Source organism: Thermococcus henrietii (assembly GCF_900198835.1).
Lineage (GTDB): Archaea > Methanobacteriota_B > Thermococci > Thermococcales > Thermococcaceae > Thermococcus > Thermococcus henrietii.
Window position 1 is genome coordinate 163,485 of record NZ_LT900021.1, and the last position, 110,176, is coordinate 273,660.

General features: G+C 54.4%; 129 protein-coding genes, 1 tRNA gene and 1 pseudogene (2 of these 131 only partly in view). 60 read left to right on the forward strand and 71 right to left on the reverse strand.

Translation table 11 applies throughout. The annotated features are described in order from the left end of the window. Positions 1-149 carry the 5' portion of a GTPase HflX gene (hflX, locus tag CS910_RS00930; RefSeq protein ID WP_099209305.1) on the reverse strand. The gene continues 1,180 nt to the left of window position 1, outside the view, so 149 of the gene's 1,329 nt are visible here — the first part of the coding sequence; its start codon is at positions 147-149; its stop codon lies off the left edge, out of view. An 81-nt stretch (positions 150-230) separates the two neighbouring features. Here hflX and CS910_RS00935 point away from each other — a divergent pair, with 81 nt between their 5' ends. Together CS910_RS00935 and CS910_RS00940 are read left to right on the forward strand one after the other, a co-directional pair. Further along, entirely contained in the window at positions 231-1,769 is a 1,539-nt protein-coding gene (locus CS910_RS00935; RefSeq protein WP_099209306.1) for a HEAT repeat domain-containing protein, read from the forward strand. A gap of 64 nt (positions 1,770-1,833) precedes the next feature. Next, complete coding sequence (locus CS910_RS00940; RefSeq protein WP_099209307.1) at positions 1,834-2,181, forward strand: carboxymuconolactone decarboxylase family protein; 348 nt, start codon at positions 1,834-1,836, stop codon at positions 2,179-2,181. A gap of 330 nt (positions 2,182-2,511) precedes the next feature. On the opposite strand, the gene CS910_RS00945 is transcribed toward CS910_RS00940, so the two are convergent. Continuing rightward, positions 2,512-2,847, reverse strand: a complete 336-nt coding sequence (locus CS910_RS00945) for a nascent polypeptide-associated complex protein (protein ID WP_099209308.1) — start codon at positions 2,845-2,847, stop codon at positions 2,512-2,514. Between the two features lie 95 nt (positions 2,848-2,942). Here CS910_RS00945 and CS910_RS11780 point away from each other — a divergent pair, with 95 nt between their 5' ends. Further along, on the forward strand, positions 2,943-3,146 hold the full coding sequence (locus tag CS910_RS11780) for a hypothetical protein (protein WP_145955316.1): 204 nt from the start codon (positions 2,943-2,945) through the stop codon (positions 3,144-3,146). On the opposite strand, the gene CS910_RS00950 is transcribed toward CS910_RS11780, so the two are convergent. The 5 genes from CS910_RS00950 to CS910_RS00970 are packed head-to-tail and all read right to left on the reverse strand — an operon-like array spanning position 3,140 to position 7,014. Beyond that, positions 3,140-4,270, reverse strand: a complete 1,131-nt coding sequence (locus CS910_RS00950) for a cation:proton antiporter (protein WP_394346599.1) — start codon at positions 4,268-4,270, stop codon at positions 3,140-3,142. The two genes, CS910_RS11780 and CS910_RS00950, sit on opposite strands and share 7 nt — an antisense overlap. 6 nt (positions 4,271-4,276) lie before the next feature. After that, positions 4,277-4,738 (reverse strand): CBS domain-containing protein, encoded by a 462-nt coding sequence (locus CS910_RS00955; RefSeq protein ID WP_099209309.1) that lies wholly within the window; start codon positions 4,736-4,738, stop codon positions 4,277-4,279. A 42-nt stretch (positions 4,739-4,780) separates the two neighbouring features. Beyond that, complete coding sequence (locus CS910_RS00960) at positions 4,781-5,800, reverse strand: tetratricopeptide repeat protein (protein ID WP_099209310.1); 1,020 nt, start codon at positions 5,798-5,800, stop codon at positions 4,781-4,783. After that, complete coding sequence (otg, locus tag CS910_RS00965; protein WP_099209311.1) at positions 5,788-6,312, reverse strand: methylated-DNA--protein-cysteine methyltransferase; 525 nt, start codon at positions 6,310-6,312, stop codon at positions 5,788-5,790. Before otg ends, CS910_RS00960 begins: the two co-directional genes overlap by 13 nt. Further along, on the reverse strand, positions 6,313-7,014 hold the full coding sequence (locus tag CS910_RS00970) for an RNA methyltransferase (RefSeq protein WP_099209312.1): 702 nt from the start codon (positions 7,012-7,014) through the stop codon (positions 6,313-6,315). It lies immediately after the preceding gene. 45 nt (positions 7,015-7,059) lie between these two features. On the opposite strand from CS910_RS00970, the gene CS910_RS00975 reads away from it, so the two are divergent. From CS910_RS00975 to CS910_RS01005, 7 genes are all read left to right on the forward strand, one after another. Then, on the forward strand, positions 7,060-7,521 hold the full coding sequence (locus tag CS910_RS00975) for a hypothetical protein (RefSeq protein WP_099209313.1): 462 nt from the start codon (positions 7,060-7,062) through the stop codon (positions 7,519-7,521). 4 nt (positions 7,522-7,525) lie between these two features. Next, on the forward strand, positions 7,526-8,440 hold the full coding sequence (locus CS910_RS00980) for a 2-dehydropantoate 2-reductase (protein ID WP_099209314.1): 915 nt from the start codon (positions 7,526-7,528) through the stop codon (positions 8,438-8,440). Between the two features lie 15 nt (positions 8,441-8,455). Then, positions 8,456-9,103, forward strand: a complete 648-nt coding sequence (locus tag CS910_RS00985; protein WP_099209315.1) for a TIGR00153 family protein — start codon at positions 8,456-8,458, stop codon at positions 9,101-9,103. A gap of 4 nt (positions 9,104-9,107) precedes the next feature. Beyond that, a complete protein-coding gene (locus CS910_RS00990) occupies positions 9,108-10,022 on the forward strand; it encodes a hydroxyacid dehydrogenase (RefSeq protein ID WP_099209316.1) in 915 nt (304 codons plus the stop codon). Positions 10,023-10,206: 184 nt separating this feature from the next. Beyond that, a complete protein-coding gene (locus tag CS910_RS00995; protein WP_099209317.1) occupies positions 10,207-11,499 on the forward strand; it encodes an ATP-binding protein in 1,293 nt (430 codons plus the stop codon). A gap of 15 nt (positions 11,500-11,514) precedes the next feature. Continuing rightward, positions 11,515-12,366 carry a fumarate hydratase gene (locus CS910_RS01000; RefSeq protein WP_099209318.1) on the forward strand — a complete coding sequence of 284 codons (852 nt, stop codon included), beginning with the start codon at positions 11,515-11,517 and terminating at the stop codon, positions 12,364-12,366. Beyond that, a complete protein-coding gene (locus tag CS910_RS01005) occupies positions 12,357-12,872 on the forward strand; it encodes a FumA C-terminus/TtdB family hydratase beta subunit (RefSeq protein ID WP_099209319.1) in 516 nt (171 codons plus the stop codon). Before CS910_RS01000 ends, CS910_RS01005 begins: the two co-directional genes overlap by 10 nt. Here CS910_RS01005 and CS910_RS01010 read toward each other — a convergent pair. The 3 genes from CS910_RS01010 to CS910_RS01020 form a co-directional block, all read right to left on the reverse strand. Then, positions 12,863-14,149, reverse strand: a complete 1,287-nt coding sequence (locus tag CS910_RS01010) for an NAD(P)-dependent malic enzyme (RefSeq protein ID WP_099209320.1) — start codon at positions 14,147-14,149, stop codon at positions 12,863-12,865. The two genes, CS910_RS01005 and CS910_RS01010, sit on opposite strands and share 10 nt — an antisense overlap. A 119-nt stretch (positions 14,150-14,268) precedes the next feature. Continuing rightward, a complete protein-coding gene (locus tag CS910_RS01015; protein WP_099209321.1) occupies positions 14,269-14,769 on the reverse strand; it encodes a signal peptidase I in 501 nt (166 codons plus the stop codon). Next, positions 14,745-15,293 (reverse strand): DUF531 domain-containing protein, encoded by a 549-nt coding sequence (locus tag CS910_RS01020; RefSeq protein WP_099212340.1) that lies wholly within the window; start codon positions 15,291-15,293, stop codon positions 14,745-14,747. Before CS910_RS01020 ends, CS910_RS01015 begins: the two co-directional genes overlap by 25 nt. A 61-nt stretch (positions 15,294-15,354) precedes the next feature. On the opposite strand from CS910_RS01020, the gene CS910_RS01025 reads away from it, so the two are divergent. Together CS910_RS01025 and CS910_RS01030 are read left to right on the forward strand one after the other, a co-directional pair. Then, entirely contained in the window at positions 15,355-16,431 is a 1,077-nt protein-coding gene (locus CS910_RS01025; RefSeq protein ID WP_099209322.1) for a hypothetical protein, read from the forward strand. A 4-nt stretch (positions 16,432-16,435) separates the two neighbouring features. Next, complete coding sequence (locus CS910_RS01030; RefSeq protein WP_099209323.1) at positions 16,436-17,365, forward strand: dipeptidase; 930 nt, start codon at positions 16,436-16,438, stop codon at positions 17,363-17,365. Here CS910_RS01030 and CS910_RS01035 read toward each other — a convergent pair. After that, positions 17,362-17,802, reverse strand: a complete 441-nt coding sequence (locus tag CS910_RS01035; protein WP_099209324.1) for a hypothetical protein — start codon at positions 17,800-17,802, stop codon at positions 17,362-17,364. The genes CS910_RS01030 and CS910_RS01035 overlap by 4 nt on opposite strands. Beyond that, positions 17,799-18,494: an RAD55 family ATPase gene (locus tag CS910_RS01040; protein ID WP_099209325.1), complete on the reverse strand. Its 696-nt coding sequence runs from the start codon at positions 18,492-18,494 to the stop codon at positions 17,799-17,801. The genes CS910_RS01035 and CS910_RS01040 overlap by 4 nt, the downstream gene beginning before the upstream one ends. A 75-nt stretch (positions 18,495-18,569) precedes the next feature. Between CS910_RS01040 and CS910_RS01045 the strand changes: the two genes are divergently transcribed. Beyond that, positions 18,570-19,415, forward strand: coding sequence for a class I SAM-dependent methyltransferase (locus CS910_RS01045; protein WP_099209326.1), 846 nt, complete (start codon positions 18,570-18,572; stop codon positions 19,413-19,415). 45 nt (positions 19,416-19,460) lie between these two features. Here CS910_RS01045 and CS910_RS01050 read toward each other — a convergent pair whose 3' ends face one another. Beyond that, on the reverse strand, positions 19,461-21,329 hold the full coding sequence (locus CS910_RS01050; protein ID WP_099209327.1) for an alpha/beta hydrolase family protein: 1,869 nt from the start codon (positions 21,327-21,329) through the stop codon (positions 19,461-19,463). Between the two features lie 117 nt (positions 21,330-21,446). On the opposite strand from CS910_RS01050, the gene CS910_RS01055 reads away from it, so the two are divergent. Beyond that, entirely contained in the window at positions 21,447-21,773 is a 327-nt protein-coding gene (locus tag CS910_RS01055) for a hypothetical protein (protein WP_042692266.1), read from the forward strand. Here CS910_RS01055 and CS910_RS01060 read toward each other — a convergent pair. Next, positions 21,741-22,391 carry a serine/threonine protein kinase gene (locus CS910_RS01060; protein ID WP_099209328.1) on the reverse strand — a complete coding sequence of 217 codons (651 nt, stop codon included), beginning with the start codon at positions 22,389-22,391 and terminating at the stop codon, positions 21,741-21,743. The genes CS910_RS01055 and CS910_RS01060 overlap by 33 nt on opposite strands. Positions 22,392-22,441: 50 nt before the next feature. Between CS910_RS01060 and CS910_RS01065 the strand changes: the two genes are divergently transcribed. Continuing rightward, on the forward strand, positions 22,442-22,669 hold the full coding sequence (locus CS910_RS01065; protein WP_014122803.1) for an Lrp/AsnC family transcriptional regulator: 228 nt from the start codon (positions 22,442-22,444) through the stop codon (positions 22,667-22,669). A gap of 55 nt (positions 22,670-22,724) precedes the next feature. On the opposite strand, the gene CS910_RS01070 is transcribed toward CS910_RS01065, so the two are convergent. From CS910_RS01070 to CS910_RS01085, 5 genes are all read right to left on the reverse strand, one after another. Next, positions 22,725-23,894: an ABC transporter permease gene (locus tag CS910_RS01070; protein ID WP_223211905.1), complete on the reverse strand. Its 1,170-nt coding sequence runs from the start codon at positions 23,892-23,894 to the stop codon at positions 22,725-22,727. A gap of 20 nt (positions 23,895-23,914) precedes the next feature. Beyond that, positions 23,915-24,247 carry a hypothetical protein gene (locus CS910_RS12030; protein ID WP_223211906.1) on the reverse strand — a complete coding sequence of 111 codons (333 nt, stop codon included), beginning with the start codon at positions 24,245-24,247 and terminating at the stop codon, positions 23,915-23,917. 163 nt (positions 24,248-24,410) lie between these two features. Continuing rightward, complete coding sequence (locus CS910_RS01075) at positions 24,411-25,085, reverse strand: TIGR00153 family protein (protein WP_099209329.1); 675 nt, start codon at positions 25,083-25,085, stop codon at positions 24,411-24,413. 4 nt (positions 25,086-25,089) lie between these two features. Further along, entirely contained in the window at positions 25,090-26,301 is a 1,212-nt protein-coding gene (locus tag CS910_RS01080; RefSeq protein ID WP_099209330.1) for an inorganic phosphate transporter, read from the reverse strand. A gap of 107 nt (positions 26,302-26,408) precedes the next feature. Further along, entirely contained in the window at positions 26,409-28,037 is a 1,629-nt protein-coding gene (locus tag CS910_RS01085; RefSeq protein ID WP_099209331.1) for a metallophosphoesterase family protein, read from the reverse strand. Between the two features lie 83 nt (positions 28,038-28,120). On the opposite strand from CS910_RS01085, the gene CS910_RS01090 reads away from it, so the two are divergent. Further along, a complete protein-coding gene (locus CS910_RS01090; protein ID WP_099209332.1) occupies positions 28,121-28,477 on the forward strand; it encodes a cupin domain-containing protein in 357 nt (118 codons plus the stop codon). Here the strand turns inward: CS910_RS01090 and CS910_RS01095 are convergent. From CS910_RS01095 to CS910_RS01125, 6 genes are all read right to left on the reverse strand, one after another. Further along, positions 28,474-29,037: a signal peptidase I gene (locus CS910_RS01095; RefSeq protein ID WP_099209333.1), complete on the reverse strand. Its 564-nt coding sequence runs from the start codon at positions 29,035-29,037 to the stop codon at positions 28,474-28,476. The two genes, CS910_RS01090 and CS910_RS01095, sit on opposite strands and share 4 nt — an antisense overlap. 12 nt (positions 29,038-29,049) lie before the next feature. Beyond that, a complete protein-coding gene (locus CS910_RS01100) occupies positions 29,050-29,460 on the reverse strand; it encodes a hypothetical protein (RefSeq protein ID WP_099209334.1) in 411 nt (136 codons plus the stop codon). A 153-nt stretch (positions 29,461-29,613) separates the two neighbouring features. Beyond that, entirely contained in the window at positions 29,614-30,894 is a 1,281-nt protein-coding gene (locus CS910_RS01105) for a tRNA (N(6)-L-threonylcarbamoyladenosine(37)-C(2))-methylthiotransferase (protein ID WP_099209335.1), read from the reverse strand. A gap of 80 nt (positions 30,895-30,974) precedes the next feature. Then, a complete protein-coding gene (locus tag CS910_RS01110; protein WP_099209336.1) occupies positions 30,975-32,267 on the reverse strand; it encodes a 1-deoxy-D-xylulose-5-phosphate synthase in 1,293 nt (430 codons plus the stop codon). A gap of 2 nt (positions 32,268-32,269) precedes the next feature. Continuing rightward, positions 32,270-32,860: a hypothetical protein gene (locus CS910_RS01115; RefSeq protein WP_099209337.1), complete on the reverse strand. Its 591-nt coding sequence runs from the start codon at positions 32,858-32,860 to the stop codon at positions 32,270-32,272. A 460-nt stretch (positions 32,861-33,320) separates the two neighbouring features. Further along, positions 33,321-33,548, reverse strand: a complete 228-nt coding sequence (locus CS910_RS01125) for a TRAM domain-containing protein (RefSeq protein ID WP_099209339.1) — start codon at positions 33,546-33,548, stop codon at positions 33,321-33,323. A gap of 229 nt (positions 33,549-33,777) precedes the next feature. Here CS910_RS01125 and fdhF point away from each other — a divergent pair. The 19 genes and pseudogenes from fdhF (at position 33,778) to CS910_RS01220 (ending at position 46,845) form a co-directional block, all read left to right on the forward strand. Continuing rightward, a pseudogene (gene fdhF, locus CS910_RS01130) lies at positions 33,778-35,879 on the forward strand (formate dehydrogenase subunit alpha). Continuing rightward, a complete protein-coding gene (locus tag CS910_RS01135) occupies positions 35,876-36,346 on the forward strand; it encodes a 4Fe-4S dicluster domain-containing protein (RefSeq protein WP_099209340.1) in 471 nt (156 codons plus the stop codon). Before fdhF ends, CS910_RS01135 begins: the two are co-directional and overlap by 4 nt. Continuing rightward, positions 36,330-36,713, forward strand: a complete 384-nt coding sequence (locus tag CS910_RS01140; protein WP_099209341.1) for a 4Fe-4S dicluster domain-containing protein — start codon at positions 36,330-36,332, stop codon at positions 36,711-36,713. Before CS910_RS01135 ends, CS910_RS01140 begins: the two co-directional genes overlap by 17 nt. Next, positions 36,701-37,762: an FAD-dependent oxidoreductase gene (locus tag CS910_RS01145; protein ID WP_099209342.1), complete on the forward strand. Its 1,062-nt coding sequence runs from the start codon at positions 36,701-36,703 to the stop codon at positions 37,760-37,762. Before CS910_RS01140 ends, CS910_RS01145 begins: the two co-directional genes overlap by 13 nt. Beyond that, positions 37,759-38,226, forward strand: a complete 468-nt coding sequence (locus CS910_RS01150) for a 4Fe-4S dicluster domain-containing protein (protein ID WP_099209343.1) — start codon at positions 37,759-37,761, stop codon at positions 38,224-38,226. Before CS910_RS01145 ends, CS910_RS01150 begins: the two co-directional genes overlap by 4 nt. A gap of 124 nt (positions 38,227-38,350) precedes the next feature. Then, complete coding sequence (locus CS910_RS01155; protein WP_099209344.1) at positions 38,351-38,854, forward strand: monovalent cation/H+ antiporter subunit E; 504 nt, start codon at positions 38,351-38,353, stop codon at positions 38,852-38,854. Continuing rightward, positions 38,851-39,114, forward strand: a complete 264-nt coding sequence (locus CS910_RS01160; RefSeq protein ID WP_099209345.1) for a cation:proton antiporter — start codon at positions 38,851-38,853, stop codon at positions 39,112-39,114. Before CS910_RS01155 ends, CS910_RS01160 begins: the two co-directional genes overlap by 4 nt. Then, a complete protein-coding gene (gene mnhG, locus CS910_RS01165; RefSeq protein WP_099209346.1) occupies positions 39,111-39,482 on the forward strand; it encodes a monovalent cation/H(+) antiporter subunit G in 372 nt (123 codons plus the stop codon). Before CS910_RS01160 ends, mnhG begins: the two co-directional genes overlap by 4 nt. Then, positions 39,479-39,742, forward strand: coding sequence for a hydrogenase subunit MbhD domain-containing protein (locus CS910_RS01170; RefSeq protein WP_014122758.1), 264 nt, complete (start codon positions 39,479-39,481; stop codon positions 39,740-39,742). The genes mnhG and CS910_RS01170 overlap by 4 nt, the downstream gene beginning before the upstream one ends. After that, the gene (gene mbhE, locus CS910_RS01175; RefSeq protein ID WP_099209347.1) at positions 39,739-40,035 is read left to right on the forward strand and encodes a hydrogen gas-evolving membrane-bound hydrogenase subunit E; all 297 of its coding nucleotides are present in this window, start codon (positions 39,739-39,741) and stop codon (positions 40,033-40,035) included. Before CS910_RS01170 ends, mbhE begins: the two co-directional genes overlap by 4 nt. After that, positions 40,032-40,490, forward strand: coding sequence for a Na(+)/H(+) antiporter subunit B (locus tag CS910_RS01180; RefSeq protein ID WP_223211907.1), 459 nt, complete (start codon positions 40,032-40,034; stop codon positions 40,488-40,490). Before mbhE ends, CS910_RS01180 begins: the two co-directional genes overlap by 4 nt. Beyond that, positions 40,487-40,846, forward strand: a complete 360-nt coding sequence (locus CS910_RS01185; RefSeq protein WP_042692213.1) for an NADH-quinone oxidoreductase subunit K — start codon at positions 40,487-40,489, stop codon at positions 40,844-40,846. Before CS910_RS01180 ends, CS910_RS01185 begins: the two co-directional genes overlap by 4 nt. Continuing rightward, positions 40,843-42,390 (forward strand): proton-conducting transporter transmembrane domain-containing protein, encoded by a 1,548-nt coding sequence (locus tag CS910_RS01190; protein WP_099209348.1) that lies wholly within the window; start codon positions 40,843-40,845, stop codon positions 42,388-42,390. Before CS910_RS01185 ends, CS910_RS01190 begins: the two co-directional genes overlap by 4 nt. 2 nt (positions 42,391-42,392) lie before the next feature. Further along, positions 42,393-42,740: a hypothetical protein gene (locus CS910_RS01195; protein WP_014122753.1), complete on the forward strand. Its 348-nt coding sequence runs from the start codon at positions 42,393-42,395 to the stop codon at positions 42,738-42,740. A 129-nt stretch (positions 42,741-42,869) separates the two neighbouring features. Continuing rightward, a complete protein-coding gene (locus tag CS910_RS01200) occupies positions 42,870-43,379 on the forward strand; it encodes an NADH-quinone oxidoreductase subunit B family protein (RefSeq protein WP_099209349.1) in 510 nt (169 codons plus the stop codon). Positions 43,380-43,548: 169 nt separating this feature from the next. After that, entirely contained in the window at positions 43,549-44,130 is a 582-nt protein-coding gene (locus CS910_RS01205) for an NADH-quinone oxidoreductase subunit C (protein ID WP_099209350.1), read from the forward strand. Further along, the gene (locus tag CS910_RS01210; protein ID WP_099209351.1) at positions 44,127-45,404 is read left to right on the forward strand and encodes a hydrogenase large subunit; all 1,278 of its coding nucleotides are present in this window, start codon (positions 44,127-44,129) and stop codon (positions 45,402-45,404) included. Before CS910_RS01205 ends, CS910_RS01210 begins: the two co-directional genes overlap by 4 nt. 5 nt (positions 45,405-45,409) lie before the next feature. Then, the gene (locus tag CS910_RS01215) at positions 45,410-46,402 is read left to right on the forward strand and encodes a respiratory chain complex I subunit 1 family protein (protein WP_099209352.1); all 993 of its coding nucleotides are present in this window, start codon (positions 45,410-45,412) and stop codon (positions 46,400-46,402) included. Beyond that, the gene (locus CS910_RS01220) at positions 46,399-46,845 is read left to right on the forward strand and encodes a 4Fe-4S dicluster domain-containing protein (protein WP_099209353.1); all 447 of its coding nucleotides are present in this window, start codon (positions 46,399-46,401) and stop codon (positions 46,843-46,845) included. The genes CS910_RS01215 and CS910_RS01220 overlap by 4 nt, the downstream gene beginning before the upstream one ends. Here the strand turns inward: CS910_RS01220 and CS910_RS01225 are convergent. The 5 genes from CS910_RS01225 to CS910_RS01240 are packed head-to-tail and all read right to left on the reverse strand — an operon-like array spanning position 46,837 to position 49,226. Then, positions 46,837-47,328: a ferritin-like domain-containing protein gene (locus CS910_RS01225; RefSeq protein ID WP_223211908.1), complete on the reverse strand. Its 492-nt coding sequence runs from the start codon at positions 47,326-47,328 to the stop codon at positions 46,837-46,839. The two genes, CS910_RS01220 and CS910_RS01225, sit on opposite strands and share 9 nt — an antisense overlap. Beyond that, positions 47,315-47,803 (reverse strand): ferritin family protein, encoded by a 489-nt coding sequence (locus CS910_RS01230; protein ID WP_099209355.1) that lies wholly within the window; start codon positions 47,801-47,803, stop codon positions 47,315-47,317. The genes CS910_RS01225 and CS910_RS01230 overlap by 14 nt, the downstream gene beginning before the upstream one ends. 48 nt (positions 47,804-47,851) lie before the next feature. Further along, a complete protein-coding gene (locus CS910_RS11970) occupies positions 47,852-48,028 on the reverse strand; it encodes a hypothetical protein (protein ID WP_173866211.1) in 177 nt (58 codons plus the stop codon). Further along, the gene (locus CS910_RS01235) at positions 48,021-48,719 is read right to left on the reverse strand and encodes a SagB/ThcOx family dehydrogenase (RefSeq protein WP_099209356.1); all 699 of its coding nucleotides are present in this window, start codon (positions 48,717-48,719) and stop codon (positions 48,021-48,023) included. Before CS910_RS01235 ends, CS910_RS11970 begins: the two co-directional genes overlap by 8 nt. A gap of 24 nt (positions 48,720-48,743) precedes the next feature. Then, positions 48,744-49,226, reverse strand: a complete 483-nt coding sequence (locus CS910_RS01240; protein ID WP_099209357.1) for a THUMP domain-containing protein — start codon at positions 49,224-49,226, stop codon at positions 48,744-48,746. Between the two features lie 60 nt (positions 49,227-49,286). Between CS910_RS01240 and CS910_RS01245 the strand changes: the two genes are divergently transcribed. From CS910_RS01245 to CS910_RS01265, 5 genes are all read left to right on the forward strand, one after another. Beyond that, complete coding sequence (locus tag CS910_RS01245; protein ID WP_099209358.1) at positions 49,287-50,483, forward strand: ATP-binding protein; 1,197 nt, start codon at positions 49,287-49,289, stop codon at positions 50,481-50,483. Between the two features lies 1 nt (position 50,484). Next, the gene (locus tag CS910_RS01250; RefSeq protein WP_099209359.1) at positions 50,485-51,018 is read left to right on the forward strand and encodes a metal-dependent hydrolase; all 534 of its coding nucleotides are present in this window, start codon (positions 50,485-50,487) and stop codon (positions 51,016-51,018) included. 67 nt (positions 51,019-51,085) lie between these two features. Beyond that, positions 51,086-52,078, forward strand: coding sequence for a thioredoxin-disulfide reductase (gene trxB / locus CS910_RS01255; RefSeq protein ID WP_099209360.1), 993 nt, complete (start codon positions 51,086-51,088; stop codon positions 52,076-52,078). Positions 52,079-52,372: 294 nt separating this feature from the next. Beyond that, positions 52,373-53,710: an ornithine aminotransferase gene (locus tag CS910_RS01260; protein WP_099209361.1), complete on the forward strand. Its 1,338-nt coding sequence runs from the start codon at positions 52,373-52,375 to the stop codon at positions 53,708-53,710. A gap of 40 nt (positions 53,711-53,750) precedes the next feature. Next, complete coding sequence (locus CS910_RS01265) at positions 53,751-54,350, forward strand: ECF transporter S component (protein WP_099209362.1); 600 nt, start codon at positions 53,751-53,753, stop codon at positions 54,348-54,350. Here the strand turns inward: CS910_RS01265 and CS910_RS01270 are convergent. From CS910_RS01270 to CS910_RS01280, 3 genes are all read right to left on the reverse strand, one after another. Continuing rightward, positions 54,347-54,631, reverse strand: a complete 285-nt coding sequence (locus CS910_RS01270; RefSeq protein WP_099209363.1) for a family 4B encapsulin nanocompartment shell protein — start codon at positions 54,629-54,631, stop codon at positions 54,347-54,349. The two genes, CS910_RS01265 and CS910_RS01270, sit on opposite strands and share 4 nt — an antisense overlap. After that, entirely contained in the window at positions 54,628-55,299 is a 672-nt protein-coding gene (gene deoC / locus CS910_RS01275) for a deoxyribose-phosphate aldolase (protein WP_099209364.1), read from the reverse strand. The genes CS910_RS01270 and deoC overlap by 4 nt, the downstream gene beginning before the upstream one ends. 88 nt (positions 55,300-55,387) lie before the next feature. Beyond that, positions 55,388-55,696 carry a hypothetical protein gene (locus tag CS910_RS01280; RefSeq protein WP_099209365.1) on the reverse strand — a complete coding sequence of 103 codons (309 nt, stop codon included), beginning with the start codon at positions 55,694-55,696 and terminating at the stop codon, positions 55,388-55,390. A gap of 82 nt (positions 55,697-55,778) precedes the next feature. On the opposite strand from CS910_RS01280, the gene eno reads away from it, so the two are divergent. Continuing rightward, entirely contained in the window at positions 55,779-57,071 is a 1,293-nt protein-coding gene (eno, locus tag CS910_RS01285; RefSeq protein ID WP_099209366.1) for a phosphopyruvate hydratase, read from the forward strand. A 191-nt stretch (positions 57,072-57,262) separates the two neighbouring features. Further along, positions 57,263-58,090, forward strand: a complete 828-nt coding sequence (locus tag CS910_RS01290) for a radical SAM protein (RefSeq protein WP_099209367.1) — start codon at positions 57,263-57,265, stop codon at positions 58,088-58,090. Here CS910_RS01290 and CS910_RS01295 read toward each other — a convergent pair. The 7 genes from CS910_RS01295 to CS910_RS01325 form a co-directional block, all read right to left on the reverse strand. Then, positions 58,083-58,766 (reverse strand): hypothetical protein, encoded by a 684-nt coding sequence (locus CS910_RS01295; protein ID WP_099209368.1) that lies wholly within the window; start codon positions 58,764-58,766, stop codon positions 58,083-58,085. The two genes, CS910_RS01290 and CS910_RS01295, sit on opposite strands and share 8 nt — an antisense overlap. 175 nt (positions 58,767-58,941) lie before the next feature. Continuing rightward, positions 58,942-59,736, reverse strand: coding sequence for a hypothetical protein (locus tag CS910_RS01300; RefSeq protein WP_099209369.1), 795 nt, complete (start codon positions 59,734-59,736; stop codon positions 58,942-58,944). After that, positions 59,723-60,532, reverse strand: coding sequence for a hypothetical protein (locus tag CS910_RS01305; protein ID WP_099209370.1), 810 nt, complete (start codon positions 60,530-60,532; stop codon positions 59,723-59,725). Before CS910_RS01305 ends, CS910_RS01300 begins: the two co-directional genes overlap by 14 nt. A 42-nt stretch (positions 60,533-60,574) precedes the next feature. Further along, positions 60,575-61,660, reverse strand: coding sequence for an ATP-binding protein (locus tag CS910_RS01310; protein WP_099209371.1), 1,086 nt, complete (start codon positions 61,658-61,660; stop codon positions 60,575-60,577). 313 nt (positions 61,661-61,973) lie between these two features. Further along, entirely contained in the window at positions 61,974-62,426 is a 453-nt protein-coding gene (locus tag CS910_RS01315; protein WP_099212345.1) for an Lrp/AsnC family transcriptional regulator, read from the reverse strand. Positions 62,427-62,485: 59 nt separating this feature from the next. Next, on the reverse strand, positions 62,486-63,037 hold the full coding sequence (locus CS910_RS01320) for an XTP/dITP diphosphatase (protein WP_099209372.1): 552 nt from the start codon (positions 63,035-63,037) through the stop codon (positions 62,486-62,488). 40 nt (positions 63,038-63,077) lie between these two features. Continuing rightward, positions 63,078-63,566, reverse strand: a complete 489-nt coding sequence (locus CS910_RS01325) for an adenosine-specific kinase (RefSeq protein WP_099209373.1) — start codon at positions 63,564-63,566, stop codon at positions 63,078-63,080. Between the two features lie 64 nt (positions 63,567-63,630). Here CS910_RS01325 and CS910_RS01330 point away from each other — a divergent pair, with 64 nt between their 5' ends. Further along, positions 63,631-64,551: an Lrp/AsnC family transcriptional regulator gene (locus CS910_RS01330; protein WP_099209374.1), complete on the forward strand. Its 921-nt coding sequence runs from the start codon at positions 63,631-63,633 to the stop codon at positions 64,549-64,551. On the opposite strand, the gene CS910_RS01335 is transcribed toward CS910_RS01330, so the two are convergent. Together CS910_RS01335 and CS910_RS01340 are read right to left on the reverse strand one after the other, a co-directional pair. Beyond that, positions 64,548-65,471 (reverse strand): SPASM domain-containing protein, encoded by a 924-nt coding sequence (locus CS910_RS01335; protein ID WP_099209375.1) that lies wholly within the window; start codon positions 65,469-65,471, stop codon positions 64,548-64,550. The genes CS910_RS01330 and CS910_RS01335 overlap by 4 nt on opposite strands. Positions 65,472-65,567: 96 nt before the next feature. Beyond that, positions 65,568-65,993, reverse strand: a complete 426-nt coding sequence (locus CS910_RS01340; protein WP_099209376.1) for a molybdenum cofactor biosynthesis protein MoaE — start codon at positions 65,991-65,993, stop codon at positions 65,568-65,570. 69 nt (positions 65,994-66,062) lie between these two features. Here CS910_RS01340 and CS910_RS01345 point away from each other — a divergent pair, with 69 nt between their 5' ends. Continuing rightward, the gene (locus tag CS910_RS01345) at positions 66,063-66,875 is read left to right on the forward strand and encodes a hypothetical protein (protein ID WP_145955318.1); all 813 of its coding nucleotides are present in this window, start codon (positions 66,063-66,065) and stop codon (positions 66,873-66,875) included. On the opposite strand, the gene CS910_RS01350 is transcribed toward CS910_RS01345, so the two are convergent. From CS910_RS01350 to CS910_RS01420, 16 genes are all read right to left on the reverse strand, one after another. Continuing rightward, entirely contained in the window at positions 66,868-67,566 is a 699-nt protein-coding gene (locus CS910_RS01350; RefSeq protein ID WP_099209378.1) for a ThiF family adenylyltransferase, read from the reverse strand. The genes CS910_RS01345 and CS910_RS01350 overlap by 8 nt on opposite strands. A 1-nt stretch (position 67,567) precedes the next feature. Next, positions 67,568-67,834, reverse strand: coding sequence for a ubiquitin-like small modifier protein 1 (locus tag CS910_RS01355; RefSeq protein WP_099209379.1), 267 nt, complete (start codon positions 67,832-67,834; stop codon positions 67,568-67,570). 188 nt (positions 67,835-68,022) lie between these two features. Beyond that, entirely contained in the window at positions 68,023-68,328 is a 306-nt protein-coding gene (locus CS910_RS01360) for a hypothetical protein (protein WP_099209380.1), read from the reverse strand. Between the two features lie 5 nt (positions 68,329-68,333). Then, positions 68,334-69,197, reverse strand: a complete 864-nt coding sequence (locus tag CS910_RS01365) for a hypothetical protein (protein WP_145955319.1) — start codon at positions 69,195-69,197, stop codon at positions 68,334-68,336. A gap of 239 nt (positions 69,198-69,436) precedes the next feature. Continuing rightward, the gene (locus tag CS910_RS01370; RefSeq protein ID WP_099209382.1) at positions 69,437-70,012 is read right to left on the reverse strand and encodes a hypothetical protein; all 576 of its coding nucleotides are present in this window, start codon (positions 70,010-70,012) and stop codon (positions 69,437-69,439) included. 303 nt (positions 70,013-70,315) lie between these two features. Beyond that, complete coding sequence (locus tag CS910_RS01375; protein WP_099209383.1) at positions 70,316-70,738, reverse strand: hypothetical protein; 423 nt, start codon at positions 70,736-70,738, stop codon at positions 70,316-70,318. A 5-nt stretch (positions 70,739-70,743) separates the two neighbouring features. Beyond that, positions 70,744-70,932: a hypothetical protein gene (locus CS910_RS11875; RefSeq protein WP_158523792.1), complete on the reverse strand. Its 189-nt coding sequence runs from the start codon at positions 70,930-70,932 to the stop codon at positions 70,744-70,746. A gap of 24 nt (positions 70,933-70,956) precedes the next feature. Then, positions 70,957-71,466, reverse strand: a complete 510-nt coding sequence (locus CS910_RS01380; RefSeq protein WP_099209384.1) for a hypothetical protein — start codon at positions 71,464-71,466, stop codon at positions 70,957-70,959. Between the two features lie 220 nt (positions 71,467-71,686). Then, a complete protein-coding gene (locus CS910_RS01385) occupies positions 71,687-72,145 on the reverse strand; it encodes a hypothetical protein (RefSeq protein WP_145955321.1) in 459 nt (152 codons plus the stop codon). Between the two features lie 52 nt (positions 72,146-72,197). Continuing rightward, a complete protein-coding gene (locus CS910_RS01390; protein ID WP_145955322.1) occupies positions 72,198-72,776 on the reverse strand; it encodes a hypothetical protein in 579 nt (192 codons plus the stop codon). Positions 72,777-72,825: 49 nt separating this feature from the next. Continuing rightward, positions 72,826-73,392 carry a hypothetical protein gene (locus tag CS910_RS01395; RefSeq protein WP_145955323.1) on the reverse strand — a complete coding sequence of 189 codons (567 nt, stop codon included), beginning with the start codon at positions 73,390-73,392 and terminating at the stop codon, positions 72,826-72,828. 93 nt (positions 73,393-73,485) lie between these two features. After that, entirely contained in the window at positions 73,486-74,133 is a 648-nt protein-coding gene (locus CS910_RS01400; protein WP_099209388.1) for a hypothetical protein, read from the reverse strand. A 62-nt stretch (positions 74,134-74,195) separates the two neighbouring features. Beyond that, entirely contained in the window at positions 74,196-74,699 is a 504-nt protein-coding gene (locus CS910_RS01405; protein ID WP_099209389.1) for a hypothetical protein, read from the reverse strand. A gap of 14 nt (positions 74,700-74,713) precedes the next feature. Then, positions 74,714-75,244, reverse strand: coding sequence for a hypothetical protein (locus CS910_RS01410; protein ID WP_145955324.1), 531 nt, complete (start codon positions 75,242-75,244; stop codon positions 74,714-74,716). Between the two features lie 23 nt (positions 75,245-75,267). Continuing rightward, positions 75,268-78,462, reverse strand: a complete 3,195-nt coding sequence (locus CS910_RS01415; protein ID WP_145955325.1) for a COG1470 family protein — start codon at positions 78,460-78,462, stop codon at positions 75,268-75,270. A gap of 88 nt (positions 78,463-78,550) precedes the next feature. Then, positions 78,551-79,063 (reverse strand): CDP-2,3-bis-(O-geranylgeranyl)-sn-glycerol synthase, encoded by a 513-nt coding sequence (locus CS910_RS01420; protein WP_099209392.1) that lies wholly within the window; start codon positions 79,061-79,063, stop codon positions 78,551-78,553. Positions 79,064-79,135: 72 nt separating this feature from the next. Between CS910_RS01420 and CS910_RS01425 the strand changes: the two genes are divergently transcribed. The 5 genes from CS910_RS01425 to CS910_RS01445 are packed head-to-tail and all read left to right on the forward strand — an operon-like array spanning position 79,136 to position 83,611. Next, positions 79,136-80,035 carry an LEA type 2 family protein gene (locus tag CS910_RS01425; protein ID WP_099209393.1) on the forward strand — a complete coding sequence of 300 codons (900 nt, stop codon included), beginning with the start codon at positions 79,136-79,138 and terminating at the stop codon, positions 80,033-80,035. 43 nt (positions 80,036-80,078) lie between these two features. Then, the gene (locus CS910_RS01430; protein ID WP_099209394.1) at positions 80,079-80,597 is read left to right on the forward strand and encodes a DUF3201 domain-containing protein; all 519 of its coding nucleotides are present in this window, start codon (positions 80,079-80,081) and stop codon (positions 80,595-80,597) included. Continuing rightward, positions 80,587-81,735, forward strand: a complete 1,149-nt coding sequence (locus CS910_RS01435) for an RsmB/NOP family class I SAM-dependent RNA methyltransferase (RefSeq protein WP_099209395.1) — start codon at positions 80,587-80,589, stop codon at positions 81,733-81,735. The genes CS910_RS01430 and CS910_RS01435 overlap by 11 nt, the downstream gene beginning before the upstream one ends. Positions 81,736-81,737: 2 nt before the next feature. Continuing rightward, positions 81,738-82,763, forward strand: a complete 1,026-nt coding sequence (locus CS910_RS01440) for a flippase-like domain-containing protein (RefSeq protein ID WP_223211909.1) — start codon at positions 81,738-81,740, stop codon at positions 82,761-82,763. 11 nt (positions 82,764-82,774) lie between these two features. Then, complete coding sequence (locus tag CS910_RS01445; RefSeq protein WP_099209397.1) at positions 82,775-83,611, forward strand: NAD(+) kinase; 837 nt, start codon at positions 82,775-82,777, stop codon at positions 83,609-83,611. Here the strand turns inward: CS910_RS01445 and CS910_RS01450 are convergent. The 4 genes from CS910_RS01450 to CS910_RS01465 form a co-directional block, all read right to left on the reverse strand. After that, positions 83,608-84,360 carry a DUF835 domain-containing protein gene (locus CS910_RS01450; protein WP_099209398.1) on the reverse strand — a complete coding sequence of 251 codons (753 nt, stop codon included), beginning with the start codon at positions 84,358-84,360 and terminating at the stop codon, positions 83,608-83,610. The genes CS910_RS01445 and CS910_RS01450 overlap by 4 nt on opposite strands. Beyond that, positions 84,351-85,328 (reverse strand): bifunctional N(6)-L-threonylcarbamoyladenine synthase/serine/threonine protein kinase, encoded by a 978-nt coding sequence (locus tag CS910_RS01455; RefSeq protein WP_099209399.1) that lies wholly within the window; start codon positions 85,326-85,328, stop codon positions 84,351-84,353. Before CS910_RS01455 ends, CS910_RS01450 begins: the two co-directional genes overlap by 10 nt. A gap of 75 nt (positions 85,329-85,403) precedes the next feature. After that, complete coding sequence (locus tag CS910_RS01460; protein ID WP_099212347.1) at positions 85,404-86,729, reverse strand: acetate--CoA ligase family protein; 1,326 nt, start codon at positions 86,727-86,729, stop codon at positions 85,404-85,406. Beyond that, on the reverse strand, positions 86,719-88,008 hold the full coding sequence (locus CS910_RS01465) for a hypothetical protein (protein ID WP_145955327.1): 1,290 nt from the start codon (positions 88,006-88,008) through the stop codon (positions 86,719-86,721). The genes CS910_RS01460 and CS910_RS01465 overlap by 11 nt, the downstream gene beginning before the upstream one ends. A gap of 60 nt (positions 88,009-88,068) precedes the next feature. Here CS910_RS01465 and coaD point away from each other — a divergent pair, with 60 nt between their 5' ends. From coaD to CS910_RS01480, 3 genes are all read left to right on the forward strand, one after another. After that, a complete protein-coding gene (gene coaD, locus CS910_RS01470; RefSeq protein WP_099212350.1) occupies positions 88,069-88,563 on the forward strand; it encodes a phosphopantetheine adenylyltransferase in 495 nt (164 codons plus the stop codon). Between the two features lie 32 nt (positions 88,564-88,595). Continuing rightward, entirely contained in the window at positions 88,596-89,276 is a 681-nt protein-coding gene (gene tpiA / locus CS910_RS01475) for a triose-phosphate isomerase (protein WP_099209401.1), read from the forward strand. 61 nt (positions 89,277-89,337) lie between these two features. After that, positions 89,338-89,413: transfer RNA gene (locus tag CS910_RS01480), tRNA-Gln, on the forward strand. Between the two features lie 48 nt (positions 89,414-89,461). On the opposite strand, the gene CS910_RS01485 is transcribed toward CS910_RS01480, so the two are convergent. The 7 genes from CS910_RS01485 to CS910_RS01515 form a co-directional block, all read right to left on the reverse strand. Continuing rightward, complete coding sequence (locus tag CS910_RS01485; protein WP_099209402.1) at positions 89,462-90,235, reverse strand: SDR family NAD(P)-dependent oxidoreductase; 774 nt, start codon at positions 90,233-90,235, stop codon at positions 89,462-89,464. A gap of 100 nt (positions 90,236-90,335) precedes the next feature. Beyond that, positions 90,336-91,022: a hypothetical protein gene (locus tag CS910_RS01490; RefSeq protein ID WP_099209403.1), complete on the reverse strand. Its 687-nt coding sequence runs from the start codon at positions 91,020-91,022 to the stop codon at positions 90,336-90,338. A gap of 44 nt (positions 91,023-91,066) precedes the next feature. Beyond that, entirely contained in the window at positions 91,067-94,936 is a 3,870-nt protein-coding gene (locus CS910_RS01495) for a DNA-directed DNA polymerase II large subunit (RefSeq protein ID WP_099209404.1), read from the reverse strand. Positions 94,937-95,115: 179 nt separating this feature from the next. Then, positions 95,116-96,192, reverse strand: a complete 1,077-nt coding sequence (locus CS910_RS01500) for a hypothetical protein (protein ID WP_099209405.1) — start codon at positions 96,190-96,192, stop codon at positions 95,116-95,118. A 2-nt stretch (positions 96,193-96,194) separates the two neighbouring features. Continuing rightward, positions 96,195-98,369, reverse strand: coding sequence for a DNA-directed DNA polymerase II small subunit (locus CS910_RS01505; protein WP_099209406.1), 2,175 nt, complete (start codon positions 98,367-98,369; stop codon positions 96,195-96,197). Next, positions 98,369-99,622 carry an ORC1-type DNA replication protein gene (locus tag CS910_RS01510; protein ID WP_099209407.1) on the reverse strand — a complete coding sequence of 418 codons (1,254 nt, stop codon included), beginning with the start codon at positions 99,620-99,622 and terminating at the stop codon, positions 98,369-98,371. Before CS910_RS01510 ends, CS910_RS01505 begins: the two co-directional genes overlap by 1 nt. A 260-nt stretch (positions 99,623-99,882) precedes the next feature. Next, positions 99,883-100,491: a DNA-binding protein gene (locus tag CS910_RS01515; protein WP_223211910.1), complete on the reverse strand. Its 609-nt coding sequence runs from the start codon at positions 100,489-100,491 to the stop codon at positions 99,883-99,885. 686 nt (positions 100,492-101,177) lie between these two features. Between CS910_RS01515 and CS910_RS01520 the strand changes: the two genes are divergently transcribed. The 3 genes from CS910_RS01520 to nucS all read left to right on the forward strand — a co-directional run bounded on the left by CS910_RS01520 (position 101,178) and on the right by nucS (position 104,217). Further along, a complete protein-coding gene (locus CS910_RS01520; RefSeq protein WP_099209408.1) occupies positions 101,178-102,197 on the forward strand; it encodes a potassium channel family protein in 1,020 nt (339 codons plus the stop codon). A gap of 181 nt (positions 102,198-102,378) precedes the next feature. Further along, complete coding sequence (radA, locus tag CS910_RS01525; RefSeq protein WP_099209409.1) at positions 102,379-103,437, forward strand: DNA repair and recombination protein RadA; 1,059 nt, start codon at positions 102,379-102,381, stop codon at positions 103,435-103,437. Positions 103,438-103,467: 30 nt separating this feature from the next. Next, the gene (gene nucS / locus CS910_RS01530; RefSeq protein WP_099209410.1) at positions 103,468-104,217 is read left to right on the forward strand and encodes an endonuclease NucS; all 750 of its coding nucleotides are present in this window, start codon (positions 103,468-103,470) and stop codon (positions 104,215-104,217) included. Here the strand turns inward: nucS and CS910_RS01535 are convergent. Next, positions 104,214-104,597, reverse strand: coding sequence for a DUF473 domain-containing protein (locus CS910_RS01535; RefSeq protein WP_099209411.1), 384 nt, complete (start codon positions 104,595-104,597; stop codon positions 104,214-104,216). The two genes, nucS and CS910_RS01535, sit on opposite strands and share 4 nt — an antisense overlap. A 9-nt stretch (positions 104,598-104,606) precedes the next feature. Next, a complete protein-coding gene (locus CS910_RS01540) occupies positions 104,607-105,332 on the reverse strand; it encodes a proteasome assembly chaperone family protein (protein ID WP_099209412.1) in 726 nt (241 codons plus the stop codon). Between the two features lie 114 nt (positions 105,333-105,446). Here CS910_RS01540 and CS910_RS01545 point away from each other — a divergent pair, with 114 nt between their 5' ends. The 5 genes from CS910_RS01545 to CS910_RS01565 all read left to right on the forward strand — a co-directional run. Continuing rightward, entirely contained in the window at positions 105,447-106,220 is a 774-nt protein-coding gene (locus tag CS910_RS01545; RefSeq protein WP_099209413.1) for an S-methyl-5'-thioadenosine phosphorylase, read from the forward strand. A 140-nt stretch (positions 106,221-106,360) separates the two neighbouring features. After that, positions 106,361-107,566: an MFS transporter gene (locus tag CS910_RS01550; protein ID WP_158523793.1), complete on the forward strand. Its 1,206-nt coding sequence runs from the start codon at positions 106,361-106,363 to the stop codon at positions 107,564-107,566. Between the two features lie 66 nt (positions 107,567-107,632). Further along, positions 107,633-108,907, forward strand: a complete 1,275-nt coding sequence (locus CS910_RS01555; protein ID WP_099209415.1) for an amidohydrolase family protein — start codon at positions 107,633-107,635, stop codon at positions 108,905-108,907. Beyond that, positions 108,894-109,877, forward strand: coding sequence for a DUF835 domain-containing protein (locus CS910_RS01560; RefSeq protein ID WP_099209416.1), 984 nt, complete (start codon positions 108,894-108,896; stop codon positions 109,875-109,877). The genes CS910_RS01555 and CS910_RS01560 overlap by 14 nt, the downstream gene beginning before the upstream one ends. Then, on the forward strand, positions 109,870-110,176 hold the 5' portion of the coding sequence (locus CS910_RS01565; RefSeq protein WP_099209417.1) for a [protein ADP-ribosylglutamate] hydrolase. 248 nt of this gene lie beyond the right edge of the window; 307 of the gene's 555 nt are visible here — the first part of the coding sequence; the start codon lies at positions 109,870-109,872; its stop codon lies off the right edge, out of view. The genes CS910_RS01560 and CS910_RS01565 overlap by 8 nt, the downstream gene beginning before the upstream one ends.

A 110,176-nucleotide genomic window follows, 5' to 3' on the forward strand; every position in this document is an offset into this window, starting at 1 on the left:
CCCTTTCCGATGTTGTAGCGCGGATGCTCCTCCCTGTTCTGCTCAAGAACAGCCAGAACCTCGTAACCGGCGCTCCTCAAGAGCTCCTCGAACTCCTCCCTGCTGAGCCTCTCCCTCCGCGAGTACCTTATGACGCCTACTGCCCTCATCGTCCACCCATCGGAGGGGCCCTTAATAACCTTTGGGCTAAGCTTAAATCCTAACGCACCGTAATATAGTGGGGGGAGACTATGCTGGGTTTAGCGCTTCTTGCCGTGCTAAAAGGTGGCGATATCATAGTTGACAAGGAAGGCCTTAGAAAAGATTTGCTCGCATGGCACCTCAAGGAGGTTCGGGCGCTGGTCGAGGAGTACGACAAGGTCTTCAAGGTTCTGCTCGAACTGTTGAACGACGAGAACCCCCACGTGCGTGCCAACGTGGTACAGGTGCTCATAGACATGCTCTCCGAGGGAAAGCTTGATGGTGAGAGGAAGAAGCTCGCGCTGGACGCGGTTCTTGGGCTCGTGAAGGACGACGATGAGCGGGTGGCGCTGAAGGCGCTGGAGTTCATAAACGCACTCCTCGAAACCGGCGAGCTCACCGACGAGGAGTACGAGAGGGTCACCGAGGCCCTGAAGGACGTGGTGAAGTCCGGAATGCCTGTCCTCGGTGAGTACGCGGCAGAGGGGCTTGGAAAGCTCGGCGCAAAGGTCGCGAAGATAGCGTACAAAATTATCCGCTGGCTGTTCTCTCTCATAGGGTCGAGCAAGAAGAGGGAGGTTCAGAGCGCGGCGATAACGGCCCTTACTGAAATGGCGATGAAGACCGACGATAGAAAGGTCCTGAACGAAGTTTTCGACGGGATAGCCGATTTACTTGCCCACCCCGACCCATACGTCGTTGAGAGGGCGCTGTACTCCATCGAGAGGATGCTCTCCCGCGAAAACGAGATAAGCACGAGGAACAAGCTGAAGGCAATAACTCGGATAAAGGAGCTTAAAGGAGATGTCAAGCTCGGCGTCAAGGCGTCCCAGGTCCTTGAGAAGCTCGAAAAAAGCGCGGTAACGAGTGAGGAAGCAATGGACGAGACCGAAGCCAAGAAGAGGCTCGAAATAAGCCAGTACAGCATAGACGACATCGAGAGGCTCTTAGACGCCGGAAAAACCGAGATAGTGGCGGAGATGGCAAAGCTCGACCCAGAGGTCATGGACAGGGTTCTCGGCATGCTGGAGAGCGACGACTACAGCAGGAGAATGGACGCGCTCTGGATTGTGGCAAGGCTGACGAGCCATCTGACACCGAGCGACGCCTACAGGATTCTTCCGGTTCTCGGGGACTTCCTGAAGAGCAAGAACCCCTGGGCAAGGGAAACGGCGGCAAAAGTCCTAGCGGACATCTACGCCCTCTACCCTGGAACGTCCAAGTTCTTCAGCAGTTTACTAGACACACTCCTCAAGTCTGGTAATGAGAGGGACATCGAGGGAGCCCTCGAGCTCATGGCAAGGCTAACGGACAGGCTTCCTTCAAGGGAGATGCTCTCGGGTATGCTCAAGCTCGTTCTAAAACTGCTTGAGGATGAGAGAACGAGGGGAATAACCCTCCGCGTGATTGCGAGGGAAGCTCAAAAGCTCCTCGACCTCGACACGGAGGACCTCTTCGCGCTGGAGGACAAGCTGAAGGAGCTCTACGGAAAGGACGGGGGCAAGTACGACCAGATAATAGCCGGGCTGATAGACGTTATAGACGACATCCTAAAGATGCGCAGGCAGGGAATCGTGGTAAACGAGTAGTTGGGAACGTTTCGTTCAAGAAAGCCTTTAAGATTTTTCCTCCCAACAAATAACGGTGATTCCCATGGAGAACACAGAGGTTGAGGTCAAGCTTAAGGAGATTGAGGAGCTCCTCGACAGGCTCGGGAAGGAGCACCCAAAGGAGATTGCCGCGTTCTCAAGGTTCCTCCGCGAGACCCTTGACAACAAGGCCCTTACAACCAGGGAAAAAGAGCTCATAGCTCTCGCCCTCGGTATTGCCCAGGGCTGTGAGTGGTGCATCTACCTCCACACCCAGAAGGCTTTGGAGGCGGGAGCGAAGCCGGAGGAGCTCATCGAGGCCGGCCTCGTCGCGGTGCTGATGGCCGGAGGACCGGCGTTAATGCACCTCATACCGCTCATGAAGGCAATAGAGAAGTTCAAGAAGGAGTGATTACCCAACCAGCCTTCAAGCCATCGAAACCTTTAAATATTCTTTCGTTTAGTAAGAGCCTCGGAGGAACTACCGTAAAACAACCCCGAGGAGACGAGGGGTTTCATGTTACCTTTCACCATCGGAGGATTGACGCCGTAAGGCGTCCTTTCAATGACTGCCCGTTGTGGCAGTCAAAAACTCTAAGTGGTGGCCTCAGAAACCATAACCCCAATCCGCTTTGCGGTGAGGGGTAATGGGCCGAAGACCCGGCCCGCGGGCTGAACCGAAAGGGGCAACCTAAGTAGGCGATGGGCCCGCAAACCGAACCGCCAACCGGCGGAGAGGAGGTCAGTCCCCGCTCAGCTTGAGGATTGCCTCCGCTATGTCCCCTTTCGTTTCTTTCAGCGCTTTAAGCGCGGTTTCCCTGTCAACGCCGGCCTGCTCCATGACGAGCTCGATGTCCTCCTCTGGAATCTCTATGACCTCCCTTACTTCCTCGCTCCCGGGGACAATCTGGTAGGTCTTCTCGCCCTGGACGACCATGACGGTAACGACGGGGTCCTTAAGGACGATTTCTTTGCCCTCAAGCTTAAGAACGACCTCCTTAACGCCCTCCATCTCCTCCATCTTTATTCCGAACTGGCGCATGAGCTTCTTCATCTGCCTGGGGTTCATTCCCATCATCTCAACCACCGGCTAAGGTTCGTTGCGACTCTTAAAAAGGTTGGCAGGGCAACGTTTAATTAGAAGTTCCACCAAGGAAACGCCGGCGAGTTAAGGTGGCCCCCGCTCCACTTCCCGATGGCTCCTCACCACCGTCCGGCCTGAGCTGGACAAAGGTCGTTCTGATGTTCGTGGTCGCGGTGATTTCCGGGGTTCTGATATACTTCGCGGGCGACCTGATGGAGCGCTACGCCCAGCGGAAAGAGGAGGAAATTAAGGAGGAACTGAAGGAGCTCGAAGACTCTGGAGACGTTTACTGACCCCTGAAGGCCAGCTTGAGGAGTGGTGGGGTAACCAGAGTGCTCAGGAATATCATTAGGACTATCACGAGGTAGGCATCGCTCCCGACTATGCCGGCCTTCATCGCTATCGCCAGCATCGCGAGCTCGACACCCATTCTCGGAATCATTCCAACGCCGACGCGCAGGGCTTCCCTCGGGCTCATACCACCGATTAGCGCCCCGATTCCACAGCCGATTACCTTGCTCACTATCGCCACAAGGCTGAAGAGAATGGCAAAGAGCCCAGCACTCTTGAGGTCTTTAACCGGTATGTTCATGCCGACGTCGACGAAGAACAGCGGGACGAAGACGGAGTGGGCTATTATCCTGGAGTGCTCGAAAATCGGCTTCCTGAACTCGGTTTCGCTCAGCGCGAGGCCGAGTAGATATGCACCCAGGATAGAGGCGAGGTTCATGTGCTCCGCAAGGTAGGCGAAGGCGAAGAGGGCGGCCATTGAGAGGGTAACCGTCGAATCGGCGAATCCTATCCTCACGACCTTCCTGAGGGCGTAGTCGAGAACCCTCGGCATCGCGAAGACCATCAGGGCTATGAAGATGCCAACCTTGGCGAGGATTTCAACGAGACTGACGACGCTGACGCCCCCGGAGACGAGGGACGATATGACGACCGTCAGAACGATTATGCCGAGTATGTCGTCAACTATCGCCGCGGTGAGGATTGTAGTCCCCTCACGGCTCTTCAGCCGATCCATCTCCATCAGAACCCTGACGGTTAAGCTGACGCTCGTTGGAGTCGTCAGCGCGCCGTAGAGGAGGGCCTGGTCAAAGCCCTTGAAGGGGTAAGCGATACCAAAGCCCATTGCGAAGGCCACAACGACACCGACGAAAGCGACGGAAAAACCACTCTTACCGGCGCTCTTGAGCTCTTCAACGCTACTCTCAAGGCCCGCCAGGAAGAGAAGCATCAGGACGCCTATCATGGATATGTCCTTCACTTCCTCCGTCGGCGGGAACGCCAACCCGAGGAGGATTCCTCCGACTATCTGACCGAGAACCACGGGCTGTCCAATCCTCGAGAACAGCCAGCCGAATGTTTCCGCCGTTAAGAGCATGAGCGCGAGGTAGAGGATTAGCTCAATCAACTTCCCTCACCGCGCGAAGACCCTGAGCAAGCGTATGACGCTCTGAGCCGAGAAGGTTCCAACGACCTTCTTCCTCTCAACCACCGGGAACTGCCTCACGCCGGTTTCGAGCATCATACTTAGGGCGTAGCCAAGCGTATCGCCCGGGGAGAGCGTTATCGGCCGGGTGTTCATTATCTCCTTTACCGGCCTGTCCCAGTCGAAGTGGGCCTCCCTGAGGGCGTCGAGGCCAACGAGAACGTAATCGGACGGCGGAAGGAGTAGGTTTATTATCTCGTCAACGGAGATGAAGCCAAGCAGTTTCCCAGATTCGTCGGTTACGACGGCGCAGGTTCTGTGCTCGAGCCCCTTGATTAGGTCCTCGACCCTGTCGTCCGGGCTCAGGCGGAGGAACTTCTCCTCCATCGCGAGCCTTATCGGCATCTTGGAGAGCTTCGCTATGTTCAGCTTCGGCTTTTCCTCGTCCAAGGCAATCCCCGAAGAAAAGGTAGGGAGGGAGAGCTTAAAAGGTTAATTCTCAGGGAAGTGCGAGGTCTCCTCGTTGGCCTTAAGGATTCTCTGCCTGTACTCCCCGTACTTTTTCCTCGCTTCTTCTGCCTTCTCTGTCTCACCGAGGTACTCGTAGGCCTCTGCAACGTGCTTCCACCACATCGGGTCCTCCTCCGCCTCCTTGAGGCAGTACTCGAGGAACTTCTGGTAAGCCTCGCGGGCCAGCTCCTCTCTGCCGAGCTTCCTCGCTATGTTGCCGACGTCCTCCCAGAATACGCCCTCCTCCTGAGCCTCCTTGGTGTAGTACTCAAGGGCCTTCTCCCAGGCTTCCCTAGCCTTCTCCTCGTTTCCGAGCTCCTCGTAGAGCTTCGCCACGTCCTCCCAGAACCAGGGCTCCTCCTCAGCGTACTTTTCAAGCGCCTTGGCGGCCCTCTCCATGTTTCCAGCCTTCTTCCAGTACTCGTGAGCCTCCTTCAGGTAGTAGGTGTCCTTCTCTTTCTCGTAGAGCTTTTCATAGAGCTCAGCTGCCTTCTCGTACTTCCCGGCCTTCTCGTAGGCCCACGCCGCGCTCTCAAGCCAGCCGAGCTTCAGGTACATCTCAGCCGCTTTCTCGTAGTTTCCGGTCTTCTCGTACTTCCTCGCGGCCTGCTTGTAGCGTCCCATCCTCTCAAGCTTTTCAGCCGAGCGGAAGCGGTCTGCTATGCTCAAATCGGGCTCGCTTATGTACCAGATTCCAAAGGCGAAGAGCAGGATGAAGAAAGCTATTATAGCACCGACGATTTTGAGGTTCTGCCATGTGAGCACGAGATAGGAGCCGTAGCCCGCTATCGCCGTCAGGACTGCCAGAACTGCACCATACTTCCAGCTCTCGGCATAGAGGGTCAGCGCCGTGAAGAAGAGCAGCGCGAGCGTGAAACCGACGAAGCCTATCGCGAGGACCACTTGCACCAGCTTCCAGAAGCCCCATTCGTAGACTATGAAGCCGGCTACCGCCAAAACAGCAATGAGGAAGCCGGTTATGTAGGCTTTCAGCTTGTCCATTCTTTCACCCCCTCAAGTTCGAGCAGGAACTTCTTTTCTTCAATCCCAGAGCTGTAGTAGCCTATGCCGTCGCTCGCTACAACTCGGTGGCAGGGAACGATTATAGGGTAAGGGTTCCTTTTCATCGCCCCGCCGACGGCTCTCGGCGACGTTCCCAGGGCTTTTGCAAGGCTACCGTAGGTTATGACGGCTCCTCTTTTAACGTTTTTCGTGAGCCACTCGTAAACGCGTCTCTCAAAGGGCGTTACACCCCCGAAGGAGAGCTCGAGCAGGGCTTTCTCGTTATCGAGCTCCCCAATCATAACGCGATAAACGAGCTCGGTGTAATTGCTCGGCTGGACATCGAGTGAAACGCCAACGTTTCTCCTCCGCAGGAACTCGGCGAGATTTCTGATTCTCTCCAAAAGCTCACCCCTCGTGAAGGCGAAGCTGATTCCCTGAATCCTCCCGTGAAAGATTACCCCAATCCAGACGTCCCGGCCGTTGACCCTAAACCTCTCCACCGCGAGCATTCAGCATTCCTCCAGCCTCTTAACGGCCCTTCTCAGCGGGCCTATGAGGGTGTGCACCTCCCTCCCGTAGAGGAAAGCCTTACCGATTGCCTTCCTGAACACCTTAACGAAGACAGCTCGCCTCTCCTCGTCCTTGGGGTAGTTGAGGACGTTTAAAAGCTCGGCCCACACTCTGACGAGCGCCTCCTTTTCATCTCTCGTCGCAGGTTTTAGGGCTTCGACAGATGGTTCGGGAGTGGTCTTTGAAAGCTCGTAGAGTATAACCGCTACCGCCTGAGCTAAGTTCATAACGGGATAATCCTCGCTCGTCGGAATCGTGACGATTATGTCGAGCCTCTCAAGCTCCTCGTTCTTAAGCCCTATGCTCTCCCGGCCGAAGAACAGGCCGACCTCACCGGGGTAGTCCTTCAGGGTTTCCCTCAGCTCCCAGGGATAAAGCGGTGCACGGTAGGGTATGAACCTCTTTCCCGGCTTCCCAGTTGTCCCGACGGCCAAATCGAATAGCTCTAAGGCTTCCTCAAAGGTATCCACTATGACCGCGTTTTCAAGGACGTCCCCCGCGTGGACGGCATAAGCGTAGCTCTCCTCGGTCAGGTTCGGGTTCACGAGGACTAACCGTGAGAAGCCGAAGTTCTTCATCGTCCTGGCAATCATACCTATGTTCGCCGGCCCCTCAGGTTCGACGAGAACTAGGCTTATCATCGGTATGCATTTAAGGGGGACTCTTTAAACGCTTGCGGTGGGAGCATGGAGTGGATTCCTTACCTGTACCTTTCGCTCATCGTTCCGGCGGTGAAGAAAAAGGCCAGACCCTTCTCAGCCGGCGCAGTTCTCGCCTTCGCGCTGACCTACCCGCTCGGAGCGGAAAGGTACGCGCTAATGGCTCTTTCGGTCCTCATTCTTGCCCTCGGTTACCCCTACGAGAATCAGCCGGTGAAGTTCTGGGAGCGCTTCGTCAACGCGGTAATCGGGGGGACGGGTCTTGCCATAGCCCTCGGCCTCTACAACCTCGGGAGCATAGAGGCAGTTCTCGGGGTTGCCGTCCCGTTCCTTCTCCTGAGGAACAGGGTTATCTCTTCCTTCGGGCTCCTCCCGGCGTCGGCGCTCTACCTAATCGGGGCTTACCAGGTTTCCGAGAAAGTTAAGCTGGCCCTCTTCGCGCTGGTTTACGTTTACTCGCTCAACCACCTGAGAAAGCTCCTGAGGTGAGAGGATGAGGATTTACGTGCTCGGAGCTGGAAGCATAGGCTCCCTTCTCGGCGCGCTCCTGGCGAAGGCCGGAAACGACGTCCTTCTCATAGGACGAGAGGAGCAGGTTAAAGCCGTAAACGAGAACGGACTGAAGGTTACCGGAATAGAGGAGTTCGAGGTGAAGGTCAGGGCTTCCCTCCACGCGCCGGACGAGCCTCCGGACCTGCTCCTCCTGACAACGAAGTCCTACTCAACGAAGACCGCCTTAGAGTGCGCGAGGAACTGCATAGGGCCGGAGACGTGGGTTCTGAGCGTCCAGAACGGCCTCGGAAACGAGGAGCTGGCGCTGAAGGTTACACCCAACGTCATCGGGGGGACAACGACCAACGGCGCAATGCTCGTGGACTGGGGCGTCGTCAGGTGGACTGGGAAGGGAATAACCGTCATCGGGAAGTACCCAACGGGAAAGGCTGAGTTCGTCGAGGAAGTCGCGAGGGTCTTCAACGAGGCAGGAATAGAGACGAGCGTAACCGAGAACGCAATCGGCTGGAAGTGGGCGAAGGCGATAGTTAACTCCGTCATAAACGGGCTTGGAACGGTTCTGGAGGTTAAGAACGGGGCCTTGCGCGACATCCCAGAACTTGAGGGAATCTCGATAGAGATAGCGCGGGAGGGCTGTATAGTTGCACAGCAACTCGGCATCGAGTTCGAAATTCACCCCCTCGAACTGCTCTGGGACACGATAGAGAGAACGCGGGAGAACTACAACTCGACGCTCCAAGACATAATGCGGGGCAGGAGAACCGAGGTGGACTATATTCACGGCAAAATCGTTGAATATGCTCACTCCGTCGGCCTTGAGGCTCCGAGGAACGAACTCCTATGGGCACTCATCAAGGGGAAGGAAAACCTAAATAGGGGTAGCGGCAAAGTTTGAAACGGGGGTGTAAAGATGGCCATCTTCGGCGGTAAGGAGAGCAACGTTTTTGACGCCATAAACAGGCATCTCAACGTCGTTTACGAAACCGTCAAGGCCTTTGAGAGGCTCATCGAGGCTTACCTAGACGGTGATTTAGACGGTGCAAAGGACCTTGAGGAGAGGGTAACCCTGCTCGAGAGCGAGGCCGACAAGCTCAGGAGGAACATCGAGCTCATGCTCTACGAGGGGGCCTTTCTGCCCGCTAGCAGGGGAGACTACGTAAGGCTGAGTGAGCTGGTAGACCAGGTGGCGGACGCGGCAGAGAGCGCTGCTCACACTCTGATTCTCGCCAAGCCGAGGGTTCCCGAGGAGCTCAAAGAGGAGATAATGGCCCTCGTGAAGGAGGCAGTGAAAACCTACGAGAGGCTCATGGAGGCGGTAAAGGCCCTCAACGAGGACGTTGACAGGGCTTTGGAGCTCTCAAAAGAAACTGAGGACCTAGAGGAGAACGCTGACAAGGTCGAGTACAAGCTCAAGGCGATGGTTTTTGACAGTGAGACGATAACAACCTACGCAAAACTAATATGGAACCAGGTCCTCACGAAGGTTGGCGACATAGCCGACCGAGCGGAGGATGCCTCCGACCAAGTAATGCTGATGGCTATAAAAAGGAGGGGGTGAAAGTATGAAGGTTCTCGTTGCGGCACCACTGCACGAGAAAGCTTTGGAGGTTTTGAAGAACGCCGGTTTTGAAGTTCTTTACGAGGAGTACCCGGACGAGGAGAAGTTGATAGAGCTCGTCCACGATGTTGACGCTATTATCGTTAGGAGCAAGCCGAAGGTGACGAGAAAGGTCATCGAAAACGCTCCCAAGCTCAAGGTCATCGGAAGGGCCGGCGTCGGCCTGGACAACATAGACCTCGAGGCCGCGAAGGAAAGGGGGGTTAAGGTCGTCAACAGCCCCGGAGCGAGCTCAAGGAGCGTTGCGGAGCTCGTCTTTGGTCTGCTCTTTGCAGTTGCCAGAAAGGTGGCCTTCGCCGACAGGAAGATGAGAAAAGGCATCTGGGCCAAGAAGCAGTGCCTCGGAATCGAACTCGAGGGCAAGACCATGGGAATCGTCGGCTTCGGAAGGATAGGCTACGAGGTCGCGAAAATCGCGAACGCCTTTGGAATGAACGTCCTCCTCTACGACCCCAAGCCGAACGAGGAGCGCGCAAAGGAGGTCGGCGGAAAGTTCGTCGAGCTTGAGGAGCTCCTCAGGGAGAGCGACGTCGTGACCTTACACGTCCCGCTCATCGATGCCACCTACCACCTCATAAACGAGGAGAGGCTCAAGCTCATGAAGAAGACCGCTATACTCATAAACGCCGCCCGCGGCCCCGTTGTTGACACCAACGCCCTCGTCAAGGCCCTCCAGGAGGGCTGGATTTACGGAGCGGGCCTCGACGTCTACGAAGAGGAGCCACTCCCGAAGGACCATCCGCTGACGAAGCTCGACAACGTGGTCCTAACGCCCCACATCGGAGCCTCCACCGAGGAGGCCCAGATGCGCGCTGGAGTCCAGGTCGCGGAGCAGATAGTCGAGATTCTCAAGGGCTGAGGCCCTTTCCATTCTTACTCTTACTTCTGACGCCCGCTGAAGCAGGTTCGGCGCTCTGAAGCGGAAACTACCTGTATGGTGTGATAGTTCTGGCGGAATGTTTACCAGTATAGTGGTAGAGTTTTGGGGAAAAGTTTACCGGTATGGTGGTAAACTTTATAGGAAGTTCGCACCAGTTTAGACCATGAAGGCAGAGGAACTCAAGAGGGTTTTGGCGGACCAGTGGGAGACCCTCCGCGAGAAGCTCGAAAGGGAGAACATCGTCGAGAGGGAGCTAAAAGAGAAGATAGTGAAGAACTTCAGCCCAACGGCCCACATAATAACGGGGCCGAGGCGCTCCGGAAAGTCCGTTCTTTCGGCAACCCTGCCGGGCAAGCCACTCTACGTAAACTTCGAGGACCCTGCGATGGCGGGGTTCGGCGTGGAGGACTACAAGGAACTACTCAGAGCCGGCTACGAGCTCCTCGGCGAGTTCGACTACATAGTCCTCGACGAGGTTCAGGAAGTTGAAGGCTGGGAGCGAATGGTCTCGGTTCTGAGGGAGAGCCATCCCACCGTCGTTACGGGGAGCAACGCTCGCCTTCTCTCGCGGGAGTTCTCAACCTACCTGACCGGCCGGTACCTGAGCTACACCCTCCTCCCGTTTTCGTTTAGGGAGTTCTTGGCTTACAGGGGGATTAAACCGGAGGTTAGAACCACGAGGGACGAGGCAAGGGTAAAGAGAGCCCTAACGGAGTACATCGAGCGCGGGGGCTTTCCAGAGGCGCTACGCTTCGGCAGGGAGTACCTCGTGAACCTCTACAACGACATAATCACGAGGGACGTTATAGTCCGCTACGGCGTTAGAAACGTCCGCGAGCTGAAGGAGGTCGCGTTCTATCTCTTCTCGAACTTCGCGGGCAGGTTTACCTACAGCAAGACGAAGAACGTCCTTGGAATCGGCAACGTCGAGACGGTCAAGAACTACGTTGAGTACCTCCAATCGGCCTACCTGATATTCGAGCTTCCTAAGTTCTCCTTCAAGCCGAAAGAAGTCGTGAGAAGCGATAAGAAAGTCTACGCAATCGACACGGGGATGCTCAACGCCGTCCTGCCGAAGGTTTCCGAGAACATCGGCAGACTCATGGAGAACGTCGTCTTCCTCGAACTCCTGAGGCTCAAACATTACTGGAGGCCGGGACTTGAGCTCTACTACTACAGGGACGCGAAGGGCGAAGTGGACTTCGTCGCCAAGGAGAACGGGAGTGTTGAGCTGATTCAGGTCACCTACGCCTCAGAGGAAGGAGAGATAGCAGGGAGGGAGCTGGAAAACCTTTTCAGGGTTATGGAACTCTCCGGCGTGAAAAGGGGAACGCTCGTGACGTGGGATTACTCCGGCGAGATAACGAGGAACGGACTGAGGGTTAACGCCGTTCCCCTCTGGAGGTGGCTTTTAAATTCCCGCGTCAATCTTTTTAACTCTCACACCCAGCCTTAGACAGGTGAATGCCTATTGATAGGGGCAATCGTCGAGGCTATAAGGCTCGCAGTGACGAGGATTCCGGACGACGTCGTTTCCGCTCTAAGAGACGCTTACGAGCGCGAGGAAAACGGGGTGGCGCGTTTCAACCTTGAGAACATATTAAGGGCGATAGAGATTGGCAGAACCGAGTCCATACCCGTCTGTCAGGACACGGGGACGCTCACCTTCTTCGTGAAAGCCGGCCTGGACAGCCCGTTTCTGGGGGAAATCGAGGGGGCGATAGTGAAAGCCACGAGGCTTGCCACGAAGGAGGTCCCGCTCAGGCCCAACGCGGTGGACGTTCTCACGGGAAAGAACTCGGGCGACAACACGGGCAGGGGCGTTCCGGTAATCCACTGGGAACTCGTTGAAGGCGATGAAATCGAGATGGCGGTTCTGCCGAAGGGTGGCGGAAGCGAGAACTGCTCGGCTTTGGCAATGCTCACGCCGGGCGAGGGATGGGAAGGAGTTAAGCGCTTCGTGGTCGAGAGGGTCAAGGCCTGCGGTGGAAAGCCCTGTCCTCCGGTTGTTCTGGGCATAGGCGTCGGCGGTGGTGCCGATTACTCCCTCCTGCTGGCAAAGAAGGCCCTCCTGAGGAGGGTCGGCGAGAGGAACCCCGATGAAAGGATTGCGGAAATCGAGGAGGAGCTCTTGGAGGAAGTGAACGCCCTCGGGATCGGCCCGATGGGGATGGGTGGGAAAACGACCGCCCTGGACGTGAAGGTAGAGGTCGCCCACAGGCATCCTGCAAGCTTTCCAGTCGGTTTAGTCGTCCAGTGCTGGGCCAACAGGCGGGCGTTTCTGAGGGTAAAGCCCGACGGGAGGGTAGAGGTGTGGCAGTGAGGCTGAAAACCCCGCTGAGCATGGAGGACGTCCTTAGACTGAAGGCGGGGGACGTCGTTTACCTGTCGGGAGAAATCGTCACCGCGAGGGACTCGGCCCACAGGCGGATTCTGAGCACACCGAGGGAAGAGCTCCCGTTTAACCCGGAGGGGGCCGTAATCTACCACTGCGGGCCGGTCGTGAGGGAGACGGAGAGGGGCTACGAGATAGTGTCTGCCGGGCCGACGACGAGCGCGAGGATGAACCGCTACCTCGACGGGGTTCTTGGCCTGGGCGTCAGGGGAATAATCGGGAAGGGAGGAATGGGCGCTGAGCCGTTCAGGGGCAGAGCGGTTTACTTCGCCTTCACGGGCGGGGCCGGCTCGCTCGCCGCCAAAAGCATAAAGCGGGTCAAAGCCGTCCACTGGCTCGACCTTGGGATACCGGAGGCCCTCTGGGTCCTCGAGGTGGAGGACTTCCCACTGATTGTTGCCATAGATGCGCACGGAAACTCGCTCTACCGGTAGGCCCTCCGCCCCTCGTTCATGGGGACTATGAAGCGCGAGTAGAACTCCCTCCACTTCCTTAGCCTCTCCGCGACCTCCTCTGGATTAACGCGAACCCTCGCAACGCCTTCCTTCATGGCTTCCTCCGCCACCGCCCTCGCCACCGCCGGGTGAACGTCGGGGTGGAACGGTGATGGAATTATCTCCTCCTCGCTCGGCTCTATGACCGAGGCCATAGCCTTTGAGGCCTCTATTATCATACCGTCCGTTATCGTCCTGGCCCTGACGTCGAGCGCTCCCCTGAAAATCGCCGGAAAGCCGAGGAGGTTGTTTATCTGGTTCGGATAGTCGCTCCTTCCGGTGGCGACAATCCTCACACCGGCCTTTTTGGCATCCTCTGGAAGAATCTCCGGAACGGGATTGGCGAGGGGAAAAACTATCGCGTCGTCGGCCATGTTCCCTATCCACTCGGGCTTTATGACGCCCGGCCCCGGCCTCGTGAATGAGATTAGAACGTCCGCTCCTTCAAGCGCCTCTGCCGGGCCTCCCTCAATCCCCTCGCCGTTGGTCTTCGCGAGGAGTTCGCCCCTGTAGGGGAACAGCTCCTCAAGAGGCAAATCCGGCGTTAGAATCCTCGGCTTCCCCTTCACGAGCTCGACGACCCGGACGTTTTCAGGCTTAACGCCTGCCCTGACGATTAATCTGAGCGTCGCGAAACCGGCCGCCCCGGCTCCGAAGAGCGCGACACTTATCTCGTCAAGCTTCTTGCCGACTACCTTGAGGGCATTGATTAAACCCGCCAGAACGACGCTCGCCGTGCCCTGCTGGTCGTCGTGGAAGACCGGAACATCGAGCTCTTCCCTCAGCCTGTCGAGGATGTAGAAGCACTTGGGCGAGGCTATATCTTCAAGGTTTATCCCACCGAAGGAAGGTGAGACGGCTTTAACGACATCTATGAACCTTTCGGGGTTCTTCTCTGCTAAAACGAGCGGGAACGCGTCAACGCCGCCGAATGCCTTGAAGAGCAGGGCCTTGCCCTCCATAACCGGGAGAGCACCGAGGGGCCCAATGTCTCCGAGACCTAAAACCCTTGTCCCGTCGCTGATTACCGCTATTGTGTTTCCCCTGTTGGTATATTCAAAGGCTTTCTCGGGCTCCTCCGCTATCTCGCGCGAGACCTCGGCGACACCTGGAGTGTACGCCAGGGGAAGGGTTTCCCTCGTGAGCGGGACCTTTGGAATGACCTCGATTTTGCCACTACCGATGAAGTTACCCCTGTGAAAATCCCTCGCGTCCATTCAACCACCAAAGGGATTTGGCATAGAGAAGTTAAAATGCCTTTCGATAGAAAGAAAAAATTAACGAAAAAGCGTCAGGGGCCGATTAGTTCATCACGGCTCAGCCACCTACCCTCACATCATCCGCCGAGGCCGAGGGCGTCGCGAATCCAGAGCGGTATTAGGCCAATCTTGGGTATGACGAACTCGGCCTTGGCCTCAACGGCGTAGGCGGGAGCACAACCAGCTATGTAGCCGTTCGGCAACTGAACCTCGAGCATTCCCTCCGGAGTCGGATACGGGGGGTCCGGAACGGGGTTGTTGTCGCCCCAGGTTACGAAGCACTTCTCAGGCTTCCCGTTGATTTTAACCGTGTAAATGTAGCGGACGCGGTGGATTATCGGGTACTCGTAGCCGGGACGCTTGTAGACTATCACGTCGCCGACCTTTATCTGGTCGGGGTTCGTTACACCCTTGAGGAGAACCACGTCTCCCCTGTAAAAGACGGGTTCCATCGAGCCGCTGACGACAATGACGAGGGGAGAGCTTGTGTGAAGGGCCACTTTAAGGCCCGCCTGGATTCCAAAGACGACCAAGATTGCCACCAAAAACCAAGCTACTTCCTTCTTCCACTCCTCCATTTCAAGGCCTCCATGTACGTGGCGATTCTAACGGCGATGGCCCCTATAGCGGTGCAGGTTTCGAGGCTGACCCTCTTCCCCGTGATGTCCATATGATGACGTGCCAACTTAAAGGTTTCCTTCGGCAGGCCGTGCCGTCCGAGCCCTATGAGGAGAAGAAAACGCTCACCGCTGAGGGCTCTCTCCGCCAGTTCAAGGGGTGTGATTTCTTTTTCTTCAGAGGGCTTTCTCGTAGTTGCCACTGGAGTTCCAAACTGGGGCGGAAATCCCCTCTTTGGAAAATCAAGAAGATGAAATCTGTTTCCTTGCGCGAGTTCGATGAGGTACCTGCCGCCCTCACCTATCGTCGTTGACTCTGCTACGGTCTCGGCGACGTCGAGTGGTTTTCCCTCCAGTGGAAATCCCACGAGGGCCAGGTGAAAGCCGTAGGCATAAGCTATAGGCGCGGAGCGGGCTATCGCACGCAGGTGTGCCTCATGAAGCTTCCGAGCATCGTATGTGTTGTAGAGAGCCAGAGTTAGCATAGGCATGTTGGACGAACTCCGGGAACGTTTATAAGGATTTGGAAATAAATTAAAAGTTGTCATGACCGACGTCGAAGAGATTAAAGCCTTGGCAGAGAGGGGACAGTTCGAGGACGCGCTTGAGAGAGTGTGGGACTTAGAGGATGAGCTGGACCAGATTGAGGCCCTCATCAACGTAGCCATCACCATACGACGAAAAGGCGGTCCCGAGGACTGGATTCCGGGAATCCTCGAGGACGCAGAGTACATAGCCGAGCACTCGAAGGACCCATACGTTAGGGCCATAGGGTACGGCATAATCGCCTTCGCCTTCCACGCCCTCGGCTATTACAAGGAGGCAGCCGAGACCTTCAACACCGCCATAGAGGAGGCCGGCAAGATTAAGGATTCCCTGTTAAAAGGGGAAGCCATAGCGACGATAGCGTACTACGTTGCCACGACCGGCGATGCTGAAATGGCCATGGGGCTCTTCGACGTGGCCTTCGACGTTATAGCCAGGGCGGAGGTAGAATACAGGGCTAAAGTTGACGGCCTTCTCAAGATAGCCGAACTCATGGAGAACGCCGGCGATGCGCTGTTCTCTAAGAACGCAATAGGCTTTTACAGGACCGCATTTGACATCTTCGACAAGCTCCACGTGAACCAGAGGGCCGGCGTCACAGAAAAGAAGCTCCAGCTCGCCGAGATAATGAGCGAGACTGGGTTGCCGGAGATAAGGCGCGCCCTGCTCGAGGGACGCTACCACTACGCGCTGGCTTTGATACGGAGGAAGTTCAAGGGTGCGTCGAAGCTCATTGGGGAACTCGAGGCGGCCCTTTGGATGAAGCGCGTAAATGAGCCGACTTACGTAGAGGTTATTGAAGAGGCACTCCGCGAGGCCGGCAACGTTGAGCTCTCACCGGCGAGCGCCCAGAGGGTGGCGATGCTCTTGACCCAGCTCGGAAGCCTCAGGGACGCGCTGACCTTCGCGGAGATGATAGAAGACCCGGGAAGGAAGAGCAGTGCCCTCAGGGGAATAGCGATTGCCCTCGCCGAGAGGGAGGAGTACGACGAGGCCAAAAAGGTGGCCGAGTCAATACCCCTGCCAGAGGTCAGGGCGGAAACCTTAAGGGACGTCGAGATGATGTCCCTTGGGTGAGCCCATGATTTTCGACGCACACTCGGATTTGCCCACCTTCATCTACGACGAGAGAAAGGCAGGAAAAACGCGCGTCCTCGAAGGGAACTGGCACTTCTTCAACGGCTGGGTTAGTTCTAGGGTTATGGCGATATGGACGAGGCCGGACAGGCGAAAGGACGCAACCGTTTACGGCTTCGAGGTTTTGAACGCATTTCTTAAGGACGTCGAGGAGAGCGAGCGCTTCGAGCTCGTAAGGAACGTTGAGGAAATGAAAAGCGCAATTAAGGACGGTAGGGTGGCACTCTGGCTCGGCCTCGAAGGAGGAGAGCCGATAGGCGAGAGTTTAGAGCTCCTCGAGGTCTTTTACCGCCTAGGGCTCCGCGTTCTGACGCTTACCTGGAGCTTGAGGAACGCAATAGGCGACGGTGTCTTCGAGAGGACCAAAGGAGGCCTCACCAACTTCGGCGCGGAGGTCGTTGGAAAGGCGGAGGAGCTGGGGATAGTGATAGACCTCAGCCACATAAACGAGGCCGGCTTCTGGGACGCCCTTGATGTCACCTCCTTCCCGGTCATAGCGTCGCACTCCAACGCGAGGAAGCTCTGCGACCACCCAAGGAACCTGACCGACGAGCAGTTGAAGGCGATAGCCGAGAGGGACGGCGTCGTTGGGGCGGTTGCCATACCGGGCTTCGTGGATAAGGAGGGGCCGACGCTGGAAAAGTACGTCGAGCACATAACTTACATGGCCGACCTCATCGGATACAAACACGTCGGCCTCGGCTTCGACTTCGTCTACTACCTGAGCGGGTGGAGCGGAAAGAGCGTCGAGGGCTTCGAGGACGAGTCGAGGATTCCCGCACTCATTGAAAAGCTGAAGGAGAACTTCAGCGAGAAAGAGGTGGAGGCGATAGCCTTCAAGAACTTCGAGAGGGTGTTTGAGAGGATAACCTAAGGCCTCCTAAGGAAAGGAGGTATCCCTAGGTGGTCCCTGCTGTTGGAGAAGCGCACGAAGCCGAGGAAACGCACCTCCCCAGTGAACCTCGTGGAGAGCACGCTGAAAATCCCCGACCGCTCAGCGGCAGAGCGGGCGGACTCCCTGGCGAATTCCACCTCAAGTACGGGGGGCCGGTAGACTCCAAGCATTATATCAAGCTCCCTGTCGGAGGCTCCCTCACTTCTTCCCTTTCTGAAGGCCTCAAGGGCGCTTGGAAGGACATTCTTGGCCTCAGCCTCCCCAAGGACCCGCTCCTTAAGCTCCCTCGACCAGCCGCTCCAAGCCAAGTGACCAGAGTAGCCCAGAAAATAGCCGAGTAAATAGGCCTTTCTAACTGGATTTTCCTCCATCTGGATTTCTGCCACTGTCACAGGCTTTCTTCGGAACCTCCTCATATGAGCGGCCCCCTGACGGAGAGTCCGCGAGAACCGAACTCAACGCGGTACATCCTGGTCTCGTGGTTCGTCCTGCGCATCTTGAGCACTTGGAGGGCCCTAACCATCTTGACCCCGTCGAGGTAGTAGTGGAGCATTATGACGCCATCGACGAGGTAGTGTTCCTCGGTGTAGCGGTCAAGCTCAGTCAGCTCGGCAACGAGGACGCTTGTTATGTTTAGATCCTCAATCGTCCTAAGGAACGTTGCCAGCTCCGCCCTCTTCTCAGCTGGGTCGGTTGTCGGGAAGTCTATGGCGGTAAGCGGATCTATGACGAGACGCGAAATCTTCGCCTCCCTAGCGAGGTCTTTGATGCGGAACATGACGCTACTCCATTGGGGTGGTTTGGCTGTAGAACCCCAGAGCTCCTTTCCGAGGTCGTAGAGGATTAGGTTTCCCCTGGCAACGTGGTCCCTCACCTCAGGGTCAAAGCGCTCGAAGTCCTTCAAAACCTCCTCTGGATTGTGGACGAGGGACATATAAGCGACCCTCTCGCCGTTTCTCGCACCTTCCACGAGGAACTGCATGGCAAAGGTGGTCTTCCCACTTCCAGGAGGACCCGTGACAAGGTAAGCCTTCCCAGGGACGAAACCGCCCTCGATGAGCTCGTCAAAGCCGGGAATTCCCGTGCGAACTCTCTCGCCAACTTTCATCGTCCCATCCTCCCTCTTGTTAATGAATGGGCAAAACTATATAAAAAGGTGTCCCACCCTGTGTGAGGGAATACTATGGACAACTACTTCCTAACGGCCCGGGACGCGAGGAGGATGCTCCTTTCAAGGGAGAGTGTCAGGCTCAACCTCGACCTCAGGAGGACCAACAGGACGTGGGAGATAAAGCTGGAGGGCAACGAGTTCATCTTCCCCGACGGAACGCGAGTTTCGAGAGACGTCATCGAGAGGATAGCGAGGGACGAGGGAGGCGTTTACTTTGTGAGAGGAGGGGGTGTCTACAAGGCCGCCATCGCTGGAGAGCACTTCTACAAGCTCGTTCCGACGATTCCGCCGACGATTGAGATAAACGGCATCAGGATGCACAGGACAAAGGGAGTAAACCCGCTCCAAGACACAAGGAACAAGGTGAATGCTGTAAAACCAAAGGAAGGCGAGACGGTCTTAGATACCTGCATGGGGCTCGGCTACACCGCCATAGAGGCCTCAAAGAGGGGAGCCTACGTCATAACAATCGAGAAAGACCCAAACGTCATCGAGCTTGCGAAGATAAACCCCTGGAGCAGGGAGCTCTTCACGGGCGGTAAAATACAGGTGATTCACGGCGACGCCTTCGAGGTCGTGAAGCGCTTTAACGACGAGAGCTTTGATGTAGTCATCCACGACCCGCCGCGCTTTTCCTTAGCCGGCCAGCTCTACTCGGAGGAGTTCTACCGCGAGCTTTTCAGGGTTTTGAAGCCCGGCGGAAGGCTCTTCCACTACGTTGGAAATCCGGGGAAGAGATACAGAAGAAAAGACCTCCAAAGGGGCGTCATGGAGCGGTTACGAAAAGCGGGCTTCGTCGGCGTTAAGCGCGTTGAAGAGGCACTTGGAGTCGTGGCGAGAAAACCGGGGAAGAAATGAACAGAATTGGACACCCCCTAAAAGGGGGATGTCCAGAGGTGTATATTAAGGTTTCTCCTTCAGTATCTTCTCGACGTCGAAGCCCTCCTTGTAATTCCTGAGCTTCCTCTCGAAGAACTCGATGAAGAGCTTGTAGCGCTTTGAGCGGTGCTTCGGGCTTCCGCGAATGCTGTGGCCGTGCGGGCCCCTCTTGAAGACGGCTATGTAGGCTTCCTTGCCGAGGTCTTTCAGAACGTTGTAGAACATCAGGCTCTGGTCGAGCGGACAGCGGTAGTCCTCAAGCGAGTGTATGAGCAGTATCGGGGCCTTCACGTTCTCCGCGTAGAACAGCGGGCTGAGCTTCCTGTAGTTCTCGTTTTCGAGTGGATTCGGGCCGATGACCTCGACGTCGAACCAGAGGCCGATGTCCGAGAAAGCATAACTTGTCAGCCAGTAGCTTATGCCGTTCTCGCTGATTCCGGCCTTGAAGAGGTCGGACTGAGTCAAAGCCCAGTTGGTCATGAAGCCGCCGTAGCTTATGCCCGTTATTCCAACGCGCTCCCTGTCAGCCTGAGGCTCGAGCTTGAAGAACTCTTCTATACCGGCCATTATGTCCTCAAAGTCCTCCAGGCCAGTCCTCTCGAGGACGCGGAGCGCGAAGTCTTCGCTATAGCCGTCGCTACCGCGCGGGTTGACGTAGACCACGTAGTAGCCTTTGTTCGCCATCAACTGCATCTCGTAGACGAAGCGGTGCCCGTACATTCCCTTCGGCCCGCCGTGGACGAAGACTATCACCGGGGCCTTCTCATCCTCCTTGAGCTCAGGTTTGAGGTACCAGCCGTCTATCTCCAAATCCTTGCTCTTGAAGCGGAAGTGCCTCGGCTCGAAGGTTTTCAGCTTCTCAAAGATTGGCCCGTTGTAGTCGGTGACCTGCTTGAGCTCGCCGTCGTAGAGGTAGAGCTCGCCTATCCTCGTTGCCGTCATTATGAGGAGCAACGCCTTTCCGTTGCTGGCATCCAAGCCGTAAATCCAGTGGTCACCAACGACGACCCTCTCAGCTTTACCGTCCCAGAGCCAGAGGTGAACACTGCCCGCGTCTGGCGTCAGGAAGTAAACCTTGCCCTCGGTGAGCTTCGCGCCCCAGACGTCGAGCGGACCCTCGTAGACGGGCTTAAGCTCGCCGTCGTAGATGTAAAGCCAGTCGTGCTCGCTGATGAACTTCTTCTCCCTCTTGCCCCTCAGGAGAATCACCTTCCCGTCGGAGTCAACCGCCTCGAAGGAAACGCGCTCGAAGAGCTTCTCCTCGTTTCCGTCCTTCCAGAGGTAGATGTCGTGGAACTTGAAGAGGGCGGGTTTACCGTTTTCACGGTGCGGGACGTTGATGAGTATTCCATCTCCGTGCCAGAGACCCGAGCTAAAGCGGGGCTTCTCGAACTCCTCAATGATTTCCTCCGCCTCGGTGTCGAGGACCCAGAAGGTCGTTTTCTCACCGTCCAGGAATCCCATGCTGTCGAACCAGAAGGGAACGTCGTCGTCGAATACGAAGTCGTCATCGTCGTGCCTCTTGAAGCCTACCACCAGAAGCCTCCTCGAGTCGTCGTTCCACTGGAGGGAGCGAATGTTCTTGGCCGAGAGAACCTTCTTGGCGCTCATCGTCTCAAGCTCTGCAACCCAGACCTCTGTTTCCTTCTTCTCCTCGTTGGGCCTCGTGAAGGCAAGTTTACTCCCGTCCGGCGAGAGCCTCGGCATGGAGGCGTTCTCTATGAAGCGCCTTGAGCCGGTCTCGAGGTCCTCAACGACTATCGTGCTCTCGTACTTGTTGTCCTTCATGTTGACCTTGGTCAGGGTGTAAGCTACTCTGCTCCCTTCAATCCTCGGGTCGTTCACGTAGGCGAACCGAGAAAAGGTCTTCTCGTTCCATTCGATACCGCTCATAACGCTATCACCAGGGTATGATAGGCGCCGAGGTATAAAAGCTTAACTCCAATGGACATCAATGAACACGGGAACCTTTAAAAGGAGCCCGCCGATAGTGCCAGGACAGGTGAGAGCATGAAGGAAACAAGCGCCATAGCGATAATCCTGGCCGTGGGGATAGGCGTTTCGTTGCTCCTGAAGAACTACATCGGGATAGCAATAGCGGCCTTCGGAATACCGGCGTACCTAGCTTACACCGCCCGTGAACAGAACATACTCGCGAAGTCGAGGCTCTACGACAGGGACCTGTTCCTCATGATTGGCATCTCGATAGTTGTAATCCTCGTCTTCAACTACTTCCTCGACCCGAGGATTGGACTCATAGCCCTCGCCATCGTCGTTCCGCTCCTTGCTCTCTACGCCGACAGGCTAAAGGCCGGAAAGAAGGCCCAGAAGGCGTGAAAGCTTTCCGGTTCTCTTGTACTCCCTCAGCGCTTCTTTTACCTCCTCCCTGAAACCCTCGTCGAGACCGAACTTCATGTATAACCTTTCTGAAATCGCGTTTCTGCCGACGAAGAGCATCGAAAAGGCCGAGGTTAGGTTGTTCGGCTTCCTCCAGCCGGCCTTCTCGAAGTCTATGATGTAAACGTCCTCGCCGACTATTATGTGTTTACCCCCCTGAATCTGGCCGTGGTCGAGGTAGAGCCTGTCGAGTAAGGCCGTTTTCTCGGATATTCCGAAGAGGTGACGCTTTTCAACGTCCCCGTAGAGAACGGGCTCACCATCGGCGAACTCCCTGACGAGGTAGGGCAGGCCCTCAAAGACCCCCGTGAAGAGGAGCGGGGGCGTGATTCCGAAGGGCTCTATCGCCCTCAGTATCCTCGCCTCCCTTTCAAAGTTGTTCCTCGGCGAATCCGGCCTCTGGAGCTTCACGACGACCTTTCTTCCCTTGAACTCGCCGAGGAAGACGAGGCTCGTAGTGCCTTTGGAGAACGGCCTGACCCCACTTAACCCAAGACCCTCAAGGTGGTTCAGAAACCGCTCCAGTTTCTTACGACCGATGATGTTCTCGAACGTCATACTCGATAAGCTTAAATAGGTCGCGGGTTAAATATTTTTGGTGATAGCCCATGGTGACGGCTTTTATTTTGATGGTTACGGCCGCTGGAAAGGAAAGGGAAGTTATGGAGAAGCTTCTCGCCATGCCAGAAGTTAAGGAGGCCTACGTCGTTTACGGCGAGTACGACCTCGTTGTCAAAGTTGAAACGGACACGCTCAAGGACCTCGACCAGTTCATAACCGAGAAGATAAGGCGCATGCCGGAAATCCAGATGACTTCGACGATGATAGCCATCTGATTCTCTCGTTCTTCTCTCTACGATTCTTAATCTCCACAAGCGGAGATTGGGCTCATCATCTCAGGTCGGCTTTCCTGAATTTGAGCCAGGCGATTGTGAGGTAAACCAGCGTAGGGAAAATTAGCATCGTCAAGCTCCCGGGATAGTCGAGAATCTCTGAAAGGGGCCTTGGCGGAAGGTCCCTCTTTGGAGAGACCGCCATCCCAAGCACGGTGTAGTGCAGAAAAGGACTCGGCACGGGAAGGGAGTTTTTGGCCAGAACATCAACTAACGGCTCCCCCGCCGAGTTTGAGGCCGCAATGATGGCGATTGGAATTGCAAAGCTCAGCAGGAAGGCCAGTACCAGCGAGACGAAAAGCGCCCTCCTGCCCCGCATAAAGACCGAAAGCAAATAGCCGAGCGCCAAGTACTGGACGAGCGAGAGGAAGAGAAGAAAACCGAAGACCAATCCGACCCCAAGGGTTCTGCTCAAGGGAGCACCCAAGTGGAGGGCGTAGGCAACGAGGATGGCCAGGTAGAGGGTGGTCCCGATGAAGACGGCAGAGATGTCGCTCAGGAGCGTTCCAAGGAAAAAGTCCCTCCTCCTCAACGGCTTGCTCAGCAGAACCCTCACAGTCCCATTCTCGATGGCCGAACTTATCGAGACCGCCCCGAGGGGGAGGACAACAAATGGTAGGAATACTCCAGCCAGAGCCGAGATTAGAGCGTTCAAAATGCCGGTAAGACCGTAAAGGGAGTTGTACTTGTCGAGAGTGGCCTTATTTAAAAACGCCATTAGGGCAGTAAAGGCGACAAAAGCCATGAAGCGCCTGCTCTGAATGCTCAGCCCGAGGAAAACACCGTGAAGCCCGCGTAGGGAGAAGGGAAACTCCGGAAGTGAGAGGGCCTCGGGGCTTCTAAGCTCCCTCCTCCGGAAGACTTCCATTCCAGCGAGCGAGAGTGCAACATACAGAGCCAGGAGCTCCCCCACGGCGCGGTAAGAAACCGAGACGCTTTCCCCGATAGAGATTGCCCTCTCAATGTAAGCCGTCGGAATGAAGGAATAATCGAACTTTCCGAGGAGCGGGAGCGCAATAAACGCTCCAAGCCCGAGGAAGACCCCAGAGTCACGAGAGGTCGCTAATGGAAGAAGGAGCAGGGCAATTCCGATTATACCAACCAGCGAGAGCGAAAGGGCGAGGGAGCCGATGAGATAGTCTTTAACTTCGAGACCATGAGCCAGCATCGCGAGTGTCCCGGAAACAGCTACCCCATAGCAGAAATCAGGGCGAGTTTCAGGCCCTCAACGGCCCAGCCGAGGAAGTAGCGCCTCCTTGTGAGAGGCCTTGAGAGCATTAAGAGAACGTTGCCCCGCTCGAATTCCGAGCCAAAGTGCGAGAGGAGCAAAATTAAGAGCAGGGGAGCCAGAAGATACTTGATGAAGTTTGGATGCCACTTGGAGAGCAAATCGGCCGTTATCCGGTAGCCGAGCCGTTCAGGAGACACGTTGGGGTAGTGGAAGGTAAACCTGTTAACGTCTATCTCGACCGCTATGGCCGGGAAGAGCGAGATAAGGAAAAGCAGAAGCTTAGTTCTCATTTCGCACCACCTACAACTCACCCTGAGAAGTAAGGGATTCACCTGTAACGCCAGCACGGTGAAACGATGAGGCAATGCTTCCATAAAAGTTGGGAACTATTCTAAAGTCGCCCCCCAATCCCACCCGAAAAAAGTTAGGAAGGAGGTTTAAAAAAAGTAACCCTCACTTGTTCATCATCAGCCTTATCCTCTCTGCGGCATCCTTGGCCTTGTCCGAGATGTTGCTGAGAGTTCTGGCGACGTTGAGCAGGTATATCCCAGTTCCCCAGTTGAACTTCTCGGCGTTCTCAAAAACGAGCCTCATCAACTGAGTGTCGAGTTCGTCTATGGTTTTTTCAACGTCCTCGATGGCGTGGATTAACTCGTACTCCCTCTCAATTTCCTTCTCTGCGAAACCGCTTTCTATAACCCTGTCCATCTGAACAATAGCCTCGTGGACAAGCTTCGCGGCGTTTATGCTCTCTGTTCCCATCGCTAACATGACATCCTTTATTTCCTTTGGAATCCCGTCCGGCTTTCCTACCAGCAACCACTTCGCGGTGTCCTCAGCGGAATCGGCAACCTTGTCCTGCATGTGGAGGTAGATGAGGACGTCCTCGCGCGAGACCGCCATCATAAGCTTCGAGCTGAGCGAATCGCGGATTTCTTCCTTTATCCTGTCCGCTATGTCCTCAAGCCTATCCACCTCAATTGCCAGGTCCCTCATCTCCTCGTAGTTACCGCTGTACCATGCGTTAAGGGCCTTTTCGAGTGTCTCTACCGTTTGGTAAACTACTTCCGAGTGCTTTATCAGAGGCTTGAAGGGGCTCTTCGCGAAGAGTTTCATCCATACCTGCACGGTATCACCCCACGAGCATTAAGACCTTGAATATGACGGCGCTTATCGCGGCCGCCACCGGAACCGTCACGAACCATGAGATTATTATGTCCTTCAGGATTGAAGTGTTTATCGCCTTGATTCCCCTGGCAAGACCGACGCCAACAACCGCACCAACGACGGTGTGGGTCGTTGAAATCGGCATTCCCAGCCAGCTGGCCACGAGTATAACCGTTGCCGCTGAGAAGTCTATGGAGAAGCCCCTTGTGTTCGTCAGCTCGGTAATCCTTTTCCCAACGGTCTCCATAACCTTGTAGCCGTACATGAAGATTCCAATGGCTATACCGAGACCACCCATGGCCATAATCCACTTCGGAACTGGAACCTTCATTCCGGCCATCCCCATCGTTATAACGGCGTAGGCTGCCGCTATCGGACCGACTGCGTTGGCGACGTCGTTTGAGCCGTGGGCAAGGGCCACGTAGGCGGAGGTAACGACCTGAACCTTCCGGAAGATGCTCTCGACTCCGATGTAGGGGTCGCTGGGTTTGAAGTGAAGCTTAATCAGGAGGTAGCTCAGGATAAAGACGACGATTCCAGTTGGAATCCCGTAGAAAAGAACACCATGGACGAGGTTTTTGCCGTGGAGGACCTTGATGTAGAACATGGTTCCTATTACGACAAAGGCCAGCCCAATCCAGAAGGGGGCCCAGTAGCGTGCGCTTTTCACCGGGTCCTTCCGGACGAGGATGCTCCGTCTAACAGCCTTGAAAACGAAGAACGCAACGATTGCACCGAATATAGGGGAGAGAATCCAGCTGAGAACGACCTGGCCGAGCTTACCCCAGTCCACTATGCTCGTGCCCGCGTAGACGAGTCCGTAGCCGACGACGCCACCGATGATTGAGTGAGTCGTCGAGACGGGAAGGCCGTTGTAAGTGGCGAAGATTAGCCAGATGCTAGCCGCAAGGAGGGCTGCCAGCGACCCGTAAACTATTACCCAGGGGTCGTGAATCATGTTGACGTTTAGGATTCCCTTCCTTATCGTCTCCGCAACGCTCTTCCCAAAGAAGTACGCGCCCGTGAAGTTCATAACACCCGCTATAACCGCGGCCTGCTTCGGCGTTATGGCCTTCGCACCGACGGCGGTTCCCATCGAGTTGGCAACGTCGTTGGCACCGATGTTCCAGGCCATCCAGAATCCGAGGATGATTGTAGCGATTAGCCACGGGTCCATCCACACCACCGGGCGAAACTAAATAGCACAAAATAAATATCTTGTCGCAATAAAATATAGCCCACTAAATGTCTCTATATAGACATAAATAGAATAAATAAAAAAGTTCAAGTGGAAACCTTAACCACCTTTATGTCAATCCTTCCATCGGGTTCCATCGTCAGGACAACGTAGTGGTGGAAGCCGCCCTCGTTAGGCGGGGCGTAGAGAGGAGCACCGCCACCACCCGTTATGAGGAAGTGAACGCCGTCGTAGGTTCCGTTCCAGTATAGGTGAATGTGGCTGAAGATTCCGAATGCGCCGTATTCCCGCATAAGCTTGAGAAGCTCCTTCGCGCTCTCCTCGCTCATCGCGTGGTCGTCTCCACCAGGCCTCGGGTCGTAGGGCGGTGCGTGCATAACGACGACCGGCCTCTCACCGCGCTCCTTGGCTATCTCAAACTGCTTCTTGAGCCAGGCAAACTGCTCGTCGGTCAGGCTGTAGTCGTTGTCCACATCGTCCGCGAAGATGTAGCGGTAGTTTCCGAGGCTGAAGGCGTAATCAGTTGGACCGAAGTAGTAGTGGAAGATGCTTACTCCCTCGCCCTGGTACTCGTGGTTTCCGACCGCTATGAAGACGGGCTTGTTCCAGTGCCAGACCTTCATGAGCTCGGCCCACTGGTAGATTGTGCCGGAGTAAACGAGGTCGCCACCGTCTATGACGAAGGCCCCGCTCTCGTTGTTGACGTCCGCCATTATCTTGAGGAAGACCTCTGGGGGCTTGTCACCGCTCGCCGGCCGGTGGTCGCCGAAAGCGAGGACGCGGTATTCGCTAACGTTCTTAGCAACTATTGAAAAGCTCGGCTCACTCGTGGTGAACTCTATCGTTGTGTTGTCAAGGACTTTGGCTCCCTCGGGGAGAACCATGAGTTCCGGGTTGACGTTCTCGATGACGTAGGTTAGCTTGACGTTCTTCGGGTTCTCAACCTTCACGGTGACGTTGAAGCCAAGGGCCCTTATGTAGACCGTCGTGCCGTTGACGAGCCTTATGAAGCCGCCATTGACCGTGACGTTCTCGCCCTTGACAACCCTCCAGTAGTAGTTGAAGGGCTCGTCGTAGAGGAGCTGGTAGAGCTCGTAGTGCTCATCGCTATCGGGGATTCCGTTGAAGTTAACGTCGCCGAACTCCTTGAGGAGAATCCCCTCGAAGGAACCTGAGCGAACGACAGCGTTGGGGTCAACGGAAAGCTTTCCGTCCTTAAGCTCCCTGAGGAAGTAGAGCGAGGCACCGACGCCGGCCCTGCTCGTTCCAGTAACGACCATGACGGAGCCGTTCTCGGAGTTGAGAATCGCTATCGCGCCGAGCCAGGGGCCCGGAAGGTGGGTTCCGTACTTATAGGCGATGTAGCCGAAGGGTTCAATCTCCCGAACCTGAACGGGTTTTCCAAAGAGTATCCTTGAACTGACCTCGTCCCCAGGGGAGAGAACGACTATCCCGCTTCCCCCAAACTGGGAGAAGGGCTCGACCTTTGCGTTCGGGAAGTAGTGCTTAACCAGGCCCTCGTAGCCGTCGCTGACGTAGAACGTCTCGTTGAAGAGCTCCCACCAGCTTCCGATGACCTTTCCTGTGGGATACTTGGCGAAGTTAATTCCAGTGGGCTGAGATGTGGACGTCGTTGAGCTCTGCGTCTGGGTTGAACCTATGCATCCGCCGGCCAGAACGACCAGGATTAAGACCAGGCCAAGTACGCGCCTCATGCAACCACCCGCTGAAACTCTATGTTAGCCTTAAAAGCGTGAAGGTTTAAATATGAATCCGTCTAAACCTGAGCGGTGATACCATGTTCGTCGGGCACTACAAGGACGTCCCCGAGAAGGACACCGGTTTTGAAGGCGTGACCATAAGGTGGCTCGTTTCTCCGAAGCTTGGCGCCAAGAACTTCGCGATGCGCTACTTCGTCATGAAGAAGGGCGCCGAGATTCCGATACACCAGCACGACTGGGAGCACGAGATTTTCATCATGAAGGGAGAGGGAATAATAACCAACGGAAAGGAGGAGCACCACGTTAAAGCTGGAAACTTCCTCTACGTCCCGCCCAACGAGCCCCACGGCTACAAGGCCCTAACTGACACCTTCGAGTTCCTCTGCCTCATTCCGGCCAAGAAAGAAGCCATCCCCGAGGAGGAATGGGCTTAACGGCGGTAGTACCTCTTCAGCTTTTTCCTTTTGACTGCGAGCAGAGAAGGCTTGGCCCACTTGGGCCTGGGTGGCTCTTCTTCGAGGAGTATTAGGGCAATCTCATAGGCCAGGCTACCGATGATGAACAGAAAGATGAGGAGGACTATTAGGGGAGTGTAGTACCAGACCATGCCAACCTTCGGAATCACGAGGATTACCTTCCCTATAACCTGGTCCGGATAAACGCGCCAGGGGTCGGTGTATTTTCGGTTGTCACCCTTCGTCACGAAGTAAATTCTGCCGGATTCATCGGTTTTTATTGCCACGATTCGGTGAGAGATTCTATAAGTTGAGCTTCCTATGTGAACCTCGTAGAGTATCACGTCACCGACGTGAAGCTCGGATGGAGAAACCGGCCTTGTAACCACGAGGTCACCGGGGTTTATGTGGGGCTCCATGGAGTCTGTGAGTATGACAACGTACTGGAAGCCGAGGGCGAAGTGAAGGACTAACACGAGGACGAGGAAACCCACCAAAAGATAGGAGAGAAGGGACAGGGGGGCGGGGCGATGGTTCATTCAAAACCCCCATCAGCTCACTGAAACCTGCTTGCCAGCGATGACGAGGGAGACCTTGGTTATGTAGTTATTCTCAAGGTCTATGTTGAGGTTCGAGACGGTTATCGTGGTCTGGTCTGCTTTGATTGAACCAGTTTGTGATATAACGTTTCCATTATCAAGCGTTACGTAGAACGTCCAGGTCCCATTCACACCAGGACCTTTGTCGAGGGTTATGGTAGCCCCAGTTATTACTGGCTCGTTCGAGGAGAACTCCCAGTTCACGGCGGCCTTGGTAGTGTCCACGGCAACCGTACTGTTGGCACCGCCGCCGACCTTCTGAACACTTATGCCAATCCTTGGAACGGCAAGGGCAGTTCCGAGTAGAGTGAGAACCAGCACAAACACAAGTGGAATTAAACGCTTCTTTGCGTTCCTCCTCATTCAAGCCACCTCCGTTTTAACCCTCAAGGGAGGTGGAAACGGTGGTATAAATAGTTTTCTAAAATGAACCCTAATGGTTCGATTTCTGCATTAGATTGAACACAATTAAAACCAAAAGTACTTGAGGAATCTCCAACGAGAAGCCCCGCAAGCTCAATCCACCCCAGAGGCGCCCTGCAGGTAGGTAGACCCGGCCCAGGTAACCTTGACCTCGACGAATTCACCCGCTTTCCCGGAGTCGAGGATTATCTCCTTATAGTTGAAGGTCCTCCCTTCAACCCCGCCCTTCTTGCCCGGGCCGTGGACGAGAACCTCAACGGTCCTGCCGACGTAGGCCTTGTTTATCTCGTAGGATATCTGAAGCCGCAGGCGGTGCAAAAGCCTCGAGCGCTCCTTGACGAGCCAGCCCGGTAACTGCTTCCACCTTGCCGCTATCGTTCCAGGCCTTGCCGAGTACCTGGAAACGTTAATCTTGTCCGGCTTAATCCGCTTAACCAGCTCGACCGTGTTCCGGAAGGCCTCATCAGTTTCCCCTGGGAAGCCAACGATGACGTCAGTGTTGAGGTTCAGGTCCGGAATCTCCTTCCTGAAGGCACGAACTATCTCCTCGAACTCCTCAACGGTGTATGTTCTTCCCATCCGTCTAAGAACCTCGTTATCGCCGCTCTGGACGGGCAGGTGGAGGAAGCGGTAAACCTTCTCATCGATGTAGGCATCAATCAGTTCGTCGAGGAACTTGAGGACGTGGTTGGGGTTCATCATGCCGACCCTGACGCGAAACTCCCCTTCGATGGCCGTTATCTCATCAAGGAGTTCCGCCAAGTTCGTCCCGATATCGAAGCCGTAGCAGCCGGTGTCCTCGCTCGACAGTATGATCTCCCGGTAGCCCCTCGCCACGGCCTCTTTTACCCATTTGACGACGAGTTCGGGTTTGTAGCTCTTGAGAACCCCGCGGGCGAAGCGCGTCGCGCAGTATGTGCATGCATTAAGGCAACCCTCGCTTATCGGGACGACGAAGGCGACGCCGGGCTTCCAGAGGCGCGGGAGTTCGAGCTTGTCAAGGTTTCTTTCCCGCCAGCCTTCCACGCTGACGAGCTTTCCACCGCGCTCGGCAACGTCAATCGCCTCGGCGATTCTGTCTATGCTCTTAACGCCCAAAATCCCCGAAACGCGCTGGTCTATTGCATCGGGGTTGACGTGGACGAGACAGCCGGTAACGATTACCCTCTTCCCGGAATCGAGGAGCTCCCTAATTCTTTTCGCCATCTTGAGCTCGGTCGGGTCCTTGACTGCACAGGTGTTGACGACGACGTAATCGGCATTCTCCGGAGTCTCGACTAACTCGTAGCCGGATTTCAGGAGCATGGCCTCCATTATCTCGCCGTCTGCCTTGTTCCTTGAGCAACCGTAGCTCTCGACGTGAACTTTAACCATCGGTGGGCGCTCCAAGGAGGGCCTTAAAAAATGTATGGTTCAGATGTATGGTTCAGAAGTGAGAACTCACGTTGGAATAATCAGGGGGAGGTCAGTATGTTTAGTAACACCTCTGAGACGTAAGGACACATCGTTTTAGCTATAATTTTTGCCATCTCGTAGTTGTAGATGGGCTGAAGCGTTGGGTCCTCCATGCGCAGTTTTATCATGGACTCCAAGACCGCGTCACCGTGCTTAAAGTACCATCCCACGGCGTCCCGAATGTAGAGAGACGTTAGTGGGTCCCGATGGCAGGCATTAATTGACTCCAGGGCCTCATGCCTCAGGCGAAGAACCATCCTGACTTTCTCCGCTGGAGTTTTCAGGGTGGCAAAAGTTGAATTGAGGGCCTCAAACTCGTCGAGATGCTCGTCTATCGCGATTGCGTACAGCAGGTGGTAAATGGCGGCTGAATAATAGCCTTTCTCGACTCCTAGGAGCCCCCGCTTTTTGTGGTAATCCTTCCAGTCACACGCCACCTTTAGCATCGTTTCCTCGAATTCGCACGGGACATCAACCCTTGAGAGATTACCCACGAGCGCGTGCACGTTATCTCTAAGCCCAGTGGGATTGTAAGTGCCGAGGGTTAAGTGGTTCATGAGAGCCTCCGAGTCCATCAAAAAGCTCCTAGCGAACTCCAAGTAAGCCACCACCCAACTTCCGAGTATGCTCACGTTCTCAAACTCTTGGGGCGCTGTAGGGTTAGGTGTCTCAGCAAGCTTTTTCAGAAAGTCGCGGGATTGGTTCAGGAAAATCTCAGCCTTGATGAGATTGTCCTCCACCACAAAGCCCGTTATAAGGTAGTCCGTGAAGTTAATCCCGCTTCCCAACGTTTGTTTCCACTTTTCGGCCGTTTTGTTCTGTAATGCTTCCACGCTTTGAAATTGTCCACGGATGTACTCAAGGAACTCCGTACGGTTTGAGAGTACAAGGGTTGAGCCCAAGTAGTCAGCGGCGAGTATTGCACAGCTCCTGCCCTCTGTGAGGGCAGCGTAAAACTGACCCCTGTGTTGATACGAATAGGTCTCGTTAAGGCAGACATTGATGTCTTTTATTTCATCATCTGAGGCATTTAGCTTGAGAAGCATCTCCCTAAGCTCCAGAACCCGCTCAATGGCACGTTCAACGTCTTCGTCATCCACCTTTTGATTCAGATACGCCCAATGAGTGGAATCGTAGCTCAGCTTAAACTTCTCAAGGTCCGTTTGAACCAGGTTAAGGGTGTTGTTGAGCTCTACTTTCTCCCTTACTGCCCTCTCGTGTTGAATATACTTTGAGTAGGCTAAGAACCCGAAAACCACCAGAAAAAGAAGGAAGAGGATCTTCGTTTTCATGATTATCCCCCTTCAATCCTGCCCGGATTGGCATAGTAGACTCTTGTCTTCACAGTTATACGGGCGATTCTTGTTGTTTTTCCAAGAACCGAAGTGGGACCAACACTTTTTCCTTCAGGGAAGATTGGAACGCTGTTGTGGGAGTACTCCGCAACGTATAATGTCGCGCCGCCGCTTATTTCAAATTTATAATCCCCCTCCTCGGGATTTGTTATAATCCACGTTACTCCCATGCCATAATCGGTACCCCTAAATCTAGAGTCTCCGTAGAAGTTAATGGTTATTTTACTAACATCGAAAGCTACATCCCCAGAGGTCTTGATGGTGTAGCTATTTTTCTCACTCTTACCCAGACTTGATACAAGATCTGCAAAGCTTGGTAGTCCCAAGAGTTCAGCCAATTTATCCACAGCCTTTTTGAAGAACTCCGCATATGTATTCTCTAAGTCCGAGTGCCCACACCCGGCATCAACGACAAAAATCCCGTTTCTTCCTGACACCACACCCACATAGGTGTCAGATGATGGCTTAGTGACTCTCACTGAAATCCAGTGACCACTGCTTACAGGGAAATAATTAATGATTCCATCCACTTTTCCACCCACTACCAAGTTTCACCCTTAGGAAAAAGACCTGCGGGAGTGTCACGACACCATCTTGATTAATCACCGCTACCTTCGGGAGATATGTAGAAGCAACCCCAACTTTGCCCACGAAATGGCCATATTGGTAGTATGGACTGGAGTCACTCGCCCTTGTCTCCGGCTTAGCGGCACTGGCTACTCCCCCTATAGAACCCAAAATCAGCAACCCCATCAGCAAACCCAAAAGTTTCCTCCACATTATGGAGTCCCCCATATGCAAAGTTTTCGTTATAATATCACATGTTAATCTTTATAAAATTTTCTCTAATGTACATTGTAATCAAATATTTTCGTCTAAAGTAGCAAAAAGGAATACGCTTAACTCAAGACAAAAAGGGCCAAGCTTACGCGTTAAACTTCAGAAGACAATCATAAAGAACATACAAGGATAAGAGGAAAGGGAAAAGAATCACTCGATGACCGAGGCGAAGGCGAACTTCCTCTTGACGGAGTTAATCACAATCTCAACCTCGTCCCCGACCTGGGTGTTCGGGACGAATATCACGAAGCCCTGAATCTTGGCGATTCCATCGCCACCCTTTCCAAGGCTCTCAATCTTGACCTTGTAGCGCTCTCCAACCTTAACGGGGGCCTCGCTTCCGTAGTCCCTTCCATATCCATATCTATCTCCGTACATTCACAACACAACCTACACATTTCTGGAACCTTCTCGAAAGACTCCGAGAAGAGTCCCGTTGGGAAGTAGGTTCGAGGGTATATAAAGCTTTGCATAAACGTTAACGAACATTTAAGTCCATTGAGGGAGATTAACAACCCCTGTTCAAAACCAAAGCGTTAGACAACTGTTTTAAGCATCTACGACCAAGGTAGTTTGTGCAAATGCTAAAAATTCTCGGGGTGATAACGTGAAGGTCCCCGTCGTGTGCCCCTACTGTGGCGTCGGCTGTCGGCTCTACATCGAGCGGACGCCGAGCGGTTACAGGCTGGATTACGCTGATGACATGCCTGGCATCCCCAACGAGAACGGAAGCCTCTGTCCAAAGGGTAACGCCGTCCTCGATTTGCTCTCGAAGGACAGGCTCAGGAAGCCCCTCAAGGCGAAGGAAGAAGGTAAGTTCGTCGAGGTGAGCTGGGGTGAGGCCATCAGAGAGGTCGCCAAGAGGCTGAGGGAGATAGCTAAAGACGACCCCAACGGGCTTATGTTCTTCGGCTCGGCAAAGACCTACAACGAGCCGAACTACCTCGTTCAAAAGCTGGCCAGAATGCTCGGGACCAACAACGTCGACCACTGCGCCCGCTTATGCCACTCCTCAACGGTCGCAGGTTTGAAAGCCGTCTTCGGAGCGGGGGCGATGACGAACACCTACCGCGACATCGAGAAGGCGGACGTGATAATGATTTGGGGCCACAACTACGCCGAAACCCACCCCGTCGGCTTCCGCTACGTCATCAAGGCCAAGGAGAGGGGCGCGAAGGTCATCGTCGTTGACCCGCGCTACACGAGGACCGCGTGGTTCTCGGACATCTTCCTCCAGCTCTACCCCGGAACGGACATAGCGCTCGCCAACGGCCTGATGCACGTCATCATAAAGCACGGCCTCCACGACAAGGAGTTCGTGGAGAGGAGAACCGTCGGATTCCAGGAGCTGAAGAAGACCATCGAGAAGTACACGCCCGAGAGGGTCGAGGAGATAACCGGTGTCCCGCGGAGCTGATAGAGGAGGCGGCGGTTACCTTTGCGAGAGCCGAGAACGCGGTAGTTACGTGGGCGATGGGGCTGACGCAGTCGGTTCACGGCTACGACAACGTCAGGGCAGTTGCAACTCTCATAGCAATCACGGGCCACATAGGGAAGCCCGGAAACGGAGCCTCTCCAATGCGCGGGCAGAACAACGTCCAGGGAGCCTGCGACCTCGGCGCTCTCCCGAACGTCTTCCCCGGCTATCAGGCAGTTACGGACGAGGAAAAGAGGAGGTTCTTCGAGGAGTTCTGGGGAACTGAGCTGAGCGGTGAGGTCGGCCTTACGACGGTCGAGGCGACCCACGAGGCCCTGAAGGGCAGGCTGAAGGCCTACTACATCGTCGGCGAGAACCCGGTGATAAGCGAGGCAAACTCGCGCAACGTCGTGAAGGCCCTCAGAAGGCTTGAGTTCCTCGTCGTTCAGGACATCTTTCCGACCGAGACGGCGAGGTTGGCGGACATCGTTCTGCCGGCAACTTCAATGCTCGAAAACGATGGCTCGCTAACCAACACCGAGAGGCGTGTGCAGTGGAGCTTCAAGGCAATCGAACCGCCCGGGGAGGCGAAGCCGGACTGGTGGATAGTTAGCGAGGTCGGAAAGGCCCTCGGATTCACCGGGAATGGACCAAAAGGCTTCGGCTACCGCTCGGCGGAGGACGTTCTGAGGGAGATAAACGCCTGCACGCCCCAGTACAGGGGCATAACGCCTGAGAGGCTCAAGGCCAATCTCGCCGGAATCCACTGGCCGTGCCCGAGCGAAGACCACCCGGGAACGCCCCTGCTCTACACCGAGCGCTTCCTAACGCCTGACGGAAAGGCCCACCTGGCGAGCGTCGAGCACAGACCGCCGGCCGAAACACCCGACGATGAATACCCGCTCATCCTGACGACGACGCGCTACGTCGGGCACTTCCACACGCTGACGATGACTGGAAGGAGCGAGCTCCTGAGGAAGCGCTGGAGGGAGCCGTTCCTCGAGGTCAACCCGAGCGATGCAAGGCGTTTCGGGCTTGAAGACAACGGCTGGGCGCTCATAGAGACGAGGCGTGGCAGATACGTCGCGAGGGTGAAGGTTACCAAGGCCGTGAAGCCCGGTGTGGTGGCGATTCCCTGGCACTGGGGGGCCAACGTCCTGACCAACGACGTCCTCGACCCTGTCTCGAAGATTCCAGATACGAAGGCCTGCGCCTGCCGTGTTAAGCCCGTTGGAGAGGTCGAGGCGAGGCGGATTCTGGAGGAGCTGAGGGCCGAGGGGGTGGTAGCTTGAGCGGGATTCTAATCGACCCCGGCAAGTGCATAGCCTGCCGGGCCTGCGAGGTTGCCTGCGAGAGGGAGCACGGGAGGAGCTTCATAACGGTCTTCGAGTTTGAAAGCTCGGCCGTTCCGCTGAACTGCCGGCACTGCGAGAAGGCGCCATGCATAGAGGCCTGCCCGACCGGGGCGCTCTTCAGGGACAGGGATGGGGCCGTTATGGTGGACGTCAGGAAGTGCATAGGCTGTGACATGTGCCTCCTGGCCTGTCCCTTCGGGATTCCGGAGATTGCAGGAAAGGTCATGGTGAAGTGCGACCTCTGTCCCGAAAGAAGGGCCGAGGGGAAGCTCCCGCTCTGCGTCCAGACCTGCCCGACGGGGGCTTTGAGCTACGTCGAGCCCAACGACTTCTCTGCAGGTAGAAGGAAGGCCTACGCCGAGAGGCTCGCCCTCAGGAGGTCTGAGAATGCGCCCGGTCTTTGACTGGGAGAGGTGCATAGGCTGTCTCGCCTGCGTGAGGGCCTGCAAAACCGGCGCCCTGAGCTACAGCGACGAAGATGGAGTGAGGAGGATAACCTTCGAGCCGAGGCTCTGCGACGGTGACCTGCTCTGCGTTGAGGTCTGCCCGGTAAACGCGGTGAAGGGCTTCCCAAACCACGAGAGCGGGGAGAGCTCGGCCACCTTCGAGCTGGCCCGCTGTGAGAACTGCGGAAGGCTGACGGATTTCACGGTTAAGGAGGTTGAATGGGCTAAAGGAAAAGGCTACTACGAGGTTTTCCTCTGTCGGGAGTGCAGAAAAGCTTTTTCGGTTGAAAAAATTCTCTTGGAGGGTTCCGTATGGAGGGTATGAACTTCGCCTTCCACTGCCTCAAAAGGCCCGAGCCGACGGGAAAGAGGGTTGCGATAATAGGCGCCGGCCCCGCAGGTTTGGCGGCGGCCGGCTACCTCTCCTGTAAGGGCCACGAGGTTCACGTCTACGACAAACTGCCCGAGCCAGGTGGCTTGATGCTCTTCGGGATTCCAGAGTTCAGGATTCCGGTGGAGAGGGTCAGGCTTGGCTACAGAGACCTGGCGGAGCGCATGGGAGTCGTCTTCCATACGGGGGTTAAGGTCGTCTCCGGTGGGAGGAAGGACGAGGGCGACGAGTTCGTCGAGAAGACCGTTGACTTTGAGGAGCTTGTGAGGAACTTCGACGCCGTTTTGATAGCCACGGGGACGTGGCGCTCCTGGGTGGCAGACATTCCGGGAACAGAGCTTGAAGGCGTCTTCAAGGCCCTGGAATACCTCTTCAGGATAAAGGGCGCCAAGCTCAGCCACATGGACTGGAGTGAGGTGCCCGAGATAGAGGGCAAGAGGGTAATGGTCGTGGGAGCCGGTCATACTGCCTGCGACGCCGCGCTTGAAAGCCTTCTGATGGGGGCCGAGAAGGTTTACATGAGCTACCGCAGGACGATAAGAGAAGCCCCGGCAGGGAGCTACGAGATAAACCTCCTCCGCGAGAGGGGCGTTGAGTGGCTCGAACTGACGATGCCGAAGAGAATCATCGGCGAGAACGGGAAGGTCAAGGCCGTGGAGCTCATCAGGACAAAGCTCAGCGAGCCGGACGAGAGCGGAAGGAGGAGGCCCGTCCCAATAGAGGGAAGCGAGTTCACGGTCAACGTGGATTACATTGTCTTCGCGATAGGACAGACGCCGACGCCTCCATTCGGCGAGAACTGCGGAATAGCGACCGATAGAAAGGGCAGAATCATCGTTGATTCAAGGCACATGACGAGCAGGGAGGGAATCTTCGCGGCCGGAGACGTTGTTCTGGGTCCTTCACTCGTAGGCAGGGCAACGAAAGACGGCCTCTACGCCGCTCGCGATGTTCACCTCTGGCTGATGGAGGTGGGAGCATGAAGCTCCTCGTGGACTTCAACGCCTGCATAGGTTGCGAGACCTGTGAAGCCGTGTGCGACTTCATTCACGACGGAAGGCCCAACATAAGGGTGGTTTTCGCGAGCAACGGCGTCGGCGTCCCGATTAACTGCCGGCACTGCGACGACGCGCCCTGTATGGCGGTATGTCCCGTAAACGCCATCACCCGCGATAAGGACGGAGCGGTTATAATCAACGAGGAGAAGTGCATAGGCTGTCTCATGTGCCTCTCGGTCTGCCCGTTCGGGGCGATAGGCTACGAGCCGGTCGTTAGAGTTGTTTACAAGTGCGACATGTGCGCCGAGAGAAGGGCCGAGGGTTTGAAGCCGGCCTGCCACGAGATGTGCCCGGCGAACGCAATCTACTACGGCCCCGACGGCGGGGAGGAGAAGAGGGCAAAGGTTGCCGAACTTGTAGCCGTGGAAAGGGGCAGTCAAGGTATTTAACCTTTGGTTTAAAACAAGCTGTTCCCTACCTTTGTTTTCAATTATAAGCTTTGGAAAAGCGTTTTAAGTAAAATAAAGAACTGAAAATCGAGAGCTAAAAGAAAACTCCGTTGGAGGTGGTAATTTGCCTTTCCTAGTCGCGTTCGTCTTCGCCTATATCCTGTGGCTCATCTTAACGGCAGGAACGAAGGGACTGCTCTGGAACACGCAGGAGCTGATAGCGGGGCTGATATTTGCCGTTATCGTCGGATACACCACGAAAGACATAGTTGGCGATAAGGCAACGCGTTTCCTGAACCCCAAAAAGTGGGTTCTGGGAATAGCCTACGCACCAGTTCTCTTCTGGGGCATGGTGAAGGCAAACCTCGACGTTGCATACAGGGTCATAACGGGGAAGATAAGGCCCGGAATAGTCAGGGTTCCAGTCGACCTCGAAAACGACGCCCAGTACACGATTTTAGCGAACTCAATAACCCTCACCCCCGGAACACTCACCATAGACGCAATCCCGGAGGAGAAAGCACTCTACGTCCATTGGATTAACATCCCCGAAGGTCTTGAGAGGCCCCAGAACTCCGAGCCCGTTTCCGGGCCCTTCGAGAAGTGGGCGAGGAGGTTGGGAAGATGATTGCCCCGGAGTTCTTCTACGCCGCCGTGATAATAGCAATCGGGGGACTAATCTGCGTTCTACGGGCGATGATAGGACCAACTGTCCCAGACAGGGTCGTTGGGGTGGACACCCTCAACACCATAGTGGTCGCGTTAATGGTTCTCCTCGGAGCGGCCTACGACAGGACAATCTACATCGACATAGCCATCGTCTACGCATTCCTGAGTTACATAGGAACGCTCATCATAGCCAGATACCTTCAGGGGGGATTGGAATGAGCTCGGTTGATTACCTGGTTTACACCTTCCTCGCCGTCAGCGTGACGTTCAACATGCTCGGAAGCATAGCCCTCCACCGCTTCCCGGATGTTTACACGAGGCTTCACGGGGCGACCAAGTGCACAACCTTCGGAACGATATTCGCCGTTCTGGCCGTTGTAACCTACGCTCTCTATCAGCTTCACATTACAGGCGACCCCAAGTACCTCCAGATGGCCCTTCACAGCCTCGTTGCCCTCGTGGCGCTCCTCCTCACGAACCCCGTCGGAGCGCATGCAATAGCGAAAGCCGCGCACCTGAGCGGTTACAAGCCGGCTAAAGCGGTCGTTGACGCCTACGAGGAGAAGCTTGGGGGTGATAGGGAATGAACGCCCTCACAATTGACATGGCGATTCAAGCCATCATCCTCATCGGCGTTCTCATCACTGCCTACCTCACGATTCGCTTTAGAGACCTGCTCGCCGCTGCACTCATGTCCGCGGCAATGAGCCTGCTCCTCAGCCTCGAGTTCTACATGCTCCACGCCCCGGACGTTGCCATAGCCGAAGCGGCGGTCGGTGCCGGTGTCGTTACGGCGGTTGTGGTTTACGGCATAGCCAAGACAGAGAGATGGGAGGTGGAACCGTGAAGAGAACCATAGCTTACCTCTCACTGCTCTTCATCCTCGGGGTTCTGCTCTACATAGCCAACCCCAACTACGGCCTCGTCTTCGGGCCCGGGGGAAAGGAGTGGCTCACCCTGAGGTACACGGACAACTACTACATCCAGCACGGTGTCCAAGAAGTCGGCGGTATGAACATAGTCACCGACATAGTGTTCGACTACCGTGGTTACGATACGATTGGAGAGGCGACCGTCCTGTTCACGGCCATAGCCGGCGCGATTGCTCTTCTGAGGCCCTGGAGGAGGGATGAGAAATGAGGCCGAGGTGCGGTAGCGATATGGGGCTCATCGTCAAGACCTCGGCGAGGGCGATAATCCCGCTGATAGGCATCTTCGGAGCCTACATCGTCATGCACGGTCACCTGACACCGGGAGGTGGCTTCCAGGGAGGAGCGACGATTGCAGGAGCGGGAATACTGTTCCTCGTCTCGTTCGGCCTCGATGAGATGAAGAAGCATTATAACAAGAGCCTGTACTCGGCGCTTGAAGGAATCGGCGGTCTCGTCTTCCTCGGCGTCGCAATGCTCGGAATGAGCGTGGCGTTCTTCTACAACACGCTCTGGCACAACGGCCCGTTCTTCAACGGAAAGCCCGGAACGCTTCTATCCGCCGGATTCCTGCCCATAATGAACCTCGCCGTCGGCCTTAAGGTCTTCACCGGCCTCGTCAGCGCGCTTACGGCCATAGCCATGTACAGGAGGTGGAAGTCATGATTCAGTTTCAGTTCATCACGGCCTTCCTGCTCATAGTCCTTGGGATATACGCCTTCCTCGCGAAGAGGAACCTCATCAAGCTGATTCTTGCCCTGGACATCATAGACTCCGGAATACACCTGCTCCTCATAAGCCTCGGCTACCGCATAGAGCTCAACGAAATCCCGACCGCGCCGATTTACACCGGCTACGAGACGCTGAAGAGCCCGATGGTCGGCCCGCTTCCACAGGCCTTAGTGCTTACGAGCATAGTCATCGGCGTCTGTGTGCTCTCGCTCGCGGTCGCTTTGACGATAAACGCCTACCGCCACTACGGAACCCTTGACGTGAGAGCTCTAAGGAGGTTGAGGGGATGAACGGGCACGAGATACTTCCCTACCTCATAATCATCCCGCTCTTCGGAGCGTTCTCGATGCCGATAGTGAACCTCCTCGGCAGGAAGGCGAGGGAGGCGTGGGCCGTCATAATCAGCGGCGCGACCCTAGCGGTGGGCTCGGCGCTCTTCTACTACGTCTGGGGGAACAAGAGCATAATAGTCTACACCCTCGGAGCCAAGAGCCCGCTCGGCCAGGGCGTCAGCTTCCCGATAAGGATAGTCTGGGAGGTAGACCTCTTCGGCGCGATAATGGTCCTCATGGTAACGCTCGTGGCCTTCCTCGCGGTGGTCTACTCAATCGGCTACATGAAGCACGACACCGGCCTCGACAAGTACTACACCCTCATCCTGATCCTCGAGCTCGGAATGCTGGGCATAGCGATAACCGGCGACCTCTTCAACTTCTACGTCTTCCTCGAAATCATGAGTATAGCGAGCTACGCGCTGGTGGCCTTTAGAAACGACACCTGGGAGGGCATCGAGGCCGGCATAAAGTACATGTTCGTCGGCTCGATAGCGAGTTCGTTCATCTTACTCGGCATAGCGCTCCTCTACGGCCAGTACGGAACGCTGACGATGAGCTATCTCGCGGTTAAGCTCGCCCAGAACCCAACCGTTACGGCGAAGGTCGCGCTGGCGCTCTTCATAGCAGGACTCCTCTTCAAGAGCGGTGCTTCTCCAGTCCACATGTGGCTGGCAGACGCACACCCGGCCGCGCCAAGCTCGATAAGTGCGATGCTTTCAGGTCTCGTCATAAAGATAGGCGGAATCTACGCTTTAACCAGGATACTCTTCAGCATCTACGGGCATAGCGTGAGCATGAAAACCGTCGGCTGGGTCATCATAATCTTCGCCTGCATAACCCTCATAGTCGGCAACGCGATGGCGGTAATCCAGAACGACATGAAGCGTCTCTTAGCTTACTCCTCGGTCGGCCAGATAGGTTACATTCTGCTGGGCCTCGGAATCGGCTTGGCAGCTTATGGAAGCCAGACCGGCGAGATAGCGATGGCGGGAGCGATTTACCACACCTTCAACCACGCACTCATGAAGGCCCTCCTCTTCCTCATCGCGGGCGTTGTGATTCACCAGCTCGGCACGAGGGACCTCAACGAGCTGAGCGGCTTAGCTAAGACCATGCCGAAGACAACTTTCGCCTTCCTCATTGGAGCGGCCGCGATAATAGGAATGCCGCCCCTCAACGGCTTCGCGAGCAAGTGGCTCATATACGAGAGCTCGGCCGTGTTCAACCCGATACTCGGTGCGATAGCGATAATCGGAACGGCATTCTGTACGGCAGCATACGTCAAGGTGCTCTACACCTTCTTCGGCAGGCCGAACGAGAGGGTCATGAAGGCCAGGGACCCCGAGGGAAGCATGCTCTGGCCTATAATAATCCTCGCAGTCGCGATAGTCGTCATGGGACTCTTCCCCTGGCAGATAAGCGACAAGGTCATGATTCCGGCAGTTAAATCCCTTGAGAACCAGCTGGCATACATAAGCGCGGTCCTGGGAGGTGCGTGAAGATGTTCGGCTACTGGGATGCCCTTTACTTCGTCCTCGTTTTCATCGTCGGACTCATCTTAGCGTATCTCCTCGACCAGTGGGCGAAGAGGAGCGGAATGGGAACGAAAGAAGTTGGCGACGGGACGAAGATATTCATCAGCGGTGAGGACCCGGACAAGGTTATTCCGGGCTTCGAGCACCTTGAGGGCCACTACACGGGAAGAAACGTCATGTGGGGGCTAACTTACGCACTCAAGCGCTTCTTCACCGTCCTCAAGGCCGACCACACCGGACTGCTGACCGACTACGTGAGCTACCTCGTCATCGTTACGGCCTTCGTGATGGGGGTATTGCTCATCTGGGGGTGAAGGAAGGTGATGCTCATGCGCGGGTTTGAACGAGAGAAGAGAAACCCAATCACGATTGGAGCGCTTGGGGAGACCCCAAAACTTCCGCGAGCGCTTGCGAAGGCAAGGGCTCATAGGGGGTGATTGAGAGTGAGCATCAAAGTTCCCGCTAACGGCGGTTCAAACTCATCGGAGCGCGAGAGACTTGAGAAGAGAATCGCCCAGCTGTGTCGCTACATCGGGAAATCCCCCTGGGTCTTCCACGTGAACACGGGCTCGTGCAACGGTTGCGACATCGAAATCATAGCCGCTCTAACGCCACGCTACGACGCGGAGCGCTTCGGAGTCAAGCTCGTCGGCAGTCCAAGACATGCGGACATACTCCTCGTAACCGGGCCCGTAACAAACCAAAGCCTTGAGAGGGTCAAGCTCGTCTACGAGCAGACTCCAGAGCCGAAGATAGTCATAGCCGTCGGCTCGTGCCCAACGGGCGGAAGCGTGTTCTACGAGAGCCCCTTCACCAACGCACCGCTGAGCAACGTGATTCCGGTGGATGTTTACGTCCCGGGCTGTCCGCCGAGACCGGAGGCAATACTTCACGGCGTCGTTCTCGCGCTTGAGAAGCTGGCCAAACTCTTGAAGGGGGGTTCCGAGGAATGACGCCGTTTGGAGAGGTTCACAATCATTACGCGCCCGAAGGGCGCTATAGAGGGGTGAACGCTGGAAATGGGCCATTTGAAAAGCCCCCAGTCCACCATAACGGCCAGTTGGTTAGTAAAAGGCTTTCCGCGAGCGCTTGCGCAAGCAAGGGCTCTTCGGAGGTGAAAGAATGAGCGAGGTTAACGATAACGCTAACGTTGAGAAAGCTCGGGAGGAGGTCAAAGAACCCACCAAAGCCGAGAAGGTCGCGAAGGCGATAGCGGAGCGCTTTCCAAACGCCCAGGTCGAGGTCAAGACCAACAAGTGGGGGCGCGAGAGGGTCTGGGTGAGAATCGACAGGGAAAGCTACCGCGAGCTGATGAGGTTCATAAAAACGCTTGACGGCGAGGCCCACTACTCGATAGGCATCGAGCAGGACTGGGGGGACGACCTGGGCTTCCTCAGTCACCTCGTGATTTACTACGACGACGCCCCTGCCGTTTCACTGCTCATAGACGTCCACGCGCCGAAGGACGACCCAACGCTCCCGGACATCAGCGATATCTTTCCGATAGCGCTCCAGTTCGAGAGGGAAGGAATGGAGATGGTTGGCATAGACTTTGAAAATGCACCGGACAAGAGGAGGCTCTTCCTGCCTGACGACTTCCCCGAAGGCATCTATCCACTCCGCCTCGACGACAAGGGCGTTCCCGAGGAGATGGTGCACAACGCAGGCCACCCCTATTACCTCAAGGGAGGTGCTAAGAAATGACCAAAGTTGAATACTGGGTCAAGATACCCTTCGGTCCGATTCACCCCGGTCTGGAGGAGCCCGAGAAGTTCATACTCACCCTCGACGGCGAGAGGATAGTTGACGTTGACGTCAAGCTCGGTTATAACCTGCGCGGAATCCAGTGGATAGCCCTCAGGAGGAACTACGTCCAGATAATGTACTTAGCCGAGAGAATGTGCGGGATATGCAGTTTCTCCCACAACCACACCTACACGAGGGCCGTTGAAGAAGCGGCCGGAATAGAGGTGCCCGAGAGGGCAGAGTACATCCGCGTAATCGTCGGCGAGCTTGAGAGAATTCACAGTCATTTGCTCAACCTCGGCGTTTTAGCTCACGACATAGGCTACGATACCGTGCTCCACCTCACCTGGCTCGCCCGTGAAAAGGTCATGGACACGCTTGAGGCAGTTGCCGGAAACCGCGTCAACTACTCGATGGTAACCATCGGAGGCGTCAGGAGGGACATCGACGAGAAGAGGAGGCGGATAATCCTCGATATGATAAAGTACTACAAGGAGGTCTTCCCGCAGATTGAAGATATTTTCCTCCACGACCCGACGATAGAGGCCCGTTTCAGGGACACGGCGATAATAAGCAAGCGCGTGGCGCTGGAACAGGGAGCCGTTGGTCCAACTGGAAGGGGAAGCGGAATCCGCGACGACGCGCGCTGGAGCGAGAGGCTCGGCGTTTATCCGGATTTGGGAATAAAGCCCGTCATGCCCCAGGACGTTACAGGAGAGAGGCCGAGGGGCGACGTATTCGACAGGATGGCGGTAAGGGTAGGCGAGCTGTGGCAGAGTCTGGAGCTTATCGAGCACGCCCTCGACCAGATGCCGGACGGAAAAATCAAGACCTTCCCGAAGGACAACGTTCTCGTCGCCAAGCTCAGGATAATGGTGGACGGAGAGGGCATTGGAAGGTACGAGGCGCCGAGGGGTGAGCTGATTCACTACGTCCGCGGAAAGAAGGGAAGCGACAAGCCCCTCCGTTGGAAGCCAAGGGAACCGACGTTCCCGAACCTGTTCGCGGTCGCTGAGGGCGTCAAGGGAGACCAGGTTGCGGACTTCGTGGTGGCGGTTGCCTCGATAGACCCGTGTCTGAGCTGTACGGACAGGGTTGCGGTCGTTGAAGACGGAAAGAAGAGAATCCTGACCGAAAAGGACCTCCTGAAGGCCTCGATAAAGAAGACGCGCGAGATTAATCCCGACGTGAAGGGAGACCCGACCCCGGTAGGGTTCGGCTGTTCGAGGTGATGCTCATGGACGTGATGGGAAACATCGTTTACCCGATTGCAGGCCTTCTCGGACTCTACGGCTTCGTTTCACTGGCCTCGCTCCTCTGGGAGGGAATAGACAGGAAGTTAGTTGCGAGAATGCAGAGGCGCGTTGGACCACCGCTGATACAGCCGTTCTACGACTTCCTCAAGCTGATGAGCAAGGAAACGATAGTCCCAAACACGGCAAACTACATGTTCAGGATTGCACCAGTTCTGGCACTGGCAACGGCGATAGCGCTCCTGGCTTACACGCCGATGGGCTTCACCCCGATTTTAGCGAGCAAGGGCGACGTCATCGTCTTCATCTATCTGTTAGCCCTCATCAGCTTCTTCAAGATAGTTGGAGCGATAAGCTCAGGCAGTCCCTACGCGAAAATCGGAGCGGCGAGGGAAGCGACGATAATGGTGTCCAGGGAGCCGGCAATGATGCTGGCGATATTCGCCATAATGTGGCGCCTCGGAAAGCTCGGCGTTGACAAGCCCTTCAGCATGGGAATCTTCTACCAGCACAACATCTGGGAGATAGGGACGCCGATGAGCTTCGTGGGAGCGATAATACTCCTCTACGTCTTCTGCGTCTGGCTGGCGAGCGAGATAGAGGTCGGGTTCTTCAACATACCGGATGCGGAGGAGGAGATAGCCGAGGGCCTGCTCGTCGAGTACAGCGGAAGGTATTTGGCGTTGCTCAAGCTGACGAAGGCTCTGAAGGCCTACATAGCGGCTTCCCTGGTGGTTGCGATATTCTTCCCCTGGGGAATAGCGGGCTACTTCGGCCTGACGGGCCTCTCAGCGGACGTCGTCAACCTGCTCTTCCACACGCTGAAAGTGTTTATCCTGCTCTTCGTCGTCGGAAGCGTCTTCAGGGCAGTAACAGGAAGACTGAAGATAACCCAGGCGGTGGACTTCCTCTGGAAGAACGTCTTCCTGGCCTCACTCGTCGGCTCGCTCCTCCTCGCGATGGAGGTGATAATGTGAGGGCGCCAATACTCGTCCCAACGGTGCTCAGGAACCTCGTCAGAAAGCCAGCGACCAACCTCTTTCCGAAGACCGAGCCGGTGCCGGTTCCCGAGAACTTCAGGGGCCAGCTTAAGTACAACGTCGACAAGTGCGTCGGCTGTAGAATGTGCGTCACAGTCTGCCCGGCGGGGGTCTTTGTTTACCTGCCCGACATCAGGAAGGTGGCGCTGTGGACTGGAAGGTGCGTTTACTGCGCCCAGTGCGTTGATGTCTGCCCGACCGGAGCGCTCCAGATGAGCGACGAGTTCCTCCTGGCGAGCTACGACAACTACGACGAGAAATTTATCCCGCTGAAGGAGGAGAAAATCGAGGAGATACGGAAGAAACTTGAGGAGCAGAAGAAGGCCAAGGAAAAGGCCAAAGCCGAGAAGGCCAAGACCGAGAAAAAGGGGTCAAAGTAACCCCTTCTTTTTTCTCCACTCGTAGAGGGCCTTTAATGCCGAGTAATGGCCCTTCTCAACGTCCGCAAGGTAGAGGTAGACCTTTCTGAGCTCCTCGTTATCGGTTTCCTCTGCCAGCTTCCGGTAGACGGTTTCAGCGAGCTTCTCGGCCTCCATTGCACCCTGAAGGACGTCCTCGAGGTCTTCTATCTTGTAGAACTTGCCGAGTAGGTGCGTTCCTTCAATGCTTGCAACGTTGACCTCGGCGAGCTTTTCCCCGTACTTCTGGCGGTAAATCTTATAGAGTTCGTCTCCGTGGCCCTTGGACTCCTTGCCGAGCCTTTCAAAGGTCTCATAGACCTCCTTGGGAAGGCCGAGCTCCTTGGCCCTCTCGGCCAGCTTTAGGTAGGTCTCGGCCTCCTCGTATTCGCCCTTAATCCAGTAGCTGAGCAGTTCGCGCTCGTTGAGCTTCTTAATCTCCTCCAGAACCTCAATCATTTCCATCACCCAACCGTTCGTATTCCCTCTTCAGGGCCTCGTAGTGGCCCCTCTCCACGTCGGCGAGCTTGAGGTAGAGTTCTCTTAACCGCTCATCCCCAACCTTTTCGGCGAGGGCTTTGTAGGCGTTCATCGCTATGAGCTCGCTCTCCATAGCGGTTTCAAGGACCTCCTTAACCTGGTCGGCCCTTTCAAAACGGTCGAGAACTGGTAAAACTTCAAGAGGAGGGATTTCCGTTGACGGCTCCCTGCCGAAAGAGGCTTTGAACTCCTTTCTGAGCTCAACTGCGTGCCTCTCGGAGTCCTCGCTCAGCCTGAGAAAAGTCTCCACGAGGCTCTCTGGAAGCCCAAGGTTCTTAGCTCTCTCGGCCAGCTTGCGATAAAACTCGGCCTCCTCCAGCTCGCTGGCTATCCAGTAGGCCAAGGCCTCCTCGTAGCTCAGCTTCTGGAGTCTCTCGATGACATCATCGACGTCCAGCATTCCAACCCCCTGAATAATTTGTCGGCGGGCCTAATAAGCTTTTGTTCCTCAGCGAACGAGCCATATCGCCAGGAACATCGCGATGTAGGCTAGAAGGCCCAGGATAACGTGGAAGTACAAAAGAACCCTCTTCCACCTCGGCGAGAGAAAGTAGAAGGCGCCGGTAACGAGGGCCAGTGTCATGAGGGCGAAGCTGAGATAGCCGAGCGTGTTGTGGTCAACCATGCCTCCCCACCGGAAAGACGTAGAGCGGAGCACCTTCAGTTCCAAGGAGCGAGGCAACCTCATCGTCGTGGAAAGCCCCGACCGCGACCGTTCCGAGGCCAAGGGCGGTTGCCTGGAGATAGATGTTCTGGCCTATGTGGCCGGCCTCCATGTGAACGTACCGGATTCCCCTCTCACCGTAGACGTCAGTTGTTCTCTCGTAGAAGGCGACGAGAACGAGGTCAACGGGGGCGCTACCGACCCATTCCTGGTCGAGACAGGCCCTCTGGAGCTCCATCCGATAGTCACCGGGCTTTACCAGCTCAAGGGCGTGTTTCCAGGGGATGTAGCGGTAAATTCCGGGTTCAAGGCCCTCAACCTTGCCAGCGACGACGTAGACCTCGAAGGGATAAGTAGCGCCCGCGCTCGGGGCCGAGCGGTAGCCCTTTGAACTCGTTATTCCCTGAGCCGACCAGAGGAGCTGGGAGAGCTCTTCAAGGGTTAGGGGCTCGTCACGGTAGGAGCGGATGCTCCTCCTCTTCGCTATCGCCTCCTCAACGCTTATCTCACCCCTCAAACGGGGTTCTGGAAGGGGCACAACCTCACCCGAGGCCGTCTCAACGGTCTCAAACCTCGGGCCCGGCTTGAAGATTAACAGTAGTGGGAGAACGAGGGCCAGCGCCAGGGTCAGGTAGGCAACCTTCCGGAGCATGTGATTAGTTGGTGCCCAAACTATTTATTCCTTCACCTCGAAGCGGAGAACCTCGCCCTTCCGGACGAGGCCGATTCCGGCCTTTTTGCCAAGGACTTCGACGAGGACGGTGTAATCGGGCTCGCTCAGGTTGACCTTCAGGTTGTAGCGCTCGACGAGGAGCGAGCCAAGTTTGATTTCGAGCTCCCTCTGGGAGAGCCGTTTATTCCCGCGAACTCTGGCGCGGACGGCGAAGGTTCCGTCTATCGCTTTCCCCAGCTCAAGGACGGCCTTCTCTACCTCCCCCCACCTGGCCGGAACGAGCCTTTCAAGGGGAACCACCCTCTGTATCGCCTGCGTCTCGAAGTTCCTCAACCGTTTGAGGGCCTCGTCCTTTGGTAGGGGAGTTTCAGCGAGGAGGACGCCCCGCCAGTCCGTTCCTTTAACCCTCACCTTCCCCAGTGCCCACTCCAGCTCGAGTATCGTATCGCCTTCTCTGCCGGGCGGTGCCGTTACGAGGAGAATCATTTCCGCTCACCGATGAACAGGTTTTTATATTGAAAGGCCTTAAACACTTCGGTGGGTGAAATGGAGGGTCTTAAGCTTTACCAGTCATACGAGGTTTACGGTCTCTCGGCCAATCCCTTTGAACAGCTCGCCAGCGAAGGAATAGCCGACGTCGAGAGCATTCACGTTTATCAGGAGATAGACATGCGCCTCCAGATGATTGTTTCGGAGGTAATCGGCAACAAAAGCTCGATAGCGCTCAGCATCGTCGGGCCTCTTGGAATGGGTAAAACGCAGAGGCTCAAAACGCTCGCGAAGGCCATAGAGGAGAACAAAGGCAAGGCGATATACGTCAAAGTCGATACCAACGACATCCTCAAGCTCACGCGCGACATCTTCTACGCGCTGAAGCCCCCCAAGAGCAGGACGAACATATTCCTCGAAAACCTCAGCAGGAAGCTCGGCTTCATTGACAGGCTTGAGAAGATGCTCAGCGACTCGAAGGAGTACAAGAGCAGGGACATAGCAGAGCTCCTCGTCGAGCAGATGAGCAAGTATCCCTACTGCGCGCTCCTCCTGGACGAGCTGGAGAACATGGGGAGCGCAAGGGAGCACGAGAAGATTCAGTTCTTCGAGATGCTGAGGCACTTCATAAGCACGATGCCGAAGGGCTGTATCGTTGCCTTCGCCTGCGTTCCAGAAGCTTATGAGGAGTACACGAAGATATTCCCCGCCTTCTTCATGCGCCTCCACTACGAGTTCAAGCTCCGCCCGATGAGCCTTGACGAGACGTTTGAGCTCGTGAAGAAGAGGCTCAACCGCGTTCGCATAAGGGACACCGACGACCCGCTGTATCCCTTCACGGAGGAGGCGATAAGGTTAATCCACCAGCTCGGGAAGGGCAACCCGAGGCAGATTTTAAGACTCCTTCACTACGTCCTAAGCGAGTCCGCGAAGCACAAGTTCGACCCGATTGACGATTACGTGGTCACAACGATTCTTGAGGAGCCCAAGAGCCTTGAGGAGTACCTCACGAGGATTCCGAAGGAGTACAAGGACCTGGTTGAGGCCATCGTCTTCGAGTTCAACGGCGGGCCGGTGAGCTACATACAGGTCGCCAAGGTCGTCAAGAAGCCGGGAATGCAGGTCTACGACAAGCTGAACGAGCTCATAAGGCTCGGCTTCCTCGTCGGCGACCCGAAGGGCAACTACAAGGTTCCAGACTACGTCAGAAAGTTTTTAGAGGAGGGGCAGGCGGAGAAGCTGAAGGGTGAGTGAGTTGCCGAACTACGATACCCACGTGCTCAGCGGAATAGTGACCTACCCAATAGCGGTGCTCATCGGCGAGCTCCTGAAGGTCTACGCCAAGCTACCGATTGAGTTAACCGCAACGGCGCTAATCCTTGGATATGCGTTCTACGTCCTGGGAAGCGATTTACCCGACATGGACCACCCGGACGCGCTGATTCACAGGGGCTCAAAGCCGATAGTCAGCGTCGCCGCCGGAAGCGCCGTCTTCCTATGGGCCAGGGGATTCGTTCACATGAACCCGGCGTGGCTCGACCCCGTCGTCTCGTGGGTCGCGGGTGCACTGGCAGGGCTCGTAGCGTGGTACGCCTTCACGTGGCTCATGCCGAAGCACAGGGGAATAGTCCACTCGCTACTCTTCGCAGGAATCTACGGACTACTCGCGTTCCTTTTGGTCGAGTATGGCCTCAAGATGTCAACGGGCGAGGGAATCTTCGTCGGTTTGAGCGCTTTCCTCGGCTACACCCTCCACCTAACCCTCGACCGCTCGGTTAAGCTGGTTTAGTTTTACCCAGTTTTGGGCAACAATGCTTTTAAATAACCCACATTAGGAAAGCGCGGAGGTGGGAGAGATGTTCAGCCTTGGAGGATTCTCACGCGGTGGTGAGTACGAGAAGAAGCTGTGGGACGTCCTCATCATCGGAGCTGGCCCAGCGGGCTTTACGGCGGCGATATACGCCAAGCGCTTCGGCCTCGACACGCTGATTATCAGCAAGGACCTGGGAGGAAACATGGCCTTGACCGACCTCATCGAGAACTACCCCGGCTTCCCCGAGGGAATCAGCGGTTCGGAGCTGACCAACAGGATGCACGAGCACGTCAAGAGGCTCGGTGTCGATATAGTCTTCGACGAGGTCGAGAGGATTGACCCGGCCGAGTGCGCCTACTACGAGGGCCCGTGCAAGTTCACCGTGAAGACCAAGAACGGCAAGGAGTACCGCGGAAAGACGATAATCATAGCGGTCGGAGCCTCGCCCAGGAAGCTCAAGGTTCCGGGCGAGGAGGAACTCACGGGAAGGGGCGTTTCTTACTGCGCCACCTGCGACGGCCCGCTCTTCAAGGGCAAGAAGGTCATCGTCGTCGGCGGTGGAAACACCGCTTTACAGGAGGCCCTCTACCTTAAGAGCATAGGCGTTGACGTAACGCTCGTCCACAGGCGCGACAAGTTCAGGGCCGACAAGATACTGCAGGACCGCTTCAAGGAGAGCGGGATTCCGGCGATACTCGACACGGTCGTCACCGAGATAATCGGAAAGGACAAGGTCGAGGCTGTGAGGCTGAAGAACGTCAAGACCGGCGAGGAGAAGGAGATGAAGGTCGATGGAGTCTTCATCTTCATCGGCTACGAGCCAAAGACCGACTTTGTAAAGCACCTCGACATAACCGACGACTACGGCTACATTCCGGTTGACATGCACATGCGCACCAAGGTTCCCGGCATATTCGCGGCCGGCGACATAACCAACGTCTTCAAGCAGATAGCGGTCGCGGTCGGCCAGGGAGCCATTGCGGCGAACTCCGCCAAGGAGTTCCTTGAGAAGTGGGGAGAGAAGAACGGGGAGTGATTAACCTCTCTATTCTTTCATTCTCCGTGAGACGAAGAGAGTGCTATGCTCCAGCGTGCCTTTAAATGTAAAGCAGAGAAAGCTGTCTATCAAAACGTTTCGTTCTCCAGTTTTACCACATAATAACCGAATCAAAATACCCCTTAAAGCCTACTGCTTTTGCCCTTCATATCCATTCGAGACTTCCAGAATTCACAACTTTGGCAGAACTTCTCGAAAAACTTTCGGTCAAAGATGTTCATTATTGAGCATAGAGTTATATAGCCGAACGTTGAGCTTCGGTCGGTGATTAACATGGTGGTCAGACCGAACGTTAAGGAACTCCCCGGGCCGAAGGCCAAGGAGATAATCGAGAGGAACTTCAAGTACCTCGCCACTACGACCCAGGACCCCGAAAACCTTCCGATAGTCATCGAGCGCGGTGAGGGAATAAGGGTTTACGACGTTGACGGAAACGTCTTCTACGACTTCGCGAGCGGTGTTGGAGTTATAAACGTCGGCCACGCCCACCCGCGCGTCGTCGAGGCGATAAAGAAGCAGGCCGAGAAGTTCACCCACTACTCGCTCACCGACTTCTTCTACGAGAACGCCGTTGTCTTGGCCGAGAAGCTCACGAGCCTCGCCCCCGGCGACTTCGAGAAGAAGGTCGTTTACAGCAACAGCGGTGCTGAGGCCAACGAGGCCGCTATGAAGCTCGTCAAGTACGGAACCGGAAGGAAGCAGTTCTTGGCGTTTTACCACGCCTTCCACGGAAGAACCCAGGCCGTTCTGAGCCTTACCGCGAGCAAGTGGGTCCAGCAGGACGGCTTCTTCCCGACCATGCCGGGCGTTACTCACATACCCTACCCAAACCCCTACAGGAACACCTGGGGAATCGACGGTTACGACGAGCCCGATGAGCTCATAAACCGCGTTCTCGACTTCATAGAGGAGTACGTCTTCAGGCACGTTCCACCCCACGAGATTGGCGCGATATTCTTCGAGCCGATACAGGGTGAAGGCGGTTACGTCGTCCCGCCGAAGAACTTCTTCAAGGAGCTCAAGAAGTTCGCCGACGAGTACGGAATACTCCTCGCCGACGACGAGGTTCAGATGGGCATAGGCAGGACCGGAAGGTTCTGGGCCATCGAGCACTTTGGAGTCGAGCCCGACCTCATCCAGTTCGGTAAGGCCATCGGCGGTGGACTCCCGCTCGCTGGTGTCGTCCACAGGAAGGATATAAGCTTCGACAAGCCCGGAAGGCACGCGACCACCTTCGGTGGCAACCCCGTTGCCATCGCCGCTGGAATAGAGGTCGTCGAGATAGTCAAGGAGCTCCTCCCGCACGTCCAGGAGGTCGGCGACTACCTCCACAAGATACTCGAGGAGCTCAAGGAGAACTACGAGGTCATCGGAGACGCTCGCGGTCTCGGTCTCGCGCAGGCCGTCGAGATTGTCAAGAGCAAGGACACCAAGGAGAAGTACCCCGAGCTCAGGGACAGGATTGTCGGAGAGGCGGCGAAGCGCGGTCTCGTTCTGCTCGGCTGTGGCGACAACAGCATTCGCTTCATCCCGCCGCTGGTCGTCACCAAGGAGGAAATCGACGTCGCAATGGAGATATTCGAGGACGCCCTCAAGGCCGCCCTCAAGTGAAGTTTTTAACCCCTTCCTCCTTTTCTACTTCGGTGGTTGGATGGACGAAGCCCTTAGAGAACTCGCCGGCTATGCCCCATACGCGTTTATTCTCGCGATAGCGGTCTTCGGTCTCTACCTGTGGCTTAACCGCTCTAAGTTCAGAAGTGTGAACGTGATAGCGGTCGCAGGGATTTCAACGGCCCTCGTTGCGGTTGCAACGAAAGTAATCAACGTTCCAGTACCCGCCACGGGCGGGTACATAAACTTCGGTGACACCATGGTCATGTTCGTTGCAATGGTCTTCGGGCCCATCATTGGGGCCTTCGCAGGGGGTGTCGGCTCAGCCATTGGAGATGTCATCTCGGGTTATCCAGGTTGGTCCCCCATAACACTAATCATCAAGGGTATCGAAGGTCTCGCCGTCGGCTACATCGCCCAGAAGCTCGAAGGGACCGCCGGCCTCATAGTAGCAGGAACGATAGGCGGAATCCTCATGGTCTCGGGCTATTTCATCTTCGAGTACTATGCCTTTGGCTTCACCGCAGCGTACTCGGAACTCCCCGGAAACCTGGTGCAGGCTGTGACGGGAATAATCGTCGGAACCGGGCTCGCAAACGCAATAAAGAAAAGATATCCCGAGGTTGAGAGCCTGCTCTAAACGTCAAGCTTCTCTATTTCTTCCCAGACTCTCTTCTCCTCAAGAAACGGCTCAACCGAGATTCTGCGCGAGGCCTTCTTTATCTGACCCAGGTACGCAGAATCGGCTATAACCGCATCGTAGCCAAGCTCTTCTATGCGGTAAATACGTAGGCCGAGGGACGTAAGGAACTCCCTTGTATGCTCTATAAAGCCCGGGCCGGCGAGCATTATGTCCGGGTTCATACCCTCATTCTTAAGTTCCTCAATGGCCCGAACAACAACGTCCCCAATCTCCTTCATTTTGGGGCACCTTCCACGATTTTTACACCGCTCGACGTCCCAATCCTGTTGGCCCCAGCCTTAATCATCTCAACGGCCTTCTCGTAGGTTCTGATTCCGCCGGCCGCTTTAACGCCCATCCCGGGACCAACTACCTTTCTCATCAGCCTGACGTCCTCAACAGTCGCCCCTCCTGTTCCGAAGCCGGTGGAAGTTTTCACGAAGTCCGCTCCGGCCTCTTTTGCCAGCTCACAGGCCTTGACCTTCTCCTCCTCAGTGAGGTAGCAGGTCTCGATTATGACCTTGACCTTTGCGCCTTTCTCGTGGGCGACCTTGACGACCTCCTCTATATCTCTCCTAACGTAGTCGTAGTCCTCATCCTTGAGTGCGCCTATATTGATGACCATGTCCAGCTCATCGGCGCCGTCTTCCAGCGCTTTTTTGGCCTCGAAAACCTTGACCTCCGTTGGGGTGGCACCGAGCGGGAAGCCTATGACACTCGCGACCTTGACGTTGGCCTTCTTCTCGCTCAAGTAGTCCTTGGCGAGCTTGACGCGGTAGGGGTTAACGCAGACGGCGTAGAAGCCGTACTGAATTGCCTCATCGCAGAGCTTGATAATGTCCTCCCTAGTTGCATAGGGCTTGAGGTTGGTGTGGTCGATATAACGAGCGATTTCTCGAGCGTTCATCAATGACCACCTAAAGTCGGTAGCTTGGAAGAACTATTTAGCGTTTTCCCCCGTTTACTTGGAGAAAAACCAGAAATATGGAGAATTTTCAAAGCATCTCAAGCTTTCTCAGGGCCGAGACCAGTCGTCTCTCAACGGGGGGAGCTTCAAGCTCAGGCTTAACCTCCCCTCTCACCATCATCTCAAGAACCTTAACCGCGTTGTTCCAGCTCTCCTCCAGCGTCCTGCCCTTGGGGATGGCGTTCCTGAGGACGTGCCAGCGGCCGGTTTCCTCGGAGTAAACGAGAATCCTCGGGATGTAGTCGATATCCATGAACGTGTTGTCGAGGCTCAGCTCAATCCTGAGGCCGTCCAGCTCGATGTAGCCTTCCTCGAGGAGCTTCCTCTTCCAGTCCATGTTCCGGCCTTGACGGGGCAGTTTAAAAGCCCATCGCCAACTTTATATTTGGGAAGGAAAAATATCACCCGAGGTGATTAGCATGGAGAACCCGTTCGAGATTACGGCGGTTATAGCGAGGGAAATCCTCGACAGCAGGGGGAACCCAACGGTCGAGGTTGAGGTTTACACGCCGGTTAGCATGGGGCGCGCCGCAGTTCCCAGCGGTGCCTCAACCGGAACCCACGAGGCGGTCGAGCTCCGCGACGGAGGAAAGCGCTACCACGGAAAGGGTGTCAAAAGGGCCGTTGAGAACGTCAACAAGATAATCGCCCCCGAAATCATCGGGATGGACGTCACCTGGCAGAGGGACATCGACACCCTCATGATTGAGCTCGACGGCACCGAGAACAAGAGCAACCTCGGAGCCAACGCAATCCTCGGCGTTTCTCTCGCTGTTGCCAAGGCCGCCGCGAACGCCCTCGGCCTTCCGCTCTACCAGTACATCGGCGGAACCAACGCCTACGTCATGCCGGTTCCGATGAGCAACGTCATCAACGGAGGTGTTCACGCGGGCAACGAGCTGGATTTCCAGGAGTTCATGATAATGCCCGTTGGAGCCGACTCCTTCAGGGAAGGCATAAGATGGGTCTCCGAGACCTACCACACCCTCAAGAAGGTCATAGCCGAGAAGTACGGCAAGAACGCCGTCAACGTCGGCGACGAGGGTGGATTCGCCCCGCCACTCAGGGAGCCCAGCGAGGCCCTCGACCTCCTCACCGAGGCCATTGAGGAGACGGGTTATAAGGTCGGCGACGAGATAGCCTTCGCCCTCGATCCGGCTTCAAGTGAGTTCTACGACGAGAAGCTCGGCAAATACGTCGTTGGTGGAAAGGAGTACGACCGCGGAGAGCTACTCGAGCTCTACAAGGAGCTTGTGAGCAGGTACCCGATAGTCTCCCTCGAGGACCCGTTCCACGAGGAGGACTGGGAAGGCTTCGTCGAGATAACGAAGGAGCTCGGAAAGAAGATACAGATAGTCGGCGACGATATATTCGTCACCAACCCCAAGAGGATAAGGAAGGCCATCGAGCTCGGCGCCGCCAACGCGCTCCTGCTCAAGGTCAACCAGATTGGAACGCTGAGCGAGGCGATAGATGCCGCCTACACCGCCTACCGCGCCGGCTATGGCGTTGTCGTCTCCCACCGCTCCGGAGAAACCGACGACCCCTTCATAGCGGACCTCGCGGTGGCCCTCAACACCGGCCAGATAAAGACCGGCGCCCCAGCCAGGATGGACAGGAACGCCAAGTACAACCAACTCATACGTATCGAGGAGGAACTCGAGGGAATAGCCTACTATCCGGGCAAGAAGTTCCACAACCCGTTCCTCTGAAGCCTCCAGTTAGGGTTTTAACCCCCTCTTCTCATTTCATTTGGGTGCGAGGATGAGAAAGCTCAAAATATACATCCCAGGCATCAAATTCCCCTCGCAGGACCGGGGGTTTCACCCCCCACGTCCTTGCTAACCCTCTCCCCCCGAAGGTGGGGCTTCGCCCCCTACAACCCCCTCCAGAGGTGGGTTAAATGAAAAAACTAAAAATCTATATCCCCGGAATCAAATTCCCATCAATCTCGCTCACCGGAAGCTACTGTGCGCTCAACTGCGCCCACTGCGGGAGGCACTACCTTGAGGGCATGAAGAAGCCGACGCGAAAGGGGCTCCTGAACTTCTGCCTCGACCTTGAGCGCTCCGGCGGGCGGGGCTGTCTGCTGAGCGGGGGGATGGACTCCCGGCTGAAGGTGCCGATTGACAAGTACGCGGACGAGCTGAGGGAGATTAAGAGGAGAACGAGCCTAAAGCTCAACGCCCACGTCGGATTCATAGACGAGAGCGATTTGGAGTGGTTGAAATACGTTGATGTCGTCTCCCTCGACTTCGTCGGCGATGACGGCGTGATAAGGCGAGTTTACAAGATAGACAAAACCGTAGAAGATTACCTCCACATAGTTGAACTACTCACCGAGAACGGAATTCGCGTGGCTCCGCACATAACGATAGGCCTCGACTTCGGGAGAATCCACTGGGAGTACCGGGCGATTGACCTCCTCGCTCAGTACCCGATAGACGTCCTAGTGCTGGACGTTCTCATCCCGACGAAGGGAACGGAAATGGAAAACGTCCCGAAACCGGGCGTTGAGGAGAGCCTGAAGGTCGTCGAGTACGCGCGCGAGCGCTTTGACGGGGAGCTGAGCATAGGCTGCATGCGTCCAACGGGAAGGTGGCGGGTGGAATTCGACAGGGGGGCGGTTCTGAAAGGAGTTGACAGATTGACGAATCCGCCGAGGAAAGTCATCGAGTGGGCAAAAACTGTCAGAGAAGTCGAGATAATCTATGAGTGCTGTGTTATGTGAGAGCATCAACGAATCGCTCGACGTGCCTTACCGTAGCCCGGGCCAGTGACGAGCGGCCGTTAACGCGCTCAATCAGGGCGTTTATCGAGTTTTTGCCCTCAACGAGAACCCCCAAGGCGAGTTCAATGAATTCTCGCGCGCCCATTCTGTAGGCCCTGCCATTGTCGAAAATCCAAATCAGAGAGTTTCCACTCCTTAAAAGCACCGCATGAACGGTCGGGTCAAAGGCTCCAAAGTCCATGTCCACGTAGAGTTTGACCTTCAGTCGTGTTCCCCCTGCCCAGTCGGGGAGCTCTCCGACGGGCTTCAGAATATTTTCGGGAACCATCCTGCCATCTCCTGCAGGCGTTTTAACTCCCGGTCCACCAATGAACTTTCTGAACTCGTTCTCCCTTCCGAGCGCGTATAAAATTCCAGCTATGAAGTTCCCAAGGAAGAGAGGAAAACTTACGGTGGTGGAGAGAACGCTGATGTTCCTGGGAACCACGGTTAGGAGTGGAGGATTCTCAATCCAGTGACCTCTGAGCTCCGGCAGGTGGTGCTTGAGAACATTATCAAAGTCAAAGAGCACCTCCGTCCACTCCAAAAGCTCGTCCACGCTTTTAGCGGTTGAATACGGGCTCGTTCCTGGAAGATACCAGTACCAGTAAATCGCCGGAGCACTGTGAGGGGTCATATCTCACACCCAGTGTTGTCCAGTTCCTTAGGTTTGACTTGTTTCACCAGCCATTCAAATGGATAACGGTTGTTGTACTCAAGCCTTAAGTCTGCTAATCACAACCTCAGCATCTAAGGAAGTCTCCAAAGCCCTCCACTGGCTTTCTATCAAACATGAAGTAGATGTAGGTGTATCAACGCCCATCTTCTCCCGCCTGTGCTTTGAAATATTCCTCGGCCCTCTTGAGTAGGGGTTCGTTCTCGACCTTCCGGCCGATGGGTTTGAAGACGAGACTGGTGATGTCCGAACTGAACCAGTCCCCATACTCGAGCACTTTCCCGTAAAGGTCATCGTCCAATAACCCCTCTCCAACCGTGAGGAGCACTTTATACCCCTCTACACCCAAACCCCTGACAAAAACATACAAGCCAGACTCGCCAACCAGCTTGTAGAGACCATCCTCCAGCCCAAGAATGTCTTCCCTGATGACGGTTAAGTCCGAGGGAAGGACTTCGAGCTTTTTCCTCCTCACTATCTCAGCCAACCGCTCGTACAGGAGGAACTGGTTGTAGTCACCGAACACGTCCCTAAGCTTTTCATGCCCGTAGACGTAACCGCAGATGAGAACTGCCCCTGTCCTCGCCAGTTTCTTGAGGAACTTCATAAGTTCGGAACTCAGGACAAAATCAAACCCGCTCGTCCACGCCTCAATCTGGACGAGTGTTATGCTTCCCCTCGAGTACGTTTCAACGCTGGCCAGGGCTATCACCCTTCCTCCCCACTCCCGCGTGGTCTTCATTCCATAATCAATGTCCCCAACTTCCACCAGCCTAAAACCCCTCGCATCATAAAACTTGAACCACTCCTTATTCCCTTCATCACCCTCGTACCGCTTTTTCCCAACGTACTTGAACTCGCGCGAGAGATTCTCAAGCACTACCTCCCACGGTTTATCGAACACCGCAACGATGCTCTTACAATCCCCCATAGCAATCACTCGACGCTCCGGTTTGTGCCTTAAAGATACCCTCGGCCCGTTTGAGGAGGAACTTGTCCTCAATCCTCCGGCCGATACGTTTAAAGGGAAGTCCAACAAGTTTCAAACTGAACCATGCTTTGTCCTCTAAGAGGTCGCGATAGCACTCCTCGTCGGTTAAATCACTCTCCCTAATTGAAACGAGCAGTTTGTAGCTGTCCAGACTTTTAATGAGCACGTACTCCCCCTCTTCTCTCCCGGGCCTTTCAAGTAACTCATAGAGCCCGTCCTCAAGGTCGAGGAGTTCTTTCTTCACTAGGGTAAGGCCAGATGGAAGAACCTCAAGCTTTCCGAGCTTAACGGTTTTGACCAACCATTCGTACAGGAGGAACTGGTTGTCTTCTTCAAAGCCCGCCTTTCTGAGGTCGTGGTCGTCCGTGTAACCGCAGATGAGGACCGCCCCAGCCCGCATCAGCTTTCCGAGGAACTTCATAAGTTCAGAACTCAGGACGAACATCCACATGCCGGTGGAGACTCCAATCTGGAGGAGTGTTATGTCATCCTTCGAGTACGTTTCAACCTCAAGCCAGTCAAGGGAGTCTCCCTCGGTGGTTTTCAGCTCGTAGTGCAGTTCCCCCACTGCAACAAGTCTAAAGCCCCTCATGTCAAAGATGAACTTCAGGTGCTCCTCCCTTTCCTCCCACTGGTACGCGAGTTCGCGGGTGTACCTGAACTCGCGCGAGAGGTTCTCAAGTACTTCCTCCCAAGGCTCATCAAACACGGCGAGGGTATAATACGTGGTCCCCATGTCAATCCCCCCGATTCATAAACGGAAAGAAGGTAAAAAGGTTCAGTCGAATTCTGAAGCAAGGTAACGCACTTCAACGTCCACACCAAACCGGGACTTTATCTCCTTTGGCAGGTACTGGGTGTAGTAATAGTAGTCCCTTATGTTCTCAATGCCCCCTGCATAGTACACTTCAATCTTTCTGATTCCCTTAATGATGGCGTACTCAGCGTACTTTGCAAGCTGTTCCTCGCTTATTTTATGTGCGTTTCTCTTGCACTCTATCAGCACGGTCTCCGACCCTTTCTCCACGATTATGTCAATTTCAGTCTTTCCCGCTGATGTTACCACGTCCTTCTCAACCTCATCTATTGTCCACCCGCTCTTCTTGAGGTGGCTCACGACCTCTGCCTCGTAGAGGGGGCCTAAAGTTTTCTCATCTCTGAGGTCCGCATTGATTCTCTTAATTAGTTTTTTCCCTCCATTATCAATGTTACTCACGTCATCGAGTATTCTCTCAAGCTTTTTGACGTTCCAGCCCCTGTCAATGATATACTTACGGGCATCTTTGCTTTTTATCCCCAAGTCGTAGAGTTTCTGCATTGCTCCTACTACGCTGTCGAAGTCTTCTCCTTTCTTCAATCCTCCGTCCTTGACCACGTATTTTTCAACTATTTTTGAGATGTACTCGTTCCCAAGCTTGTTCGCCACCCATTCAGCCGCCTCCTTGGAGGCGTACGTGATTTCCTTGACGACCTTGTTGTCCTTGAACAGACCAATCAGCACCTTACTGTGACTGATGACTTTAATTCCGAGTTTTGTCCCCTTAATTCCAAGCTTTTCCGCAATCTTCTCGGGGTCAATGACCATCGTGACCGCATCGTAGACAGAGGCAACTTTTGGAGAAACATAGCGCTCAAGGAACCAGTGAGCGGCCTGGTCAAGTACTATAATACCAATCGGAACCCACGCAAACTGCGGTTTGATGTTGTTTCCCTGCTTTCTCTCTACGCTGAAATTCTGCGGAACCTTTACTGTATCGTTTACCGTGCTGTTGTTCACAAGGTTTGCAGTCGCGCTTGCTCCACTGACCGTCATTCCAAGGAATAGCAACACAAGAGCCAAAGCAAGAAACCGCCTCCAACCCATGCAGTCACCTCTAGTATTGTTCATATGGATAATAAATCCAAACCTTAAAAAATTTACTATACTCTAATGTTAATAAAGCAACGACAATTGGAATTGAACTACTCCACTATGGAAGCGCCAAATTACAACTTCCAAAACAGGACAACAAAAGAAACCTAAACACCAAGAAAACTCGCAACGTATAAGGGAAACAACGAGGTAGTGTCTACTTTTATGTCTGGCATCCCACAACCTCACGAGGAGAATGCAGGGCTCATCAAACCTCGCATCATCATAAATCAGAAAGGAGAACGCCAATCATCGCCCTAAAGCCTCAGAGCTCCTCTTTAACCGTAACAAATGACACCATCGTAACGGTCTGCTCGATTCCCTTAATCTCTCTAAGCTTGTCAACGACTATTTTACCGACTTCCTCCGAGCTGGGGGCGCGGACCTTTATGAGAAGGTCCCATTCACCGGCTATGATGTGGACCTCGTAGACCCCTTCGAGTGCCGCTATCCTCTCGGCGACCTGCCTCTGGGTCAAGCCGGAGTCGGGGTCGTATCTGGCGAGTATGAAGGCCGTCGTGCCAAGGTTGAGCTTCTTGTAGTTGGGCTTGACCGTGAACTTCTCTATTATCCCCTCGTCGAGGAGCCGCCTAATCCGGTAGTGAACCGTCGTCCTCGGGATTCCGAGCTTCTTGCTGAGGCTCGCTATGTTCTCCCTCGCGTTCTCACGCAGTTCCTTCAAAAGCCTAAGGTCTATGGCATCGAGGTTGCCCGTCATCGCGACCCCCTTCGTCATCTATTCAACTCCAATCGCATGGGATTGATGAGAAGGCTTATTTAAAGGTTTTCCCTTAGCCATTGGGCAAAGACCCTCAGCGCCCGTCCCCTGTGGGAGATTTCGTTCTTCTCCTCGGTTGTCATTTCGGCAAAGGTCTTACCGAATCCATCGGGCTTGAAGATTGGGTCAAAGCCGAAGCCGCCGCTTCCCCTCGGCTCGGTCGTTATCTTGCCGTCGACCCTCCCAGTGAAGATGTGAAGCTCGCCGTCCCAGTAGGCTATGACGCTCTTGAAGTAGGCTCTCCTGTTGGTTTCTCCCTTGAGGAGCTTGAGGATTCCGTTGTAGCCAAGGGTCTTGTAAACGTAGGCCGAGTAAACCCCAGGGAATCCATTGAGCGCCTCTACGAAGAGGCCCGAATCGTCGAGGAAGAAGGGACCCGCGATTCTCTCCGCCAGCCATTTTGCGCCGTATTCTGCAACTTCTTCGAGCGTGTCGGCCTGTATCTCAGGATAGCTGAAGCGGAGCTGATAGACCTCAACTCCAAGGGGCTCGAAGTACTTCCTGGCTTCCTCAACCTTACCCGGGTTGGAGGTTATGAACGCCAGCCTCATGAGACCACCGGAGAAGAGGGGAAAAGAGGGGTTAAAAGGTTTAGTCAAGGGTGTAGCCAATTTTCTGAACGAGCTCCCTGCGCTCCTTCTTCTGCTCCTCGGTCTCTATTTTGTTGGCTGCCTTGCCGTCAACCACTCCAAGGACGCTCCGTCCGAGGTCTGTCTCGGCAACGATGACCTGGAAGGGGTTCTCGCTTGCCCCGTAGACCATAGCCACCGCCGGGTGGTTCTTGACGGTGTTGAGAACGTTAATCGGGAAGGCGTTCCTCATGAGGATTACGAAGACATGACCCGCGCCGATTTTCACGGCGTTCTTCGCGGCAAGCTCCTCAAGCTCCCTGTCGTTTCCGGTGTAGCGGGTCAGCTGTGGTTTCGCCTCGTTCATGGCTATGCCGAACTTTATTCCCGGGACGGCGGTGAGAAGGGCCCTCGCGAGGTCGTCAACGGTGAATATCGAGAAGTTGCCCTGCCCGATTATGACCTCGACCCCCTCGGGTTTTTCGATGTCGACAACCTCTATCTTCACCATGGGCACCACCGGAAGAATTTAATACTCCAGTGATATAACTTTTTCCGCCCCGGTGGTGCCGGTAATGGGAGGTATAAACATAGATGAGATAGAATTCCTCGTCGAGCTTCTTGAGAAGTACCCGCTTGAAAGCCTCCGAAGGATAGCGTCGGCTGAGGGGCTGGATTATTACAGGTTGAAAAGAATTTACGATAAGTATTATAGCAAATACCTCGTCGTGAGCGCGACGTACAACATAAGGCTCCTTGGTCTGAAAAGCTTCGTTGGGTTTCTGAGCGTTCCCTCTGACAGGCTCATTGAAGTCGCCGTTAGAATGACCAAAAACCCCTTCATCGGCTACGTCAACCCGGCCTTCGGCTTTAAAAACGGCCTGTCCGTGATATTCTACGTCCCAAAGGACCAGGTGAAGGATGTAGACGAGATGCTCTCAAAGTACTCCGATGACTTCGAGTACTACGAGGTCTGGGCCTACCCACCACCGGAGAAGCCTAAGGAGTGGGGTGACTGGGAGCTGAGCTACGACTACGCAATCCTCATGGACATCCTGAAGTGGGACGCGCGGACGCCTATGAAGAGGATAGCCGAGCGTCTCGGGAAGACGCGGCCAACGATAAGGTACATGATTGAGAGGCTGAGGGAGAAGAACATCCTCATTGGGTTTTACCCACTCCTTGATATGAACATCCACGACAGGGGGGTTATAGGGATAACGAAGAAGCTGGACGAAGAGGTGTTGGAGAAGTTCAGGGAGTATGAAATTACCGTCGGCTACCTGCCGGGGGAGGGATACCTGCTCGAATGGCTCTTCTCATCGAAGGAGGACATGGGAAGCAAGATACTAGAGTTCAGCGGCTACGTGGAAAAGCTCCTGATAGAGTACTTCGAGCCGACTTTCAAGGAGCTCAACGACAACAACAAGAGGACCGCGTTTCAGAGGATGGTAAAAGAAGACGGGAGCGGGTACCACTCAATCATCGAGTTTTAGAGGAGCATCGGACAGTACTCCATGCCGTCTATTTCACCGGTCGCATGATACTCAAGCGCCCTGCAGTCATGGCAGATGTACCTGAACGGGCATGTGGAACACGCCTCTATTTTGTCCTTCGTCATCCTCCAGAACTGGCGGAGGCGCTTCTTCCTGACGGCCTCCTTGAGGGTCATTCTGGTAACGTCCCCAACCACGTAGTTCCTGAGGAGCGGGCAGGGAAGGACGTAGCCGTCAGCGGTAACTGTGACGGTTCCGGCGAGGCAGTCGTGGTAGCGCTCGGTGCTCGGATTGTGAATCCTGCGGAGCTCGATAACGTTGAAGTTAAGACCCTTAACAGAGCCGGGGAAGAGTACATCAACGTAGACCTCACCGGTGAATTCCCCGAGGAAGGGACCGGCGCGGAATTCCTCGGGAGGAACCGTGACAAGGGCACCGAAAAGCCAGGGGTACGGTGAAAGCTCGTCGAGGGTGTGCTCGGGGTAACTGAGCTCGGCTATGAAGTTGACACCCTCAACAGGCGTGACTTCATCGAGGTCCTCAAAAAGAACCACCGCGTAGACCTCTGGAAACTCGAGCTCGCTCGCAAACACTGCGAGAGTCATGAGCACATCTAAGCTGTCGTAGTTGGTCAGCCAGACCTCCTTTCCGCCGAGTTTCCTGAACTCAAGGAGCAACTCCTTCATCCTCTCAAGGCTCATCGGCTCCCTGCGGAGGATGAACCTGTTGTTACCAATGCAACCGATGGAGCGGGGAATTCCCTCAACTTCCGAAAACTTTCCCCCACCAGCGCCAAGCTGGAGGATAAGTCTCTCAACTTTACCGTTGTGGGGCCTGTTACTCCACGGGGGTTTCCCGACGGATGTTACGGACAGCCTCGGGACCCCTTGGGACACGCCTTTATACTCCACCCTCTCCATGATTGACACCACTAGGGTGGTAGAAACCACCATATTTATACTTTTTCTATTCGAATTTTGCTAACTATCAATAAGAGTATGCAAAAAATGAAGAAATCAGACCGGAACCTGCCTGTCACCCTCGACCCAGAAGGTCCCATCCTCAGTGACTTCCTTCTTCCACACGGGGACCCGTTTCTTGACCTCGTCTATCGCCCACGAACAGGCCTCAAAGGCCTCCTTTCTGTGCTTTGCGCTGGCCACTATCAAAATCGTGTCCTCCCCAACGGGCAACTCACCGTAGCGGTGCCATATAAGCATATCGAGAATCGGAAAACGCGACAGCGCCTCCTCCCTTATTCTGGCCATCTCCGCCTCGGCCATCTCCGGGTAGGCCTCGTAGATGAGCCTTTCAACTTTCTTACCGTGGCTCTCGTTCCTGACCTGACCGAGGAAGACAACGTAGGCCCCGCTCTCAGGGACGCGGAGGAGTTTTACAGCCTCGTCGACTCTGAAAGGTTCCTTTGTCAGTCTGACCTTCACGACGACCACCTAATGGAGTACCTCCGGAAAGTTTAAAGTTTTCATCTCTGAGCGGGAAGGGGTGAGAGCATGAAAAAACTTGCGATACTCCTCATCGCCCTCCTAGTTATCTCGGCTGGGTGTATAGGAAGTCAGGGAGGGGAAAAAGGAGGAAGCCAGACAAAATCACCAAGCCAAGCCAATGTCACTACTACTTCAAGCGGGCATGCGGGGGAGAAAAAACACGCGGAAATCACACCGATGATTATCCTCACGTCGATACACCAGTACACCTACGAAGAGAACGCGAGTGTGGAGCTCAAAATAACGATTAAAACAGGGAACACAACCCAGAGGACCAACGCCAGCATGGAAATCCTGGAGAGGGGCTACGTAGACCTCCTCGGAAAAAGGGCCAAAATCGTCACCCGAACGATAACCAAGCCGGACAACGTTACCCTGAAAATGACCAGGGTGATAATAGGTGGCACGGTCTACACAGAAACCCTTGGACGAACTGGAGTCAGCAACGACACGTCCTTTTGGAGAATAAACCCTGTAAGCCTAGCTAGGGAACTTCTGAAGCTCACACCGATAGGCAACTACACCGAGAACGGAACCCGTGTCCTAGTTTACTCCGTTCCTGGAGACGTACTGCTACCGATGGCCCAGCTCTACTTCACAAATCCGGGGATGAACACTACGGTGACGGATGCGACCGCAGAGCTGTACTTCTCAAACGGCGCCTTCAAGGGAATGAAACTCGTCTTCAGCGTTAGAGCGACGGCCGCTGTCGAAGGCATGAACGGAAAAATGACCGTCATTGAAGTCGGCTCGTGGAAGGGAACCGTTAGAATAACCTCCGTCAACAAAATGGAGGAAGTGAAAGCCCCGTCTACCTGAGCTCGACAACGTCAAAGGTGTTGTATGCCAAATCCACGAGGAGGAGCCTGTTGAGAAGTGGCTCCCCAAGGCCCGTGAGGAGCTTTATGACCTCCATCGCCTGGATTGAGCCGACGACACCTGCGGTTGCCCCGATTATGGGGAACTTCCCCTTCTTTTCCCTGACACTCGGAAAAATCTCGCGCAGGCTCTTCGTCTTTCCGGGAACTATCGTCGTCACCTGACCGAACGTTCCCTCGACGGCCCCGTGAACAAGAGGGATACCCTTTTTCTGCGAGTAGTCGTCGAGAAGAAAGCGCGTCTCGAAGTTGTCAAGGCAGTCAACGATGACGTCAACGCCCTTAAGGACCTCCTCAACGTTCTCCGCCGTGAGCTTCCCGACGAAGGTCTCTATCCCTATGTCCGAGTTGAAGCGCTCAAGCTTCCACTTTGCCGAGAGGGGCTTGGGGTTTCTTCCAACGTCCTCCTCCCAGTGGAGTATCTGCCTGTTGAGGTTGCTTAACTCGGGCTTCTGCTCGTCTATGAGGAGGAGCGTCCCGATTCCGGCAGAAGCAAGGTAATAAGCTACCGGACTTCCGAGACCGCCAACGCCGACGACGGCCACCTTGGCTCTCTTCAGCTTCTCCTGCCCTTCCTCCCCAAAAATCATTATCTGCCTGTCGTATCTTTCCAGTTCCCTCTCGCTCAGCATCTCAACCACCGCTCACAGGGGGGAATATCGCAACTATATCCCCGTCCCTCAGAACCTCGTCGAAGCGGACGTACCTTCCGTTCCGCGAGACGTTGACGTCGGCCAGGTCGTCGTCCTCGGCGAAGACCTCGTTCTTGAGAATCGGGTGCCTCTCCTTGAGGATTTCTATTAGTTCTCTCACCGTTATCCCGTCTGGGACTTCGAGTTCCTCCTCGCTCTTTCCAACGAGGGAGCGGTAGCGGGCGAAGTAGCGAACGGTAACCTTCATTTCGACCACCTGAGAAAGTTGGAGGGGAAGTTAAAAAGGGTTGCTGGAATCGAGTTAAGTAATTTCACAAGTTGTCGAACCATCGTATGGAATGGCCGAATCCATGCACGTCATGTTAGCAATCACGCTGCCCGTCGGCTTAACCTCCACCGTCACAGTGCTCTTCTCGACTTCCCCAGAGATGTTATCTATTTGGTTAATATTGCATAAATCCCCCAGCCTACGGAGATGCTCCACAATGCCCCAAGAGAAAGGGCGAGAGCTATATTATCCGTCACAACCCACAGTGGAAGAAAATACAGTGGAAAGCTAACTGCGATGGCTATTATGGTCTTCTCTTTAGGAAATAACTTTTTCTTCCAGTACACGATCAGGAATCCAACAATATAAGCGGTAATTGTGAATTGTGGAATTAAATACTTTGCGGAATAAAATGTTATTAATATTAAAATAAAAAACAAAAAAACAGGGATAACAATTCTGTACCTAGCCACAGACATCACCTCCAGCCGTATGCGCGCCTAATAAAATCAGCAATGACTGGGGCTAATTCTGAAAGTCCTTTAATCATCTCGCCCATTCTGATAAGCTTTACTGAGATGACAATGACTTTGACTTCTCCTCCAATTAGCACGAGATTCGTTCCAACATCTATTGCCACGTCACTGTTATCCTGTCTTATGTGTATTAGGCCTGTGCCTGTGAATATGATATCGTTTCCATCCTGTGGTGAGATTATGTATTTCAAGTACATAGTCACATAAGCTCCAAACAAGTCTTTTTCAAGAGTCGTGAGTCCCGTATGCGCGGTATTCTTGAATGTTATCGAGATAGTTTCAGAACTCTTGATTACAGTGGGATACTCAACTACCCACGAGGAACTGAGAGACTGTGTAAAGTCTGAGTTATCAGTACGCCATTCCTTAACACTCACAGAATTCAGATAAATAGTCTTTTGCGTGGGATTATAAATAAACGCCCTGCACACTACTGTAGCCTTGTACTCTATACCGTTCCAGTTGAATTCAGGATTATCACACTCGAACCCCACTTGCTCAAGTTTTGTCCCGTTCGTCGGCTCCACCCCCACTGTCACAGTGCTCTTTTCTTCCTCTCCCGGAATGCTCGCAGTCAAAGTATAAGTGTGCTTCCCAACCCCATAAACCTTCAAACTAAAGGCATCAACCGAGTAATTACCCGCACCCTTAGGAACAAACCTGTTGAACTCCTTAACCACAGCACCCTCCCCATCAGTAACCTTAAAGTGAATGTTCAGCCCATCACTCGCGAAATTCCACGCCTTTACCGTGAAATACACCGTCCCACCACCCTTGAGCTCCGTCGGGGTTACTTCAAGCTTCACCGCAAACTCATGGGAGAGACCATAACACCGAACGCACTTGTTAACAGCACGGGGAAAGGCATTGTCCCATTCCCAAGTATCCACCATTTTTCACTGTGTAAACCTACCCATTTAACATCACCTCAGAACCCAAATACAAGTTCTGTCTAAACCCATTCGGGGAGATTCTGCCGATGTAGAGAGAAAGGAGGAGAATGCCCGTGAAGACGGCAAGAGTTATGATACCCACATGACTCACCTCACGTTATCCTCAGCTCTCTGGTTAATTCGGGCAGGTCGAACTTGAGCCAGAGCGCAAACAGCACCAGATAAACAGCAACAAAGGGAATCAGCCACTTTTGGAGACCAAGCTCCTCAAGCAGGGCACCGAGAGACAGGAAAACAAAAGGAGCTTTGGCGTAGTAAAATGCCTTTCTGCTTCCTCTGTAGGCAATGACAATGAAAACGTACAGGGGCCAGTAACCCATTACAAGCGAAAGGCACCAGCCGGCGCCGGCCTTCCTGAACAGGAACACGATTAACACAATCAGCAGACCCCCAAGAATAACGTCACCAACACTACTCTCGTCCTCTGAAGGTTTCAGCGGCGGACGTTCGTACTCCATGTAGAACAGGTAGGCTGGGAGGAATGCCAGAAGTGAGCCGTACACAAGAGTGCCAGTAAGGTCCTTGGTGTGATGAAGAAACGATGCAAAGATAGATGAGAACACCAGAAGTGAAAGGGCAGTCTGGTAGAATCTACACCTTCTGGTAGCAATAACTCCCCCCACCAGAGAAATGTAGAGCGTAAAGATTACTGGCAAGTTGGAAGTCATTCTGTCGCACCCCGATACTTTTGCTCTCGTTAGGCACCGAAACCCGAGTTCGTTGATGTTAAACTCGATGGAGAGGTATAAATACGTTTTCCTTTAAAATCTTGATTATTAAACAGGAGGGTTAGAAAAAAATAGAAGGACAGCGGGACATCATGTTATCCTCGGCTCCCTGATTAGTCCTGGCAGCTCAAACTTAACCCACAGCAGGGTTACAACGTAATGGAAGACAACAAATGGGACAACCCATCTCTGAAAACCGAACTGCTCCAATAGGGCAAGAGGGGCAAGCAGCGGTAGGGGAGCTTAAGTAGAGTAATACTTCCGATAGATGGCCTCGGATATCCCCTTGGACTCAAAATAGGAGAGAAACGCCAGATAAACACCTAAATACCCTATCAGGACTGACGCTATTATCCCTGCCCTATAAAACAGCACAATGGCCATTAATGTGACCAATAGAGGCAACATAACGTCCTGAGATTTAATATCTCCCTCCCGCAAACCGGTGTATTCAGCATCAAAGAATACCACAGTTATAGATGTAAAAACAGCCAGCACAAAGGCACTCAAAAGGGGATTAGCATCATTACGGGAGAACCCTGCCAAAAGAGAAACAAATATCTCTCCAAAAATCAAAATGGTCAGGGTCCTGTGTATTGACCTGTTTATCTTCAGATTGACCAGTGAAATGAAAAGAAAGATGAAAAGCAGGTAAATCCAAACCATGCCTATCACCGTCCTCTGGACCCTTCCAATGCCCTAAGGAATGGTATTATAAATGTCTCAATGGCTTTTTTGAGAGCCTCACGCTTTATACCTTGATTCACGAGTACCATCACACCATACCATTCTCTTCCTAGAAAACCCCAATATGCAGTATCAAGTGTTACAGCCCCGTACACTGTATTGCTTGTCTTCACCACCATTGGCTCTTATTCCGCTCTTCATTTTTCCTCCAGCTCCCACTCATAAATCGTCCCTCCCACCGCGATGAACGTGGCCGCGTACGTGAAGCCCAGCAGGGAGGGAATCGCAATACACAAGAGCGCCCCCGCTGTAATAAAAACGGCAGGTAAAAAGTGGATTGTGGCCTTGATTTGGTCCTCCGCTACTGCAAGAACCACCGGAATTGACATCCACACGGCAACGCTTATGAAAAACTGCGTGCTCGTTTTTGAAAGTGCGATTCCCGCAAATACGGCAGTGATCCCGGTCAAGAAGAATAAAACGTACCAGACTCTCTCTTCAACTGGTACGTTCTTCCCGTTGAGGACTTCCCGGACGAAATAGTAGTAATAGGTGACCCAAAACGCCCCCGGGATTAAGTACAGCAGTGCCTCTCTCATGCTACCCATTTGGAGTCCCCGGTAAAGGGGATAAAGAGAGAGGAGGGCCGTGAAAATTCTAAAAGCCCCTAAAAACCTGGAGAGTTTAGACGTTCCCATCTTCCTCATCCTCCCACTATAGAGTAATTGTCATGTTTCTTTTATGTTTTCATTACCCACCGTTAGTTTGTACCACCACCAGAGCACCAGGGAGTAGGGGAGCACGTACAGAGACCGCGTTAGTGCCCAGAAATGGGCTTTCCAAAGTAATAGTTCGCCAGCTCATCGTTTATTGTGGTAGTCACGGTCAAATCCCCCTGTATATAGATTTGGGGAGCGATCTAGCAGCTTATTTATAATCATTCACTACACTACCCTTGTGTCTGTTGGTCAACTGCAGAAGGTTCATAGCACCGTAGATGGTAAAAAGAGAGTATGATAATGCAACAAGGGGATACGTATATAGGAGTATCCATGAAAGTATCACTAATGTTGAGTAATATGCTAAGATTATGCTTTTGCTGAATTTCTTCTGGAGTACATACACCAGCACCTCTCCTATTCCGGACAAGAGTATGGCCTTGAAAAGGAAGTCAAACAAGCCTGAAGCATGAAGTGCCACAATGAAAATTATCAACGATAAAAGCGGATAGCTCAGAAGCTTATCAACTTTATACCATTTAGGGGTTTTATCTGAAGACGCTACAAGGATAGCTCCTACCGTCCACAACGATACTCCCATGAAAGTGTAGCCCCACCATTGAGAGTCGTTGACTTTGACCTGATAAACTGAATAAAGGAGTATCAAAATATTAAGGAGAAGGAAGAGTTTAAAGATCCTTGAAGGATTTACCATGTCATTAACCTCCTATCACGTTGTTGTTATCCCCATCCGAAGGCGTCGGTGCCCTAAGCCAATTTATAAAATCTCTAGCAGTCAGGAACCACGAAACGAGGTTTAGAATTGGGGTAACCTTGCATGCTACCTTTCCCAATGGTCCACTCGCTACAGTTTCCAGCTGTCCTGCATGCTCGGCTACCTTTTGAAGTATTGAATTTGCTATACCTGTAACCTTTACTGCCGTCTCAATCTTCTCCCCTGTTGATGGGGAAGTGTCTGTTATTTCGACAATATCACCGGCAACAATGTTGTTACTGAACACCGCTTTAATGTAGTATGCGTATCCAACAAACCTGTCTTTGTAGGAACCATCAGACAGCCACGGTCTCTCTCCAAAGTAATAATTCGCCAGCGCGTCGTTTATTGTGATCGTTATTGTCAGGTCATCCTGCATGTTCGTCGGGCTCAGCGTCACCGTCTGCCCGCTAACCGTAACACTGCTCGGACCGTTGGGCCACACTTTCTTACCCCAAAACCCAAAGGGGAAACAAAGAGAGAGACAACGCCAAAAGCCGGCCCTACTCATCTTGGCCCACATGGTATCATCCCCCATTCACCGAATTACCCTTTGTTATGTGACAGTGCCTTTAGTCCCTTTGAAATACATAAAATCCAGCTACTGAATACACAATCTGTTGAAACAGGATTAACATCACTCCCATTGATGTGTTTGGAGAGGATAAGGGATGATTTGATATCTTAATCAGATTGAGGTTCAAAACAGAGACAACCCCCACAACCGCGGAAAGAGCATTAAAACCTGCAATCTCATATACTAAACCCCGCTTGGATAGCAATACCATTAACGGAAGCTCTCCCATAGCCAGCGCTAAAAGTTTCTCATTGTCGGTAAGTACTGCCAATAACAAGATAGCCAAGAAATACAAAAAGACACGGTAGTATCGCCTATTTTTATCTTCCCCTAAGGATAGCAAGAGTCCAACGGCCATTGCCAAATACGCCAAATAGGCTATATATAACGGTCCTCCCAGAGTAACACCACCCCTAATTACTGCCAAATAAATTCCCATAGATGGTACCAAGGAGTATAACAGAAGATACTCCCTACCTGCCATTCCCCCAAAAAGTGTTAAAACAACAGTAATCACGACAAGGTTAACTAAGGCCGCCGATACCTCCACTGCAAGTGCCATGTCTCGGGGGTAGGTTAACATGATAAAAAATGTAAAGAAACACCAAGAGAGCATGCCAATGGCGAGGAGTTTAAGATTATCCCTGCCCATTTTTCACCCTCCTACCACCGCGTTGTTGTCCCCATCCCCGGAAATGCCGGTGACACCTTCATAGAGGGCATATATTTTCCACGAGAGTGAAACAATGGCCCAAGTAGTTGCGGTTCCTATTGCCCATCCTGCAACAGCCCCCTTTAACGTCACTTCAGGATTTTTTGTAATAACCGCTGAAATGACCCCACCAAGGATGCCACCCACAATTCCCCCAGCTTCAACAATCAACGGTGCATTTTGGTTTTCAGATGTATCCTTGATAGTTAATATATCGCTAACAACAACGCCGTTGTCGAAGTGGACTGTTATCATGTAAGATTTATGCTCTGCAAATTTGTAAGCAAAGTGGTCATTTCCCCAGAAGTCCTGAGCGAGCTTCCGCAGGTCAATCTTCACATCAATTTCCTTGTCATCGTGAGGGGGTAAGGTTATCTTTATTGGCTTGACTTCTATTCCCCTCTGATAACTTTTTGCCCAAGCGTTATGGACAGTTCCAAAGTCCACCGATGAAACGGAGACAGAGATACTTCTCTTCCCAGTGTTTAGTAGCGTAATTTTACAAGTTGTCGAACCATCGTATGGAATAGCCGAATCCATGCACGTCATGTTAGCAATCACGCTGCCCGTCGGCTTAACCTCCACCGTCACGGTGCTCCTCTCCGACATTCTTCAGCTTGCCGTCGTAGTTATCCCAAGCGTTGCCTGTAAGTTTATTTCCTTCTTAGGGTATTCCTCACCTCCCCAAACATTAGATACACTCCGAATATCAGTAGTACTGAGGCACTCACCTCAATCCAATTGGAAGTGGAAACACCTTCTATGAATGGGTTTAAGGAAAAGAATCCTAAAAGAAGGACTCCAAAGTATCTCAGCCTCGAATCTGCGTTCTGAGCAACCGGACCTCTGCTTAGGCCGTAACGGACTAACAGCATAAAACCATGGAGAACCAAGAGAACCACTAACAGCAGGATCGCCCCAACGGTTCCAATGAAGAAAACACTGACAAGTATTACTGCCAGATTAGCCAAGAGAAGAATTTTAGCTGGAGTGGGAAGGCCTCCGGCGTTCTTGCAACGTATCATCCACAATATGACAACCCAAACGTAAAGCACTGAAAGGCTCACACTGGCGAGAGTTAGCGCTACTTTTATCTCAGTAGAAACATAGAGGAGAAAAAGGGAAATAAGGTAAATGACTATGCCCACCCATTTCATTTTCTATCACTCCTTTATTTCCACACGATGGCGGTTTCTGTACCTGAAAACAACAGGTAACCACCACAGAGGACGCAGATCATGATCACAGCGGCCAATGGCCACATACCGGTGTCATGATTAACGAGGATAATGAAGAATGAAAACGCCACTCCTCCAAGCAGGGCTTTGTAATACCTGAGTGCCCGGAGGATACTTGAAGCATTAGTTCTGGACGCCATACATCCCAATAAAAGGCCCGGAATGCTGAGAGACAGAATCGTGTACAATTGGGGTGTCACAAATCCAAGACCGTAAACTGCACAACCGGCCACAAAGAGGGCACCCGTTAAAGCCAAGAAAGCATGCCACACCATCGAGAACACCTTGGCAGCTTCAGAGTTCAACTTAGACAGTGCAAACGACCAGCCAAGGAACACTGAGAGAAGGAATTCCGAAATCAACAGGAAGTACCTAAACCCAAGCACCGTCCACACAGTAAAAAGGGAAAATGCAAGGAAAAGAACTCCAAGGCACGTTTTGAACCTTCCGCCTTTCATTATCATGACCTCCTAGCACTAAACCCCCTTCAAGGTATCCCAAATATGTTATGTAGCACATAGCCTCCAATGAAGTTTGTGAAAAGACCTACTACTGCTCCTGCTGTAGCACCGGCCACCGTTCCAGCACCGGGGAGAATAAGAGTCCCGATAGTGGCCCCTACAGCTATGTCTACACCCACGTTAGCAACCAGATCCGTGGCTATATCCTCCGTCACTTTACCCCCGTCCACGACTATCGTGACGTCAGCGTACGCCGTGTAATCAAGGTACCATTCCCTTCCATGCGAATCTATCACTGTTGGCTTTCCATCGACGAGAATCGTGAAGTTTGCTTGGACGGGAACTGTGACACCATCCAACTCCAAAAGTTTGATTCCCTTGCCCAAGACACCGCTTGTAGAAAGCGTGTCGTGGAACTCTAGCCTTATTACCCCTGTTCTCTTCGACGGGACTTCCTTAGTAAGCACCTCCTCAGTGAATTCAGGAGTAATCTCCTTAGTATAGTGGTTTTTCAGTATGTATGCATCCATATCAACGCGGGTAACCTTCCAGCCAACGTCGGTGGGGTTCGTGAAGTACACCTCACACGTCATGTCCAGCACCAGATTCCCCTTCTTTGCAGATAATACCATGTTGCTACAATCCATAGACGCCTTTTGAACCTTAGGAGGCTCCACCTCCACCGTCGCGGTGCTTTTCTCGACTTCCCCGGAGATGCTCGCAGTCAAAGTATAAGTGTGCTTCCCAACCCCATAAACCTTCAAGCTGAAGACATTAACCGAGTAATTACCAGCACCCTTGGGAACGAACCTGTTGAACTCTTTAATCACCGCCCCATCACCGTCAGTAACCTTAAAGTGAACGTTCAGCCCATCACTCGCGAAATTCCACGCCTTTACCGTGAAATACACCGTCCCACCGCCCTTAAGCTCCGTCGGGGTTGCTTCAAGCTTCACCGCAAACTCATGGGAGGGACCAAGAACATCCACATCTCCCGTCCGCGAGTCCTCGAGGATGCTGTTCCCGTTGTTGGAGGTGTGGGCCTGGACGTTCCAAGCGTAATCCCCAGCACTGGACGGAACCCACGTGAACGTCACGGTGACGGTTCCGCCGGAGGGGACGCCGACGGTCCTGTATTTCCTCCAGGAGCTGCCGACGGAGATTGACACGTCCACGTTCTTCTTCTCCTTGTAGTTGTTCTTGAGCTTGACCGTGAACTTAACGGGCTTCCCCACCTTGGCAGGATTCGGAGAGACCGACACGCCAAGGATTTTAACGCTGTCCCCTGAAACGGGCGTTGCCCTGACGTCGAGAGTTCCCTGGGAGGTCTTGGAGTACTGGCCGAAGTAGAGGGTTCCCGAGTATCCGAAGCTTCCGGTACTGCTGAACGTGTTGGAGAACACGGTGATTGTTCTTCCGGAGTTGGGGCCGAGGGAGAGGGAACCGGTTACGGTCTTGGTAAAGCTGTTGCCCGGGGATGTTGGGCACTGAACGTACAGGCGGTAGTTGAAGGAAACCGGTTTGCTGTTCCCGTTGTACACGTAGATCTTGAACTTCACGTTGGTGCCGACGAGCACGGGCGAGGCCGGGTCCGTGAAAACGGAAAACGTCACCTTTGAGGGGTCGATGCTGGACTTAAGGTTGATGACCTTGTGGTAGTCCTCGGTTACGGTAACGTTCCTTATACCCGCACCTATGGCAGACGCGTTGAAGCCCTCCGTTGGGCGCGGGGTGGGCACCGACTTGCCGGTTACGGTGACCGTTCCGGCAACGGAGACAGTTGAAGCGCCGTTTCCGTATATTCTGGAGCTCACGATGCTTGACACCGTTTTAACTCCATCGTCCGGATGCACGTAGCCAACCGTGACCTGGTACGAGAGCCCGCTTCCGTGGAACTTCACCTTCACGTCGTTGACCACGTTGTTGACCGCCCTGAAGTGCACAACGACGCGGTAGGTGGCGTAGGTTCCGGTAACCTCAACGGGGATAACGTCCACTCCCTCAATTACTATGTACCCGTAGTTGCTGTCCACGTCCAAGGCAAACTTCTTCAGGAGGTCCTTACGGTCGTTGAAGCTCCCGCTGGGGGCCTTTAACGAACCGGATCCTTTCGAGGAGGTACCGGTCCACAAGCACTTTCCACCGACACAGGGATGAGGCGGGTTGGGATTGGGATTCGGATTAATACTAGTCTCGTCATGGTAATACACCACAAGCGCATCCTTGAGCTCCGCGACCTTCTGGTTCAAAAGCCCCTTGAGCTCTGGATTTCTGTTCCCCATGCTCATGGTCTCGACGAGGACGTAGACCTGGCGGGTAAGGTTGTAGGCCTTCAATGCAGAGGGCCAGTAGCATGAGTATCCAAAAAGAGAATCTCCAACCCTATGAACATTTTGTACTACAACGCCACCACCACTGACAAAAGTAGTACCTGAAGAGTATAGTGAAGGCATCAATATACTGTGTATGTATCTGATGATATTCTTAAGGCTAGAGTTCATCCCCGAAACGTTGTCCTTAAGGTATGCGGTGTAGAATGACACCCAATCCCTGGAGATTCCGGGAAGGAGTTTCTTGGGATAGCTACCGTACGCCTTTAAAGCCTGTTCCCTTGTTTCCTTTGGGTGCGCCCACTTCCATCTCTCGAGAGCCCAGCTCTCGTAGGAGGCGTACTTAAACCCGACCATCACGAACGCCCTAGAGAAGTTCGTGAGGAATGAACCCATGTCAAAGCCAGTAGTTATGTTGTCCGCGTTCTTAGCTATGTACTCCTGAAGGGCTTTAATCTCTTCCTCGGTCCAGCCCTGAGACTTGAGCTCCTTGACGGTTTCGGGTGGAAGGCCGTTCTTCTTTATGTCCTCGGCCATCTTCCTGAGTTCCTCGGCGGAGTACTTGAGCTTTACCCCTGCCTTCTTGAGCTCCCCGAGGGCCAACCATATCTGCGCCGAGATGTTCGCGGCATTTTCCTCCCCAGCCCGGGAGTTGTCGATGAGCTCCCTTGCAGCGGTTGCGTTGATGTGCCCGGCGTTTGCGCTCTCGTTCACAACGCCAACGAGGTACGCTTCGCGGTACAGAACGTTCCAGAACTGGGCGTAGGCGTCGTTCTCCGAGACCGGGACTCCCGAGGCTATTCCCCCGGCGGCTGCACTACTGAAAACAACTCCAAGCATCAAACTTACAAGCAGTACTGCCACAACACGACGCACGTGGAACCACCACATCGAATGTGGTGTTAAAGGATAAAAACATTTTCTATATAGATTTTGCAAACTACTTGAAGTAGTGTACAAAAACCGGAGGGTTGGAGGGCTACCACGGCACGCTCTTCCAGCCCATTCTATAGGCGAAGTAGTTGGCCCCCCAGTGGATGAATGGCGAAACGACGAGGAGGAATATAATCTGCCCGCTGGATAGGGTCTTGACCGGATAAGCAAATGCCAGGGCGCTTATGAGAAAGCCAAGCTGGTCGAGGCCTATTGCTGGAGCCCCGCGCGGAAGGTTCGCGCGCCTCTTGAAGAAGCTACCCACGAGGTCACCGACGAGCGCACCGAAGGAGAGCAGGAAGGCCAGCTTAACAGCAGTTACAAGAGAGCCGTAGAAGTCAGGTGTTATGAAGTACTGAATTACCCCGACGAGCGTTCCAATCGCAACACCGCCTATGAAGCCCCGCCAGGTCTTTCCGTCGCCGAGAAGCCTTCTCCCATCCCTCCACTTCCGCCCCCCGTCTATGGGTCTCCCTCCCCCAACGAGGACCGGGGAGGCGTTGGCAAAGTAAGCCGGAAGTATGTACCAGAACGCCCAAAATATGGACTCCAGCCCCATTCTACCACCAAGGAAATAAGCCGGGAACCTTTTATAAGGGTTGAGGGGGTAGAGCCAGAAAAGGTGGTTGCCATGATAAGGAAGCTCGTTGCAATAGTGCTCCTGGCGTTACTCCTCTGGGGGGCTTACGTTACATACGCATTCCTGAGCTCACCCCCGAAGTTCAAAGCCCATTGGGGCAACGTAACCAAGACCACGACGGAGCTCATTATCACTGGCGAGTGGAGCAAACCCGTCATCCTTCCGGTCTCAATGAACAACGTAACCCTGAAGTTTATGGGCATTGAACTCGGGGGGACCAAAAACGTGTCCATATCATCCAAAAACAGTACGGTGGTCCTGAGTCTTGACAACAGGAACCTGGTGCGAGCTCTGTTCAAGTACCTTGACAGCGGGCAGAATGGAACGGCGCTGATTTCCTTCAGCGGCAGGTTTCTGAAGGTCATCCCGTTCAGGTTCACGGTGAAGAGGAAGATAACGTTAAACGTACTCGAGGGGCTCAACTTCACCTCAAAGAGCAGGCCAATCCTCGGGGGTCTCGTGTACACGCCGGCGTTGCTGGGCACGAAAGTCAGCTGGGGGGGAGAGAAGGGAAACGAGGGCATACTAATCGTGGACATGGACTTCTACAACCCCAACTCGTTCCCGATTCCGGTTGCGAACCTCACATTCGACCTGTACGCTGACGGAATCAAGGTCGGAAAGGGCTACCTTCCAAAGGCCACTGTGATTCCCGCCAACGGATACGCAACCGTCAGGGCAGTGATAGAGCTCGACGAGACCGTACTGCCGGAGGTCTGGGCCCTCCACGTAGAGAACGGCGAGGAAAGCACCGTGCGCGTGGAGTTAAACCTCTCAGTAAACGTTCTTGGAAAAGCAATCCAAATACCCCTTCAGACTGAGGAGAAAGTCGTGAGGACCGACATAATCGGGGAGATAAACAGAGCCTTATCTCAACTAACGAGGGGATGAGCTTTTAAGGCTATGTTCTCCCTTCCCCTTTACGGTGAGGGATATGAACATCAAGGAAATCCACGAATTCCTGAACAGGATGTGGGACGACATATTCACGCTCAACGAGGAGCTAAAGGGAGAGCTTCCGGGGAAGGGCTTCAAGGTCGAGGACGTCGAGGAGGTTTTCGGGGCCTACATATTCCTCGACGGCGAGTGGGTCAGGATGGACTACCCGCATCCGGCCTTCGAGGTAAAGCCCCAGATTGAGGTAGGTGCGACGCCTGAGAGCTACTACTTCGTCGTTGCCGTTCCAAAGGAGAGGATAAGCGAGGGCTTTTTGAGCCTGTTCCTTGAACTATTCCCGAGGAGCTTCATCTACGGGAGCGAGAACTTCCTGAGCGACGTCTACAACTGGAGGCGCGACGGAAGGGTCTCGCCAAGGGAAGTCCTTGAGAGGATTGAGGAAAGCGAGGAGAAGGTCTTCCAGTTCGAGGCGAACTTCGGGAGCGTCGAGGCGCTCAAAAAAGGCCTTGAGAGGCTGATTGACGTTGGAAGGGAGTGGGAAATCTTTGACCTTTGAGGCCTTTCCGGCGGAGCTTCAAGAGTATTACCGTAAGCTCTTCGGTAGAGAGGCAGAGGAGATAATGGCATCGCTCAGAACGCCGGTCGAGAAGTACTACATTCGAGTGAACACCCTCAAGACGAGCAGGGACAAGCTGATGCGAATCCTCAGACGGGAGGGACTGAAGCCGAAGAGGAGCCCCTACCTCAAGGAGGGCATCTACTTCGAGCGAGAAGGCCCCAACTTTCCAGACGACTACGAGCCCGGGCTGAAAGTCGTCAGAGCCAACAAGTTCGCGAGCGAGAGCGTCTACCAGGGGGCGAACCTCTACGCTCCCGGCGTCCTTCAGGCGGACAAGAGCATAAAACCCGGCGACGAGGTCGAGATTAGGGACCCGAGGGGACTTCTCGTCGGAATTGGAGTGGCAAGAATGAGCGCCAAGGGGATGATAGTTTCGACGAGGGGTTTGGCCGTTGAGGTTACAACCCCAAAGTTCAAACTTCCCAGTTTGAGCGAGCTGGAGAGCTTTAAGGAGGGCCTCTTCTACGCCCAGAGTTTGCCGTCCATGGTGGTCGCTCACGTCCTCGAGCCGAGCGAGGAGGAACTGATAATCGACATGGCGGCCGCTCCGGGAGGAAAGACGAGCCACATAGCCCAGCTCCTTCAGAACAGGGGTGAAATCATTGCGATTGACAAGTCGAGGAACAGGCTTAGGAAGATGGAGGAGGAACTTAAAAGGCTCGGCGTCAAGAACGTGAGGCTTGTGAGAATGGACGCGAGGAAGCTGCCGGAGCTCGGTCTTCAGGCCGACAAGATACTCCTCGACGCCCCGTGCACCGCCCTGGGAATAAGGCCGAAGCTCTGGGAGAGCAGGACGCCCAAGGACATAATCGCGACGGCCCGCTACCAGAGGGCCTTCATCTGGGCCGCGATAAAGTCCCTCCGCCCGGGTGGAGTTCTGGTTTACTCGACCTGCACGCTGAGCTACGAGGAAAACGAGGCCAACGTCAAGTTCATGCTGGAGAAAGGCTTAAAGCTGGAGGAGCAGGCCGTTTTCATAGGCTCCGAGGGGCTGGGACTCGAGAAGGTCCAGCGCTTCTATCCCAACAGGCACTTAACCCAGGGTTTCTTCATAGCAAGGCTCAGGAAGGTGTGAGCATGAAGAAGTACTCCCTCCTGGCCGTGGGAATAGCGATAATTGCGCTCCTCCTCTGGTGGGCCGGGATAAGGGACGTCATGGAAATTCTCACCAGGGCAAGGCTCGACTACTTCCTGCTCGCGGTTCTCATGTACGTCCTCGGGCTCCTGTCGTGGGGCCTGCGCTGGCGCGTTCTCCTCAACGCCCTTGGAGTGCGGGCGAGCTTCACGAAGATACTCCTGGCTTTGCTCGCTGGCATATTCGTCAACAACGTCACGCCGGGGGCGAGGGGCGGTGGAGAGCCCGTCAGGATGTACTTCCTGGCAAAGGAAACGGAGAAGCCCTACGGCCAGGTGTTCGCGACGGTTATGATGGACAGAATCCTTGACCTCATTCCGGTCGTTACAATGCTGGCCTTCTCAACGGCCTACGTCTACAGGCTCGGCTCGCTTTCGCTCACGGCAGTCCTTGTACTGCTTGACCTGGTCTTCGCGGGACTCATCCTCTTCACCCTCGGAATCCTGCTGAGCGAGAAGAAGACCAAAGGGGCCCTTTACTGGCTCTTCGGACTTTTCGAAAGACTCACACCGAGGAAAGCCGAGAAGTACCGCGACAAATTCCAGAGAGCCGTTGAAGTTGACGTACCAAGGTTTCAGAGCGATTTCCGATTCTTGATGGGGCACAAAGGCGTGTTCCTGCTCGCGCTGGTTTACTCAACGGCATCCTGGTTCTTCACGGTTCTGAGGACCTACTACTCCTTCAGGGCCATCAGCTACCCGGTTTCCCTCGTGGACGTTATGGTCGTCCAGATGGTCGGGATAGTGGTCGGAATGCTGAGCGTGATTCCCGGAGGGGCGGGCATAATCGAGACCGTGAACTCGGGAATCTACGTGCTCCTGGGGATAAACAAGGAGATAGCAGTCACCGCGACGCTCCTCGACAGGCTAATCTCCTACTGGATTCCAACAGCTCTCGGGGCCCTCGTGACGACGCACTTCGGGGCAAAGCTGAGGAGAAAAGGTTTAATTGGTAGGGGCCGTAGGTAAGGGGGATTGCTATGAGGTTCGGTGTCGTAGCCCGAAGGGACAGGGCAGAGGCTTTAAAGCTGGCCTATCGCGTCTACGATTTTCTCAAAGTCAGCGGTTACGATGTCGTGGTTGATGAGGACACCTACAGGCATCTGAGGGAGTTCGATGAGTCGGACGTTCTCCCGCTCGAGGACTTCGACGTGGACTTCATAATCGTCATAGGCGGTGACGGAACCATTCTCAGGGTCGAGCACAAGACGAAGAGGGACATACCAATCCTTGGCGTCAACATGGGCACCCTCGGCTTCCTCACGGAGGTCGAGCCCCACGAGACGTTCTTCGCGATAAGCAAGCTGATTGAGGGAGAGTATCACATAGACGAGCGCATAAAGCTGAGAACTTACCTTGACGGGGAAGCCAGCGTCCCCGATGCCCTCAACGAGGTGGCAATACTCACGGGAATCCCGGGCAAGATAATTCACCTCCGCTACTATATCGACGGTGGACTCGCCGACGAGATTCGGGCGGATGGCCTCATAATCTCGACGCCCACAGGCTCAACCGGCTACGCGATGAGCGCTGGCGGACCGTTCGTTGACCCAAGACTCAGCGTTACTGTGATAGCTCCCCTCGCGCCGATAGCGCTGAGCTCGAGGCCGATGGTAGTGCCGGCTGAGAGCAGAATAGACGTTCGCAACATGGCCCTGAAGAGGGAGATAGTGCTCGCCATAGACGGTCAGTTCTACACCTACCTGCCCCCCGAAACCGAGATAACGATAAAGCTCTCGCCAAGGAAGGCGAAGTTCGTGCGCTTCACGGATGAAATCTACCCGAAATACACGCTGAGGCTAAAGAAGAGGTTTTAAAGGGGCTCGAACTCCTTGAGGAGGAGAGCTTTCTCCTGCTCGCTCAGAACGGAGTCGTCAACGAAGATTACGAGACCAGAGCCGTGCTGGAGAACGACGTGGTCCTTGAGGTTCGTTAGGAACTTGAAGACAGTTCTGAAGTCGTTGTAGAGGAGCAGATACTCCACGCAGTCGATTAGAACCGCCGAGCCTGGGTTGTCACGAACGAAGCGGAGAATGACGTCGTGAAGGACGTGAAGTGCGGTCGGATTGACGCCCTCAGAAACTTGGGTCACCCAGACGGTGGAAACGTTATCGAAACCCTCGTACATCCCGGGAGACCGAGTAACGGCCAGAACTGGAAAGTTGGCGCTCTTAAGGAGCTCTATAACATCCAAAAGCCGGTTTTTGGAGAAGACAACGTGGGCGCCAAGGGTGGATTTCTGACCAACCTTCGGAGGGGACGGGATGTAGCGGCTCTCGACGAGCCGTATGTAGTAAAGGTTAGTGTAGATTATGCCCAGAATTGAGACCAGATAGACGGCAATCTCAAAATACCACGCGGACCGCGCACAACAGAAATCATCAACTATATCAACGATTCTTCCCAGCTCCGCAAGTCCAAGGAAGATAACGGAGTACTTCACCATCGTGTTAAGCTCGGGGTCGTAGCGGTTGAGGCGCCTAAGCATGAACAGGAAGGCGTAACCTATTGCAAGGGCGAGGACGATGTCCATGACGAAAACGTAGTAAGGAACAATCAGCCCCATGTCACCTCGACCTCGTCCGTTCTGAACTTCTGCTTGACAACCGTTTCCTCTAGCGAGAACCTGATTCCAACCCTGAACATCCTCAGGCCGGTGTAGGCTATCATTGCCCCGTTGTCCCTGCAGAGGTCGTAGGGCGGAACGAAGAACTCCACGCCCCTGTCCTCGGCCATGATTTTTAGCATCTCGCGGAGGCGGTTGTTGGCCGCAACGCCGCCGACGAGGACGACCTCGTCCTTACCGGTGTGGGCAACGGCCCTCTCGGTGACCTCGACCAGAGCGGAGAAGGCCGTCTCCTGGAAGGAGTAGGCCAAATCCTCAACGCGGTATTTGCCAGTGCGGTACTTCCTCACTGCCTCTGTCAGAACCCCGGAGAAGCTCAAATCCATTCCCTTGACCGCGTAGGGGAGCTCGATGTAGGTTTTTCCTTTAAGCGCGAGCTTCTCAATCTTCGGACCGCCGGGGAAGCCGATGCCAAGTTCCCTTGCGAAGGTGTCTATCGCATTGCCTATGCCTATGTCGAGGGTCTCGCCGAAGACGCGGTAGCGACCGCCTTCTAAAGCTAAAACCTGGGTGTTCCCTCCGCTCACGTAGAGCCCGACGGGGTCCTTAACGCCGAACATCTTGGTTATCTCGACATGGGCTATGCAGTGATTCACTCCAACAATTGGCTTGCCGTACTTTATCGCCAAAGCCCTAGCGGCCGTCGCCACGACCCTCAGAGCCGGACCAAGACCGGGGCCCTGGGAGAAGGCTATAACGTCAACGTCCTCCATCGTTATTCCAGCCCTCTGAAGGGCCTTCCGGAGAAGGGGCTTGAGAAGGCGCGCGTGGTGCTCGGCGGCCTCCTTCGGGTGGATTCCGCCCTTTTCGGTTGTGAGAGTGTCGAATACGTTGGCAAGGACTTCCTTCTCAGTCACGATGCCTATGCCGAGAGTGTGTGCGGTTCCCTCTATGCCGAGCGCTATCATGACGGTCGAAAAATGAAGGGTGAGAGTATAAAAGGCTACCGGATGGTGAACATTTCAAAACAAAAAGTAGAAAAATCATCCACGAAGCGCCAGCCACCTTAACGCTCTTGCGGCGCGCTCCGGTGTGGGGAAGTTCTTGATTCCAACCGTCTCGAGGAGCCTTACTCCGTCGCGAACAAGCTCGCCGGCCATGAAGTTCACGATAACCGGCTTGTTGCAGTCTGCCTCGATTACCGCCTTCGCTATCTCCTCGCTCGGAATGAAAATCGGCGGGACGCAGATTACCAAGAGGGCATCAACGTTCTCGTCCTTACAAACGACCTCAATCGTCCTCTTATAGCGCTCGTAGTCTGCGTCCGCTATTAAGTCAATCGGGTTTCTGGTGGAGCACTGGGGCGGAAGGAAGGAGCGGAGCTTCTTGAGGGTCTCATCGCTCAGCTTGGCTATTTCAAGGCCCAGTTTTTCGAGCTTGTCGGTGGCCAAAACGCCCGGTCCTCCGGAGTTGGTGATTACCGCGACCCTCTTTCCAGCCTTAGGATACATCTCGAAGGCCTTCGCGGCGTCAAAGAGTTCCTCCATCTCCTCGACCTCTATCGCCCCGGCCTGTTTGAAAGCGGCGCGGTAGATTTCGTAAGAACCTGCCAAGGAGCCAGTATGACTTGCCGCCGCTTTAGCCCCGCTCTCGCTCTTTCCGGCCTTGAGAACTATAACCGGCTTCCTCTCGCTCGCGTAGCGGAGGGCCTTCAGGAAGCGCCTGCCGTCCTTAACTCCCTCGATGTAGAGCGCTATCGCCTTGGTGTTCTCGTCGTCCGCAAAATACTCAAGGAAGTCGCTCTCGTTCAGGTCGGAGGCGTTTCCGTAGGAGACGAAGGCCGAGAATCCTATTCCCTCGTCGTTGCCCATCGCCAACGCCGCACCGCCAAAGGCCCCGCTCTGGCTGATTAAGGCCAGTCCGCCGGCTTTAACTCTAACCTCGAAGGAACCGAAGAACTTCCCGTAGACGCCGAAGATTCCGGCACAGTTGGGGCCTATAACGCGAACGCCGTGCTTCTTGGCTTTCTCAAGGAGCTCGCGCTCAAGCTCCTCGTTCCCGACCTCCGAGAAGCCCGCCGAGATAACGACGGCACCCCTAATGAGCGGGCCGATTTCATCGATTAGAGCTGGGACGAATTTGGCGGGAATCGCTATTATGGCGGTGTCAACGGGCTCCTCAAGCCTCTCACGGATTTGGAAGGTCCTTCCGGCGACTTCAACGGCCCCGCCCTTCGGGTTGATAGGAATGATTTCTCCCTCAAAACCACCCTCGACGATGTTCCTGAGGATTTCGTAGGCTATCGCGCCTTTCTTGAAGGAACCGAAGACGGCAACGCTCCCGGGATAGAAAAAGAAGTCAAGGCTCATCATCCGCACCTCCCGAAGGCTCTACCCCCTCGTCCGACCGGGAATTGAGTTCGGACCCGTTTTCAGAGGGTTCCTCGGGCCCCGCGGACTCTCCGGAGGAGGCAGACTCTTCCTCAGAAGCCCGGTCGGACTTGGATTCCTGAGGCTCCGATTCGCTTTCAGATGCCGTGCCACCCCTCTTACGCCTCCACAGGAAAAAGCCGGCAATCCCCGCACCAATACCCAAGAGGATGAGTGCGTAAAGCCTGTAATCTGTTCTCTCCTGCGTGAACGTCAGTATAACCGTCCCGTTGGGGCCGAGGATGTAGCTACCGTGAACCACTGTAATGTTGTCAAAGGGGCCCGGGAACTTCAGCGTCACGGTCCAAATCCTCTTGTTACCCTTGTCGGTGTAAGCAGTTGGGCCCCAGACGACGCCAACGACACGAACGCCGTTTGTAATGTATTTGGCGGAGATGCCAACGACGTGCATGTGCTTCCTGAAGTCATCGATGAGCATCTCAACGACCGGGGCGGGGGGTTTAAGTCCAACGAACGTGGCGTTGAACTGAACGTAGTGCGTTGTCGGGTCAAACGTAAGAACGACGCTCTTTTTGGTTGAGTTAACGAAGTGAACGAAGAGGTACGTCATGCTGTAAACGCTCATGGAGGGTATGTAATCCCCCTTGAACCAAGTCAGGGTGTTCTGGTTAGTTTCCCCAGGCTTTGGGGAGGCCGAGTGAAGGTAGTACCCAGAGGGCAGGAACACCGTTAGCTTGCCCCAGCGAAGGGGGTAAACATGGCCTGAGACGTTGACCGTCAGGGGTCCCGCGAGGAGGGTTGATAGGTAAGTGCCGTTCGGGAAGAAAAACGGTGTCACGAGGAAGGAAACTATCGCGGACCAGTTCTTACCAACGTAAACCGGGTCGCCACCCTGGGGCATGTAAAACTTCGGCGAGATGCCGTGGGCCTTCAGGCGCTCCTCAAACGTGCTACGGAGGGGCTTATAGACGGAGTCGTAGATGAAGTCGTGGAACTCCTTGCGGGCGAGCGTTTCGTTCTCCTTGGCGATTTCGTTGAAGTGCTCAATCAACGTTTTGTTTGAGAGCTGCAGGTAAACGTTCACGACGCCGTAGAGCTCAAACGTACCATTGACGGATGCTTGACCCGTCCGAATGTAGATGATTGTACTGAACGGACTCTGGGCCGCCTTGGTCGCACCGACACCGGGAAACCAAGACGTGAGGAGGATAAACGCCAAGAGAAAGACTGCTAACTTACGCACCATCATTGTTTCCACCCCGACGGTGTTCGGCCGGCCGATAAAAAAGCTTATTGGTTCTCAAACCTAATGAAAACCATGAGAAAGTTCAGGAAAGTCGTCGTCGGCGGGACCTTCGACAGGCTACACCTCGGCCACAAGGCCCTGCTGAGGAAGGCCTTCGAGGTCGGAAAGGTGGTTTACGTCGGCCTAACTTCGGACGAGATGATTAGGGACAAGCCCTACGCCGAGAAAATACTTCCCTACGAGCTCCGCTTAAGGGATTTGCTCAAGTTCTTTGACGTCAACGGCTACAACAACTACCGTGTCATCAAAATCCACAACGCGATAGGCTTCGCAGGAGAAATGAAGAGCCTCGAAGCCATAGTCGTCAGCGAGGAGACCTACAAGGGCGCCCTGATAGTGAATAGAGCTAGGGAGGAGCGTGGGCTTAGACCGCTCGAGATAGTCGTGATTCCAATAATAAGGAGCTCCCTCGGGCCGAAGATAAGCTCCTCACTGATAAGGGCCGGTTTGATAGACCCCTTTGGAAGACCTCTCCAGTGGAAACGAAACTCCCCGAAAGACGTTTAAGGAGAAGGGACTTAACACCAACGGTGATACCCATGGCGAAGCTGAAGGAGCCGATTATAGCGATTAACTTCAAGACCTACATAGAGGCGACCGGAAAGCGGGCGCTGGAGATAGCGAAGGCCGCGGAGAAAGTCTACAAGGAGACCGGAATAACCATAGTTGTCGCGCCCCAGCTCGCGGATTTGAGGATGATAGCGGAGAGCGTTGAGATTCCCGTCTTTGCTCAGCACATCGACCCGATTAAGCCCGGAAGCCACACCGGCCACGTCCTTCCGGAGGCGGTAAAGGAAGCCGGAGCCGTTGGAACGCTCCTCAACCACTCCGAGAACAGGATGATTCTGGCTGACCTTGAGGCGAGCATTAGACGTGCAGAGGAAGTTGGCCTTATGACGATGGTCTGCTCCAACAACCCGGCCGTTTCCGCGGCGGTGGCAGCTTTAGGCCCGGACTACGTTGCCGTCGAGCCACCGGAACTCATAGGCACGGGAATCCCCGTCAGCAAGGCCAAGCCTGAGGTCATCACTGACACCGTTGAGCTGGTCAAGAAGGTTAACCCCAATGTTAAGGTCCTCACAGGCGCAGGAATCAGCACGGGCGAGGACGTGAAGAAGGCTCTTGAGCTCGGAAGCGTCGGAGTTCTCCTCGCGAGCGGTGTTACCAAAGCCAAGGACCCGGAGAAGGCGATAAGGGACCTGGTGTCGCTGATTCTCTGAGCCTTTCTAACTTTTGCAGGGCTTAAGATTTATAAGCCCAGACTCGGCTTTTCTATCGGGCAGCCCCGTGGTGTAGCGGCCAAGCATGCGGGACTTTGGATCCCGCGACCCGGGTTCGAATCCCGGCGGGGCTACCATACCACTCGTTTTCACAATGCAATAAAAGGATGAAGGAAAAAAGGTAATTAGCGGGCTGTATACCCGCCATCAACTACCAGTTCCGCCCCCGTTATAAAGCGGGACTCATCGGATGCGAGGAACAGAACCGCATAAGCAACGTCTATAGGCTCACCCACGAAACCGATAGGATTCTGCTGGGCAAAAATCGCCCTGCACCGCTCTTCATCATCGACCCCGAACTTTTTGCATGCCTTCTTGAGCATTGGCGTCCATATACTGCCGGGATGAACTGAGTTGACGCGTATTCCGTACTTCGCATAGAGCAGGGCATCAGTCTTGGTCATCAATCGTATGGCTCCCTTTGAGGCGTGGTACGGCGGAATCCCCGGAGAACCAACGATGCCGTAGATGGATGAGATGTTAACGATACTACCCCCACCGTTTTTAATCATGTACGGAACGGCGTGTTTCGTGCAGAAGAACGTTCCCTTAACGTTAATGTTCATTACGTAATCCCATTCCTCCTCGGTCAGCTCGTGAGTGGGCTTGTCGGGACCGGGAACACCTGCATTGTTAACGAGGATGTCAAGCTTGCCGAACTCGTCCACAACTTCCCTGAAAACCCTCTCAACCTCAGCCTCGTTGCTCACGTCAAGCTTCCAGAACTTGGCCGTGCCTCCCTCCGCGAGTATATCTTCGACAACTTTCCTGCCCTTCTCCTCGCTTCTTCCGGTTACGGCCACTTTGGCACCTTCCTTGGCGAGTAGCTTTGCTATAGCCGCTCCAATACCGGACGTCGAGCCCGTAACTATTGCGACTTTGCCTTCAACCCGCCCCATACACAACACCACCTGCAGACAATATACACAATCCTCAGCCGGGAGGTATATAAAGATTACACAAGAAAAATATGAAGTTTAAATCAAGTAAGTTGAGGTTTCAAAACGCAAACTCCTCGACGCGGAACTGCTCGACAACCCTCTCGAAGTCGCTCTCCGGCGCGTAAACAAATCCGCAACGGGTGCACTTCAAAACCCCGTTCTCCTCCGCGAGCGGAGAGAAGCAGACCGGACAGCGGTACTCCTCCCGCTTCAAAGAGTCATAAACCTCGTCCCTCATAACGAGCAGGTTGAGCTCGCTCTCCCAGTCCTCGTGGAGCATTCCCCAGTAGGGGGTCTCGACGGGGTAGAAGTCCTCGAGGATTAGTGCCCTAATCCCTATCCCCCTCACGCCCGGCGGAAGCCTCTCGGCCGGCTCAATGGAAACGACGAACTGGTCGTAGAACTCGATGTCTTCGGCCCTAACGGTTAAACCCCTCGACAGCCTTGAACGGAGAGGAATCACCTGGAGGAACAGGCTTTCCCGCTCGACGTCCCAGCTCGCGCTTATTGAAACGCTTCCCTTAACGAAGAACTGGGTTATCGAGCGCTCGTCCCGCTCCTCTCCAGCGAAAGAAAAGCCCAGCTTCCTCATAGCCCTTCCAAGGAAGTTCGGCCGGGGGAGCTTTTGGTAGTTAATCAGATACTCCCCTACCCAGCCGGCCAGGGGCATGGAGTAGCCGACGAAGGCCTGCCTCTCGACGCGCAGGTAGGCAACGCTGGGGAGGAGCTTGAACTGGTCGAGCATCGGAAGAAATAGGGGGAGGAACTATAAATAGCTAACCGTTGAGGTCAACCTCCGAAGAACTCGTCGAGGCTTATGCGTTTTCTCTTGGCCTTCGCCTTCTCCCTCTTGACTTCCTTCTTGAGGTCTTTCGACTTTTCGGCCTTAGATTTCTTCTCCCCCTTGGCCTCGCTCTCTGCCTTCGCTTTCTTCGCCTTCCCGTTCTTCCCGTTGAAGCCATCGAGGTAGCCGTTCTTTCCGTTCGAAGAGCCGGTGCGCTCCTTAATCATCTTCTCGCAGACGTCTGCTGAGAAGCCGAGTAAGGTCCTCTGCTTTTCGGGCAAAACCGTCTCGAAGAGCGTCTTTATGTCCTTCTCGGTCAGGCAAATCCTCTGCCTCGTGTAGTCCTTGACTTTATAGCGGGTAACCAGCATCTTCGCCGTCGGCAGGTACTTCTCGACCGCGCCCTTGCTCACCGTCAGGACGATTTTTCCACCGCACTTCGGACAGCGCCCGATGAGAGGAGGCCTCCGATATTTCGTGTTGCACTTCACACAGCGGAACTCCTGCCTCGTGAAGCTCCTCAGGTTGCCCCTCAAATCGGGAATCAGGTGGGAGTTGAGTATGGTTTCCGCAACGTGGTGCTCGTCAACAGCCCTTATGCGCTCCGCTAAAGCGAGCTGTCTCTCGACCTTCTCGACCATATCGCCGAGCTGTTTGTACAGGCTCATCTTCGGGCCGAGGCCTATGTCGTCGGTGTCGTGGGTGAACTTTATGCCCTCGTACATCTCAGGTTTTCCAAGTCTATCTTCAACGCGCTCGATGAACTTGATTTCCTTCGGCGATTTGAGCTCGTAGGTGGCCTCATAGAACTCAAGGGGATAATAGCGGACGACGTCCATGTTGTGGACCTCGCTGTCCACCTCACGCGGGTCGAGCCTCGTCGTGACGACCAGCGGTGCGTCCATCTTTCCACCGCGCTTCTCTGGGAGATAGTACTTGCTGAAGTTAAGGAGCGCGTCGAGGAGGAGCATAACAGCGTCCTCGTCGCCGTCGCAGTTCCTCCTCTTCGCCGCATGATAGTACGGGTGCGCGTAGCCGACCAAAACGTCGGAGAAGCCGATTATCCTGCCGATGATTCCGGCAGAGGTGTGTGGGGCAAGACCTATGACGAGGTGGCCAATCAAATCCTCCATCTTCTCGGCGTTGTAGAACCTCGGCAGGCCGTAGAACTTCTCGAGCAGGTCGTCAACGAAGCGCGCGACCTTGAGGAGGTATTTCCCGGCCTCGTAGGAGAGAATTATGTCCTGAACCTTCAGCTCGACTATCTGATCGTCCCGCTCAAGGGGCTTGCCCTCGAAGTCGTGCGTATAGCCGAGTTCGCGAAGCTTTTCAACGCTGACCCCTATCTCCTTCGGCTTGAAGTGGGTTATTGGAGCATCTGTCGCGTCGAAGCGGATTGTACCGTCCTTGAAAACGTAGACGTCGTTCTTAACCCTCAGAAGGCCCTTTTCGAGGGGCTCGGCCATTTTGTAGCCGGAAGTCATACCCTTGACGCCCTTGAGCCTGTCGATGCCGTAGACCTTGACGTTGTCCATGGCCCGCCTCAGCAGTTCGGAGGGCTTTATCTCCCGCTGGGCATAGGGCTTCAGCTCGACGTCACAGCGCGGACAGCGGAAGCCGAACTCCTTCGCCTCGCTCTCTGGATAATCAACGTTGCACTTGGGGCAGTGCCAGAGGAGTTCCTTCCTCGTCCCGCAGACCGGGCAGAGGTGCTCCGGACCCGTATGACCACACTTTGGACACTTAAAGAAGGCTATCTCGACCTTAGCTGTTTTTCCTTCCTCCGCGGCCTTCTTAATGTCCCTGCTCTGCCCTCCGGCGAGGCCAATGGGGAACAGCACCTGGACAGGGGGTTTCATCTTCCTCTCCTTAGCCTTCTCGGGCCTGCCCATTCTGGCCCCTATCCAGCTTATTCCCCTGTCACGAAGCTTTATCGGGTTGTTCTCGTTGATGATGTCGATGACCGTGAAGAAGGGTTTGGCTTTGAACTCCCACTCAAGGTTGCCGAGGGGCGTGAGCAGGGCTGAACTCCACGGGTAGTCAACGACGATGACCTTCCTCCTGTCCTCGGTCCTCTCGAGCCTGTGGGGCAGGCCGAGGAGCTCAAGGTAGCGCTTGATTCTCGGGTCGTTTTCAAGGATTACCTTTCTCGCGAACTTCAGCTTCCTGAACTCGTCCCACTCGATTTGGGCGTTCAGCAAAGCCTTCTGGAGTTCCTCCACTTCCTCCGGCTTCAGAGTGTTCCAGTAGAGGGTGTAATAGGGGTGGAAGGGGATGTCAAGAACCTTTGAAAGGTGTATCGCCAGCTCGACGCTCGGCTTGACCCTGAGTGGGTCCCTCAAAAGGCGCTCAAGGAAATCGGGGTCTATTTCAAGGTATTCGGCAACTTCCTCAACGGCCTCGCGCGGGTTGTCGGAGAACGGCTTGAGCTCGACCTCGTAGAGCTCCTCGATTGCCTTAACGAGTTCCTGAACCCACCATTCCTCGGCGTAGTTGGCAGGTAGAAGCGTCTGGTTGTTCTCAACGAAGTCTCCAAAGTTGATGAGCGCGTCGCCAACGTAGAGAATCTCATCGAGGTCGTTTCTGACCTTTAGAGCCGTCTCGTAGTCGTCAACCCGTATAACACTTCCGTCCTTGAGCTTGACTATCGGCCCCTCAACGGTGGTCGCGGGGGTAACGATACAGCCCTTTCCGGGCCTCTCGGTTTTCATTTGAGTCCCTATCGCTATGAACTCGTCGAGGATTAGCATGGTGGCAGGGTTAACGCTCCACGTCGCGAAGCCACTGACGCGGGAACGGCCGTAGCGCAGGCGGAAGCCACCGTTGGTCGAGGGCTCGGCGAAGAGGGGCCTGCCACCGATTATCTCCTTCGTGTACTTCTTGTTCGGGGCGATGTTGGCCCTAAACTTCTCGTAGAGCTCGTAGTAGAAGCCCTTCTCGACCTTCTCGGTGACTTCCTCTTTAGTTGAATCCTCAGCCTTGGATTCATCCGCCTTGAGTTCCCCGGAGCTCTTGCCCTTCTCCTTGGCCTCGACGAACTCCTTTATCCAGTCCCAACCTTCCACGCCCATCTTGTCTATGTACTTGACGAGCTTCTTGGCCTTCTGGAGGACACCTTCAGCGAGAACCAGAATCGCTCCACCGCGCAGGTGGTTGGTCTCGACGCCGGGAACGTTCCTGTGGGAGACCTCGACTTTATCTGTCTCTTCACCTGTTATCTCGATAGGAATGTTCCTCATCGCGAGCCTGACCTCATCGGCTTCCGGATGGTACTGCAGTCTCGTAACGGCCCTGTGGTAGAGGTCTATCTCCTCGACCATCCTCTCAATGTGCTCCTCGCTCGGCTTGAAGCGGTCGAGGCCAAGCTTTTTCCTCACGTAGTCTCCGACGAGGACGCTCAGGGCCTGCGCCGTTCCGCCGGAGCTCCTTATTGGACCGGCGTAGTAGAGGGCCAGGTATTCGGAATTGTCGGCCCAGGTGTTGCGCTTGATTTTGACGTCAGCGATTCCCTCAAGCGGGGCGGAAACGATACCCTCCGTGAGTATCGCGAGGGCGGTTCTGACGGCCTGCTCCGCGTACTTCTCCTTGCTCCCAAGGTCGCCGAACTTGCCCTCGATGATTTCATCAACGATTTTCAGAGCCGCCAGTTCCTTTCCGTATTCCTTGACGAGAACCCTAATCCTCTCGGCGACGCCCGGCGGACCCACAAGGCTCTCAACACGGCCGGCCATGTCGGTTGCCTGGGGAACCTCAACGTCGAGGCTGGGGTCCTTCCCCTGAGAGCGGGCTTTCCTCGCTATCTCGTAGGCCCTGTCTATTTCGCTCTGGAGTGATTCGAAGTAAGCCTTCATCTCAGGTGAGTAGAGTTCAGGCATGAGTAACCACCCCTACTTTAAGAAGAGACTCACAAGTAGTAGATTCAACAATGAGACCCCACAAAAGGTAAAAATTCAGGAGTGGCGTATAGGTCAATATTAAGGGACACCGCCTAGCCTGGCGGTATCCCCATTTCATTTTTGAACACATCAGTATAAAAAGATTTCGAGCCATTGTATCAACCCCCGTATTTGGAGATAAGTTCAGATATTGTTAGATGGGTTACTGGGAATCCCAAGGCGATGAGGTATTCTCCAATTCCATGGCCGTAGGGACCAAGAGAAACGAGAATTCCCCCATTTCTGCGGAGCTCATCAACATCGCCACCCGCACCACTCTGGAGGGAAAGAAACTTAATCGAACCCCCAACTTCAGAGGCATGTCTCAAAATGTACTCAAATGCCGGAGATTTTTCAATTAAACGCTGTTCGTTCTTCGGAAGCAAACCTTCCCTGATAACGTAAATCATGGGAAGGGGATACCATGATTGAGGAAGAACATCGTTTTCAGTTGAAACAGGCACGATTTTAGATAGGCTTCTGCTACCAACATGATACACCTTTAACAGATCTGGAGCGAACCCTATCGAGGGCAAATTCTTGAGAAGAGAAGGCACATCAAGTCTCCACTTTGAGAGCAGCATGCTCTCCTTGATGTACCTGAGGACGAGGTCTGCAGTGGATATCAAAGGATTGACCTTGTCACCGTTGGGGATAACCACTAATTTCCTTGAATCCCTGCAGAGCTTCTCCCATGCGAGTGTTCTTGGTGAAGGGTTGAAGTTATCAATATAAACGACTGGATGAGACCGACCCAAACGAGATAGAACGACCCAAGCAGGAATGTAAGAGAAGTACGAGCCAAGTTTCTTCTTAATGAAATTCATAACACCAACCTGCGACCCATCTGGCATGCTAATTTTTTTAACGCCAAAAGAAGCAAAGATGAAGTTGGTTATAACACCTCCGGGGACAACAACCTTTTCAACGAACTCCTTCATACGCAGGAAGTACTCTGTCGGGTCATTGTCCCTACCAATGAGAAACCCTCTAACATCCGAAGACGAAAAAATCCACCGGGGAGTCTTTAAGTTCAGATCCTCCTTGAAATCTTCAAAAAACTCACGATAAAGGTTCAAAAAAGAGTCATAACTGGACCTCCTGATCGTTACGGCAACCCCGATTCTTGCGATGAAAGTTCCGCGCCGCCCAACGAACTTTATGTCTCCTTCATCAGAACCAATCAGCAAACCCATAATCAAACCCCCTCGCAGAACTGCTCAAAGCTCACGACGGCCCTCAGACGGGCCGTTTCAACGTCTATTATCGGCACACGCGCAGGAGTGGGGACTATGTTGACCATCTTCTGGAACTCGGTCTGGGCCTGCCAGGTTCCGCTGTTGATGACGAAAACGCCGTTGTAAACCCTGTGCTCCATAACGTGGACGTGGCCGGCCTGGAAGAGGTCCGGAACGCTCTCGATGACGAGTGTATCCTCGGGGTCGGGAGCTATGGGAACCTTGTTACCGAAGGTCGGCGCAAGGTGGCGGAGCTTGAGCAAATCAACCATCGCCTCGGCGGGCTTGTGGTGCGTTCTCCCGGGGATGAAGTCAACGACGTCCTCTATGCCCCTTCCGTGGGCGATGAGGAACTCCCTGCCGTGGAGGTTTATCACAGCGGGGTTGCTTATTATCACGGCGTTTTTGAGCTTGTATATCGGCTTGGCGTACTCCTCGTAGAAGCCGGGCTGTGGCAGAGCGGTCCTCGCGGCGTCGTGGTTGCCCGGGCCGATGAACATGGTTATATGGTCGGGAACGTTGCGGAGGAGATTGGCCAATGCCTCGTACTGGTCGAAGATGTCGGGAATGGCCAGCTCGTTGTACTGGCCGGGGTAGATGCCGACGCCGTCAACGACGTCACCGCCGATTATCATGTACTTAATCCTGCTCACGAGTTCTTCCTCGGCCCTGCTGTTGACCTCGCCGTTGAGCCACTCAAGGAACTTCTCGAAGGCCTTCTCGCAGAACTTGTTCGAACCGACGTGGATGTCACTCAGCAGAATCGCGTAGACCTTCTCTTCCAGTGGAGGCTTCTCGCGCCTGAACTTCGGCACATCCGGGAGGAAGACGCGGTTGGCGAAGAAGATTCCCCTGCCCGGCTGACCGCGGAAGGCAACAACAGAATCGGGCATTATCGCGTTGTAGGCCTGTGAAGCGTTCTCCTTGTCCCTGCCGAGGAAGACCTTAACCCGTCCGGTTGCATCTTCCACCTCGAACATGTAGCCCTTCGCCGTTTCGCGCTTGTCGTTGACGAGGCCGATTATCGTGACCTCGTCGTCCCGGACGTAGCTCAGCTTCGCGATGTCTATGACCGTCCCGATTTCGGGGTTCTCGCGGAAGATTCTGCGCATCTTCCTGAGCCTCGACTTGAAGTAGCTCGAGTAGGCCTGGATTATTATTTCGCCCTCTTTGCTCGCGGCGTTCTTGACCTTCGGGGCCTCAAACTTCACGTTCTTGACGTCGAAGGCGAGCTCCCAGTCGTCGGGAATCTCCTTCGCGCGGTAGTGGAAGCCCTCCCTAGGCTTTATCACGACGTCTTTGTAGGTGGAGTAGCTCTTCTCACCCTCGACGTCTTCTCCGACGTACGCTATGGGAATCCCGTAATCACCGTAGACGATTTTTGGCTTCACCCCGTTTCCGTTCTCGCCGTTCTCATAGTACTCCTCACTATCGGCGTAGTTTCCATAGCCGTTGCCGTTTCCATTGGATTCCAGTGGAAGTGAGTCCTCGACGACCTCTGTTAGTGACTCATCTGGAGAGCCGATGACACTATCTTCGGGTTCCGCGGATTCAAGCGTTCCAGTGGAAACAAAACTCTCATCCTCTGAAATCTCGCTGGAAATTGGTTCTTCAACAGGATTAGAGGTAGGAGATTGCCTCAATTCAGGGGTAGTTCCAGTGGAAATTGAAGTCTCGCCAACAATTTCAGCGGGTTCAAAGCTCTCTCCCTCAGAAGAAGCCGTAGAAACTTCGCTTTCCACAACATCTCCAGTGGAAATAGAACCCGATGCTTCCGCGGATTCAAAGTCTTCAGAAGAAGGAATTTCTTCGGGCCGAGAGGCGGTAACAGTTTCGGGAACGGGAATTTCATCAGATTCAGCAAAGTCCTCATGTATTTCCTCCTGAGAAGCCTCAAGAGGCTCTTCCTCAGAGACCTCAAGGGGGGTCTGCTCAGTGAGCTCTCCAGTGGAAAAGAGACCCTTCTCGGTGAGAAAGGCCTCGGCTATGGAGGAGTCTATGACGAAGGTCCCCCGAGCTTTGGCGAACTTTATCAGCTCCGCCAGAGTGAAGTCCCTCTTGTAGTGGGGTTCGAGGAGGTAGTAGGCAGATGGAGTTATTAAATATTTATTCTTGATTAAATCCTCAATCAGCATCAGAACAACCTCCTCTGCTTGGAGAGGGTGAGCGTGAGCAGGCTTCTAACCTGCTCGTCGTGGCGGTAGATGTTCTTAACCATGTAGGGTGTGACGTTTAGCCTTATCTCCTTGGTTCTGCCGTAGCGCCCCTTGCTCACGACCTTGGCGTTGATTATGCCGAGCATATCGAGCTCGTTGATTAGGTCGCTCACGCGCCTCTGAGTGAGGGGCTCGACGTCGAGGTGGTCGCAGAGGGACTTGTAGACGGAGTAAACGTCGCCGGTGTTGGCTGGCAACTCACCGTTCTCGTCGAGCATGACTATCGCGTAGAGGAGGACCTTCGAGTGGAGCGGGAGGGTCTTTATGACTTCCTCCATCGTGTCCTGCTCAATCTTCTCCTGCGCCTTCCAGACGTGCCTTTCGGTTACTTTGCTCGCCCCCTCGCGCTCCGCTATTTCACCGGCGACGCGGAGCAAATCCAGAGCCCTCCTCGCGTCGCCGTGCTCGCGAGCGGCCAGGGCAGCACAGAGTGGCACTACCGCATCGTCGAGAACGCCCTCGTAGAAGGCCTCCTTTGCGCGCTGCATGAGAATGTCCCGGAGCTGGTTGGCATCGTAGGGCGGGAAAACGACTTCCTCCTCGCTCAAACTTGAAAGAACGCGGGCATCGAGATACTCTTTGAACTTGAGGTCGTTTGAGATGCCGATTATGCTGACCTTCGCTTTTGAGAGTTCTGTGTTTATCCTCGTGAGGGAGTAGAGTATGTCGTCTCCGCTCTTCTTGATGAGCTTGTCTATCTCGTCCAGAACGATGATTACAAAGCGCTCCTTCGCGTCTATAACCTCTTTCAGCTTGGCGTAGACCTCATCGGTCGGCCAGCCGACGAGGGGAACCTCCACACCACTTTCAGCCTTGAAGTGGTTGACTATCCTCGCGAGAACACGGTAGTGGGTGTCGACTATCTCGCAGTTGATGTAGATGACCTCGACGGGAATGTTGTACTTCTCGGATATCTTCTTTAGTTCTTCGGTTACGAATTTCACCGTCACAGTTTTACCGGTTCCGGTCTTGCCGTAGACGAAGACGTTCGAGGGCGTTTCACCCCTTAAAACCGGAACGAGGATATGAGCCAGCTCGTCAATCTGCTCGTGCCTGTGAGGGAGTTCCTTTGGCGTGTAGCTGTGCCTCAGGACTTCCTTGTTCTTGAAAATCTTCTTGGCGTGGAGGTACTTCTCGAATATCGACGTCAGGTAGTCGCCCCTGTCTCCCATGGCTCCCATCTCCACCGGAAATCATACTCTAACGCCGTATTACCGTCGTAATCAGACGCATAAAGAGGAACATTTCGTCAATATATCCAATACTATCTGTATTTAATCCAACATGTTCCCAGAGATTTCGTATATTATATCAGATCTCCACCGGAAGCACCGGATACAGTGGAAAGCATAGCAAGTGTGGAGTCCGGGTTTATATGCCTTGTTGAACAGGTTGATGTAAAAGGAGATACTGAAAAAGGAAGGAGTTGCCCTCAAAGGTAGCCCCTATCCTGCTCTTCGGGAAGAACCCCGGCGAGAAGAGCTAAAGCCTCGTTCCTGGGCATCCCCACACGGGAAACCAGAAAGTCAAGAAGCTCTTCCCTGCTCGCACCCTTGCGAAGTCTCTCGTAGACCATCGCAAGCACGCGCTCCTTTAGCAGGGCTTCAAACTCCTCCTCGAGGTTGAGCGCCGAAACGGCTGAGAGCAGACCAACAAGAAGGGCCGAGAGGGCGTCGTTGAACTCCGCCTTGCCGAGGTCTGACGTGTCTAAGTCAACAGCCAGGTAAACGTCGTCGTTCATGCCCATGAGGATGAACTTCATAAGATTAACATCCGCGTTCAGCTTGAGGAGTGCGTGGTAGACCTTGAGCTTTTCGTCATTGGTCATGGAAAACGTTTCAAGACCCATAGGGGCCAGCAGTCGTATGAAGCCTTCTCCGAACGAGAGAAGCAGTGTGAAGGGCATCTTGGGGTGCTCCGCGACGTAGAGGTTCGGTTCAAGTTGCTTAACTTCCCAGGGCAGGTCGACGATGTCGTTGGCATCGTCCTTGCCCGAGCGCAACCAGTCGAGAACAATATCCCTAATCTCCACAGGAACCACCAACTGAAATACGGCGTTGATGAATTAATGGTTTGCCCTTCCAGAGGAAACGAGGAAACCAAATGCACAGAGATGTGCACGAAATTTTGCATTTGGAAACCCGAAACAAATTAAGATTGGTTATTTCCACTGAAAGAAAAATGAACATGTATGGCCATCAAAAGATGAACACCAGGGAACAGTTTAGTTCATTTTAGTTAAACAATAACGATTGCAAAATTAGAAAAGTTAAACAGTTTGTATCCCCCCCAGAGTTTTGTTTCCAGTGGAGCGGGCTTTTGAAGCTTCCCACAGGAGATCGATTTAAAGTTGATAAAAAGCTCCCATTCTTTTTGTGGGTGTCAGTTTTTATACCTTTCTATGAACAACCAACTAAATTAACGTGGATAATGCATAAGGATTTTGAACGATATAATAAAATTCTACACAATTCATTGAATGATTCAACAGCTACGTACTTAAACAATCTCCCTAAATCTCTGTTACCTTTAACTACCCTGCTAAAACCGTCCGTTTTCCGAAAGCTGGTTCCAGTGGAAATGAAACTCTGGGGGGTCTTTTCGATGGCCATCGAAAAAGACCTTTGTTTCCACTGGAAAAACTGTGCTTCGTGGTATCTTGAGGACCATTGTTGAATTGTTTTGATTATGGGGCACATTTTTAAGGTTCGAGTGGAAACAAAGCCCATGCTACCCGTAACCGTCGTGAGGCGACTGCTCCGCGTGAGGGTCAAGGTGAGCAGAAACCGCTTAATCCAGATAGCCCTCGCGGTTCTTCTATTGGCAATAGCGTTTGCGACCGCGTTTGCTTACTTTGAGGGCGTTGACTTCTTCACGGCCTTCTACTGGGCAGTCATAACGATGGCGACCATCGGCTATGGCGACGTTACCCCCAAGACTGAGGCGGGGAGAATCGTTGCAATGGTTGCCTCCGTGGCCGGAATCTCGACATTCACTGCCCTAGTTTCCCTTCTGGCCGAGAACTTTATTTCCTCGTCCCTCAGGAGGATGATGGGCATGCACCGGGTTAACTACACCAACCACTACCTGGTAATCGGGCAGGGGAGTAGTGTTTCAACCTGCGTTAACGAACTTATCGGCGCAATCGAGCGCGGTGAGCTGAGGTTGGCCCCGATTGTTGTTGTCTTTCCCAGCGAGGAGGAGCGCAAGAAGGTTGAGCTTCCAGAGGAAATAGAGGTCCTCATAGGGGACCCCACCAACAGGGAGACCCTTGAGAGGGCCCGTGTTGAAAAGGCTTCCCACGTAATCTTGGCCCTCGAAGACGACTCAAAGGCAGTCTTCGTGACCCTCATGGTGAAGAGGATGTCAAATGCAAAGGTTCTAGTTGAGGTCTTGAGCGAGGACAGCGTTGAGCTCCTGAGGGAGGCCGGTGCTGATAGGGTCATCGTGAGCAGAAGCCTGGCGGGAAGACTCCTCGCGAGTTCTGTCTTCGAGCCCGAGGTGGTTGACGTTATAGACGACATAACGAGCTCGGTTAAGGGTTACGACGTCACCGTGATGGAAGGGCGGGACTTCTGGGGCAGACCGTACATAGAAGCCCTCCGCGAGCTCAAGGAGACGAAGAACCTGTTTCTCCTGGGCTACTATCTCGATGGTCCGGTTCTCAATCCCCCGCTCGACGAACCGATTCCTGAGGGTGCCCGACTGATAGTTCTGAGGGGCTTCATTTCCACTGGAAAATCCTGAGCTCATGGTCTATCTTTTGTAATTCTCTTTTTTCAGGGCTTTTCAGTAAAATCTGGGTGTTTTTAAAGTTCGTTTTTCGAAACTGGCGAAAGTCTTAAAAGATTGCCTTCCCGATTTTTCCGGGAAAAGTTATTTAACCCCCGAACTTTACCTCACTTAAGGGTATTCCCGGGTGAGTCTCATGGCGAAGAAGAAGGTTGAAGAGGTTAAAGAGCTTGAGGAGTTCGAGGAGCTTGAAATAGCCGAAAGCTCACCGTCATCGTCTTCAAAGAAGAAAAAGGAAAAGGAAATCCGAACCCTTGAGGATTTGCCTGGCGTTGGTCCAGCTACCGCTGAGAAGCTTCGTGAGGCCGGCTACGACAGTATTGAGGCCATAGCCGTTGCTTCACCGCTCGAGCTCAAGGAGATAGCCGGAATAAGCGAAGGTGCCGCACTCAAGATAATCCAGGCCGCTAGGGAAGCCGCGAACATCGGAACCTTCATGCGCGCCGACGAGTACATGGAGAAGAGAAAGACCATCGGCAAGATTTCCACTGGAAGCAAGAGCCTCGACAAGCTCCTCGGAGGTGGAATAGAGACGCAGGCCATAACCGAGGTCTTCGGTGAGTTCGGTTCCGGAAAGACCCAGCTCGCACACACCCTCGCCGTCATGGTCCAGAAACCGCCGGAGGAAGGCGGGCTCGGTGGTTCGGTGATATGGATTGACACCGAGAACACCTTTAGGCCCGAGAGGATAAGGCAGATAGCCGAGGCTCGGGGTTTGGACCCCGACGAGACGCTCAAGAACATCTACGTTGCGAGGGCCTTCAACAGCAACCACCAGATGCTTCTTGTGGAGAAGGCCGAGGAGATAATCAAGGAGAAAGCCTCAACTGACAGGCCCGTTAAGCTCCTCGTCGTGGACTCCCTCATGGCCCACTTCAGGAGCGAGTACGTCGGCAGGGGAACCCTCGCCGAGAGACAGCAGAAGCTGGCGAAGCACCTCTCCGATTTACACCGCTTGGCAGACCTCTACGACATAGCGGTCTTCGTGACGAACCAGGTGCAGGCGAAACCAGATGCCTTCTTCGGCGACCCGACGAGGCCCGTCGGCGGTCACATACTCGCTCACAGCGCGACGCTCAGAATCTACCTCAGGAAGGGCAAGGCCGGAAAGCGCGTTGCAAGGCTCATAGACAGCCCGCACCTGCCCGAGGGAGAGGCCGTCTTCAGGATTACCGAGAAGGGGGTTGAGGATTAATCTTTTTAATCCCCTCCCCAACTCTTCTCCATGCCCAAGGTTGAGCTCAGAGAGAACCCGTCTCCAGAGGAAATAAAGCTCCTCGTTGATTCGGCCGTTTCCTCCGAGGGGATGCTGACGATCTTCGCCCGCTGCCGGGTTCACTACGACGGCAGAGCAAAGAGCGAGCTCGGCCCCGGCGACAGGGTGATAATCGTCAAGCCCGACGGCTCTTTCCTCATACACCAGAAGGAGAAGCGCGAGCCGGTCAACTGGCAGCCTCCGGGGAGCGTCGTTAGGTTGGAGCTCCGTGGAAAGCCCGTTCTCATCTCGGTCAGGCGGAAGCCGAGGGAAACGCTGGAGGTCGAGCTCGACGAGGTCTACCTGATCACGGTCTTCCACGCTGAAGACTATGAGGAGCTCGCTTTGACCGGTAGCGAGGCCGAGATGGCCGAGCTGATCTTCGAGAAGCCGGAGGTTATAGAACCCGGCTTCAAGCCCCTCTACCGCGAGAAGCCGATCAAGCACGGCATCGTTGATGTCCTGGGCGTTGATAAAGACGGAAACCTCGTCGTTCTCGAGCTGAAGCGCAGGAGAGCGGATCTGCACGCGGTCAGCCAGCTCAAGCGCTACGTCGAAACCCTCCGTGAGGAGCACGAGAACGTCCGGGGTATTTTAGTTGCCCCTTCGCTCACCTCCGGCGCCAAAAAACTGCTCGAAAAAGAAGGCCTTGAGTTCAGGAAGCTCGAACCGCCGAAGAGGGGCAGAAAATCGAAGGGGAGACAGCTCAAGCTGTTTTAGCCCATGCTCATCTCGTGCGGGAACAATTCCCTGACCCTCGCCAAGAGGATTCCGTCCCTTCTCTCGACCTCTACAACCCGCCCGAGGCCGACCAGCTTCACCTTCGCCCTGCAGACGGTGATTTCTCTCTCGTCGCTCTCCTCCCAGGGGACCCTCGTTTCAAGCTCTTTGGCCTCTATCAGCTCCGCGAGAAGACCTTTGGTTCCGGTGGAGACGTCGTCGAAGGGGTCGTAGGTGAGGAACAGCCGGAGGGCCTCGTCTATCGCCTCCTCGATGGCCAAAACGTTCCTCGCGCTTCTGAGCTCTATCGTCCTGTAGGGGTTCCTCAGGAGCTCGTCCAAAACCCGTCTCGCGATTCCAGCAAGGATTACCGCCTCCATGCTACCACCTCACAGGTAGAGGCTCTCGTACTGCTTCATCTCCTTCTTCCTCGCCTGCTCCATCTGCTCGTGCATCTTCCTGAGCTGTTCCTCAATCATCTCCGCCTCCTTGATGAGCGGTTCCGTCGAGACGTCAATAGGCGTTAGCTTCTTGAGGACCTCGATGACGTTGGCAGCGGCCCTCGGGTCGGGCCTGTCTCCGAACGTCTCGCCGAGGAGCACGTAGGCGTTCAGGCCTCTCTTTCCGGCCTCCCAGAGGAGCTTTCCGCTCATTCCCATAATCGAGCCGTACTGGAGTATCTTCGCTCCGGCCTCTTCGAGCTCCCTGTTGAGCTCTTCCCTCGCGCCGACGCCCCACACTTCCATCTTCTCCTTGAAGAAGCCTATGCCGATTCCGCCGATGGAGATTACTTTCTCGGCCTTCATCTCACTGAGGTAGCTCGCGAGCTCCTTCGCTATCTCGTTCACCAGCGTTGGGGGGACGTAGACGTCGGCGATGGCCACGATTATGTTGTTCTTGCCGTAGAAGCGGAGCGGTGGGTTGGGTTTCCCTTCGAGGACTATGCTCATCGGCGGGATGAACGGGCTCTCGACGTAGCCTATCATCTCCATTCCGAGTTCTTTAGCCAGGAAGTTGCCCGCTATGTGACCCACGAGGCCTATTCCCGGGTAACCCTCGATGAATATAGGGTTCTTTACCTCCGGCAGGACGAGCTTGACTGGTTTCTCCTCCATCTCACCACCCCCGGAATATTTAGTTCCCAAAGGTTATTAAAGTTTCCGCCCTTCGTTTCCACTGGAAAGGCAACCCTTATATGAGTGGAGCGAGCATTTAACACGGTGATGACCATGCCGAGGATAGGCATCATAGGCGGTTCCGGGGTTTACGGCGTCTTCGAGCCGAAGGAGACGGTCAAGGTTCACACGCCCTACGGCAGGCCCTCGGCTCCGGTGGAAATCGGCGAAATCGAGGGCGTTGAGGTTGCTTTTATACCAAGACACGGCAAGCACCACGAGTTCCCGCCCCACGAGGTTCCATACCGCGCGAACATCTGGGCGCTCAAGGAGCTGGGAGTCGAGAGGGTCATAGGCGTTACCGCCGTCGGTTCACTCCGCGAGGAGTACAAGCCCGGCGATATAGTGATAACCGACCAGTTCATTGACTTCACCAAAAAGAGGGACTACACCTTCTACAACGGCCCGCGCGTGGCCCACGTTTCGATGGCCGACCCCTTCTGCCCCGAGATGAGGAGGATATTCTACGAAACTGCCAAGGAGCTCGGCTTCCCCGTCCACGAGAAGGGCACCTACGTCTGCATCGAAGGCCCAAGGTTCTCAACGCGCGCCGAGAGCTTCATGTTCAGGCAGTACGCCCACATCATCGGAATGACGCTCGTTCCCGAGGTAAACCTAGCTAGGGAGCTCGGAATGTGCTACGTGAACATCGCAACGGTCACCGACTACGACGTCTGGGCCGACAAGCCGGTTGATGCCCAGGAAGTCCTCAAGGTCATGGCCGAGAACAACTACAAGGTTCAGGAGCTTCTCAAGAAGGGCATTCCGAGGATTCCAGAAGAGGGGAAGTGTGGCTGTGGGGATGTGCTGAAGACGATGTTCGTGTGAATTTAATGTTTTTACTTCCCTTAGCTTCTTTAATTTAGTTTAGAATTTTGGTAGTACTCTTGTAATGAATAACTCTTAAATATGAATTTGCATCCATAACATAGCACGCCGTCCACCTTGAACCTTGCGGAGGTTTGCCCTTGAACATTCAAAGTCTTGGCTACAGGGCACTGCTGAAGAACGGCAACGTCAAAGCCCTTCTTTTAGCCTATTCTCTAAACATTTTCGCGGTGTCTTATCTCATCGGCTACTACCTGAACATAACTCTTGCTTCAATCGGCGGCCCGGCTCTCGTGGGCCTCTTCGCGACAATCAGCAACGTCTTCGCGGGCTTCCTGCCCCTCGTTGCCGGCGCTTTCGCCGATTCGCACGGAAGAAGATATGTGATTCTCGTGTCTGCTGTTCTTGAGGTGCTGGCGTTGCTTTCCCTCGCTCTCGTGGCCGGTTCCGGAGGTAAGTTAATCGTTCTGCCGGCTGTAATGCTCAGCGCCTCTTTTACAGCCTCCTCCCCGGCGCTGTTCTCCCTCGTGGGCGAGTCCGTACCACAAGACTGCATGGGAAAGGGCATGTCGCTCCTCTTCATGGCGAGCAGTGCCTCCGGAATCCTGAGCTACATCGCCTTTGGCTCCATGATTGGAAGGATTAGCAACTCCCGCCTTTTTGCCCTCTCGGCCCTGTTTGTTCTGATTTCCATTCTTTTCTACCTCCGCGTTTCTGAAACTGTGGAAAGAAGGGCTGGCAGAACCTTTGAGAGGTTTAGGGAAGCCCTTGAAGGAGTAACCCTGCTTAAAGAGCCCCCATTGAAACTTTTTATGGCCTACCTCTGCTTTGAGCTGTTCGTCAGTTCGATAGCGTCTCCCTTTGTCCCGATGTTCCTTCAGAAAGTTTACTCGCTCAGCGTTTCCCAGATTTCTTGGCTTTACTCCGCCATAGGCTTCGCAACCCTTATGGGGGCGTTTATCGCCGGCTACGTTGTAGACAGAATTGGCAGTTTGGACTCCCTAATACTGAAGGACTCCCTTTCTGTACCCCTGCTGGTTCTCTTTGCACTCGCTCCGTTCTCGGGCGCCTTCCTGTCCCTGGCAGCTCTTGCCTTCATCGAGCAGCTCAACGTCGCCTCCAACAGATACGTGGTCGAGAACACCAGATGGGAGCACAGGGGCCTTATTCTGGGTTTTAAATCATCTCTGGCGAAACTCTCCGCGGTTCCGGGGCCTGCGATAGGAACTATTCTCTGGGGCATCGGTCCGGAGCTGGCGTTCCTCCTGCCTGCGTTGTTAACGCCCCTTGGAATTCTAATCCTCCTTAAACTCAAGTCCCTACAAACAGTGAGCCGAGGCTTTTGATTCCGGCTTCCCGACATCTTTTTAACTTCCAGCGGAAACACACCCCTTTAAAAGGGGGTGGTTGGTGTGAGCATTCTCATCAGGAACGGTTACGTTCTCTACGGCGAGAACCTTGAGGTCGTTAAAGCGGACGTTCTAATCGAGGGCAACCGAATCGTCGAGGTCAAGAAGGGAATCAACGAGTCCGCCGATACCGTCATAGACGCGACTGGAAGGGTCGTTTCGCCCGGTTTCGTCAACCTGCATACCCACTCGCCGATGGGCCTCCTTCGCGGTCTCGCCGACGATTTACCGCTGATGGAGTGGCTGGAAAAGCACATCTGGCCGAGGGAAGCGAAGCTGACGCGCGAGCACATCAAGGTCGGGGCTTACCTCGGAGCGCTCGAGATGATTAAAACCGGTACGACGACCTTCCTCGACATGTACTTCCAGATGGACGCGGTGGCCGAGGCGGTTCTCGATTCGGGTCTGAGGGGTTACCTCAGCTACGGCATGATAGACCTCGGCGACCCCGAGCGGACGGAGAAGGAGATTAAAGAGGCCCTGCGCGAGATGAAGGCCATCGAGGGCCTTAACTCGGAGAGGGTCCACTTCGTCTTCGGGCCCCACGCGCCCTACACCTGCTCCCTTGCCCTCCTGAAGGAGGTCAGGAAGCTCGCAGATGAGCACGGGAAGCTGATAACGATTCACGTGGCCGAGACGATGGCCGAGCTCGGTAAGATTCAGGAAAGGTATGGAAAGAGTCCCGTTGTGCTCCTCGACGAAATCGGCTTCTTCGGGAGCGACGTGATAATAGCGCACGGCGTCTGGCTCGACAGCAGGGACGTTTCAATCCTCGCGAGGAACGGCGTCACCGTTGCGCACAACCCCAGCTCGAACATGAAGCTCGCCAGCGGTGTGATGCCCCTCCAGAGGCTCCTGAACGCTGGGGTCAACGTCGGCCTCGGAACCGATGGAAGTGCCAGCAACAACAACCTCGATATGGTCGAGGAGATGAAGCTTGCCGCTTTACTCCACAAGGTCCACAACCTTGACCCGACGGTTGCAGATGCAAGGACAGTTTTCAAGATGGCGACGGTGAACGGTGCAAAGGCGCTCCGCCTCAACGCCGGCGTCATAAAGTCCGGCTACCTGGCCGATTTGGTCATCTTCGACTTCAACAGACCCCACCTGAGGCCGATTCACGACATAGTGAGCCACATAGTTTACTCAGCCAACGGCAACGACGTCGAGACGACGATAGTTGACGGAAAGGTTTTAATGCTCGACCGCGAAGTTCTTACGCTGGATGAGGAGAAAATACTGAACAGGGCGGAGGAGGTGGCGCGTGAACTATCTTGACCTGTTCCTCGGCATCGCACTGCTTGTCTCCTACGTTCTCCTGTTTTACAACTACCACCTTACTGGCCGAAAGGCACTCCTCTACTACTCCCTGGCCTGGCTGAGCCTGGCCGTTCCAATGTTTTCATTGGATAAGGCTGTTTACGCCGTCGGTCTTGCGTCTTTTTCGACATTTCTTTGGGCCGGAAACGTCATGGCCATTGAAGAACTATCGATGGAGGATGAAACGAGACGGGACCTCCTCTATCTTTCGATACTTCCGATTCTCTTTGTAATCCTTCTTTATCCGGGGCATGAAACATCGACTTTCCTCCTTCTTGGCCTGTGGATATGTGCGTCTTCCGTTGTCCTTGGTTCGTTTGGTGGCAGGGATTTCCTCCCAATGGCGTTTCTTCAGGGGATACTGGGTGTTGTCGTGGCGGCTTCGGCCTTTGTGCCGTTCCTCAGGTTTCATCTAATCCCTGCTGTTATCGCTGTTTTCATGGCGTTTGAGTCCGTTAGAACTTTCCTGAGGACGTCCTTCATCGGGGACTTTTCCATAGGTTCAATCAAGGACGTTGGCCTCGATGAAAGGCCGGGTCTCCTTCTCGTCCCCTCCGTCCCGGAGAACGTCCTCTCATCGGCCCTCGTGTTCTCGCGGGTTCCGAGGGATTGCCCCAACTGGTTCTGGATAACGACGGTTCACGACGAGCGGGCAATCTCGCCGACTAACCTCCCCAAAATTCTCGACATGGCGGTCAAGTTCATGAGGGAGGCTGGGGAGGCTGGTAAAAAGCCAATCATCGTCATTGACGGCCTCGACTACCTCGTCCTCGAAAACGGCTTCTCCAGCGTCCTCAAGTTCCTGTCGGCGCTCAGGGACTACGCCCTCGTCCACGGCGCCACGGTGTTTATAGTCGGGAGTGACGATTTCCTCTCCGAGAGGGAGAGAAAGCTTTTGAGGAGCATCGTGGGTGAGGGCAATGCTTGAGGTTGTTAAAGGCGACATCACCCGCTTTCCTGCCGAGGCGATTGTAAACGCCGCGAACCGCTACCTCGAGCACGGCGGTGGCGTCGCCTACGCCATAGCCAGGGCCGCCGCTGGAGACGCCCGCGAGTACATCAGGATAAGCAAGGAAGCCTTAAGGGAACAGCTCGGAAAGGACTCAATGGAGCACGGCGAGGTCGTTGTAACGCCGGCGATGAGACTCGAGCGCTATGGGATTAAGTACGTTATCCACACGGTCGGCCCCTACTGCGGCGGCCGATGGGACGGGGATAAGAAGGAGA

Coding starts and splice junctions, on each gene's coding strand:
- CS910_RS01540 (WP_099209412.1), bottom strand. CDS start 105,332: ATGGAGGAGAAACCAGTCAAGCTCGTCCTGCCGGAGGTAAAGAACCCT.
- CS910_RS11970 (WP_173866211.1), bottom strand. CDS start 48,028: ATGGTTGACCACAACACGCTCGGCTATCTCAGCTTCGCCCTCATGACA.
- CS910_RS01160 (WP_099209345.1), top strand. CDS start 38,851: ATGATTGCCCCGGAGTTCTTCTACGCCGCCGTGATAATAGCAATCGGG.
- CS910_RS01325 (WP_099209373.1), bottom strand. CDS start 63,566: ATGGTGAAGATAGAGGTTGTCGACATCGAAAAACCCGAGGGGGTCGAG.
- CS910_RS00935 (WP_099209306.1), top strand. CDS start 231: ATGCTGGGTTTAGCGCTTCTTGCCGTGCTAAAAGGTGGCGATATCATA.
- CS910_RS01145 (WP_099209342.1), top strand. CDS start 36,701: ATGGAGGGTATGAACTTCGCCTTCCACTGCCTCAAAAGGCCCGAGCCG.
- CS910_RS01110 (WP_099209336.1), bottom strand. CDS start 32,267: ATGAAAACGAAGATCCTCTTCCTTCTTTTTCTGGTGGTTTTCGGGTTC.
- CS910_RS01420 (WP_099209392.1), bottom strand. CDS start 79,063: ATGGGGCTGGAGTCCATATTTTGGGCGTTCTGGTACATACTTCCGGCT.
- CS910_RS00990 (WP_099209316.1), top strand. CDS start 9,108: ATGAAGGTTCTCGTTGCGGCACCACTGCACGAGAAAGCTTTGGAGGTT.
- mnhG (WP_099209346.1), top strand. CDS start 39,111: ATGAGCTCGGTTGATTACCTGGTTTACACCTTCCTCGCCGTCAGCGTG.
- CS910_RS01080 (WP_099209330.1), bottom strand. CDS start 26,301: ATGGACCCGTGGCTAATCGCTACAATCATCCTCGGATTCTGGATGGCC.
- CS910_RS01520 (WP_099209408.1), top strand. CDS start 101,178: ATGCTACCCGTAACCGTCGTGAGGCGACTGCTCCGCGTGAGGGTCAAG.
- CS910_RS01065 (WP_014122803.1), top strand. CDS start 22,442: ATGGTGACGGCTTTTATTTTGATGGTTACGGCCGCTGGAAAGGAAAGG.
- CS910_RS01425 (WP_099209393.1), top strand. CDS start 79,136: ATGATAAGGAAGCTCGTTGCAATAGTGCTCCTGGCGTTACTCCTCTGG.
- CS910_RS01320 (WP_099209372.1), bottom strand. CDS start 63,037: ATGAGGCTGGCGTTCATAACCTCCAACCCGGGTAAGGTTGAGGAAGCC.
- CS910_RS01375 (WP_099209383.1), bottom strand. CDS start 70,738: ATGGTTTGGATTTACCTGCTTTTCATCTTTCTTTTCATTTCACTGGTC.
- CS910_RS01225 (WP_223211908.1), bottom strand. CDS start 47,328: ATGGAAATGATTGAGGTTCTGGAGGAGATTAAGAAGCTCAACGAGCGC.
- CS910_RS00995 (WP_099209317.1), top strand. CDS start 10,207: ATGAAGGCAGAGGAACTCAAGAGGGTTTTGGCGGACCAGTGGGAGACC.
- CS910_RS01300 (WP_099209369.1), bottom strand. CDS start 59,736: ATGGGGGATTGTAAGAGCATCGTTGCGGTGTTCGATAAACCGTGGGAG.
- CS910_RS01215 (WP_099209352.1), top strand. CDS start 45,410: ATGGACGTGATGGGAAACATCGTTTACCCGATTGCAGGCCTTCTCGGA.
- trxB (WP_099209360.1), top strand. CDS start 51,086: ATGTTCAGCCTTGGAGGATTCTCACGCGGTGGTGAGTACGAGAAGAAG.
- CS910_RS01105 (WP_099209335.1), bottom strand. CDS start 30,894: ATGGTTAAAGTTCACGTCGAGAGCTACGGTTGCTCAAGGAACAAGGCA.
- CS910_RS01290 (WP_099209367.1), top strand. CDS start 57,263: ATGAAAAAACTAAAAATCTATATCCCCGGAATCAAATTCCCATCAATC.
- CS910_RS01445 (WP_099209397.1), top strand. CDS start 82,775: ATGAGGTTCGGTGTCGTAGCCCGAAGGGACAGGGCAGAGGCTTTAAAG.
- CS910_RS01455 (WP_099209399.1), bottom strand. CDS start 85,328: ATGATAGCGCTCGGCATAGAGGGAACCGCACACACTCTCGGCATAGGC.
- CS910_RS01410 (WP_145955324.1), bottom strand. CDS start 75,244: ATGATAATGAAAGGCGGAAGGTTCAAAACGTGCCTTGGAGTTCTTTTC.
- CS910_RS01460 (WP_099212347.1), bottom strand. CDS start 86,729: ATGAGCCTTGACTTCTTTTTCTATCCCGGGAGCGTTGCCGTCTTCGGT.
- CS910_RS01015 (WP_099209321.1), bottom strand. CDS start 14,769: ATGGAGGAGTGGAAGAAGGAAGTAGCTTGGTTTTTGGTGGCAATCTTG.
- CS910_RS01095 (WP_099209333.1), bottom strand. CDS start 29,037: ATGAACCATCGCCCCGCCCCCCTGTCCCTTCTCTCCTATCTTTTGGTG.
- CS910_RS01045 (WP_099209326.1), top strand. CDS start 18,570: ATGGACAACTACTTCCTAACGGCCCGGGACGCGAGGAGGATGCTCCTT.
- CS910_RS01170 (WP_014122758.1), top strand. CDS start 39,479: ATGAACGCCCTCACAATTGACATGGCGATTCAAGCCATCATCCTCATC.
- CS910_RS01545 (WP_099209413.1), top strand. CDS start 105,447: ATGCCGAGGATAGGCATCATAGGCGGTTCCGGGGTTTACGGCGTCTTC.
- CS910_RS00940 (WP_099209307.1), top strand. CDS start 1,834: ATGGAGAACACAGAGGTTGAGGTCAAGCTTAAGGAGATTGAGGAGCTC.
- CS910_RS01345 (WP_145955318.1), top strand. CDS start 66,063: ATGAAAAAACTTGCGATACTCCTCATCGCCCTCCTAGTTATCTCGGCT.
- deoC (WP_099209364.1), bottom strand. CDS start 55,299: ATGAACGCTCGAGAAATCGCTCGTTATATCGACCACACCAACCTCAAG.
- CS910_RS01125 (WP_099209339.1), bottom strand. CDS start 33,548: ATGTACGGAGATAGATATGGATATGGAAGGGACTACGGAAGCGAGGCC.
- CS910_RS01185 (WP_042692213.1), top strand. CDS start 40,487: ATGATTCAGTTTCAGTTCATCACGGCCTTCCTGCTCATAGTCCTTGGG.
- CS910_RS01010 (WP_099209320.1), bottom strand. CDS start 14,149: ATGGACGCGAGGGATTTTCACAGGGGTAACTTCATCGGTAGTGGCAAA.
- CS910_RS01025 (WP_099209322.1), top strand. CDS start 15,355: ATGACCGACGTCGAAGAGATTAAAGCCTTGGCAGAGAGGGGACAGTTC.
- otg (WP_099209311.1), bottom strand. CDS start 6,312: ATGCTCGCGGTGGAGAGGTTTAGGGTCAACGGCCGGGACGTCTGGATT.
- CS910_RS01450 (WP_099209398.1), bottom strand. CDS start 84,360: ATGGGGCTGATTGTTCCTTACTACGTTTTCGTCATGGACATCGTCCTC.
- CS910_RS01440 (WP_223211909.1), top strand. CDS start 81,738: ATGAAGAAGTACTCCCTCCTGGCCGTGGGAATAGCGATAATTGCGCTC.
- coaD (WP_099212350.1), top strand. CDS start 88,069: ATGAGAAAGTTCAGGAAAGTCGTCGTCGGCGGGACCTTCGACAGGCTA.
- CS910_RS00980 (WP_099209314.1), top strand. CDS start 7,526: ATGAGGATTTACGTGCTCGGAGCTGGAAGCATAGGCTCCCTTCTCGGC.
- CS910_RS00985 (WP_099209315.1), top strand. CDS start 8,456: ATGGCCATCTTCGGCGGTAAGGAGAGCAACGTTTTTGACGCCATAAAC.
- CS910_RS01395 (WP_145955323.1), bottom strand. CDS start 73,392: ATGGCACTTGCAGTGGAGGTATCGGCGGCCTTAGTTAACCTTGTCGTG.
- CS910_RS01020 (WP_099212340.1), bottom strand. CDS start 15,293: ATGCTAACTCTGGCTCTCTACAACACATACGATGCTCGGAAGCTTCAT.
- CS910_RS01180 (WP_223211907.1), top strand. CDS start 40,032: ATGAGGCCGAGGTGCGGTAGCGATATGGGGCTCATCGTCAAGACCTCG.
- CS910_RS01280 (WP_099209365.1), bottom strand. CDS start 55,696: ATGGACTGGAAGAGGAAGCTCCTCGAGGAAGGCTACATCGAGCTGGAC.
- CS910_RS01430 (WP_099209394.1), top strand. CDS start 80,079: ATGAACATCAAGGAAATCCACGAATTCCTGAACAGGATGTGGGACGAC.
- CS910_RS01035 (WP_099209324.1), bottom strand. CDS start 17,802: ATGAGGAGGTTCCGAAGAAAGCCTGTGACAGTGGCAGAAATCCAGATG.
- CS910_RS01140 (WP_099209341.1), top strand. CDS start 36,330: ATGCGCCCGGTCTTTGACTGGGAGAGGTGCATAGGCTGTCTCGCCTGC.
- CS910_RS12030 (WP_223211906.1), bottom strand. CDS start 24,247: ATGAGAACTAAGCTTCTGCTTTTCCTTATCTCGCTCTTCCCGGCCATA.
- CS910_RS01150 (WP_099209343.1), top strand. CDS start 37,759: ATGAAGCTCCTCGTGGACTTCAACGCCTGCATAGGTTGCGAGACCTGT.
- CS910_RS01085 (WP_099209331.1), bottom strand. CDS start 28,037: ATGAGGCGCGTACTTGGCCTGGTCTTAATCCTGGTCGTTCTGGCCGGC.
- CS910_RS01380 (WP_099209384.1), bottom strand. CDS start 71,466: ATGAGGAAGATGGGAACGTCTAAACTCTCCAGGTTTTTAGGGGCTTTT.
- CS910_RS01030 (WP_099209323.1), top strand. CDS start 16,436: ATGATTTTCGACGCACACTCGGATTTGCCCACCTTCATCTACGACGAG.
- CS910_RS01500 (WP_099209405.1), bottom strand. CDS start 96,192: ATGGGTTTGCTGATTGGTTCTGATGAAGGAGACATAAAGTTCGTTGGG.
- CS910_RS01310 (WP_099209371.1), bottom strand. CDS start 61,660: ATGGGTTGGAGGCGGTTTCTTGCTTTGGCTCTTGTGTTGCTATTCCTT.
- CS910_RS01330 (WP_099209374.1), top strand. CDS start 63,631: ATGGGAGGTATAAACATAGATGAGATAGAATTCCTCGTCGAGCTTCTT.
- CS910_RS01505 (WP_099209406.1), bottom strand. CDS start 98,369: ATGCTGATTGAGGATTTAATCAAGAATAAATATTTAATAACTCCATCT.
- CS910_RS01210 (WP_099209351.1), top strand. CDS start 44,127: ATGACCAAAGTTGAATACTGGGTCAAGATACCCTTCGGTCCGATTCAC.
- CS910_RS01390 (WP_145955322.1), bottom strand. CDS start 72,776: ATGTGGGCCAAGATGAGTAGGGCCGGCTTTTGGCGTTGTCTCTCTCTT.
- CS910_RS01190 (WP_099209348.1), top strand. CDS start 40,843: ATGAACGGGCACGAGATACTTCCCTACCTCATAATCATCCCGCTCTTC.
- CS910_RS01060 (WP_099209328.1), bottom strand. CDS start 22,391: ATGACGTTCGAGAACATCATCGGTCGTAAGAAACTGGAGCGGTTTCTG.
- CS910_RS01230 (WP_099209355.1), bottom strand. CDS start 47,803: ATGCTGGACGTCGATGATGTCATCGAGAGACTCCAGAAGCTGAGCTAC.
- tpiA (WP_099209401.1), top strand. CDS start 88,596: ATGGCGAAGCTGAAGGAGCCGATTATAGCGATTAACTTCAAGACCTAC.
- CS910_RS01195 (WP_014122753.1), top strand. CDS start 42,393: ATGTTCGGCTACTGGGATGCCCTTTACTTCGTCCTCGTTTTCATCGTC.
- radA (WP_099209409.1), top strand. CDS start 102,379: ATGGCGAAGAAGAAGGTTGAAGAGGTTAAAGAGCTTGAGGAGTTCGAG.
- CS910_RS00960 (WP_099209310.1), bottom strand. CDS start 5,800: ATGGACAAGCTGAAAGCCTACATAACCGGCTTCCTCATTGCTGTTTTG.
- CS910_RS01040 (WP_099209325.1), bottom strand. CDS start 18,494: ATGAAAGTTGGCGAGAGAGTTCGCACGGGAATTCCCGGCTTTGACGAG.
- CS910_RS01050 (WP_099209327.1), bottom strand. CDS start 21,329: ATGAGCGGTATCGAATGGAACGAGAAGACCTTTTCTCGGTTCGCCTAC.
- CS910_RS01090 (WP_099209332.1), top strand. CDS start 28,121: ATGTTCGTCGGGCACTACAAGGACGTCCCCGAGAAGGACACCGGTTTT.
- CS910_RS00975 (WP_099209313.1), top strand. CDS start 7,060: ATGGAGTGGATTCCTTACCTGTACCTTTCGCTCATCGTTCCGGCGGTG.
- CS910_RS01055 (WP_042692266.1), top strand. CDS start 21,447: ATGAAGGAAACAAGCGCCATAGCGATAATCCTGGCCGTGGGGATAGGC.
- CS910_RS01355 (WP_099209379.1), bottom strand. CDS start 67,834: ATGAAGGTTACCGTTCGCTACTTCGCCCGCTACCGCTCCCTCGTTGGA.
- CS910_RS01415 (WP_145955325.1), bottom strand. CDS start 78,462: ATGTGGTGGTTCCACGTGCGTCGTGTTGTGGCAGTACTGCTTGTAAGT.
- CS910_RS01295 (WP_099209368.1), bottom strand. CDS start 58,766: ATGACCCCTCACAGTGCTCCGGCGATTTACTGGTACTGGTATCTTCCA.
- CS910_RS01260 (WP_099209361.1), top strand. CDS start 52,373: ATGGTGGTCAGACCGAACGTTAAGGAACTCCCCGGGCCGAAGGCCAAG.
- CS910_RS01235 (WP_099209356.1), bottom strand. CDS start 48,719: ATGCTCCGGAAGGTTGCCTACCTGACCCTGGCGCTGGCCCTCGTTCTC.
- CS910_RS01490 (WP_099209403.1), bottom strand. CDS start 91,022: ATGCTCGACCAGTTCAAGCTCCTCCCCAGCGTTGCCTACCTGCGCGTC.
- CS910_RS01350 (WP_099209378.1), bottom strand. CDS start 67,566: ATGCTGAGCGAGAGGGAACTGGAAAGATACGACAGGCAGATAATGATT.
- nucS (WP_099209410.1), top strand. CDS start 103,468: ATGCCCAAGGTTGAGCTCAGAGAGAACCCGTCTCCAGAGGAAATAAAG.
- CS910_RS01240 (WP_099209357.1), bottom strand. CDS start 49,226: ATGATTCTCCTCGTAACGGCACCGCCCGGCAGAGAAGGCGATACGATA.
- CS910_RS01305 (WP_099209370.1), bottom strand. CDS start 60,532: ATGGGGACCACGTATTATACCCTCGCCGTGTTTGATGAGCCTTGGGAG.
- CS910_RS01205 (WP_099209350.1), top strand. CDS start 43,549: ATGAGCGAGGTTAACGATAACGCTAACGTTGAGAAAGCTCGGGAGGAG.
- CS910_RS01485 (WP_099209402.1), bottom strand. CDS start 90,235: ATGGGGCGGGTTGAAGGCAAAGTCGCAATAGTTACGGGCTCGACGTCC.
- CS910_RS01370 (WP_099209382.1), bottom strand. CDS start 70,012: ATGACTTCCAACTTGCCAGTAATCTTTACGCTCTACATTTCTCTGGTG.
- CS910_RS01245 (WP_099209358.1), top strand. CDS start 49,287: ATGGAGGGTCTTAAGCTTTACCAGTCATACGAGGTTTACGGTCTCTCG.
- CS910_RS00945 (WP_099209308.1), bottom strand. CDS start 2,847: ATGATGGGAATGAACCCCAGGCAGATGAAGAAGCTCATGCGCCAGTTC.
- CS910_RS01535 (WP_099209411.1), bottom strand. CDS start 104,597: ATGGAGGCGGTAATCCTTGCTGGAATCGCGAGACGGGTTTTGGACGAG.
- CS910_RS01315 (WP_099212345.1), bottom strand. CDS start 62,426: ATGACGGGCAACCTCGATGCCATAGACCTTAGGCTTTTGAAGGAACTG.
- CS910_RS01510 (WP_099209407.1), bottom strand. CDS start 99,622: ATGGGAGACAGGGGCGACTACCTGACGTCGATATTCGAGAAGTACCTC.
- CS910_RS01335 (WP_099209375.1), bottom strand. CDS start 65,471: ATGGAGAGGGTGGAGTATAAAGGCGTGTCCCAAGGGGTCCCGAGGCTG.
- CS910_RS01405 (WP_099209389.1), bottom strand. CDS start 74,699: ATGAAATGGGTGGGCATAGTCATTTACCTTATTTCCCTTTTTCTCCTC.
- CS910_RS01265 (WP_099209362.1), top strand. CDS start 53,751: ATGGACGAAGCCCTTAGAGAACTCGCCGGCTATGCCCCATACGCGTTT.
- CS910_RS01070 (WP_223211905.1), bottom strand. CDS start 23,894: ATGCTGGCTCATGGTCTCGAAGTTAAAGACTATCTCATCGGCTCCCTC.
- CS910_RS01100 (WP_099209334.1), bottom strand. CDS start 29,460: ATGAGGAGGAACGCAAAGAAGCGTTTAATTCCACTTGTGTTTGTGCTG.
- CS910_RS01270 (WP_099209363.1), bottom strand. CDS start 54,631: ATGAAGGAGATTGGGGACGTTGTTGTTCGGGCCATTGAGGAACTTAAG.
- eno (WP_099209366.1), top strand. CDS start 55,779: ATGGAGAACCCGTTCGAGATTACGGCGGTTATAGCGAGGGAAATCCTC.
- CS910_RS00970 (WP_099209312.1), bottom strand. CDS start 7,014: ATGATAAGCCTAGTTCTCGTCGAACCTGAGGGGCCGGCGAACATAGGT.
- CS910_RS01495 (WP_099209404.1), bottom strand. CDS start 94,936: ATGCCTGAACTCTACTCACCTGAGATGAAGGCTTACTTCGAATCACTC.